The sequence below is a fragment of the Paenibacillus pasadenensis genome (assembly GCF_023715725.1).
Lineage (GTDB): Bacteria > Bacillota > Bacilli > Paenibacillales > Paenibacillaceae > Paenibacillus_O > Paenibacillus_O pasadenensis_A.
Genome location: NZ_JAMBOT010000014.1, coordinates 1 through 104,827, shown reverse-complemented (window position 1 = coordinate 104,827; position 104,827 = coordinate 1). Strand labels below are relative to the sequence as shown.

At 52.8% G+C, this 104,827-nt stretch carries 89 protein-coding genes and 3 pseudogenes; 28 read left to right on the top strand and 64 right to left on the bottom strand.

Going from position 1 to position 104,827, the window contains the following annotated elements; all coding sequences use genetic code 11:
• Window positions 1-468, bottom strand: a pseudogene (locus tag M3223_RS21375) (biotin-dependent carboxyltransferase family protein); the annotation flags it as partial.
• 105 nt (window positions 469-573) lie between these two features.
• Window positions 574-1,434, bottom strand: a complete 861-nt coding sequence (locus M3223_RS21370; RefSeq protein ID WP_251565400.1) for a helix-turn-helix transcriptional regulator — start codon at window positions 1,432-1,434, stop codon at window positions 574-576.
• Between the two features lie 115 nt (window positions 1,435-1,549).
• Here M3223_RS21370 and fabF point away from each other — a divergent pair, with 115 nt between their 5' ends.
• Window positions 1,550-2,857 carry a beta-ketoacyl-ACP synthase II gene (fabF, locus tag M3223_RS21365; protein ID WP_251565399.1) on the top strand — a complete coding sequence of 436 codons (1,308 nt, stop codon included), beginning with the start codon at window positions 1,550-1,552 and terminating at the stop codon, window positions 2,855-2,857.
• A 416-nt stretch (window positions 2,858-3,273) separates the two neighbouring features.
• Here the strand turns inward: fabF and pxpB are convergent, their stop codons facing one another.
• The gene (gene pxpB / locus M3223_RS21360) at window positions 3,274-4,065 is read right to left on the bottom strand and encodes a 5-oxoprolinase subunit PxpB (protein WP_251565398.1); all 792 of its coding nucleotides are present in this window, start codon (window positions 4,063-4,065) and stop codon (window positions 3,274-3,276) included.
• 403 nt (window positions 4,066-4,468) lie between these two features.
• Between pxpB and M3223_RS21355 the strand changes: the two genes are divergently transcribed.
• The 5 genes from M3223_RS21355 to M3223_RS21335 are packed head-to-tail and all read left to right on the top strand — an operon-like array spanning window position 4,469 to window position 9,897.
• Window positions 4,469-5,347: an ATP-binding cassette domain-containing protein gene (locus tag M3223_RS21355; protein WP_251565397.1), complete on the top strand. Its 879-nt coding sequence runs from the start codon at window positions 4,469-4,471 to the stop codon at window positions 5,345-5,347.
• Entirely contained in the window at window positions 5,347-7,596 is a 2,250-nt protein-coding gene (locus tag M3223_RS21350; RefSeq protein WP_251565396.1) for a hypothetical protein, read from the top strand. Before M3223_RS21355 ends, M3223_RS21350 begins: the two co-directional genes overlap by 1 nt.
• Before the next feature lie 5 nt (window positions 7,597-7,601).
• Window positions 7,602-8,192, top strand: coding sequence for an RNA polymerase sigma factor (locus tag M3223_RS21345; protein WP_251565395.1), 591 nt, complete (start codon window positions 7,602-7,604; stop codon window positions 8,190-8,192).
• Window positions 8,173-9,018 (top strand): hypothetical protein, encoded by an 846-nt coding sequence (locus tag M3223_RS21340; RefSeq protein ID WP_251565394.1) that lies wholly within the window; start codon window positions 8,173-8,175, stop codon window positions 9,016-9,018. Before M3223_RS21345 ends, M3223_RS21340 begins: the two co-directional genes overlap by 20 nt.
• Before the next feature lie 12 nt (window positions 9,019-9,030).
• Window positions 9,031-9,897 carry an ATP-binding cassette domain-containing protein gene (locus tag M3223_RS21335; RefSeq protein ID WP_251565393.1) on the top strand — a complete coding sequence of 289 codons (867 nt, stop codon included), beginning with the start codon at window positions 9,031-9,033 and terminating at the stop codon, window positions 9,895-9,897.
• Here the strand turns inward: M3223_RS21335 and M3223_RS21330 are convergent.
• Complete coding sequence (locus M3223_RS21330; RefSeq protein WP_251565392.1) at window positions 9,894-11,363, bottom strand: vWA domain-containing protein; 1,470 nt, start codon at window positions 11,361-11,363, stop codon at window positions 9,894-9,896. The genes M3223_RS21335 and M3223_RS21330 overlap by 4 nt on opposite strands.
• Window positions 11,364-11,542: 179 nt before the next feature.
• On the opposite strand from M3223_RS21330, the gene M3223_RS21325 reads away from it, so the two are divergent.
• Window positions 11,543-11,845: a hypothetical protein gene (locus M3223_RS21325; protein WP_251565391.1), complete on the top strand. Its 303-nt coding sequence runs from the start codon at window positions 11,543-11,545 to the stop codon at window positions 11,843-11,845.
• A gap of 56 nt (window positions 11,846-11,901) precedes the next feature.
• On the opposite strand, the gene M3223_RS21320 is transcribed toward M3223_RS21325, so the two are convergent.
• The 9 genes from M3223_RS21320 to M3223_RS21280 all read right to left on the bottom strand — a co-directional run bounded on the left by M3223_RS21320 (window position 11,902) and on the right by M3223_RS21280 (window position 24,661).
• A complete protein-coding gene (locus M3223_RS21320; RefSeq protein ID WP_251565390.1) occupies window positions 11,902-12,498 on the bottom strand; it encodes a hypothetical protein in 597 nt (198 codons plus the stop codon).
• A gap of 495 nt (window positions 12,499-12,993) precedes the next feature.
• The gene (locus M3223_RS21315; RefSeq protein ID WP_251565388.1) at window positions 12,994-13,890 is read right to left on the bottom strand and encodes an amidoligase family protein; all 897 of its coding nucleotides are present in this window, start codon (window positions 13,888-13,890) and stop codon (window positions 12,994-12,996) included.
• A 312-nt stretch (window positions 13,891-14,202) separates the two neighbouring features.
• Entirely contained in the window at window positions 14,203-15,951 is a 1,749-nt protein-coding gene (locus tag M3223_RS21310) for a right-handed parallel beta-helix repeat-containing protein (RefSeq protein ID WP_251565386.1), read from the bottom strand.
• A 357-nt stretch (window positions 15,952-16,308) separates the two neighbouring features.
• Window positions 16,309-17,304, bottom strand: coding sequence for a galactose/methyl galactoside ABC transporter permease MglC (gene mglC, locus M3223_RS21305; RefSeq protein ID WP_251565413.1), 996 nt, complete (start codon window positions 17,302-17,304; stop codon window positions 16,309-16,311).
• 63 nt (window positions 17,305-17,367) lie between these two features.
• Window positions 17,368-18,885 (bottom strand): sugar ABC transporter ATP-binding protein, encoded by a 1,518-nt coding sequence (locus tag M3223_RS21300; protein ID WP_251565384.1) that lies wholly within the window; start codon window positions 18,883-18,885, stop codon window positions 17,368-17,370.
• Between the two features lie 92 nt (window positions 18,886-18,977).
• Complete coding sequence (locus M3223_RS21295; protein WP_251565382.1) at window positions 18,978-20,039, bottom strand: galactose ABC transporter substrate-binding protein; 1,062 nt, start codon at window positions 20,037-20,039, stop codon at window positions 18,978-18,980.
• 193 nt (window positions 20,040-20,232) lie between these two features.
• Complete coding sequence (locus M3223_RS21290) at window positions 20,233-21,183, bottom strand: substrate-binding domain-containing protein (RefSeq protein WP_251565379.1); 951 nt, start codon at window positions 21,181-21,183, stop codon at window positions 20,233-20,235.
• Window positions 21,180-22,994 carry a sensor histidine kinase gene (locus M3223_RS21285; RefSeq protein WP_353057723.1) on the bottom strand — a complete coding sequence of 605 codons (1,815 nt, stop codon included), beginning with the start codon at window positions 22,992-22,994 and terminating at the stop codon, window positions 21,180-21,182. Before M3223_RS21285 ends, M3223_RS21290 begins: the two co-directional genes overlap by 4 nt.
• A complete protein-coding gene (locus M3223_RS21280; protein ID WP_251565377.1) occupies window positions 22,991-24,661 on the bottom strand; it encodes a response regulator in 1,671 nt (556 codons plus the stop codon). Before M3223_RS21280 ends, M3223_RS21285 begins: the two co-directional genes overlap by 4 nt.
• Before the next feature lie 263 nt (window positions 24,662-24,924).
• On the opposite strand from M3223_RS21280, the gene M3223_RS21275 reads away from it, so the two are divergent.
• The 9 genes from M3223_RS21275 (at window position 24,925) to M3223_RS21235 (ending at window position 40,248) form a co-directional block, all read left to right on the top strand.
• Window positions 24,925-26,517: a hypothetical protein gene (locus M3223_RS21275; protein WP_251565375.1), complete on the top strand. Its 1,593-nt coding sequence runs from the start codon at window positions 24,925-24,927 to the stop codon at window positions 26,515-26,517.
• A gap of 35 nt (window positions 26,518-26,552) precedes the next feature.
• Window positions 26,553-28,118, top strand: coding sequence for a hypothetical protein (locus tag M3223_RS21270; protein WP_251565373.1), 1,566 nt, complete (start codon window positions 26,553-26,555; stop codon window positions 28,116-28,118).
• Between the two features lie 53 nt (window positions 28,119-28,171).
• The gene (locus M3223_RS21265; RefSeq protein ID WP_251565371.1) at window positions 28,172-29,878 is read left to right on the top strand and encodes a hypothetical protein; all 1,707 of its coding nucleotides are present in this window, start codon (window positions 28,172-28,174) and stop codon (window positions 29,876-29,878) included.
• Window positions 29,879-29,891: 13 nt separating this feature from the next.
• Window positions 29,892-31,469 carry a hypothetical protein gene (locus M3223_RS21260; protein ID WP_251565369.1) on the top strand — a complete coding sequence of 526 codons (1,578 nt, stop codon included), beginning with the start codon at window positions 29,892-29,894 and terminating at the stop codon, window positions 31,467-31,469.
• A gap of 36 nt (window positions 31,470-31,505) precedes the next feature.
• On the top strand, window positions 31,506-32,024 hold the full coding sequence (locus tag M3223_RS21255; protein ID WP_251565367.1) for a hypothetical protein: 519 nt from the start codon (window positions 31,506-31,508) through the stop codon (window positions 32,022-32,024).
• Window positions 32,025-32,105: 81 nt separating this feature from the next.
• The gene (locus M3223_RS21250) at window positions 32,106-33,584 is read left to right on the top strand and encodes a hypothetical protein (protein WP_251565365.1); all 1,479 of its coding nucleotides are present in this window, start codon (window positions 32,106-32,108) and stop codon (window positions 33,582-33,584) included.
• 25 nt (window positions 33,585-33,609) lie between these two features.
• A complete protein-coding gene (locus M3223_RS21245) occupies window positions 33,610-35,178 on the top strand; it encodes a hypothetical protein (RefSeq protein WP_251565363.1) in 1,569 nt (522 codons plus the stop codon).
• 24 nt (window positions 35,179-35,202) lie between these two features.
• Entirely contained in the window at window positions 35,203-36,777 is a 1,575-nt protein-coding gene (locus M3223_RS21240) for a hypothetical protein (protein WP_251565361.1), read from the top strand.
• Window positions 36,778-37,218: 441 nt separating this feature from the next.
• Complete coding sequence (locus M3223_RS21235) at window positions 37,219-40,248, top strand: fibronectin type III domain-containing protein (protein WP_251565359.1); 3,030 nt, start codon at window positions 37,219-37,221, stop codon at window positions 40,246-40,248.
• Window positions 40,249-40,332: 84 nt separating this feature from the next.
• On the opposite strand, the gene M3223_RS21230 is transcribed toward M3223_RS21235, so the two are convergent.
• From M3223_RS21230 to ilvB, 14 genes are all read right to left on the bottom strand, one after another.
• Complete coding sequence (locus M3223_RS21230; protein WP_251565356.1) at window positions 40,333-41,295, bottom strand: aldolase catalytic domain-containing protein; 963 nt, start codon at window positions 41,293-41,295, stop codon at window positions 40,333-40,335.
• Window positions 41,296-41,385: 90 nt separating this feature from the next.
• Window positions 41,386-42,918: a leucyl aminopeptidase gene (locus M3223_RS21225; RefSeq protein ID WP_251565354.1), complete on the bottom strand. Its 1,533-nt coding sequence runs from the start codon at window positions 42,916-42,918 to the stop codon at window positions 41,386-41,388.
• Between the two features lie 59 nt (window positions 42,919-42,977).
• Window positions 42,978-44,360, bottom strand: a complete 1,383-nt coding sequence (locus M3223_RS21220) for an ATP-binding protein (protein ID WP_251565352.1) — start codon at window positions 44,358-44,360, stop codon at window positions 42,978-42,980.
• Window positions 44,361-44,780 carry a hypothetical protein gene (locus tag M3223_RS21215; RefSeq protein WP_251565350.1) on the bottom strand — a complete coding sequence of 140 codons (420 nt, stop codon included), beginning with the start codon at window positions 44,778-44,780 and terminating at the stop codon, window positions 44,361-44,363. It abuts the gene before it with no gap.
• Window positions 44,781-45,040: 260 nt separating this feature from the next.
• Window positions 45,041-46,528, bottom strand: a complete 1,488-nt coding sequence (locus M3223_RS21210) for an anti-sigma factor domain-containing protein (protein ID WP_251565348.1) — start codon at window positions 46,526-46,528, stop codon at window positions 45,041-45,043.
• Window positions 46,525-47,343 carry an RNA polymerase sigma factor SigI gene (sigI, locus tag M3223_RS21205; RefSeq protein WP_251565409.1) on the bottom strand — a complete coding sequence of 273 codons (819 nt, stop codon included), beginning with the start codon at window positions 47,341-47,343 and terminating at the stop codon, window positions 46,525-46,527. Before sigI ends, M3223_RS21210 begins: the two co-directional genes overlap by 4 nt.
• Window positions 47,344-47,450: 107 nt before the next feature.
• Complete coding sequence (locus M3223_RS21200) at window positions 47,451-47,876, bottom strand: hypothetical protein (RefSeq protein ID WP_251565346.1); 426 nt, start codon at window positions 47,874-47,876, stop codon at window positions 47,451-47,453.
• Between the two features lie 156 nt (window positions 47,877-48,032).
• Window positions 48,033-48,263 (bottom strand): hypothetical protein, encoded by a 231-nt coding sequence (locus M3223_RS21195; protein ID WP_251565344.1) that lies wholly within the window; start codon window positions 48,261-48,263, stop codon window positions 48,033-48,035.
• Between the two features lie 240 nt (window positions 48,264-48,503).
• Window positions 48,504-49,052, bottom strand: coding sequence for a peroxiredoxin (locus M3223_RS21190; RefSeq protein WP_251565341.1), 549 nt, complete (start codon window positions 49,050-49,052; stop codon window positions 48,504-48,506).
• Window positions 49,053-49,187: 135 nt separating this feature from the next.
• Window positions 49,188-50,270: a 3-isopropylmalate dehydrogenase gene (gene leuB / locus M3223_RS21185; protein WP_251565339.1), complete on the bottom strand. Its 1,083-nt coding sequence runs from the start codon at window positions 50,268-50,270 to the stop codon at window positions 49,188-49,190.
• Window positions 50,271-50,494: 224 nt separating this feature from the next.
• Window positions 50,495-52,039: a 2-isopropylmalate synthase gene (locus M3223_RS21180; RefSeq protein ID WP_251565337.1), complete on the bottom strand. Its 1,545-nt coding sequence runs from the start codon at window positions 52,037-52,039 to the stop codon at window positions 50,495-50,497.
• 86 nt (window positions 52,040-52,125) lie between these two features.
• On the bottom strand, window positions 52,126-53,118 hold the full coding sequence (gene ilvC / locus M3223_RS21175; RefSeq protein WP_251565335.1) for a ketol-acid reductoisomerase: 993 nt from the start codon (window positions 53,116-53,118) through the stop codon (window positions 52,126-52,128).
• 176 nt (window positions 53,119-53,294) lie between these two features.
• Window positions 53,295-53,786 (bottom strand): acetolactate synthase small subunit, encoded by a 492-nt coding sequence (gene ilvN, locus M3223_RS21170; protein ID WP_251565333.1) that lies wholly within the window; start codon window positions 53,784-53,786, stop codon window positions 53,295-53,297.
• The gene (ilvB, locus tag M3223_RS21165) at window positions 53,783-55,528 is read right to left on the bottom strand and encodes a biosynthetic-type acetolactate synthase large subunit (protein WP_251565407.1); all 1,746 of its coding nucleotides are present in this window, start codon (window positions 55,526-55,528) and stop codon (window positions 53,783-53,785) included. The genes ilvN and ilvB overlap by 4 nt, the downstream gene beginning before the upstream one ends.
• 577 nt (window positions 55,529-56,105) lie before the next feature.
• Between ilvB and M3223_RS21160 the strand changes: the two genes are divergently transcribed.
• Window positions 56,106-56,558, top strand: a complete 453-nt coding sequence (locus M3223_RS21160) for a GNAT family N-acetyltransferase (RefSeq protein WP_251565331.1) — start codon at window positions 56,106-56,108, stop codon at window positions 56,556-56,558.
• 29 nt (window positions 56,559-56,587) lie between these two features.
• On the opposite strand, the gene M3223_RS21155 is transcribed toward M3223_RS21160, so the two are convergent.
• The 5 genes from M3223_RS21155 to M3223_RS21135 form a co-directional block, all read right to left on the bottom strand.
• On the bottom strand, window positions 56,588-56,965 hold the full coding sequence (locus M3223_RS21155; RefSeq protein WP_251565329.1) for a hypothetical protein: 378 nt from the start codon (window positions 56,963-56,965) through the stop codon (window positions 56,588-56,590).
• Between the two features lie 190 nt (window positions 56,966-57,155).
• Window positions 57,156-57,515 carry a 50S ribosomal protein L20 gene (gene rplT, locus M3223_RS21150; RefSeq protein WP_251565327.1) on the bottom strand — a complete coding sequence of 120 codons (360 nt, stop codon included), beginning with the start codon at window positions 57,513-57,515 and terminating at the stop codon, window positions 57,156-57,158.
• A gap of 49 nt (window positions 57,516-57,564) precedes the next feature.
• Window positions 57,565-57,765 (bottom strand): 50S ribosomal protein L35, encoded by a 201-nt coding sequence (gene rpmI, locus M3223_RS21145; RefSeq protein WP_251565325.1) that lies wholly within the window; start codon window positions 57,763-57,765, stop codon window positions 57,565-57,567.
• Between the two features lie 28 nt (window positions 57,766-57,793).
• Window positions 57,794-58,309 carry a translation initiation factor IF-3 gene (gene infC, locus M3223_RS21140; RefSeq protein ID WP_251565404.1) on the bottom strand — a complete coding sequence of 172 codons (516 nt, stop codon included), beginning with the start codon at window positions 58,307-58,309 and terminating at the stop codon, window positions 57,794-57,796.
• A 269-nt stretch (window positions 58,310-58,578) separates the two neighbouring features.
• Window positions 58,579-59,805: a glycosyltransferase family 2 protein gene (locus M3223_RS21135; RefSeq protein ID WP_285891396.1), complete on the bottom strand. Its 1,227-nt coding sequence runs from the start codon at window positions 59,803-59,805 to the stop codon at window positions 58,579-58,581.
• Window positions 59,806-60,344: 539 nt separating this feature from the next.
• Here M3223_RS21135 and M3223_RS21130 point away from each other — a divergent pair.
• The gene (locus M3223_RS21130; RefSeq protein ID WP_251565323.1) at window positions 60,345-60,911 is read left to right on the top strand and encodes a phosphatase PAP2 family protein; all 567 of its coding nucleotides are present in this window, start codon (window positions 60,345-60,347) and stop codon (window positions 60,909-60,911) included.
• 64 nt (window positions 60,912-60,975) lie between these two features.
• On the opposite strand, the gene trmB is transcribed toward M3223_RS21130, so the two are convergent.
• Together trmB and M3223_RS21120 are read right to left on the bottom strand one after the other, a co-directional pair.
• Window positions 60,976-61,749, bottom strand: coding sequence for a tRNA (guanosine(46)-N7)-methyltransferase TrmB (trmB, locus tag M3223_RS21125; RefSeq protein ID WP_251565322.1), 774 nt, complete (start codon window positions 61,747-61,749; stop codon window positions 60,976-60,978).
• Between the two features lie 168 nt (window positions 61,750-61,917).
• Window positions 61,918-62,112 carry a hypothetical protein gene (locus M3223_RS21120; RefSeq protein WP_251565320.1) on the bottom strand — a complete coding sequence of 65 codons (195 nt, stop codon included), beginning with the start codon at window positions 62,110-62,112 and terminating at the stop codon, window positions 61,918-61,920.
• A 348-nt stretch (window positions 62,113-62,460) separates the two neighbouring features.
• Here M3223_RS21120 and M3223_RS21115 point away from each other — a divergent pair.
• The 4 genes and pseudogenes from M3223_RS21115 to M3223_RS21100 all read left to right on the top strand — a co-directional run.
• Window positions 62,461-63,414, top strand: a pseudogene (locus M3223_RS21115) (TIGR01212 family radical SAM protein); the annotation flags it as partial.
• Between the two features lie 146 nt (window positions 63,415-63,560).
• Entirely contained in the window at window positions 63,561-64,148 is a 588-nt protein-coding gene (locus M3223_RS21110; protein ID WP_251565316.1) for a class I SAM-dependent methyltransferase, read from the top strand.
• Between the two features lie 27 nt (window positions 64,149-64,175).
• Entirely contained in the window at window positions 64,176-64,577 is a 402-nt protein-coding gene (locus M3223_RS21105) for a VOC family protein (RefSeq protein WP_251565315.1), read from the top strand.
• Window positions 64,578-64,643: 66 nt separating this feature from the next.
• On the top strand, window positions 64,644-65,618 hold the full coding sequence (locus tag M3223_RS21100) for a type I phosphomannose isomerase catalytic subunit (RefSeq protein ID WP_251565313.1): 975 nt from the start codon (window positions 64,644-64,646) through the stop codon (window positions 65,616-65,618).
• Window positions 65,619-66,138: 520 nt separating this feature from the next.
• Here the strand turns inward: M3223_RS21100 and M3223_RS21095 are convergent.
• Window positions 66,139-67,929, bottom strand: a complete 1,791-nt coding sequence (locus M3223_RS21095; RefSeq protein WP_251565311.1) for a B12-binding domain-containing radical SAM protein — start codon at window positions 67,927-67,929, stop codon at window positions 66,139-66,141.
• Window positions 67,930-68,091: 162 nt separating this feature from the next.
• On the bottom strand, window positions 68,092-69,651 hold the full coding sequence (locus M3223_RS21090; protein ID WP_251565309.1) for a stalk domain-containing protein: 1,560 nt from the start codon (window positions 69,649-69,651) through the stop codon (window positions 68,092-68,094).
• A 161-nt stretch (window positions 69,652-69,812) separates the two neighbouring features.
• Here M3223_RS21090 and M3223_RS21085 point away from each other — a divergent pair, with 161 nt between their 5' ends.
• Complete coding sequence (locus tag M3223_RS21085) at window positions 69,813-70,283, top strand: cupin domain-containing protein (protein ID WP_251565307.1); 471 nt, start codon at window positions 69,813-69,815, stop codon at window positions 70,281-70,283.
• Between the two features lie 98 nt (window positions 70,284-70,381).
• Here the strand turns inward: M3223_RS21085 and M3223_RS21080 are convergent, their stop codons facing one another.
• Both M3223_RS21080 and M3223_RS21075 read right to left on the bottom strand, forming a co-directional pair.
• A complete protein-coding gene (locus tag M3223_RS21080; RefSeq protein WP_251565304.1) occupies window positions 70,382-71,491 on the bottom strand; it encodes a M24 family metallopeptidase in 1,110 nt (369 codons plus the stop codon).
• Window positions 71,492-71,659: 168 nt separating this feature from the next.
• Entirely contained in the window at window positions 71,660-71,950 is a 291-nt protein-coding gene (locus M3223_RS21075; RefSeq protein WP_251565302.1) for a hypothetical protein, read from the bottom strand.
• An 82-nt stretch (window positions 71,951-72,032) separates the two neighbouring features.
• Here M3223_RS21075 and map point away from each other — a divergent pair, with 82 nt between their 5' ends.
• Both map and M3223_RS21065 read left to right on the top strand, forming a co-directional pair.
• On the top strand, window positions 72,033-72,782 hold the full coding sequence (gene map / locus M3223_RS21070) for a type I methionyl aminopeptidase (RefSeq protein ID WP_251565300.1): 750 nt from the start codon (window positions 72,033-72,035) through the stop codon (window positions 72,780-72,782).
• Window positions 72,783-73,156: 374 nt separating this feature from the next.
• On the top strand, window positions 73,157-73,708 hold the full coding sequence (locus tag M3223_RS21065) for a DUF6143 family protein (protein ID WP_251565298.1): 552 nt from the start codon (window positions 73,157-73,159) through the stop codon (window positions 73,706-73,708).
• 518 nt (window positions 73,709-74,226) lie between these two features.
• Here M3223_RS21065 and M3223_RS21060 read toward each other — a convergent pair.
• Both M3223_RS21060 and M3223_RS21055 read right to left on the bottom strand, forming a co-directional pair.
• Complete coding sequence (locus M3223_RS21060; protein WP_251565296.1) at window positions 74,227-74,553, bottom strand: hypothetical protein; 327 nt, start codon at window positions 74,551-74,553, stop codon at window positions 74,227-74,229.
• Window positions 74,554-74,684: 131 nt separating this feature from the next.
• Entirely contained in the window at window positions 74,685-76,142 is a 1,458-nt protein-coding gene (locus M3223_RS21055) for a S41 family peptidase (protein WP_251565294.1), read from the bottom strand.
• A gap of 118 nt (window positions 76,143-76,260) precedes the next feature.
• Between M3223_RS21055 and M3223_RS21050 the strand changes: the two genes are divergently transcribed.
• A complete protein-coding gene (locus M3223_RS21050; RefSeq protein WP_251565292.1) occupies window positions 76,261-77,070 on the top strand; it encodes a Cof-type HAD-IIB family hydrolase in 810 nt (269 codons plus the stop codon).
• Window positions 77,071-77,170: 100 nt separating this feature from the next.
• Here the strand turns inward: M3223_RS21050 and M3223_RS21045 are convergent, their stop codons facing one another.
• From M3223_RS21045 to M3223_RS20995, 11 genes are all read right to left on the bottom strand, one after another.
• Complete coding sequence (locus tag M3223_RS21045) at window positions 77,171-78,022, bottom strand: metallophosphoesterase (RefSeq protein ID WP_251565290.1); 852 nt, start codon at window positions 78,020-78,022, stop codon at window positions 77,171-77,173.
• Window positions 78,022-79,173, bottom strand: coding sequence for a glycoside hydrolase family 5 protein (locus tag M3223_RS21040; protein ID WP_251565402.1), 1,152 nt, complete (start codon window positions 79,171-79,173; stop codon window positions 78,022-78,024). The genes M3223_RS21045 and M3223_RS21040 overlap by 1 nt, the downstream gene beginning before the upstream one ends.
• Window positions 79,174-79,503: 330 nt before the next feature.
• The gene (locus tag M3223_RS21035) at window positions 79,504-80,619 is read right to left on the bottom strand and encodes an undecaprenyldiphospho-muramoylpentapeptide beta-N-acetylglucosaminyltransferase (RefSeq protein ID WP_251565288.1); all 1,116 of its coding nucleotides are present in this window, start codon (window positions 80,617-80,619) and stop codon (window positions 79,504-79,506) included.
• On the bottom strand, window positions 80,616-81,602 hold the full coding sequence (locus M3223_RS21030) for a polysaccharide biosynthesis protein (RefSeq protein WP_251565286.1): 987 nt from the start codon (window positions 81,600-81,602) through the stop codon (window positions 80,616-80,618). Before M3223_RS21030 ends, M3223_RS21035 begins: the two co-directional genes overlap by 4 nt.
• Before the next feature lie 155 nt (window positions 81,603-81,757).
• Window positions 81,758-83,143, bottom strand: coding sequence for a sensor histidine kinase (locus M3223_RS21025; RefSeq protein ID WP_251565284.1), 1,386 nt, complete (start codon window positions 83,141-83,143; stop codon window positions 81,758-81,760).
• On the bottom strand, window positions 83,140-83,784 hold the full coding sequence (locus M3223_RS21020; protein WP_251565282.1) for a response regulator transcription factor: 645 nt from the start codon (window positions 83,782-83,784) through the stop codon (window positions 83,140-83,142). Before M3223_RS21020 ends, M3223_RS21025 begins: the two co-directional genes overlap by 4 nt.
• 817 nt (window positions 83,785-84,601) lie before the next feature.
• Window positions 84,602-85,369, bottom strand: a complete 768-nt coding sequence (locus tag M3223_RS21015) for an ABC transporter permease (protein WP_251565280.1) — start codon at window positions 85,367-85,369, stop codon at window positions 84,602-84,604.
• Window positions 85,370-86,131 (bottom strand): ABC transporter ATP-binding protein, encoded by a 762-nt coding sequence (locus M3223_RS21010; RefSeq protein ID WP_251565278.1) that lies wholly within the window; start codon window positions 86,129-86,131, stop codon window positions 85,370-85,372. It abuts the gene before it with no gap.
• A gap of 12 nt (window positions 86,132-86,143) precedes the next feature.
• The gene (locus tag M3223_RS21005) at window positions 86,144-87,007 is read right to left on the bottom strand and encodes a pentapeptide repeat-containing protein (RefSeq protein ID WP_251565276.1); all 864 of its coding nucleotides are present in this window, start codon (window positions 87,005-87,007) and stop codon (window positions 86,144-86,146) included.
• Between the two features lie 14 nt (window positions 87,008-87,021).
• On the bottom strand, window positions 87,022-87,351 hold the full coding sequence (locus M3223_RS21000; RefSeq protein ID WP_251565274.1) for a PadR family transcriptional regulator: 330 nt from the start codon (window positions 87,349-87,351) through the stop codon (window positions 87,022-87,024).
• 177 nt (window positions 87,352-87,528) lie between these two features.
• Window positions 87,529-90,015 carry a glycosyl hydrolase family 95 catalytic domain-containing protein gene (locus tag M3223_RS20995; RefSeq protein ID WP_251565272.1) on the bottom strand — a complete coding sequence of 829 codons (2,487 nt, stop codon included), beginning with the start codon at window positions 90,013-90,015 and terminating at the stop codon, window positions 87,529-87,531.
• 236 nt (window positions 90,016-90,251) lie between these two features.
• Here M3223_RS20995 and M3223_RS20990 point away from each other — a divergent pair, with 236 nt between their 5' ends.
• Window positions 90,252-90,683 (top strand): hypothetical protein, encoded by a 432-nt coding sequence (locus M3223_RS20990; protein ID WP_251565270.1) that lies wholly within the window; start codon window positions 90,252-90,254, stop codon window positions 90,681-90,683.
• Between the two features lie 36 nt (window positions 90,684-90,719).
• On the opposite strand, the gene M3223_RS20985 is transcribed toward M3223_RS20990, so the two are convergent.
• The 12 genes and pseudogenes from M3223_RS20985 to M3223_RS20930 all read right to left on the bottom strand — a co-directional run bounded on the left by M3223_RS20985 (window position 90,720) and on the right by M3223_RS20930 (window position 103,533).
• Window positions 90,720-92,660, bottom strand: coding sequence for an FtsX-like permease family protein (locus M3223_RS20985; protein WP_251565268.1), 1,941 nt, complete (start codon window positions 92,658-92,660; stop codon window positions 90,720-90,722).
• Window positions 92,657-93,412 carry an ABC transporter ATP-binding protein gene (locus M3223_RS20980; protein ID WP_251565266.1) on the bottom strand — a complete coding sequence of 252 codons (756 nt, stop codon included), beginning with the start codon at window positions 93,410-93,412 and terminating at the stop codon, window positions 92,657-92,659. Before M3223_RS20980 ends, M3223_RS20985 begins: the two co-directional genes overlap by 4 nt.
• A 104-nt stretch (window positions 93,413-93,516) precedes the next feature.
• Complete coding sequence (locus M3223_RS20975) at window positions 93,517-94,521, bottom strand: sensor histidine kinase (protein WP_251565264.1); 1,005 nt, start codon at window positions 94,519-94,521, stop codon at window positions 93,517-93,519.
• Window positions 94,518-95,207, bottom strand: a complete 690-nt coding sequence (locus tag M3223_RS20970; protein WP_251565262.1) for a response regulator transcription factor — start codon at window positions 95,205-95,207, stop codon at window positions 94,518-94,520. Before M3223_RS20970 ends, M3223_RS20975 begins: the two co-directional genes overlap by 4 nt.
• A gap of 428 nt (window positions 95,208-95,635) precedes the next feature.
• A pseudogene (gene pyrH / locus M3223_RS20965) lies at window positions 95,636-96,378 on the bottom strand (UMP kinase).
• Window positions 96,379-96,583: 205 nt separating this feature from the next.
• Complete coding sequence (locus tag M3223_RS20960; protein ID WP_251565260.1) at window positions 96,584-97,045, bottom strand: phage tail protein; 462 nt, start codon at window positions 97,043-97,045, stop codon at window positions 96,584-96,586.
• 428 nt (window positions 97,046-97,473) lie between these two features.
• Window positions 97,474-98,556, bottom strand: a complete 1,083-nt coding sequence (locus tag M3223_RS20955) for a sulfate ABC transporter substrate-binding protein (protein WP_251565258.1) — start codon at window positions 98,554-98,556, stop codon at window positions 97,474-97,476.
• 11 nt (window positions 98,557-98,567) lie between these two features.
• A complete protein-coding gene (locus M3223_RS20950; protein WP_251565256.1) occupies window positions 98,568-99,632 on the bottom strand; it encodes a sulfate/molybdate ABC transporter ATP-binding protein in 1,065 nt (354 codons plus the stop codon).
• Between the two features lies 1 nt (window position 99,633).
• On the bottom strand, window positions 99,634-100,431 hold the full coding sequence (locus M3223_RS20945) for a sulfate ABC transporter permease subunit (protein WP_251565255.1): 798 nt from the start codon (window positions 100,429-100,431) through the stop codon (window positions 99,634-99,636).
• A complete protein-coding gene (cysT, locus tag M3223_RS20940; RefSeq protein WP_251565251.1) occupies window positions 100,428-101,243 on the bottom strand; it encodes a sulfate ABC transporter permease subunit CysT in 816 nt (271 codons plus the stop codon). Before cysT ends, M3223_RS20945 begins: the two co-directional genes overlap by 4 nt.
• A 289-nt stretch (window positions 101,244-101,532) precedes the next feature.
• Entirely contained in the window at window positions 101,533-102,168 is a 636-nt protein-coding gene (locus tag M3223_RS20935) for a YigZ family protein (RefSeq protein WP_251565249.1), read from the bottom strand.
• 15 nt (window positions 102,169-102,183) lie between these two features.
• Window positions 102,184-103,533: a glucose-6-phosphate isomerase gene (locus tag M3223_RS20930; protein ID WP_251565247.1), complete on the bottom strand. Its 1,350-nt coding sequence runs from the start codon at window positions 103,531-103,533 to the stop codon at window positions 102,184-102,186.
• A gap of 243 nt (window positions 103,534-103,776) precedes the next feature.
• Between M3223_RS20930 and M3223_RS20925 the strand changes: the two genes are divergently transcribed.
• Window positions 103,777-104,688 (top strand): NAD(P)-dependent oxidoreductase, encoded by a 912-nt coding sequence (locus M3223_RS20925; protein WP_251565245.1) that lies wholly within the window; start codon window positions 103,777-103,779, stop codon window positions 104,686-104,688.
• A gap of 55 nt (window positions 104,689-104,743) precedes the next feature.
• On the opposite strand, the gene M3223_RS24595 is transcribed toward M3223_RS20925, so the two are convergent.
• Entirely contained in the window at window positions 104,744-104,827 is an 84-nt protein-coding gene (locus tag M3223_RS24595; RefSeq protein WP_353057724.1) for an IS3 family transposase, read from the bottom strand.

The window sequence follows — 104,827 nt, the reverse complement described above, 5'->3', positions numbered from 1 at the left end:
GCTCGGGCGCGGCGCGGCTGCGCGAGCGCCAGCGCCGCCGGGCGTGCCGTCCGCGCCGCGATGCGGCTGCGAAGCGCCGGCCACGCCGCAAAAGCCGCCGCCGACGGCCAGGTACGCCCGGCAGCCGCTGCGGGCCCGCCGGGCAGTGAGGGTGCTGCCCGGCGGCAGGTAAACCGTGCGCCAAGACTGCAGCGGCCAGCCGTCCACGTCCGCCGCCATGTCCGCGCCGCACATGGCGGCCAGTATCCCGCCTGGCGCGTCTACCCGCAGCTGAGCCCCGCCCAGCGTCAGCTCCAGCGCAGCGGCTCCTCTGCTGTTGCCGCATAACAGATTAGCCGTCTGAAAAGAAACGGCATCCATCGCTCCCCCGGCGGGAATTCCTTGCGCCCGCCAGCCGGGCCGCGGGAGCTGCTGAAGCTCCAAGCTCATGCCTGGATGCAATACAGTCAGCGCGTTCGAAGCGTTCATTGCCGTCCCTCCTTCAGTACCTTTTTTCTTTTATCGCCCGCAGAACCAGACAAAAGCGTCCTTGCACCGCTACCGCTACCGCTCCAACTCAGAAATTCCAAGCGCTCAGCGCACCGCTTTCTCTTCCATCAACCGCCTCATTTTGCGCGCAGTCGCCGTCTCCGGAGCCGGTGTATAAATGCTGCAGCGCAAATCCTGCTCCCCCTGCACCTGCAGGCTCGTCAGCTGAAACTGCATTTTGCCCGCCTTGGCATGGCGAAACTCCAAAATCACCTCAGGTGCCGTGCTGACGCGGCTCTCTTCCCACAGCTCGCGAAATCGGGGATACCGCTGCTCCATATCCTCTATATATGAAACATACCAATCGTCGTCGGCATACTGTCCGTAATAGGAGCGAAAAATGGCCAAATACCCCCGCACAAACTGCTCCCAATTGACAGCCAGCCGCTGCAGCTCCGGACGGGTAAACAGCAGCGTAATCATGTTCCGCTGCTCCGGCGGCAGCATTCCAAAATCGAGAAAAACCCGGGCAGCCGCTTCGTTCCAGCCTGCGATCCGGCAGCGGCGGTCGGAAATGATGGCCGGGCAGCTGTCCAGCCCGTCCACGATCAGCTGCAGCGCCAAGGATGGCTGAGCGGGCGCTTCTCCGTCCTCCCAGCCTATGCCGCTTGGAGGGGCGGCTCCGTCTCCTGCCAGCGCGGCTAAATATTTTCGCTCATCCGCATTCAGGCCAAGCGCTTTGGCAACCGCCTCCTGCACAGAGGCCGACACGCGGATATCTCTGCCTTGCTCCAGCCATGTGTACCAGGTCGGACTGACACCTGCCAGCTGCGCGACCTCTTCTCTTCGAAGCCCCGGCGTACGCCTCCGGCCGCCGGTTGGAAAGCCGTTTGCTCCAGGGTCCAGCGCCATGCGGCGAGAGCGGAGAAAATCCGATAGGGCTTGCAAGCGTGCTTGCCGGTTCATGGCGCTCCTCCTTATCCTGTTATCTTTTATACTAGTATAAACCACAACTTGTACCAGCATAAAGCCTGTGGCAAAATGCCCTCAAGCACCTCATTACAGCAAGGAGCTGATCGGAATGAACGTTTACCGCTCCATCCAAAATCCCGTCGTGCAAAGGCGGGTTGTTATTACCGGCATGGGAGCCGTCAGCCCTTTGGGTCATGACGCCGCCGCTCTTTGGGCCGGGTTATCCGCCGGACGCTCCGGCATCCGCCGAATCCATGACACGGATATGCCGGAAGAGCTGCTCGCAGATATAGATGAAAACGCCATTGCAGGCATTGTACCCGATTGGGACGGCGAAGCCCGGTTTGGCCGCAAGGAAGCAAGAAAAATGGACCGCTTCGTCCAGTTCGCCCTCACCGCAGCCGAAGAAGCGCTGGAGCAAGCGGGCTTGCGCAACGGGAACTTCGTCCCGGAGCGGACCGGCGTGTACGTCGGTTCCGGCATCGGCGGCATCGGCACATTAATGGAACAGGCGCGTGTGCTTCAGCAGCGCGGCCGGGGACGCGTCAGCCCGACGCTTGTGCCGATGATGATCGCCAACATGGCCGCTGCCATGATCAGCATCCGGTTTGGCATGACCGGCCCGGTGCTGGCGCCAGTCACAGCCTGCTCCATCGGCAATACCGCCATCGGCGAGGCAATGCGGCTCATTCGACATGGCGGGGCGGATGTTGTATTGGCTGGAGGAGCTGAGGCCGCTGTTTCTCCTATTGCGCTTGCCGGCTTTGGCAACGCCACCGCCCTAGCTTCGTTTAAGGGCGATCCGGCAGCCGCCAGCCGTCCGTTTGATGCCGAACGCAGCGGTTTTGTTATGGCGGAGGGCGCTGGCATATTAGTCCTTGAATCATTGGAGCATGCGCTGGCGCGCGGCGCGGAGCCGCTTGCGGAAGTGCTAGGTTACGGAGCTACCTCCGACGCGTGGCACATGGTCGCTACCGAGCCGAGCGGAAAAGGAGCCGCTTCCGCACTACGGCTGGCGATGGAGGATGCGGAGCTGCCGCAAGAGGCAATTGGGGTCATCAGCGCCCATGCTACCGGCACCCCTCTTGGTGACCTGTCGGAAACACGAGCCATCTCAACCGCATTTGGCGACAAAGCCGCTTCCATTCCGGTTACGGCAAACAAATCGATGACGGGCCACATGCTTGGCGCTGCCGGAGGCGTTGAAGCGATCGCTCTGATCGGCATGCTGCGCGAAGGACTGCTGCTGCCTACCTTAAATCTCACATCACCCGACCCTGAATGCGGGCTGGACTATGTGCCGCTGACTGCACGCCCCGCCGAGCTTCAAGCGGGCTTGTCCAACTCCTTCGGATTTGGCGGACATAACGCGGTCATTGCTCTCAGCCGTTTTACGGAAAATGGGCTGTTATCGTAGAACTAGCCTCTGCGCGTTTAATGGTGTATTTTTTCGCTAGTCCGCACCTGGGAGCCTTTGAGTAGTGTAGCTTCGTACGGTTAACATCAATGAACTGCACCTAGAAACGGATTTCCAATCAACTTTTTGCAACTAACATCGCCTTTACCCGGCTGCCCGCAGCCAAGTTGCCCGTTACACAGCGCAATAACAGCTAGTACGATCTCTAACGCAACTGAGCAGGCTTATTCGGCTCAAATTGGCTATTTTTTCAGCGTAACGCAACTGAGACGGCTTATTTGAGCCTCTGCAGGCGAATTAGCCCCTAAAATTGAACTATAACGCGTCTCAGTTGCGCTAGATTCAAATAATGGGACAAAACGCCCTTATAACGCTTCTCAGTTACGTTAACATTTAAAATCAGCTTAAAAATTCGATTAAACCGGAACAAACCGGATACGGTCGCCAGCCGTCAGTAAAGCAGGCCTGCTTTTTTCGTAATCGACTAGTTTAACGTCCGTACGGCCAATCAGCTGCCAGCCGCCAGGAGACTCCGCCGGATACACGCCTGTCTGCGCGCCTCCAATTCCGACAGATCCTGCTGGAACGCGAGTGCGCGGCGTGTCCCGCCTGGGCTGGGCCAGCTCCGGGGGCAAACCGTCCAGATAAGGGAAACCCGGCAAAAAGCCGATCATGACGACCCGGTAAATTGGCGCGCAATGCGCGAGCACAAAGGCTTCCGCCGACATGCCGCTTCGACATGCAGCCTCCTCCAAATCCGGCCCTTCCGCTCCCCCGTAACGGACTGGTATATCCACGATTGTCCTGCACTCCGCTGATTCGAGAGGCGGCATCTTCCGCAGCCGTTCCTTCAATAAAATGACGGCAAGCTCCCAAACCGCAGACGTTACGCCATAAGCTCCCGTCCGCCCGGACTCAATAGCCTTTAATCGCTCCTGCCAGTCCATACCCCGCATCAATGTAATTAGCTTAACCGGATCATAGATCACCAGCACCGAATCATATCCCGGCACGGCATCCTCCAGCCACGTCCAGCCGCCGCTTTCCAGCCATGCGGCGGTTTGCGCCATGAGCCGCTGCAGCGGCTCGCCCTGCAGCAAGGAATCGCTGCTGCGGATCATGATGGCTCGATCGCCCGCTGGCGCTAGCAATAACGGATGCTCAAACCTTTCTCGTTTTTCCCCGATGCCGCCAATATTGTGCATCATTGCTTCCGCCCCTTCCGGCTCCACGAACCTATCCCTTTATCCGCAGCTTTCCTTCTAATCCATTCATTTTAACATGACTACGGAAAACCAGCTGCCATAACAGACACACACCGCGTGCCCCAAAATGCTTCTAGGGCTGGCGAGTTAAGACATTCGGCAGCTGAGCTTGTAGAGCCCTGAAGATTCTGATGGAGGTGCCGCGAGGCTTTTCAGCTTATAACAATACGCAGCTGTTCCGGCAAGCCATATTCAGCCCCGGCAGCTTCTTCTGGACAGCTCTTTGTACAGCGTTAATACATGCAGCTAAAAAAGTTTTTAGCGGAATTTGATATAATAGATCCCGATGCCAAAACGCAGAAACTTTTTTCCCGCTGCGGTCGTTGATTGCACAGGAGGCCGACATATGATGCTTACCGCCCACTCGCTGGGAAAACAATACAAAACAGGCTGGGCGCTCCGCCCGCTTACGCTGGAGCTGGGCACCGGCCTGCACGGGCTGCTTGGCCCGAACGGCGCCGGCAAGTCAACGCTGCTCCGCCTGCTCGCCGGCATGCTGGCGCCAACTACCGGAGACGCGCTGCTGAGAGGCAGCTCGGTACGAGACTTCCGCCGCAACGGCAGCCGTATCGGCTATCTGCCGCAAAATATGCGCGTGCTGCCCCAGTTCACCGCCCGCCAGTGGCTGATGCATGCGGCGGCGCTGCAAGGCAAGTCAAGCCTCAAAGAAAGGACGCGGCTGACCGACGACGTGCTGGAGCAGGTCAATTTGCGGGATGAAGCCGACGTACCGGCCCGCTCTTACTCTTTTGGCATGATCAAACGCCTCGGTGTCGCACAGGCGCTGCTCTCGGCAAGCGACCTGCTCATCGTTGACGAGCCTACAGCAGGCCTGGATCCGGAAGAGCGCATCCGCCTGCGCCGGGTGCTTGCGGAAGCGGCGGCAACACGCGTCGTTCTGCTTTCCACCCATGTGCTTGGCGATATAGGAGCAAGCTGCCGCGAGGTAATCGTGCTGGGACGCGGCCGGCTGCTGTACCACGGGAGCACGCAAGGGCTGACCGGTTTCGCGGAGGATCGGACCTGGGCATGGGAAACATCGGAAAACGAATGGCGGCATATGCCGCTTGACGGACTGCTGTCCGCCCGCAAATCGGAAGAGGGAATATTGTGCCGCGCTCTGTCGGAGCGCTCCCCCTCGCCCTTTGCGCAGCTGGTGGAACCGACAATGGAGGAAGGTTATTTAGCGCTAATGAGCCGCCATGATTCGGAGGTGCTGCTCTGATGCGCGTCATGCTGCGGCAGGCGGGCATGGAGCTGAGATCCCTGATGCTGCTGCGCTGGACGCTCCTGCTTCCGGGTGCAGCAGCCGTATGGATGCTGCTGCATACATGGAGGCTGAGGCCGGAATCTTCGCAGGATGTGAATCTGTACGCGGCGGAAACGCATATCATGCTGCTTATGCTGACGACGGCTATTCCGCTGCTGCTCGGCGTTCTGCTCATGCGGCGCGATTTGCTCCATCCGTCCGCGGAGTGGCTGTTCCGCTTGCCGGTATCGGCGGGGGGCTGGATGGCCGCCAAATGGCTTGCCGGCTTTGCGTATATGACGCTTTATACAGCTGCTGTCAGCGCCGCTTACGCCGCCTCCGCCCTGCGCCATGGCCTGCCTTTATCATCTATCTGGAGTCAGATCGGCACGTACGCGCTGCTATACGAGCAGTCTTTTGCCCTATCTCTTGCGCTTGGGCTGTTTCTAGGCGTACTGCTACCGCTTCGCTTCTCGCTACCGGCCGCTTTTTGCGCCTGGGTGTTCGGCTCGCTGTTTTTGCAGGCGTACATTCGTCCGGCATATGAATGGAACTGGCTGAAAGCATTTTATTTGCAGCCGCTGTTCGACAACAGCCTGTTCGGCAACGAACTATGGTCGTTTGAGCTGGCAAAAGACGAGCTGTTCCGGGGGTTTGCGTTTGGACTTGTGTTCGCGCTGTTCCTGCTCATCGCTGGGTCGGCACTGCTTGGCCGAAGCAAACCTCCGCTCGTCCGCAGCCGTCCATGGCTGCTGGCGCTTGCCGCATTCGTTGCAGCTGCGGCGGCGTTCCTGCCCTTTGCAGCGCTCCAGATTCAGCGCAGCGAGCATCAGCAGCTGCTTGAAGCTTCCGCTGCTCCTTATAAACAGCTGCAGGATCCCGCTCTTTTCCGCTTCCGGTTGGAGCGGCTGGAGCTTGAGGCCCGGATGCTGCCGAAGAGCCGTTTGGAGGCTGAAGCCCGGCTGGACATCCCGACCGTTCAGGGCAAGCTGCTTTCCGCTCAGAACGATCAGCCGTTGAAGTACGCGAAGGAAGGCACCGTTTCGCTGCTGCTTTATCCATCCCTTGAAGTACAATCGGTGGAAATCAACGGTGTCCCGGTTCACTGGGAGCGGGAAGCGGACAGCATCCGTTTTGCGGAGCAGCTGTTTGACCCCAGGCTTCACTTGCAGCGTGTCACGATCAGCTACAGCGGCGTTCTGAACGAATGGCAAAGCGGTCCCGGAGGCAGCGAAAGCTACCTTGCCTTCATCCGAAACAGCGCCGTATATTTGCCCGCATCGCTAGGCTGGTATCCGCTGCCGGGAGGCGACACGCTGTTAGCCCTTGACGAAAAAGACCGTCTGCTCGACCGTCCGGCCGCCTCGCTCACTCCGGAAACGGATTATGAGGTTGTCCTGAGCGGCTTTGATACCAAGCTGTTCGGCACGCTTCCTGCTGGAGAGGCGCAGGCGGGCAGGTTGAAATTTCAAGGCGTTTCCGCCGATGGTTTGACCCTTATTGGAGGGCGGTTTGAACAAGTCCGGCTTGCCGGTGAACCTGTTGAAATTATTACGACGGCAGGCAACGTTGATGAAGCCTACAGCTTTCTGGAACGGTTCCACGAACGCAGGAAGGGGCTGGAGGCCGTTACCGGGACACCGCTCGATACGGTGAACCAAATCTTCTTTTTCCCTATGCATCTCATTGGTACGAACACGGATTCCGCCACCCGCTCCTGGCATGCCGAAAACAACACGCTGTTCATCCCTCAGACAGAGCGCCGGAATCTTGACGGGTATGCAGAAGACGCGCTTAGCACGCTGCTGTTGTTTGGAGACACGGGCCGAGGGGCCGGGAATGCCCGCAAGGGCGCGCTGGCAAACAATTCCGGCCAGGCATCGATTGCCGTAGAGATTCGCTCCGCTTATGCTTATCTATATAACAAAACAAGCGGCAAAGACACGCCGTTCCGGCTTGAAAGCAAAGAATCCGCAGCCTGGATTCAGATGCGCAGTCTGATAGATGCGGCTTATGAGAACGGTTATGCCGACAATCTTTATCGGCTGCTCGAGCAGTTTCGCCAGTCAGGGCTGACTCTGCCTGAGCCGCCGCGCAACGAGGCTGGAGAACGGCTTTCTGCAAGCTCCGTCCCAATCGTGACATTTGAGCAGTTCATGCTGCTATGGAGCAAATTTATGCCTGAAACTTCATTGATGCCTACGACACAACCAAAGGGAGGTTAACCGCTGTGACGGATGAAGAATTGGTCCAGGGAATGATGAATGGCGATCAAGCCTGCTTCGAAGCGCTGGTGCATCGTTACCATGCCCCGCTTTCGGGATTTTTGCAGCGCCAGCTCAAGGACCCCGGCCGTGCGGAGGACATCGTGCAGGAGACATTTCTCAAGCTGATCCGCCAGCTGAAGGACCGCCGCAATCCCGACAACGTCCAGGCCTGGCTGTACCGGGTTGCGATGAATCAATGCCGGGACTATTGGAAAAGCTCTGGCTATCAAACCGACCGCAACCGCTTTGGCGAACCACCGGAGCGCAAGGACGAGCGCCCGTCCGTCGTGGAGCTTGCCGAGAGGCAGGAGACGCGGCGGGAAATCAAATCGACGCTGGAAGAGCTGCCTAAAGTGCAGCGCGACGTCGTTTTGCTCCGTTTTTATCAGGATCTCAAGCTTCAGGATATCGCCGATGTGCTGCAGCTTCCGCTCGGCTCGGTGAAAACTCATTTATATAAAGCGCTGCGCCGGCTAAAATCCAAGCTTGGCAAGGAGCAGGAAGCTCCGCTGCGCATGAGAGGAGGGGAACAGGATGGAATTGCCGAACGATAAAGAACTGAAACAGCTGGAGGATGAGCTGCGCTCCCCCCTGGCGTCCCTTCAGGTTCATCCGGTAACCGCAGGGGATACGGCTCGCCTGCTGGCCGCTTTGCAGCCTTCATTTGAAGCGCTGAAGCCGGAGCTCGCCGCTGGCGGCGTACCGGAATGGCTGCGGAACAACCTGGCTGGCTCCAAACGTCCAACGCTGCTTAAGCTGCTGCGCACGCAGCTTGGCGCTTATTCGAGAGCTTATTGGCTGGCGAGTCTCGGCGTGTTTTTTATGCTGATGTATATTTTGCCGTACGGCTCCGGGGATGAAGGCTCTTCAATTACAACCGAGGTGAGCAGCAAGCTGTCGCTGTTTCTCCCGATGCTGTTTCTGTCCGGTCTGATGTACAGCTTCCGCAGCTGGAACCGGGAAATGCGCACGATTGAAAGTATAACCCCATACCCTCCGGCGCTGCTGTTAATGGCTCGCGTGATGATCGTCGGCGGCCTAAACATGCTGTTCGGCCTGGCGGCTTCGCTGTATTTAACTACGCGGCTGGAGCAGTTTCCGATTTTGCCGTTTATGCTGCAGTGGATGTCGCTGATCGTGCTGATCGCCGGCGGTGCGGCCTATGTGATGCTGCGTGCCGGGGTAAAAAGCTCCTTTGTGATCGGCTCTCTTTTCTGGATGGGCTGGAACGTGATGGAGTACGTGCTGAGAATGCCTGAAAGCGGCAGTTCTTCTCCGGAAGTGATCCGCACGGCTATTTACTGGCTTTGTCTGGCCGCCGGAATGTGCATGACTTGGATGGCCTACCGACGCAGTCTCGTGATCAAGCGGGTTGTATAGGAGGCTGCCATTATGATTGAGCTGAGCGGCGTACGCTGGGAACGGCGTGCCGGCGTGTTCACCTTGGACATCCCCCGGCTGCTGCTGCGCGAGGGCATAACGGTTATGGCTGGCGCAAACGGCTCCGGCAAGTCCTCTCTGCTGCAGCTGCTAGCCACGGCAGAATTCCCTGATCAGGGGGGAATTCGCTACGGGACGATGAGCGGCGACCGGGATTTGGCCGCGATTCGCGCCTCCATCGGCTATGTGCCGACGGGACTGGAGTTGTACGAGGATATGAAAACAGAACGGCTGCTGCGCTATTTGTCAGAGCTGAAAGGTGAGCCGGGACAGACTGAAACGGACCGAGTCATCGCGCAGTTTCAGCTGGAGCCGTATCGGCGCCGCGCCATCAAAACACTGCCGCAAGGCGTGCGCCAGCGCATTGCCCTCGCCCAATCGGTTATTGGCTCTCCCGACTATCTGTTTCTGGACGAGCCGCTGAATGCGCTGGACTCCATTGAACGGCTGCGGCTCATCCGTTTTCTCGCTGCCTATGCGCGCGGTCGTTATGTCGTCGTTTCGACCCATGAACTTAACGAATGGGAGGCATGGGCCTCCCGCATCGTGTGGCTTGCCGACGGCAAACCGCTGTTTCACGGCACTCCGAACGACTGGACGAGCGATCTGCCAGGATCGGTTTGGACCGGCTCCGTCAACCGGGCGCGCTACGAGCAGCTGCCTGCAGAGGCGATGATTCAGGTCCGGCCGGAGCATGAGCTGTGGAGCGTGAGAATTCTTTCAGCACATGATCCCGGCCCGGAATTTGTGCGCAAGGACGCAACGCTGGAGGATGCTTATTTCATCCGTTCGCGGGCGAAAAACGGCAAGCTGAATTAAACGGCTGCATAACGGCTGATCAGCTCGACGAGCAGATCGTTGAAAGGCATAATTTGCGGTTCAATTCCTTCCGGCTTTTTGTGGCTGCCGCCAATTCCGCTGTCATCCGTCAGGAACACATATGTGCCGCCGGTTGCGGCAGCCAGCGAGCGCATCAGCAGCTCCGTCTCCAAATCCGTGCCGCTGGCGGCGACTGGAACGATGCGGATTCCTTTTGCCGCCGCTGCCTCCGTCATCTGTTGAATTTCTCTCAGCTCGGATTGGCCGCGATGAGGAGGAGCGTCCAGCACAAGCAGCAGCAATCTCGCTTGAGCGCTCTCGCTCCAATCATGCTCCCCGATCGCGTTTTTAAGCGCTTCGTCAACTGCCTCCGGATAGTCCTGACCGCCGTCCGCTTCCTGCTCGGCAATCCGGTCCTGGGCTTGCTGCGAATCCTTCTGGAACGGAAACGGCCGGACGGTGTATTCATCACCATGGTCACGGTAAAAATTCGGGCTGATCCTGATGTTCAGGCTCTGCCCGTTTTTCTTTTGCACCCGGCTCACGACATCGACCAGCTCTTTGGAAAGGTAATTCAGCTCATCCGCCATGGAGCCGGTTGTATCCACCATCAGCATCAAGTCAAGCGTCCGGTCGGGTTGCTTCGGCTTGTTGGAAGTATTAATGGAAACGACGTTTTCGTTCTTCCAATCTTGTTGGGCAACTTGATGTGACGGCGCCGATTTGAGCTCTGGCACGCTTACGATGCAATCCTCGCCGACGGCTTCGCGGCGTTTATTGGATTCGGGGGCCTCGCTGCTGTTCAGGTTGGAATCCGCTGCGCCATTTTGTACGTCCGTCTCGCCGCTGCTCAGCAGCGAACCGAACAGGTACGCGACGCCCTTGTTGTCGGTCCGGGCCGACCATTCTGTACGGTCTGAGCATTGCAGCAGCACCTTTGTGTCTCTGGCAGGGACACCTTCCGCTGTTACTTTGACCGTCAGCCTTTGATCCGGAACAATGCCCCACGACTGTAAAATCCCGTCGCGCCCCTCGCTGCCAATCAGCTTAAGCCAGCGGCTCCAGGAGCCGTTGTCGTCCCACTCCCCGGCTGTCAGCATGCCCGCCTGCGGCTCAGGCTGCGGCTTCTTTTCAGGCGGAAAAGCTTCGGAGTACGCGCGGTCCTCTGTTGTTTTGGAAACTCCGGCTTTTTCTGTCACCGCTGTGTTTCCCGTGTCCGAGCTTGTCGCGCTCCCCTTGGCTCCCGGAGCGTCAGCCTCATGCGTGACAATGCTCCCTTCGCTTCCCGGAGCAGCTTTCTCATGCGAGATCGTGCTGGAGCCGGTAGTTGTGCTGCTCTTGCCAGCGCTATCCTGCGAATCTCCACAGCCCGAAACGGCGACGGTCAAGGCCAACAGCACGGCCTGCCAGACAAATCTGCTTTGCTTTTTTCCAGCCGTATAAGCGGAATCGGTCTGAAAATTCATTTTGTCCCCCCCCTTATCTCGAAGCCTTATAAAAAGTATCCGATGCGCCTAAGCGTTACCCATTTTTTGTATTTATTTCACTTTGACGGCGGCGGCTTAGCAAAGGTTGCAATGCAGCATATGCCCCAGTACAATCGGAACATATTATTGAAGGCATCGATGAAGGAGGAATGGCAGCAATGGAAATTTATCAGCTGGCTTCAATCGAGCTGACGCACGGGGATTGGACTCGTAAGCTGGACATGGAGTCGGCCGAGCTTGTGTTAGTCACCGAGGCAGGCTCGCGGCTGTGGTATGTAGATGTGACGGGGCTGCGGGATGAGGATCTTCTGGATTATTTTTATACGGCATCGGATATTCAGGTTGAATTAAAGGCTGTTGCCCAATCGGGCGCAACGCTGGAGGGCACGGCTTATTTCCACGCCAACAAAGCCCGCCATGCGGCCGCTTTGCGCGGTGACGGCGAGCTTGCTGGAGTATAGGATATAGTCAGTTCAATATTAAATGCGGCGTGTTTTCGGCATCATCTGGACATGGATTATCCGAGGTCCAAATGCTCCAATAACAGCTCAAGCTCAAACGATTGGAGCTTTTCCAAAAGCGGCGTGTCCTGACTGCGGTGTCCGGTTAGCGAGGAGGCCGCAGCAAGGTCGGTAAACAACGCCGCATTCCAGAACGGCTCCCGTTTCAGCTTGCGCAGCAGCGTGTTATCGGCGCCCGGCGTTCCTTCCGCCAGCTCCACCGCCAGGCGCTGGAGCTCTTTTGCCTGCGGATGAGGGCCGGCAAGCCGGAACCAATAGTTTGCGTTGGAAAAGTCGCCTTCCATCCGGTGCATCAAACCGTGCAAATAACTTCCTTCTTGAGTGTCCAAGTGCTGAGACAGCTCATGGGAGCGGTCCAGACTGCCGTTGCGCAAATGCAGGCCGGATGCCATCGCCTGTAAGCGCTGGCGCTGCTCCAGCTCCGGCTGAGTACGGGGACGAAGCTCCTGCAGAGCTGCGACGATCCGGTCAAGCCGGGTTTCCAGCTCGTTATCCTCCGCAGCGCCGTCCGGCGCCAGCGAGAGACGGCTTTGATTCGCCTTAAACTCCTCGCGGATGTGATTCAGCTCCTGCCTAATCTCTTTCGTCTCCATTTTAATCACTCCTTTTAGTTGATGAAAATTATCCGCTCGGCGAAAAGCTAGCATACGTTGAAATTCCCTCCGATAAAAGAGCGAACCGCTGAAAAATCCCCAGCTTACGCCAATTCAGGGAATCCCCCCGGCTGCCGGTTCGCTGCATTTCCGCTTCCGTAAGGGCGTTTGACGTCCTTACGGCTGCCGGTTCGCTGCGTTTCCGCTCCCGTAAGGGCGTTTGACGTCCTTACGACGGCCGATTCGCCTCGTTTCCGCTTCCGTAAGGGCGTTTGACGTCCTTACGACGGCCGATTCGCCTCGTTTCCGCTTCCGTAAGGGCGTTTGACGTCCTTACGGCTGCCGGTTCGCTGCATTTCCGCTTCCGTAAGGGCGTTTGACGTCCTTACGGCTGCTGGTTCGCTGCATTTCCGCTTCCGTAAGGGCGTTTGCGCCCTTACGACCACCTCATAGCCTCGTTTCCGCTTCCGAACGTGCACCGCACGGATTCTGCTGTTACCGGCAGAGCTCCCAGCCGCATGCCGCCGCCCGAAAAAAAAGCCGGCTAAGCGAACCGCTGCTATCCTCTACATAAACAGCCATCCCTCCGGGCTCAGGACGAAGATGATGAATCTCCCCGCCGGGGATGAGCGGTTCGACAAGTGGCGCAAACACCGGAATCAGCATTTCCTCCAGCCATATCTGTTCCTGCCGCCATCTTGGCGGCTCGCATCGCGGCGGGTATCCGCCAACAGCCGCGCCTAAAACCTCCGCCAGCTCCTGCGGATCGGCAGGCAAGCTGCTTCCCGCTCCTACAGCCTCCACAAACCGCAAACACAGCTCCGCCACACGGCAAATCTCCTCGGCTTCCAGCGAACCATTGGCATACCTCATTTCTACGGTTCCGATCTCAAACCAAGGATTGATGTTGATACCGAACCGATGGGACTGCGGCCGTCCGCTGTTATGAAGCGACTCCGGGTCGCCTGTCTCACGAAACTGGCATATCCGATCCGCTGTAAGGGGCGGGCAAAATATGATCCGGTGCGGACTTGTGTCCAGCAGCTCCTGCAAGACATGCTGAGTATGCAGCGCAGCGTCCAGCAGCGGAAGAAGAATTGCTTCTCCGTACCGCTCCAGCCCGACATGCACATGCAGCCCGCAGCTCCAGTTTACGGTCGCCCCCTGCCGCTGCAGTCGGTCCGCCATCTCGGCAATTTGCCCCCGCTGCTCCCAAAAAAGCGGCGGGGACTGCAGCTCGCTGCCGGACTCCTCTCCGCTTTCATCGGTTTGTTGTTCGTCGAGCGCCATATTCCATCCCGGCAGCAGCTCCAAGCGTTCCGGATCACCGCCGACAAATTCAATCTCCACGCCGAAGCGCAGCTTTTCCCAGTCTTTCGCAGCATGTTTCATTCAAGTTCTCCTCCCATTAGCTGAATTACGCTTCCGCTCTTCATCTAATAAGGGAGGCGGGGCTCGGGATTAACGGGGCACCTTATCACGGGTCATAGTCAGCTCTCCTCCTTTGAATGAAACCAGTCGTCTGTCAGCTACGTTTATCGTTATAGTAGCACATCGCCAGCTTGGGCTGACAGCAAAAACGGCAGTCCAAATGACTGCCGTTCTGTTCTGCCAATTCAAATGGGAATCACTAGCGATCGATTGCACTATATACATCTCTCAATGAGAGGCGGCGCATGTCAGTACGGACTGCTCCCTCCTCCATTAAGGATTAACGACAACAACCCCGCTGCTCGCTCCGGTAATTCCGCTAGCAGGCTGCTGAACGTTAACCGTCATGCTCGAAAAAGGCCCCATGCGGTCAATCGTATTGGACGTAAACGTAACGCCGCTCGCATTTTTCAGCCAGATGACGGATCTGGCGTCAATGCCTTTATCCGCGCCGTTGTTGTTCGGAGTGTCCAGATGCGTTCGCAGAAACTTGTTCCCCGTCACTACCGCGTTGCTGACGTTGGTCAGATTCAGGTTCAGCCCGTTGACCGAATCAAATGTATTGCCCTCTATACGGATGTTGTCAAACGCCTTGACGCTTGTTATGTTGCCGCTGGCAAACCCGACGGCGCCCGCCTGATCGGACCACGGCATATAATGATGATATCCCGTGCCAATGAATTGGTTGTTGCGGATCGTCAGATTGCTGCCCGCCCCGGCATGCGAATCGCTCATCCCTTCGGGCGACACCACAATTGCTTTGTCTCCGCCGCGGAATACGTTATTTTCAATTAAACCGCTGCCCGCTTTGAGCAGCATGCCTCTTCCTGGGCTGTACACCGTATTGTTGCGGAACGTGAAGCCGTTGCCCATCCGGTCCGGACTGAAAATAAAGCTTTCTACCGCAAACGGCGAGCTGCGGTTCAGCTTGATTTTGTAATAGTTGTCGCCAGGGAAACGCCAGAGCGTCCAGTCCGCTGCGGAATCGATTTTCTGCAAAATCGAAGCCGCGATTCCCGCCGAAGCTCTTGGCACCTTCTGAACGGTAACAACGGTTGCCTCCGTCGAATTGTTAAAGCGCTTCAACCGGTCGCCAACGCGCGGAGCCTGGCTTTCGTCGCGCAGCACGATGACGATGTCGCTGCCGGTAACCTTAACGACGCCATAATCGCCGGATTGAATGCTGAACGAATCGTCGCCGGCGTTTTGAATGACGGAGTTTTCTACGGTTGGGCCTTTTTTGGATGTTTTGAACTGAATGCCGTCCCAAACGGCCGTAAGCAAAGGTTGTTCTGTAGCGCCGGAAGGCGCCGGGCCAGGAATAAGCTTGAAACCGTTCAGTATCGTTCCGCCTTCGCTGCTCGCCTCAAGGAAGCCGAAGCCCGGCGCCGTATGAACGGTCACGTTGTTCATCACGATTCCTTTACTGTTCTCCACCACGATGCCGTGCGGGATGCCGCCGGATTCCGGTCCCCCCGCCAATGTTACGAGGTCGTTAACGGCGACGTTGTTCCCTACGCCGGAGAGCGAAATCCTAATTGAGCCGTCGGAATTCCACGAAGCTTGTGTTCCCCAGAGGTGGTTGATGCCCTTCTTCTGGAAACGGGTTGCCGGACTGTAAATCGACAGTCTGGTGTAGAGCTGGCTTGGATAACCCGCGTCGAGCTTAATGTCCACGTAGGATTTGTCTGCGGCGACAGCCTTGATTTTGCCTTGTGTAAACGGCAGCGGATCGTAGTTGAGCGTCAGACCCGTGAGCTTAATGTTGGAGCTGCCCCAGATCGAGACGCCTCTTGTCAGCTTGGTGCCGATAACCGTAACGCCAGTCGCGTCAATTTCCAGATTGTTGGCGTTTTCAATATTAAGAATGGAGGATGTGCCCGCTTTGGGCCCGATCCGATAAGTGCCAGCCGGAAGAACAAGCTTTGTTTTTTTCTCGGCAATAGCCGCAGCGATAAGCGCCTGAATATCGGCGGCTGCTTCTGCTTTCCCGGCGGACAGGATAGCGCTTTCAATATGCAACGAAGCTGGCCCCCGAAACGCCGCGATGCCGAATACAAGCAATGTTATTGCTAAAATTAATATCAAAAATTTTCCTATACTCCCCGTAATTATCACCTTGTACACCCTTCCTGAAATAATTTTAGTATAATTTACTATAAATATTTGGATGTAATAACTCCTTTCTCCAGTTGATAATTCGGATAATATGAGCTGTTTTTTCACTTTATTCCGCTAAACAAGCAACTTGCAATTCGCGAACCTTTTGGCAGCAAACGCCGCTCTAACCAAAACAGGCGGCGGTATTTTTTTCTCTCCTGAAACGCCAAACAGCCCCTCTCTCAGGAAGGGGCTGTCGGCTGACGATTATGCAATAAATTAGCTTTTGGCTACATATCTGCGAATGTCGAATGCAACGGCAGCAACGATAATAAGACCTTTAATAATTAACTGCCAGTAAGGGCTGATGCCGATAAATGTCAGGCCGTAGTTGATGACGCCGAATATAAGCACGCCCGCCATTATGCCGGGAACCGTCCCGATGCCGCCTGCCGTAGATACGCCGCCGACAACGCAGGCCGCGATGGCGTCCAGCTCGTACATGTTGCCGTAATTATTCGTTGCCCCGCCGGTGCGCGCCGCCTCCAAAATACCGCCAAGGCCGTACAGGCCGCCAGCGATGGCGTAAATCATGATCAGGTTGCGGGCTACGTTAATGCCGGATACATGCGCCGCCTGCACGTTGCCGCCAATGGCGTACATGTTTTTGCCAAGCCGGGTTTTGTTGAATACGATCCAGCAAATGGCGGCAACCGCGATCGCGATCAGCACGATATAAGGAATGGTGTACCCACCGCCCAGATTGATGGAGCCGGTACCCCATTTTGTGAAATCCTCCCGCAAGCCGGCAATCGGCTGCGACTGGTTTGGCTCCATATCGAAGTAGAGCGAGTTCATGCCGTATACCGCTACCATTGTGCCAAGCGTGGCGATAAACGGCGGCACTTTAAACTTGGCAATAATTACACCGTTCACCATACCGACAAGCACGCCGGCCAAAATACCGATTGCAACCGGGATGCCTACCCACAGCTCATCCAAATTGGGGAAAAACTTGGCCGCATATTTATCCGTCTGCAGCATGGAAGCCGAGATAACGGCTGTCAACCCGACAACGCGGCCTGCGGACAGGTCGGTTCCGCCTGCGATGAGGACAAATCCCGCGCCAAGCGCGATAATCGCGCGTGTAGAGTTCTGCTGCAAAATATCCCGTAACGTAGAATACGCCAAAAAGTTCGGATCCATAAAGGCAATAACGATAACGAGCAGGATCAGGACTAGGAAAATGGCCCGCCGCGACGCATAATCTCTCATCCAGGCCGCCCAATTGCGGCCCGGCTTTTGCAGTGTATCATTCATATGTCATTCCCCTTTCAGTTAAGCCATTCGCTGCTGGGCGGCCAGCCGCATAATTTCTTGCTCCGTTGCCCTGTTCCCGTCCACAATCCCGGTCAGCTTGCCCTCGCTCATGACCATGATGCGGTCGGACATGCCGAGCAGCTCCGGCATTTCAGAGCTGATCATAATGATGCTCCGCCCTTGCTTGGCAAGCTCAACGATAATGGAGTAAATTTCAAATTTGGCGCCAACATCAATTCCTCTTGTCGGCTCATCAAGCAGTAAAATGTCAGGATCGGTCAGCAGCCAGCGGGCGAGCAGCACTTTTTGCTGGTTGCCGCCGGACAGATTGCGGATTAACGTGTCCACGCCCGGCGTTTTGGTACGGAACTTCGTGACATTTTCCGCCGCCTCACGGCGTCCTTTCGCCTCGTCAATCAAGCCGATGGGATTGCGGTAGCGGCCCAGGTTAGCGATGATCGTATTTTCGTACACGGACAGCACGGGGAAAATGCCCGTTGTCCGCCGTTCCTCCGTCAGCAGCGCCATTCCGTGCTTTTTGGCGTCAGCCGGATTGCGGATGTTCACTTTGCGGCCGTCGATTTCAATGCTGCCCGCCGCCGTTTTGCGCAGTCCGAACAGCGTTTCAATCAGCTCCGTGCGCTGAGCTCCGACGAGGCCTCCAAGACCGAGAATTTCGCCGCGCCGTAGCTCAAAGCTGACGTTTTTGAACGACATCGGATTCACCGAAGTTAAGCCGTCCACCTTCATAATGACCGATGATGGCGTATTGGTGCGCTCCGGGAAACGCTCCGTCAAATCGCGTCCCACCATCCGGCTGATAATTAAATCCATCGTCAGCTCGGACGCTTCCCATGTTCCGACATAGCTGCCGTCGCGCATAATTGTCACATCGTCGGATATGCGCAATATTTCTTCCATTTTGTGCGAAATATAAATAATCGACACGCCGCGGCTGCGCAGCTCGTTGATGATCTCGAACAGCTTCTCCACCTCGTTGCCGGTAAGCGAGGAGGTCGGTTCGTCCATGACGATAATCCGGGAGTTGTAGGATACGGCCTTGGCAATTTCGATCGATTGAATTTTAGAGACAGACAGCGAGCCGGTTTCGGCATGGGGATTAATATCCAGCTTCAGATCTCGCATCAACGCCTCGGTTTCCCGCAGCATTTTACGGTGGTCGACAAGCCGCAGCGGGCCAAAACCAAAGGTCGGAAACCGTCCGAGCCATAGGTTTTCCATCACCGAACGAAACGGCACCGGGTGCAGCTCCTGGTGGATCATCGATACGCCGTTTGCCAGCGCGTCACGGGAATTGGTAATGCTTACTTTTTGGCCGTCCAAATAAATTTCGCCCTCGTCGGGCTTGTAAATGCCGAACAGGCATTTCATAAGCGTTGATTTGCCTGCGCCGTTTTCGCCCATTAGCGCATGCACCGTGCCGGGCCGGACCTTAAGCGTAACTTTGTTCAAAGCCTGAACGCCGGGAAAAGCTTTGGATACTTCGCGCATTTCAAGACGGTATGATGTGCTCATCGATGCGCCTCCTTCATCATTCCTTTCCTCGCCCTGCTGACGGCGGGAAGCAAAAAGGAGCCCGCCGCGTCCCGGGCTCCGTTTGTGATTGCTTATTGCTGTGCTTCGGCAACGTTTTCCTTTGTGATCTTTTTGTAGGCGATCCAAACGTATTTGCCGTCGGTAATGTCATACCCGGTATTTTCTTTTGTCGGCGTTTCGCCATTGGCAAGCGCAGCGGCGAGCGCAACGGTAGCGCCGCCTTGATTTTTGGCGTCGTTCAGCACGGTGCCAAGCAATGTTCCATCCTGCAGCGCCTGAATTGCAGGAGCTGTGGCATCTACGCCGACAACCGGCATAAATTTGTCGTCCTTGAAGTAACCGCCCGCTTTAAGCGCTTCGATTGCGCCGAGCGCCATGTCGTCGTTGTTCGCCAAAACGGCTTCAATCTTGTCGCCGCGAGCCGCCAGCCATGTTTGCATTTTGTCCTGGCCTTTGACGCGGTCCCACATTGCCGTATCCTGCTCCAGCTTCTCCACCTTGATGCCCGCGTCTTCAATCGCCTGAATGGAGTATTTCGTGCGCAGCTCGGCGTCCTGGTGGCCCGGCTCGCCCTGCAGCATGACGTATTGGAGCACCCCGTCGCCGTTTTTGTCGGCTTTTGGATTCGCCTTCCAATAGTCGGCGATGATTTGACCGGACAGAGTTCCGGACTCCTCCGCCTTCGCGCCGACGTAGTACACCTTATCCCATTTGTTCATATCCTCGGCAACTGGCTCGCGGTTCAGGAATACAACGGGGATGTTCGCGCCTTTTGCTTTGTCGATGATGACTCCGGCCGCGGTGCGGTCAACCGGGTTGACGGCAATGGCCTTATATTTTTTGGAGATAAACAGATCGATTTTTTCGTTTTGTGTCGGCTGGGCGTTCTGGCTGTCTACAATATCGAGGTCGGCTTTATCCTTCGCTGCAGCGGTCATTGCGTTGCGCACGCCAGTCATGAACGTATCGTCGAATTTGTAGATTGCAACGCCGACTTTCGGCTGTTTTCCGCCGCCGGAATCTCCGCCTGAGTTTCCTCCGGTATTGCCGCCGCCGTTGTTGCCCGAGCCGCAGCCTGCCGCCGTTACCATGACAGCCGCCAGCGCAGCCGCGAGAATCGCTTGTTTTTTCATCTAAAAGACCTCCCGAGAGATTAAGTGGTGAACTTGCCGCCTGAGCGGGTTGGCTTATGTCCTTATTATGAAAGGGCTTACGGCTTTTTCGAATGCAAAATCTTCACCCGTTCTATAAAAATCTTCATCACAATCATTTTTTCATATCGTTCCCTCAAACAGAGCTGCCATGAAAAAAAAGGCCCGTTCGGGCCTATTTCACAAATGGAAACAGCAGCTTCTGATTGTCCATCCAAAACATGCTGTCAGGCGTTACCGCCTTTGTCGCCAGCGTCAGCTTCGCTTCCGGCTCCTCGCCTCGCAGTACAGCTCCCGCCTGCTTCATGCCTAGATAACCGGCATTAAAACCGCTTTGCACAATGAGCTGGTCGATAATGCCGTCCTGCAGCATTTCCAGCTGAGGCGTCTCGCTGCCAAATCCGACAATGCGGATCCGCGAGCCTTTTCCCTGACGCACCGATTCGTTCGCCGCGCTCAGCACGCCTTGCTCCTGTACGGCGACGATGCCGTCCACCTCGCCCATGAGCTGGCGCGCAGCCTCCGCGCACCCGTCAGGGGAGCTTCCGCAGGAGTATCCGGCGTTAATCGTAATGCCGGGATGACGGGAAAGCTCTTCCAGCACCCCTTGAGCCCGTTCTACATAACCGGGAGCATGCAAATCCGAGCCCAGCAGGGCTACTCTTCCTTTGCCTTGCAGCAGCTCCGCCATCGCCCCGCCGGCAAGCCGGCCCGCGTCCAGGTTGTTAATCGTTACCGTGCTGGCAACTCCCTTTACAGGATAAGCATCATTTAAAGTAACAACGGAGCCGCCGCTGTTGTTCACCATTTGCACAATCGATTCCAGCTGCCCGAAACTGTCGGGATCAAGCATTAACACGGATGCTCCGTTGTTTAGCGCCTTTCGGGCGGCTTCATGCTGACCAGCTGTATCCTCAATATAAATGAGCTCGCAGCCAAACTCCTTGGCCGCCGCCTCCGCTCCAAGCCGGATGGAATCAGCCAGCGCTCCATCCATTTGCGGCGCGATAAGCGCCACTCGTCCAATGCTGCCGTCTTCGCCTGACGGCGGCTTCGCTTCAGAGCAGCCTTGCAGCAGCAGCGACGCCAACGCAAGGCAAAGCGACAATCGCTCTAAAACCTTCATAACTCGCTCCCCTCCGCCTGCTGCGCCGGAATTCGAACCCAAACCGTTGTTCCTTCCTCCAGCTCGCTTTTGAATTCCAGGCCGTATGCAGCACCGTAATAAAGCCGAATCCGGTCATGTATGTTTCGCAGTGCGACCCCGGAGCCTTTGCCCGTCCGCGACAGCTCCTGCCGGTCGTTCTCCTGCGATGGTCCGTGAAGCAGAGAGGCTGCCTTCTCCGGTGTCATGCCGGCGCCGTTATCCTCAACACGCAGCACCAGTACACCGTCCTCAACTATGGCGTCAACTGTGATTCGCCCCTCGTCGACGGAATATTCCAGACCGTGCTCAATCGAATTTTCCAGCAGAGGCTGCAGAACAAGCTTTAACGTCAGGCATTGCGCGGCGTCCTCGGAAGCCGTTATGCCAAACGTGAATTTACGTCCGAAGCGCATCTGCTGAATCGTCAAATAATGATGCGCATGCTCCAGCTCGTCGCGGACGGATATAAGCGTTCTCCCTTTACTGAGGCTGATGCGGAACAGCTTGGATAAGGAGGTAATCATCGTAACGACCTCTTCTCCCCGGCTCATGCCCGCCATGCGCACAACGGAATTAAGCGTGTTGTATAAAAAATGCGGGTTGATCTGGGCCTGCAGCGCCTCCAGCTCATGTTTGCGTTTGGATTCCTGCTCCAAAACGATTTGCTCCATAAGCTGGCGGATTTTGTGAATCATCAGATTGAAGCGGCGGGAAAGACGTTCGACCTCAAGCGGGCCGCCCACGGGCAGCTCGGCGTTGAACTGCCCATTTTCGACCGTCCGCATCATTTTTTCTACCCGTTTGAGAGGGCGGATAATGGAGCGGGCAAGCAGAACACTGACCAGCAGCACAACGATGAGCGCAACCGCAACAACGCGGATTAAATATTCGTTCACTTCCTCGCGGGTTGTGAGCAGCTCGTCCATGTAGCTGACGCCGACGATTTTCCAGCCGATATTGCCGACCGATTGAACCGATACCAGCCTTCGCTCGCCATCCAGCTCCTCGGTATAACTGCCGGTAGCAACGAGCGCCCGTTCAATGCTCTCCCGCTTAAGCCCCATATACATCAGCTGCTGCTGCGGATGGTAAACGATATTGCCCGCGCCTTCGTCGATGATATAAATATAGCCCCTCCGCCCAAGGCTGATCCGGCTGCTCAGCTCGTCAATCTGTTTAAAGTTAATGTCGACAAGCAGGATGACCTCCTGCGGTGCTCCGTCATTCACGACCGTCACCCGCTTGCTCATGCTGACGACCCATTTGTAGCTGCCTTTGTACAGGTTTTGAATATGCGGAAATGAAAATCCGAGATGATTCGGCACGCGGATTGCAGCCTGGAACCAGCCTTGGCCAATCGGATTTGCACTGGAGCGGAGCTCTGCGGCCGGCCTGTTTTTAAGAAGCTTGCCCTTCTCGTCGAACAAAGCGATCGATACGATATCGTCCCGGCTGCCCATCAGCGTGTCCAGCTGTTTGTCGACCTCGGCTCCGTTCCACTGTCCGTTTTGGAGCATATTTTTTTCAATGGCACGGTAGAAATTGGACAATCCCCGCACATAATCCTCCAGGTTATAACTTGCCTGCGCGACGATCTGCCCGGAGGAGGTGAACGCGCTCCGCTCTGCGGAGGCGGAAAACTTCTCATGCAGCAGCAGCGCGACAATGCCGATGGCCAAAACGATCATAATGGAAAACGACCAAGCGACGATGGACTGAATACTGCTAAAACGGGAATAACGAAGCCTCTGTCTCAAACGGTTCGCTGCCTTGGCAACCAAGCGCTTCACGGCTGAGCCCCTGCTTCCGCTTCCTTCCACCTGCTGCGGTACTCCTTAGGCGTAGCTCCGGTATGTTTCTTGAAGCAGAAGCTGAAATAGTTCGGCTCGGAAAAGCCGATCCGCTCCGCGATTTCAAACGCCTTTAGCTCGGTTGTGCGCAGAAGCTCCTGGGCCAGCTCCATACGCAGCTGCATCACATATTGCAGAAAGGTGAGCTTAACCTCGCGTTTGAACAAGCTGCAAAAATAACCTGTGCTTATATGCAAATGAGAACAAACAACCGGAATAGACAGATCGGGATCATGCAGCCGGGAGCGCGTAAACCGGATTGCTTCTTCTACGAGATCCTTGTATGCATGCTGCCGTGTTCCCGCGATGCGGGTCATGAGATCGCTGCACAGCTTTTCCAGCCATCGTCTAGCTTCAGCGAATCCGTTTTGTCTGGCAAGCTCCGCATAAGGACCCGCGCCGGTTCCCAGCAGTTCCTCCAGCTCAACTTCGGCGGACTGCGCCGTCCGGCAGACGGAGGTCAGCACCTCCATCAAATAAAGCTGGATCGCGCTGTAAGAATGTCCCTCGCCTATTTCTCCAAAAATTGTCCCCAGCAGTTCGGACAGCTCCTCCGCCGTTCCAACTTTAAGGCAGCGGGAAAGCGATTGTTCCTTGAGCTCGTCAAAACGCAGCGGCGCGGATTGGCGCCGTTCCAGATCCTGCAGGAAAATAAGCCGGTCCATTCCGGGCACGAGACGGTAATCTAACGCAAGCAATGCTTCTTCATAAGCTTCCTTGATGCCGGAAAGATTGGCCTTGGGCAGACCTGTCCCAATCGTAACGTCCATCCTCAGATAAAAACCGACGCTTCTTGCCAAATGCTCCAGCGTCGCCTGGCAGCGCTCGCGCCAGCCGTCCTCGCCAACGCCAAAGTCCATCAGCACAATGTTATCCTGATGCAGAAAAGCCAGCCGCTCCTTGCGGTTAGCCCAAATTTCTTCCGCAACATTAAACACGGCGAACAGCCTCAGCTCTACATCCGAGGAGCGCGACAGCGAGCCGCTGGAAGCGGCCTCATCCGTACGTTCCGCTCCCTGTGCAAGCTCCCCATCCGGCGAATCCAGCCGAACGACCGATACTGAGCAGCCTTCTCCGTCCAGACTCAATCCGTACTGGTCCGCTCTGCTGCGAATCTGATCCTTGTCGTACTGCCGGTAAAGCAGCGAGCTGAGAAATTGCGCTTGCAGCTGCGGCTGGCTGAGCCGGTAATGCTCCCTCAGCTTGTGGGCATCTTCCCGCTCCGCCCTCTCCCGGTCCATCTTCTCTTTCAAGCCGATGAGCAGCTCCGTTAAGCTTGCCGCCGTAAACGGCTTAAGCAAATATTCGTCAACATTTAGCGACACCGCTTGGCGCGCATAGTCGAATTCGTCATATCCGGTCAAAATAACGGTTCGGGCTAGAGGAAGTTCCGTCTGCAGCCGCTTTACCAGCTCCAGTCCGTCTATAAACGGCATACGGATATCGGTCAGCACAACATCAGGCAGCAGCCGTTCTGCCAGCTCCAGCGCTTCCAGTCCGTTTTCAGCCGTTCCGGCGACCGAGAACCCGCAAGCTTCCCAGTCGATTTCCGTTAACAGCCCCTCCCTTACATCGGCCTCGTCATCAGCCAGCAGCACGCGGTACATAGGATTCACTCCCCACACGATCTATAGAGAACTATTACACTATCAGGTTAGTCCTATAATGTAAACGCATACTTATTGGCACTAAAGCTAAAGCCCGTCCCGGGGCCAAACCCGACCATTCGATCTTTCCCGCTTCAAATCCCGGTTTTCAAACAAGCCGGGTCAGGCATAGAAATAAGACAGTTCTTCACGTTCTATAACTATGAACTCTGTTTGAGCAAATCCAAGCAGGATGAACTTTTGTCTGATAAGGAGGAGCCAAAGTGAACCCGAACCGTAACGACACAGCCGCGCTCCAGTCCAACAAACGGAATATAAACCGCGGCAAGCCTTGTTCCAAGCCGGAGCCGAAAAACTGCCTCATACTCTTTACACCGCTGCAGGCCGAAATTTTTGGCGGGCTGTTGGACGGTCTGATCGCATCCATTCAATCCGTGTATGTTCCACCGTCAGGCCCACTGCCAAATGTGTTTAAAGTGCTGCAAAATTTGTATAAAGACATGCGGCTGTCGCTTCGAGATCAAGCCGGGCTGTTTGCCGCCACTGAACTGCCCATTACCGCATACGAGCAATCGGACGGCTGGTCCCCGGCTCTAATCTCGGCGATTCATACGGCTTTAACGAAGCTGTATTCGTTCAGTCTGCTAGCTTGTGTAAGCAGTCCGGTCAAGGACAGCTGGACGAGCAAAATCAGGCTTGCTGAAACAAACCTAGCCGATATTTCCGGGTTTCCGCCTGTTACCTCCGGGATTGTTCTGAGTCTTGACGGCGGTGATGTCCAAACGAGCTTAAGCTTCAGTGACACAACCTCCCTTCCGACAGAAGGAGCGATCCCAATAACCGGCTTTACATCCGGGAGCATTCCCGTTATGACAGATGATATTGGACAGAACCCTTCTATCGTGCTGGCTGACAATTCCGGCGGAAACAATTTCGCTTTTTCGATGCCGGGCTCCGGCATTCTGACTGGAATAAGCGCTCGCTTTACACCTGACAGCTACACCATTACAGGCACGTATATCGTGGGTGTCGCGCAGCTGTGCCGGGCAGAGCCAGGTAATTCTCCCTACGCTCCGTTCACAGCTATTCCGGGAACTCTCGTCCAGTTGGTTCCTGGATTAACGGGCAATATATCCGGAAGACCGTTTGAAGGTAGCTTGAGCGGACTTAACATTCCGCTTAATGCGGAAGACCGGCTCGTTTTAGTATTTACGCTAGTGGCAACCATCGATTCCACTCCGAATGTAACCACGATACAGGGGACATTGAGCGGAAGTCTTACGATTGATCCTTCGGCCGTAAACAACGAGCCGCCCCTCTCGTCAAACGATCTTTTGCCGTTTGCCAGTAACAAGACCGTCGGCTTGACCATCAATACTTCCGGCATAGCATCAAGCGCCGGCATAATCGGCTACGGTTTTATGGACAACGAGGATATCACTCCTCCTCTGCCTCCAATAAGCGTAACTCCGGACTTGGTTGACTTTACATCGCCACTTGAGGAGGATGGGGTCATAACGGCCTTTTCCGCCTATTTTGGCGTTGACGCTCATCAAACCCCGACGCTTCCCGGGCCTGTATTAATTTTTGCCCAAATCTATCAATTTTCATCGACAACAAACCAGATCAATCCTCTAGAGCTGGAGACCCTTATTCCTTTGGGGAATATTACGGCAACGACGATCACGCAGAATACTCCCGGAGTACATGCATTAAAAACAGAGCTCCGCATACCGGTCTTTGCCGGGGACCGTTTTGTGCTTGTGTTTACGGCATTTACCGGGAATCCAGCTCCCGAAATTGTTATCCAAGGGTGGGCTAGCGGCGGAATTACCATTGGGCCGGCTGGAGACTGAACTCTTATGTCTAATCCATGAGGAGAAACAAGCCTATGAATGATGATCTCGATATTAAAGTTAAGCTGCATTCTTACAAACCCCACACCGATGAATGCTGCAAGCCATGTCCTAAACAACCGCCAAGAACCTGTCTGATCCGCTTTACGCCGCTTCAAGCCAACATTTTTGAACAGCTGCTGGACGATCTTACCGCTTCCATACAGCTGGACTTTTCACCGCCGGCAGGACCGCTGCCCAGCGTGTTCAAAGTACTGCAAAACCTGTTTAAAAGCATGCGTCTGTCGCTTCGCGATCAAGCCGCTCTATTTGCCGCTACCGAGCTTGCCATTACCGCTTACGAACAATCGGAAGGCTGGTCCGAAGCGCTTATTTCCGCTACACAGACCGTACTTACGGAGCTTTATAACATCAGTCTGCTTGCCTGCATTGTGAGCCCTGTCAAGGACGGATGGGTAACCCGGATCAGACAGGCCGAAACGAATCTGGCCGGAATTGAAGATGCCTTGCCGCCTATTATTTCAGGGACGATATTGAGATTTAATGGAGGCACGCACGTCGCCACCTTGAAGTATTTAAACGGGCGGCCTAACTTAGGCGTTATCGTGGGCTCGGACTTTATTTCTCCAAGCATCCCTGTAGCCACTCTCTCTAGCGTTGGGGTTTCAGTGGCTTTGTTGCCCAATACGAACTATGCTTTTTCCATGCCTCAAGCGGCAACAATTACGGCCTTTTCCGCCGGTTTTATCCCTGGCGATATCACGATTCAGGGAGGAAGCGTAACCGTTCAGGCCCAATTATGCCGGGCTCTTCCCAATGCAGCTCCAGATGATTACTTTGAGCCGATTCCCGGAGCAGTCATGCCTCTGAGCCCGGCCCTGACCGGCAATGTTTCCGGCTTTTCCTGCGCTGCCAGCATGACTGGACTTAATATTCCTCTGGATGCGGAGGATAGGTTCATCCTTTTATTTTCAGCTTCATCAACGGGCTCCAATGTATCGCCAACTACAATCTCCGGTACTCTAGGAGCAAACCTGACCTTAGACATAACTGATCCCGGAGGGTTTGAACCGATTATTTTGCCTTTTGCCAGCGGGTCCCTGCTTGAATTGGATTACGCGGCTAACGGAGACTCCAGCAGCTCGGGAGCAGTTGGATTTGTGTTCAGCGAATCTATCGCCTCTACCCTGGGCCAGCCGCTAACTTTAAATTCGGAATTCACGCAGTTTTCCGCTCCTGTGCCGGGAAGCGGCACGATTACAGCTGTTGCCGCTTATTTCGGAGTTCCCGCTGACACGACCATCACGGGGAGCGGTCTTGTCAATATTGAAGTCAGCTTATACCGATTTTCTCCCCCGAATTTAACGGCAACTCTCATTCCAGGCTTCACTCTACAGATGCCCGGCCTGCCTGCTCAGACTTATCCGGAATCTTCGCCCGGCATTCACGCCATCGCAACGGGACTCAGTATTAACGTTGAAGCGAATGACCGGATTTTGCTTGTATTTACAGCATCTTTCAACGGTTCACCGGGAAGCAACAGATCGTTTACCGGCTCGGCAAGCGGAGGTATTGCCGTCTCCGTCATTCCGGACAGCTAAAAGGATGAGGCTCAATCTCCTTCCCCCGCCATATCATTCGAGGAGGAATTGCCATGAACAATGAACCCTCAGCCAAATTTGAATCACATTCCTTTCGACCTCATAACACCGGCCATTGCAAGCCATGCCCCAAACCTCAGTCAAGAAATTGTTTAATTCGCTTCACGCCGCTGCAGGCTGATCTGTTTGAAGAGCTGCTCGACAATTTAATCGATTCGATTCAGCCCGCCTTTCTTCCGCCCACAGGGCCTCTGCCCGCTGTGTTCAAAGTGCTGCAAAATCTGTTCAAAAGCATGCGGCTTTCGCTCCGAGATCAAGCTGCCCTGTTTGCCGCCACCGAGCTGCCCATCACCGCTTATGAGCAATCGGACGAATGGACCCCGGCGTTGATTGCCGCAACCCAATCCGCTCTGAATGAGCTCTATGCGTTAAGCTTGCTGGCCTGCGTATCCAGCGCCGTTAAGGACGGCTGGGTGATCCGCATCAGGACGGCCGAGGCGAACTTGGCCGGCATAGAAAGTATTATTCCGCCGGTAATCGGCGGATCGACTATTGCTTTTAATGGCGAGTCCGAAACGATCAGCATGAGCTTCAGTGCAGCTACACAGCTCCCTACTACAGGGGTCGTAATTGGCTCAGGTTTTGTGTCCCAAAGCCTTCCCGTCGCTACAAACAGCGCAGCCAATAACGTGTCTATTACGTTGGTTTCCAGTGCAGGCGGGTCGAACGATGCTTTCTCCATGCCGGAATCCGGAACGTTAGTTTCTATGTCCGCCGGTTTTTATCCCAACGACCTAACGATAACCGGCGGAGCAATCTCGATTCAAGCCCAGCTATGCAGAGCTCTGCCCGGAGATTCTCCCTATACGCCCTTTGTCGCGATTCCCGGAGCCGTCTTTCAAATGCTCCCTTCCCTATCCGGTAACGTGTCGGGATTGGTCTGCGCAGGCAGCCTTACGGGACTTGATATTCCTATTCATGCGGAGGATCGGCTCGTCCTTGTCTATACCGCATCAGCGCTGGGCCATGCGGACACAACGCCTACCACCATTACCGGCACTGGCGGCGCAAGTATTACGTTGGGACTCGCCGAAGCTCCTGCCGCCGATGTTCCGATTTTGCTTTATGCCAGCAGCTCCACCATAGAAGTGGACTTCAATAGCTCCGGAGATCCTACCAGCGCTGGAGCGGTTGCATTCGGCTTCAGCCAAACCGTAAATGTTTTATTGGCTCAGCCTTTTTCTGTGAACCCCGAGTTTAATCAATTTACAACTACGATTCCGGGCGGGGGAACTATTACATCCGTAGCCGCTTATTTCGGCGTTGAAAGCAATCAAGTCATCATCGCCGGCGACACCATTAACATTCAGGTTCTTCTGTATCGATATACGGATGATAATCTAACGGCGAATTCATTTGGCAATATCATAATAAGGCTTACTCCATTAACGGAAGGGACTTATACGGAAACTTCGCCTGGCGCCCATGGCATTGTAAGCGGGCTTAACATCCCGATTGGGGAGGAAGACCGAATTCTGCTCGTCTTCTCCGGTTTTGCCGACAATGCCGGCGGCACAAATCGAATTACCGGTTGGGCGAGCGGGGGAATTTCAATAGTCCCAAATAGTTCAACCATGCTGAACGCCTCGCAATCAATAAATAATGAGATTAATTTGCTTGAGCCCGTGTCGGACGAAGAGATGGCGGAATTTCTATTGATCATTCCAAAACATGAGGCATTAGGCAATCATTATTCCTAAGGAGGTACAAACCATGAAAGATGCTCAGGACGAAAAAGTAAAGCTGCATTCCTACAAGCCACACACCGATGAGTGCTGCAAGCCTTGCCCAAAACCGCCGAAAAAAAATTGCATTTTCACCTTCACTCCCGATCAAGCCGACTTATTCGAGGATCTGCTTGACGATCTGATCGCTTCCATCCAAAGCTCCTATATTCCTCCTGCGGGACCGCTGCCCAATGTCCTTAAGGTTTTGCAAAATCTGTTCAAAACGATGCGCCTGTCGCTGCGGGACAAAGCCGCTCTGTTCGCCGCTACGGAGCTGAATATTACCGCTTATGAACAGTCCGACGAGTGGTCGGACGCCCTTATAGCCGCAACAGGACAAACGCTGACGGAGCTTTACGCCTTCAGCCTGCTCGCCTGCGTATCCAGCGACGTTAAGGACGGATGGGTAAGCCGCATTAGACTTGCCGAAACGAATCTGGCCGGAATATCCGGCTCCGTCCCCCCGGCGATATCAGGAACGGTTATTAATCTTGACGGCGGCAACGTGCCAACCTCACTCAGCCTGAATACTTCAACCGGATTTCCTGCTAATGGAGCGATTGCAGTGACCAATTTCACTTCCATCGGCATACCTGTTTCATCGAGCAATTCCGGACAATCCGTATCCATTGAACTTGCGAACAACTTCGGAGGAAACAACTTTGCCTTTTCCATGCCTCGACAGGGAACGCTGACGGCCATTACAGCAAGCTTTTTCCCAACGAACACTACCATCTCAGGCGGATCCATTCGGATTCAGGCTCAACTATGCCGTGCTCTTCCCAACTCTCCGCTCTATACCCCTCTAATCGCTATTCCGGAGACCGTCGCTGCTTTATCCCCAACCTTATCCGGCAGCACGTCGGGGATTACATGCGGGGTCAGCTTGCAAAATTTGAGCGTTGCCTTAAATCCCGAGGATCGACTTGTGCTCGTATTTACGATCTCTTCCTCCAATCCAAATGTCAGTCCTTCAACTCTGACCGGTACGATAGGCGGAACGTTAACCATTCTGCCGGTTAATGCGCCGCCAACTTCAGTGGGGCCAATTATTCCGCTCGCCTGCAAAAACTCGGTTAGCTTGGATTTCAGCCCTTCCGGTTTTGGCACAAGCGCAGGGATAGTGGGCTTTGGATTTAGCGAAAACCAGCAGTTTACTTCCTTCGGAGCTTCGATAGATGTAAGTCCGCAACTGGCCGCTTTTACATCGCCTCTGGCTGGAAGCGGAACTCTTACCGCTTTTGCCGCTTATTTCAGCATTGATATTAGCCAAACCTCGGCTCTGGAACAGCCTATTACGGTGTATGCCCAACCTTACAAGTATACCGCCGCGAATCAGATCAGCCCTATTCCCGATACCCTGCTCCATGTGGGAGATTTCCTGGAGACAAAAATAACGCAAACGACTCCTCCCGTGCATGCGATAAAAACCGGGTTAAACATAACCGTCAACCAAGGGGATCGGATCGTACTTGTGTTCACCGTTTTAAGCGCCGGAACGCCGGCCGGAGGCGTGGTGCGAGGCTGGGCAAGCGGAGGCGTTTCAATCGGGCCGGGTTCATAAGTAAACGCTAGGCTTGGAGGAAGAATGTAGGGAAACTTGTTGGACTGTCAAAAGAAAAAAAGCTGCGTCATCCCGTTTACGTCCCTGCAGGAGGAGATATTCAGCAGTTTATTGAATGACCTGGTCGTTTCTATTCAACCTTCCTTTATCCCTCCTAATGGGCCGCTGCCTAACGTATTTAAAGTGCTGCAAAATCTGTTCAAAAGCATGCGTCTCGGGCTCCGCGATCAAGCCGGTCTGTTTGCCGCCACCGAATTACTCATTACCGCCTATGAGCAATCGGATGGATGGTCCCCCGCATTAATCGCCGCCACCCAATCGGCATTGACTGAGCTCTATGCGTTCAGTCTGCTGGCATGCGTGTCCAGTTCGGTCAAGGACGGATGGGTGGAGAGCATTAGACTGGCTGAAACCAATCTGGCGGACATATCCGGTTTTGTGCCCCCTGTCATTTCCGAAATCGAGATAAGTTTTGATGGCGGAGGTATCGTTACGGCTTTAAGCTTCAGTCCGACAACCTCCCTTCCTACCGAGGGCGCAATTCCAATAACCTGATTAAGGCTGCCCCGTAGCCGAAACAGATGAACTCCAGATTTGCCGATAGACAATGTCATCTTCTGAGGAGTGGTAACGATCATGAGTTCTCGCTCTCCCTGCATCGTCCCTTTTACATCCACACAGGAAACCATTTTTGACGGGCTGTTAAACAATCTTGCCGTTTCCATTCAGTCTTCCTTTATTCCGCCTTCTGGTCCCCTTCCCTCCGTGCTTAAAGTGCTTCAAAATCTGATTAACAGCATGTCCCTTTCGCTACGCGGCAAAGCGGATTTGCTGGCGGTGACTGAGCTTAACATAACCGCTTACGAGCAATCCGAACGATGGTCCGCCGCCCTGATTGCAGCGACCCAGCAGCTGCTGACCGAGCTGTACGCCTTCAGCCTGCTGGCCTGCGTCCCCAGCGGCGTGAAAGACGACTGGGTGATCGCGATCAGGCTCGCTGAGGTTAATCTTGCCGGAATATCCGGCGCTGTGCCGCCCGCAATTACAGGTACGGTTCTCACCTTTACGAGCAGCAGTATCGGCCCGATGGATTTAAGCCTGAACGGAAGAAGCGGCCTGCCCACCGGCGGCGTCATTGTCGGGTACGGATTTGAATCCAGAAACATTTCCGTTACGACAGATGGCACCCCAGCGAACATTTCAATGGTGCTGGCCGACAATTTAGGCGGAAACAATTACGCGTTTTCCATGCCCCGTGTTGGGACGCTGGGCTCCATGACGGCCAGCTTCACCTTAACCAGCCCGGCCATCTTTATCAGCTCGCCGATAACAATTCAAGCTCAATTATGCCGATCCGGCCCGGACGCTTCTCCTTACTCGCCGTTCACGACCATTCCCGGAGCCGTAGTTCAGCTCATTCCAGCCATTTCCGGAAACTCTTCCGGGCTAACTTGCCAAGGCAGCTTAGACGGGCTTGATCTTCCGCTTAACCCCGGAGACCGGCTTGTCGTCGTATTTACCGCGTCTTCGCCTCCCAATTCGTTAAGCAATCCCCAGGATATCATGGGAACAGGGAGCGCAAGCATCACGATTGGCGGAATGAACGGAACCCCTCCCTCAAACGAAACAATTATACCGTTTGCCAGCTTCTCGCCTGTTAATCTTGTCTATAGCTCCGATGATATTTTCGGCAACGGTGCGGGAGTAGTCGGATACGGTTTCAGCGACTCCCAGCCTTATTTACCTGCCATCAGCCTATCTCTGAATTCCGTGTTTGACGAGTTTACGACCGTTTTGCCGTCAGGAGGCACTATTACGTCCGTATCGGCTTATTTCGGAGTGCAGAGCGGCCAAACTTTGACTTCGCCTGTTAGCATTCGCGTTGTGATGTACCGTTTTACCGCTGCTACCAACTCGGCGACCTCCATTTTGAGAACCTCCGTTCAACTGCCAGCACTGCAGCCGGGCACTTATACAAATCAATCAACCGGCGTTTACGGCGTTGTTGACGGCCTGAGTATAACGTTGTTTCCAGGGGAACGCTTGGTGCTGGTATTTATCGCAACTGGCGGTTCGGTTACAGGGTGGGCGAGCGGGGGAGTCTCAGTGATGTAAAAGCATTAGCGAAGGAGGATACAAAATGAATCATCATTCCGGCGAAAAAGCTGCTCTTCATTCCTACAGGCCGCATTCTCAAGAGCATTGCAAACCTTGTCCCAAACCGCCGGAGCGGAACTGCATTATTTCTTTTACGCCGCTGCAAGCCGATGTCTTTGAGGGGTTGCTGGACGATCTGATTTCATCTATTCAGCCCATTTACTTCCCGCCTGCCGGACCATTGCCCAACGTGCTCAAGGTGCTGCAAAATCTGTTCAAGGACATGCGGCTCACGCTGCGCGACAAAGCCGGCCTGTTCGCTGCCACCGAGCTGAATATTACCGCTTATGAACAATCCGAGGATTGGTCCGCCGCGCTGATTGCCGCTACTGGGCAGACGCTCACCGAGCTGTACGCCTTCAGTCTGTTAGCCTGCGTCTCCAGTCTGGTCAAAGACGGCTGGGTCAGCCGCATTCGATTAGCCGAAACAAACTTGACCGGCATAACCAATTTTGTTCCGCCTGCCATTCCGGCAACAATTCTGGCATTCGACGGCGGGAATACAACCACCTCTCTCAGTCTAAACAAGTTAACGGGCTTGCCGACGCAAGGCGCAATTCCGATCGTCAATTTTACATCGACAAACATTCCCGTCACGACAAACAGCTTAGGGCAAAACGTATCCATTGTGCTTGCCAATAATTTTGGAGGAAATAATTTTGCATTTTCCATGCCTCAGTCAAGTACCATTACCTCCATTACGGCAAGCTTTTCCCCGCTGCCCACCACGATTTCAGGCGGAACGATTACGGTCCAGGTCCAGCTTTGCCGGGCTTTGCCGGACCAATCTCTTTATCAGCCGCTTGTCGCCATTCCGGGATCGGTTTTTTCATTAAGCCCTAGCTTATTTGGAACCATACCAGGAAATTTCACATGCCAAATCAATCAGTCCGGACTTAGTGTCCCGGTAGACGCGGAAGATCGGCTCGCGCTCGTCTTTACGATCTCTTCATCCCAGCCAAATCCCGTTCCTGACACCCTTCTTGGAACGCTTGAGGGAGCAATATCCTTTGTGCCCGCAGACGGCACGGAAGTCCTTGAGCAACTTATTCCGTTTGCCAGTCGGCTTACAGTCGATTTGTCCGAAAATCAGATCGGCCTGCCAATAACACTCGGCGTCGTGGGTTTTGGGAACAGCAACACCCAAACTAATTCAAATCCGGGAACCATTGACCCGGTTGATGCAACCGGGTTCGCCTCTTTTACCGTCCCGATACAAGAAGACGGAACGCTTACCTCGGCAGCCTTCTATTTTAGCCTGACAAGCGGACAGACATTGATCCTTCCTCCTGCCACTCTAGCCGCAGTATACCGGTTCACAAGCACAAGCACTCAAGCCACTTTGTTGAGTCCGGATACCGTTTTGAACTTATCGATTCTGCAGCCTGGCACATACACGGAAACCTCCCCCGCCTCGCATGGAAACATCACCGGATTGAACATTCCCGTTAACGAAGGAGATCGTTTATTGCTCGTATTTTGGATGAATACTATTCTCATTAGCGATTCAATTACGGGCTGGGCAAGCGGAGGAGTGTCGATTGGGCCTTAACATTTCGTTCGAGGAGGAGTCGCATTGAACCATAATTCCGGCACAAAAACAAAACCTGATTCCTACAAGCCGCATTCTCCAGACCATTGCAAGCCTTGTCCCAAACCGCCCCAGCGGAACTGCATCATTCCCTTCACGCCGCTGCAAGCCGATATCTTTGAAACGCTGCTGGATAATTTGATTGCTTCCATTCAGTCCGTTTACATCCCGCCTGCTGGGCCCTTGCCCAACGTGCTCAAGGTGCTGCAAAATCTGTTCAAGGACATGCGGCTCACGCTGCGCGACAAAGCCGGCCTGTTCGCTGCCACCGAGCTGAATATAACCGCTTACGAACAATCCGAGGATTGGTCCGCCGCGCTGATTGCCGCTACGGGACAGACACTCACCGAGCTGTACGCCTTTAGTCTGTTGGCCTGCGTCTCCAGTCCTGTCAAAGACGGCTGGGTCAGCCGAATTCGATTAGCTGAAACGAACTTAGCCGGTATAACCAATCTTGTTCCGCCTGCCATTCCCGGAACACTCCTCGTATTGGACGGCGGGAAAACTACAACCTCACTCAGCGTGAACTCGTTAACGGGCCTGCCGTCACAAGGCGCGATTCCGATTACCAATTCCACATCAGAAAGCATACCCGTCACAACAAACAGTTTAGGACAAAACGTATCCATTGTGCTTGCCGATAATTTTGGAGGAAACAACCTGGCCTTTTCTATGCCTCAGTCAACTACCGTTACCAGCATTACAGCAAGCTTTTTCCCGCAGCCCACTACGATTTTGGCTGGAACGATTACCGTCCAAGTTCAGCTTTGCCGTGCTTTACCGGATTTCTCCCTCTACCAGCCTCTTGTTGCGATCCCAGGAACAGTTTTTTCGTTACTCCCGATCTTGACTGGAGTCGTACCGAGAGATTTTTCATGCCAAATCACTCAGAGCGGACTCAATATCCCTGTCAATGCTGAGGATCGTCTCGCGCTCGTCTTTACCATCACAGCTTCTCAAGCAAACCCCGATCTTGACACTCTTTTTGGCACGATTGAAGGAACGATAACCTTTGCGCCAGCCGAAGAAGAAGCGCCTGGACAAATTGTTCCGTTTGCCAGCCGGCAAACAGTCGATTTGACTGGGGATGCTGCTGCCGCGGCTTTAACGCTCGGAGTCGTAGGCTTCGGAAACAGCAACACCCAAATTAATTCTAACACGGGGACTCTCAGCCCTGTTGATGCGAGCGGCTTCATGGCGTTCACCGATCCGATTCAACAAAGCGGAACGCTTACCACATTGGCAGCATATTTTAGCCTGACAAGCGGTTCGACATTGCCCGAATCACCTTCCACCTTAGTCGCTGTATATCGTTTCACAGATACAAATAATGAAGCAGCTGTCCTGAGTTTTGATGCCATTACAAATCTATCTTTTTTGCCGCCTGGCACTTACACGGAAACATCTCCTGCCTCGCACGGAACCATTACCGGATTGAACATTCCTGTTAACGCCGGCGACCGGTTGCTTATCGTATTTTCGATGAATTTTGTTTTTGTTGGCGGAGCAGCAACAGGCTGGGGAAGCGGTGGCGCTTTTATCGAGCTTAATTCCGATTAAATGATAGGGGCTGGATAACGCCATCCAGCCCCTTGTTTGTTTATGCGAATGCGATGGTTATTAGCCCTTATGTTGTTCTTTGCTTCTTTTTTCGGACAAGCTTTTGTTTAATCAGTTTTTACAGATGGGTTATCCAAATATTTGGCGCAATTTTATTATTAATCAAAGGAAAATCAACAAAATAATCGTTTATTCAACAAAAAAAGACAAGAAATACTCCATTGATTGGCATAAACTTTTCGTTTATAATCAAAAAGCGCAAATCAAACTTTCGTTAATTCATCCAACTTTTGCGCCAAATTTTCTTTCAAAATAAAGGAGGTCTTTTATGTAAGCGTTCTATTTTAAAGCCTCTTCCAATCCTCCCTCCATCCTTCCATTGTGAAACTTCCGACCGGATTTGCTCGCTCTACTATCCCTTCACATAAGGAGAGTGTCCTTTTGCGATTAATCTTCGTTCGAAAGTCAACCTGGTTCTTGCTGAGCGTTATCCTCCTGATGCTTTTTTCCATGCTCTCATTGCGTCCCCCGCTTACTTACGCCGCAATCGGTAAAGACCCGCTCTACGGTAAAGTGCCTGGTCTCAACGAATATAGCAGAGTGATGATCTGGTACGGCACGAATACCGCTACCCAGACGCAGTTGAACACTCTCAAGACTTATGATCTGGTGATTTTGGAGCCAACCATCCGAATTATCAATGTCGCCAAAAACCAATTTTATTTCGAAACGTTCACCCCGAATCAAGTCAACGAAATCAAACGCGGAACAGACGGCATATTAGGGACGGCTGACGATGTCATCGTGCTGGCGTATATATCCGTGGGAGAACTGGCCACTTCAAGCGTATTCACCGGATTTACGGGCAATATGACGATCCAGAACGGGAAAGACGTCGGGCTTCTTCCTCCCAATTACAATGGCCCCAGCGGCCCGCTGCACGGACCGAACCCATGGAATTATAACGCTAGCGGAATTTATATTAACGTCGAAGGCGGCGTAATTCCGGACGGCACGTACAATTCCGGCTATAACGGATACGCTGGCATTTCGATTTCAGAGGATTATTCCCAGACGGGGAGCCTGCTGAGCTGGGGAAACAACGGCTTGATGCCCTGGTATTTGGACCAGCAAGGAACGTGGATGACGGATACCCGGTATATGTACGGCGGATACTGGAAATCCGGCGACGGAGTTGTGGATACGAACAAGACGTATGGCGGCGGTTATATAAACGGCGGGGATCCTGCCTGGAAAAAGTTGATTACTTTTATGACCGACAAGCTGGAGCATGACGCCGGGTATGACGGAGTGTTTCTAGATACGGTAGATACGCCCGACCCCATAGGAGGAGCTGGGCCTACGACCTCCTGGGGACCAAGAGGAAATTTCGGGTTTACGGCCAAAGGTATGGTGGAGCTGGTGGAAGCCGTCAAAGCGGTAGACCCTTCCAAAATCGTTGCGGCAAACCGCGCCTATTGGTATTTTAATCCCGACGAGGGAACATCGCAATTCGCTGCCCGATACCGGCATGCGATCAATATTTTCTTAACGGAATCATGGTATCACAATCCTTATATTACCTCGGGATCTAAGTTTTACGATGAGAATCCGGCGTTTGCAGGCAACTGGAACACCAATTCATCTTCCCCAACTTATCGAAGCCGTGACAACTTCGGAGGCTTTTGGAAGGATTATATGAATGCGCACGCGAATCAGTCGGACGGCTTTAATATCATCATTGCCGACTTTACCGTTCCAACTTCCGGTAAAGACAAATGGATGAATCAAGTGGTGCTTAACAGCGGATATATGGGCTACGACGTAAGCGGGGCGACTCACTTTGCGACGATGTACGGGGATGCAAAAAACTGGCTGGACAGCCGCGGATATCCGTCCGCATCGTTGGCCGGCATCCATCCGACCGATCTGTACGGAGGATTTAACATCGACGGCGATTTCGCCGATTGGGCAGGCGAAACGCCGATTTATACCAATCCGGCCGGCAGCAATGGCAAAGGCATTACCCAAGTGTATACCAAATTTGTCGGCGATAAGTTTTTCATGAAGATCGACGCTAACACAGCCTTAAACCTGCAAAGCGAAATGATTTATTTTGATTTTGATAAAAAAGGACCGACAGGCTGGCAGGGAGTCTCCTGGCCGATATCGCCGGATACCCGGATTTATTTCGAGAACGCGAATAAGGCCTATCTCGCTCCTCATGTCGCTGGGCAAGGAGATGTATTTAAATTCCCAAGCACGACGATCAGCAATAACGGCTGGCCGGTTGAGGTCAAACAATCCGGAAATTCGGCGGAGCTGGCCTTCGATGCGGATTATATTTTCCCCGCTTCTATGGCGGGACAGGACATTTGGACCTGGTTCCGGGTAGCGAATTTTGGAGGATCTTCAATTAAATTTACCGTTCCCGGCGCGCCTGCTATCCCGAGCGCTCCTGCCGGGCTAACCGCCGCTGCCGGCAACGGGCAGGTTACGCTGAACTGGACCCCCAATCCAGAATCCAACATTGCCGGATTTAACGTGTACCGCGACGGCGTGAAGCTCAACTCATCGTTAATTACGGCTGCTTCTTACACAAGCACAGGATTGTCAAACGGAACCTCGTACAGCTTTCAAGTGTCGGCCGTCAACACAGGCGGTGCAGAGTCGGCAAAGAGCAGTGCGGTTACGGCAGCCCCGCAAGTTCCCGTTCCGACCGCGCCTGCTGCTCCGGCCGGATTAACCGCTGCTGCCGGCAGCGGGCAAGTCACGCTGAATTGGACTCCGAATTCTGAATCCAATCTTGCCGGATACAATGTGTACCGCAACGGCGTGAAGCTCAACACCTCGTTGATTTCGGCTGCATCCTACACAAGCACAGGACTGACAAATGGAACCTCATACAGCTTCCAGGTGTCGGCCGTCAACGCAAGCAGTCTGGAATCGGCGAAAAGCAGCCCGGTAAACGCCATGCCGACAGCCGTTACGTCAATTACAATCGACGGATCCGCCAGCGATTGGGGCTCTATTCCCGTTTTAGCCTCAGGCTCCTCCAATGTTCAATCGTTGAAGGCCAGCAATAACGCAAACCAGTTGTTGTTATTGCTGCAGGGCACTGGCTTGAACGTAAAAGGCCAATTTTTCCTGGATACGGACAACAACCGCTTGACTGGCTATAACGCTGCAGGATGGACAACAAGCGGTGCCGAGAGCGGCGCCGAATACATGCTCGAGAATAACATCCTGTACTATAACTTCGCTCCCGGCTGGTCCTGGACGCGCGTCTACACGTTGTCCGCCTCGGAATTTCAGCGAAACAACAGCGTTGTTGAATTATCCGTTCCCTTATCCAGCATGAGCCTGACAACCGGAAGCACGATACGCATCGGCTATATCAGCAACGACTCGGCTACGAACCGGCTGCCGGCTGGGGCAGCCTCGCTGCCAAGCTATACGCTGGGCAGCTAATGTAAACTAAACGCACAAGGGGCCTGTTGGCGTCATTAAGATGACGCCAACAGGCCCCTTACGTTTAAACGGAATTGTATTGGTTTATTTGCCGTGCAGAACTTCCGGCGTCGTCAGGCGATCGTAGAAATCAACGATCTTGTCCTGATTGTCCGTGCCGCGAACCGCCATAGCGGAGCGAGGATGCTCGTCAAGCAGACCTGTCACCATGTACTCCATGATGTAGCCCCACTCTTCCTTCTCGCGCAGCGGAAGCATATGCTTCTCGACCATTTCCAGCACAGGGCGAACGTTATACTTTGTGCCCGGCAGGTGAGCGACCAGAAGCTCCGTGTTGCAGTTGCCCGCAGCGCGGCCCATGCCGTATACGCTCGCGTCAAGGAATTCAACGCCCTTGTCGACGGCCAGCAGCGTGTTGGCAAACGCCAGCTGCTGATTGTTGTGCGTATGCACGCCGAGCTTTTTGTTCGGCAGATGCTGCTTGAACTTGTCGATCAGGTAGCCGAAATCGCTCGGCTTAAGGCTGCCGTAGGAGTCAACGACGTACACGACGTCGACGACGCTCTCGCGAATCGCCTCAAACGCTTCAATCAGCTGGTTCTCCATTACGTTGGACAGCGCCATAATGTTCAGCGTCGTCTCGTAGCCGCGCTCGTGGAACAGCGAAACCAGCTCCAGAGCCTTGTCCACATCCTGGATGTAACAAGCGACACGAATCAGGTCCAGCATGCTTTCGGTACGCGGAAGCACGTCCGCTTCATCTACACGGCCGATGTCGACCAGTGCGGACAGCTTTGTTTTGCCTTTGTTCGGGATGACCTTGCGCAGGAAGTCATCATTCAGAAAGCGCCAAGGACCTGCAGATTCGGCACCCTTGAGCAGCTTCGGAGAGTTCTTGTAGCCAATCTCCATATACTCAACGCCTGCCTCATCGAGGCTGCGGTACAGATCCTGGACAAATTCAATGCTGAAGTCCCAATTGTTAACTAATCCACCGTCACGGACGGTGCAATCGACGATTTTGCTAATGCTTGTTTTAGCAGACATAGTCTCAGAACTCCTTACATGGGAAAGATTGCGTTCATCCTATAATACGGGAAATGGATGAAGAACGCAAAGAAATTCGTCGAATAACCGTTAACCTCTTCGTACCAGCTCAGCCAGCGTACGGGCCATTACTCCCGTCGCGCCTTTGCCTTCCCAGCCGCGCGCGCGGCTGATCCAGGACGTGCCGGCGATGTCGATATGGAGCCAAGGTTTTTCCCCGACAAACGCGCTGATGAACATGCCGGCAATGCTCGCCGCTCCTTCTCGTCCGGCTCCGTTTTTTAAATCCGCGGCATCGCTGTCGAGCTGGCGGCGATATTCCTTAAAAGCAGGCAGCGGCCATACCCGCTCACCGGTGCGAAGGGCGGCCTCTTCCAGCTGCTGACGAAAAGTTTCGTCGTTGCTCATAATGCCGGAGGCCACTTCTCCGAGCGCTCCGACCACTCCTCCGGTAAGTGTAGCCACATCGACAAGCTTCGTCGCTCCGCGCTTCAGCGCCGTTGTCATTCCGTCCGCCAGCACAAGCCGGCCCTCGGCGTCCGTATTGACGATTTCGACAGTTAACCCGTTCATCATCGTAATGACGTCTCCAGGTTTATACGCGCGCTCCGAAATCATATTTTCCGCGGATGGAATGACCGCCACGACATTGGCCTTCAGCTTCAAGCTGCCAATAATCCGCATTGCGGCCAGCACGGCGGCGGCGCCGCCCATATCGCCGATCATCTCCTCCATGCCTGGAGCGCGTTTTAGCGAATAACCGCCCGTATCAAACGTAATGCCTTTGCCGACGAGACCCCATTTTTCTTCGCTGTCCGGGTCGCCCTCATAATGCAGCACAATCATGCGCGGCGGGTGAACGCTTCCTTTGCCGACCGCCAGCAATCCTCCCATGCCTTGCTCCTGAGCTGTCCATTCATCGATAATCTCGCAGTCCAGATCGTAATCCGCCGCCAGCTGTTCCGCTTCCTCGGCCAGCGCCTCCGGCGTTAACACGCTGCCTGGCAAATGGACAAGGTCCCTCGCCCATACGACTGCTTCCCCAGCCGTAACGCCGCGCTTAAAGCCTTCGTTCCATATGGCTGTCTGCTCCTCCGTAGGCTCGCCGCACAACTGGCATTGCAGTTCCGCAGCATGTACTTTTTTAGACTCCTCCGAGATTGTCTTGCTCCGCTCGTAAGCTCCGAGCACCAGACCCTCCGCAAGCGCCGCAGCCGCATCGCCGGTCTCAATCCCGCCAATTCCGGCATAGAGTGCTGTCGGCAGCAATAAACAGGCGCTGGCTGCCTTTTGGCTGCGAACCTCGCGCGCGGCAGCTGCTCCGAGCCTCCGCAGATCGTCTGCCGATACAGCTCCGCCGCCAAGTCCGATAAATGCAGCCGTGCTGTTAGGAAGCAGGCCGAGCAAAGGAATGCTCAGCGTCTGCTCCGGCGACGCCTTAAAGCTGCCGCGGCGGTAACGCTCCTGCATCGCTTCCTTGACAGCGGGAAGCGCCAGCGGATCTGCCGCATCCAGCTTTTCCGAAGCGGATTCCTGCCCAAGCTCAGCTGCGGTTACGGGACGGACAAGCAGCTCCCAGGGTTGGCTCTGTTCCTGTATGGTATCGGTAAAGGTAATTTTCATTGTATTCATCTCCCTTTCTCATCAAAAGCGCAAAAAAACCGGGATGCGCAATCCCGATTTTAAACTTTTTGCTCAACGATTGGCAAATAGATCATAAATGAAGTCCCCTCCCGGGCCACGCTCGTTACGCGAATCGTTCCGCCGTGATTGCGGATGATGCGGTAGCTGACGGAAAGGCCAAGCCCGGTACCGGATTCTTTCGTCGTAAAAAAGGGGTCGAACAGCCGGTTCAGCGTCGCGCGGTCCATGCCTTTTCCGTTGTCCTTGATCGTAATTTCCGCAAAGTCGGTTTTGCGCTTCAAGATGACGTCAATTCGTCCCGGCCGTTCGCCATTCATCTCAGCGATGGCGTCCATGGCGTTTTTGAACAGATTGAGCACAACCTGCTTGATCTGCTTCACGTCGATTGACACTTGAAGATCCGCTTCATACGACTCCAGATAAATCTGGCAGTTATGCATGAGCGCCTCGCTTTCGCTGAGCAGGCTCACTTCCTTGAGCAGCGATGTGAGGCGAATCGTTTGCTTCATCGGAGCGGTCGGCTTGGACGAATTCAAAAATTCATAGATGATATCGTTCGCCCGGTCGATCTCGGCCACCATAATTTTGGCGTATTCCTCTTTGCCCAGATCAACTAACACCGGCCGCAGCAGCTGGATAAATCCTCGAATCGACGTCAACGGATTGCGAATCTCATGCGCAATGGCTGCCGCGATTTTGCCGAGCATCGCCAGCTTGTCGTTCTGATAGGCAGTCTGCTCAATCTGCTTATATTCGGAAACATCCTTCATGCTGATCAAATATTCGCCGTCCAGCTGATCTCCGTAGGTGGCGGTAATGAGCAAATGCCGTCCATTGCTGTCTTGAAACTCAAAATATTTGTTGCGGCGTACAATAATTTCGCGATAAAGGCGAATGAGCAGCCTGCGGGTCAGACGGGACAGCTGGGAATGGCGCATAATCTCCAGAATGCTGCATCCGATAAGCGTTTTGCGCGGAACGTCCAGAAATTTAGCCATCTGCAGATTCATGAACGTGACGATGCCATCCGTGTCAAAAAGCGCGATGCCGCTGTCCATATGCTGGAGAACATTTTCGTACTTGCTCTTAACCCTCTCGAAGGAACGGTAAGAACGGCTCAGCAGCTCGCGCATTTCAATGTAGCGGTCGTCTGCCGGCCGTTCGGGCTGGTATCGGAAACGGTAAGAAACCATCAGCTCGATGAGGAACAGAAAGGAGCGGCTGTATAGCTCCAGAGCTTCCTCCGAATCGACGTTCAGGACAATATTGCGCATGCATTCTTCATGGATTGCAATAATTTCCTCAGGTCCAATGCTTTGAAACATTTTCCCTAACTCCGTCGCCTGGTACAGGGACGCCTCGCTTCCGCTGCGTATATATTCGGCAAGCGCCGGGAAGTAGCGCTTTCGAATTGCCTGCATTTAACCTTGCTCCTCTCCGTTAGCAAACAGCTGGAGCTGTATCGGGTCCGAGTTCATGTAGTAGGAGGGAGGCAGCCACTTACGAAACGTGATGAATGTCCCAACGCGACGGGTAATTGCGATATCCCATTCCTCCGACCAAAGCGACTTCCATTCCTCCTCAAGCTCACGGGAGAAGCTGCAGCTGCCGATTAAAGACCACTCCAGCCCCTCTTCTCCCGTCTCGTTCCGCACTCTGCCGATAAGCATCTGGCTCTTCTGATGCATCTCCACAAAACAATTCGAGAGTTCTGAAATGGCATAGGCGACGCGCGTCTGATCAATAATTCCAAATCCAAGCTCTCTTGCAAGCTCCCTGCCTCTTTGGCGAGCTCTAATGGCATCCTTGACATTGCTGATGTTGAACAGTTCCATCTCCATGTACGAGCCCCGCCTCCCGTAATATCCTGTCAGGATCGCAGTCAAGCCGTCGTTTCGTAAACTAATCATAGGATTCGCTGTCAACTAGTGTCAATCGGAAATAATGTCGAATAATGCCATTATACGCATCGCTTTAATGATAGCTTGAAAAGCGTCCCTCAACGGCGTACTTCATGCAGCTCTTCCCAGGTCATCACATGCGCAAAATGCGTCATATCGCCGCAATTGATGCCGCAATTGCGTTGGCTTCACCGTTCGAATCAGTCGGTCTCGTCGTCTTCGTCATCATCATCGTCGTTGCGGTCATCTCGGTCACGATTGTGGTGATGATCGTCATCATCTTGATCACGGTCTTCGTCGTAGCGGTCATCATCGTCGCGGTTTTTGTTTTTATAAGCGTCGTGATCGTCGTCTTCCTTGCGGGAGTTATCGTTTTTCTCGTGCTTTTTTTGCTCGGTGTCGTTTTTCAGCTTCTGCTCCGCTTCCTTCAAACGTTCTTCCGCTTCCAGCTTTTTCCGCTCCAGTTCTTTACGGGCCTGCTCCGCTTCCTTGCGGAGCTTCTCAATCAGCTGTTCCTTCTCGCGGAGCCATTCTGATTTATCTCGATCCCAGTGATCGTCCCAGTCCTCATCATCGTCCCATTTGTCCTTCCAATCATCATCACGGTCCCGCCCGTTTGTATGACCGTTGTTATGCGGCTTGGCTGATGCAGACGGCGAAGGCTTACTTTTGACAATGCTTGCCTGAGGCACTGGCGGCCGGGTCGAAGACGGCGATTTAGTTGCAGTCCCCGAAGGTTTGTCAATCGAAGGCTTGACTGTGGGGCTGGCGCTTGGCCGGCCATCTTCTTGACCCGCAGCCTGCTGTTTATTCGCAGATGCACTCGGCTGCGGAGTCGGCTGATGTGCACCCGTCGCATTCGCAGCCCGATCCCGTTTCTCCTCCTCAGCCAGCTGGTTTAGCTTGTCGGGATCAAGACTCGTCCCATCATTCACCAGCAAATCGACGCCGCCTTGCCATTTAGAGGCCGCTTGCAAAGGCTGCATGCGGAATTGCTCCAGACTGACGGAGTATCCCTTGTCTTTGGCCAGCAAATAAACGGTCATTCCGCCGATTGAGAGTCCAAGCTCGGACGCTTCCTCCATGACGGCAGGAGTAGATTCCAGCTCCGTTATCTTGATTCCGGCATGGCCTTCAACGCTTGCAGCAGCGTCGAAAGCTTTTTTAGCCTCCGATTCCAGTCGGCTCAACACCTCCTGATCCGCCCCATCCAGCTTGACGCCTGCCAGCAGCACGTTCGCTGTGCCATCGTCCAAATAGGAACGTTCCGCCAGCTCTCCGGCCAGATAGTGCAACAGTCCGGATACCGGCTCTCCGTCATAATCCATGCCCTCGACAATAGGGATGGCATCGGCGTTAACCGCCCGCAGCGACCTTACGGCCAACTTATCGTCCACCCCAATTTCAAAGCTGGGGTTAATGTCCATGCTAATGACAGCAACGACAGGCCTGGCTTCCGCTCTCTCGGATAGGAAGATGGGAATGGCGATAATAAGCGCCATCGCCGCTGTTGCAGCCGGCAGCCACCAAATATGGCGCGAGACGCGCTGTCTCTCCGGCGCAGAGAGGCTGACCTCTTCGCCGGTTTGTTCCCCTCCGCGGCTTTTTACTTTACGGAACCGTCCGTCCGGGGTGAGCACGATCAATTTGCCCTTTTTAACTTCCAGCACGATTCCTTTTCCGCTCACAGCCCTTTCCCCCCTGCTGATAACTCCCGCTCCGGCTCCGGCTGTTCCGGACCCAGCTGCAAATAATCCGATAAATAAGGATAATGTCCCCGAAGTAAAACCGCGACCGCAATTAAATACTTCCGGTTGCGTTCAATTGTTTTGCGCGACACACCGGCCAGCTCCGTCAGCTCCTTGACGGGCAGCCGGCGCGACTGGACAAGCAGTCCCCACAATCCTTCCGTAAAAGCAAGTCTGCGCGCAATCCCTTGCACAAGAATTCGCGAATCTTCATGTTTAGGAGAGCTGTCCGCCAAATCCGTAAACCGGATTCCATACCCGGCAAGCTCGGCGGCATATTCCTCAATCTCCATGCGCCGGTTTTCCGAGTCTCGCTCCTGCTGGTAGCGGGATACGGCCTGTTTAGCCCATGTTGCCTGCACATTCTCTTCCAGCTGGCCGTCCTGCACAAGATTGCCTGCAGGAAGCGACTGCCAATGACGCTTCTCCCGCCGGAGATGGTCGATGAGCCGCCGCCGGATAACCGTTTCGGCAAAACTCGTAAAGGAGCGCCCGGACTTCGAGGAAAACTGGTGGATCGCCTCATTAAACGCAATAAGCGCAATGCTGAATTCGTCGTCTCGGGCCGGATCTATGTATCGCTTGCAAAAACGGCTCGTCGCCTTAAGAATAAACGGCCGGTAATCCTGAATGAGCTGCTCGCGCAAGCTCTCGTTGCCTTGCTGGATTTTATGAATCGTTTCGGCAAGCTGTTCCTTGCCTTCTTCCGACTTCTGCTTGAAGCTGAAGCGTCCCAGCCATCGTTTGAACAACATCAGCAGCAATACAGCACCTCGTTTCTATACGGTTCGCAATCGTTTGTCCAATTGCGGGAGTAGGTGAAAAATAAAAGATGCCTCCGTGGCAGGAGGCATCTCATTGGCTAACAGAGACCTTCGGAGGTTCGCTTGGCCTTCAGCTTGTTGCGGCGGGAGTTAAGTATTCCCAGCCTTTTTTTCAGCTCTGCTTCCCAGGTCGAGTCTCCTAGATGTTTGGCGAATCCCAGCAGATCCAGAGCCATATCAATCTGGCTCATCACGACGTCCATCGGGTCTTCGTTGTCGTGATTGACGCAATTTTCAAAAAGAGCCTTGCTGCGCTGATCGACGTAATCCTGAAAATCAACCTCGGACACACCGTCTCCATGCGCATATTCGGCGAGAATTTCATATTCGCTCTCTATCATATAATGAATATCTACGCGATGGCAAACCGGACAGAACAAAATGGGGACATTATGAATGTGCGTCCGGTAATGCCTAAGCGTGCCCTTTGTACCGATCATGCTTGCTCCGCAGCAAAAACTCATCCCTGGTTCCCTCCTTGTTAAACAGTTATTTGCCATCTGTCTTCTGATTTTTCTGTCATTATATTCGTCGCCAACGAGCGAAATTCCTGCTTCAATGGAACAAAGCCTGTCTCTAAAGGCCGTTAAAAAGTTTCCTTATTACTCAAAAATTGGACGTTAGGGAATTTCAGTCGGCGGTACCTGCCCCGGTTCTATCTCCGGCCCGCTAGGCAATTCAGGAAGCTCTGGAGCGCGTTCCGGCGCTATCTCGGGCTTGTCCGGCAGAGGCACGATCTCCGGCTTATCCGGCTGCTCGATTTCCGGGGAAGGCGGCGGGATTATTTCAGGTTTCGGCTCCTTTGGGTCATGGGCAGACTTCGGGTACGTATGATCCGGTTCAAGCATCATTTCGCAGCCTCCTCTTCCTTGAAGTGGATTCTGTTATTCTTAACCTTTGCTTGGAATTAAGACGCATCAAGCGGAAAAAAAGATGCTGGCACCTGATCTTCCTCAGCTCGTAACCGGGAATCCGACGGAATTTCATTGGGACCATTCCATTGAACGCGAAAAAGCCAGAGCATTCGCTCTGGCTTGTCCGTGTTTATGCAATTCTATCGGCTTATGCCGGAGCATCAGCCTGGGGGTGAATTAAACCGTAACCAGGTTTTTGTCGCCTGGCTTCCAGTTCATTGGGCACAGGCCGCCGGATTGCAGCGCCTGCAGCACGCGAAGCGTTTCTTCAACGCTGCGGCCTACGTCGTTATGGTTAACGACTTGGTATTTGAGTTCGCCTTCCGGATCGATGATGAACAGGCCGCGCAGTGCGATGCCTTCTTCTTCGATCAGGACGCCGTAGTCACGGGATACTTGCTTCGTGATATCGGCAGCAAGCGGGAAGTTCAACTGGCCAAGGCCGTTGTCGTTTTTGGACGTGTTGATCCAAGCTTTGTGGCTGTGGATGCTGTCGATGCTGACGCCGAGAATCTCGGTGTTCAGCTTTTTGAACTCTTCAGCTGCGTCGCTAAGAGCCGTAATCTCCGTTGGGCACACAAACGTGAAGTCCAGCGGGTAAAAGAAGAATACGAGCCATTTGCCGCGGTAGTCGGAAAGGGATACTTTACCGAACTCTTTGCCTTGACCGTCTACAGTCTCCATCGTAAAATCCGGGGCCAGACGGCCTACCAAACGTTCTGCCATTGTTCCGAATTACCTCCTTGACGCTTAGAGCGTGAGTATATGTTGTCACCTCTCGTGACGTTCTATGCGATCATATCATTAATTGCAGAACATAGTCAATATTAGATTGAAATAATTATTATCTGAAAATCAGAGTCAGACTTTACGGAGAGCATTCACGATCAGATCGCCCATTGCCGTCGTTCCGATTGCTTTTGATTTGTCGACAGCGATATCGCCCGTACGGTGGCCTGCATCCAAAACTTCCTTAACGGCGTCTTCAATCGCTTGCGCAGCGTCCGCATAACCAAATGTCAGGCGGAACATGAGCGCAACGGACAGGACGGTCGCGATCGGGTTGGAAATGCCTTGTCCGGCAATGTCAGGCGCGGAACCGTGCACCGGCTCGTACAGGCCGAAGCTGCCCTCTCCAAGCGATGCAGAGCTCAGCATGCCGATTGAACCGGTCAGCATAGCCGCTTCGTCGCTCAAAATGTCGCCAAACATGTTCTCCGTCACGATAACGTCGAAGCTCGATGGACGGCGAAGCAGCTGCATCGCGCAGTTGTCTACGAGCACATGCTCCAGCTCAACCTCAGGATACTCAGGAGCAATCCGGTTTACAACCTCGCGCCACAGGCGGGAAGTTTCCAATACGTTTGCTTTATCGACGGATGCAAGGCGTTTGCTGCGCGTCATTGCAATTTCGAACGCCTGACGGACGATACGCTCTACCTCTTGCACATTATAAACGCAAGTGTCGACCGCTTCTTGGCCGTTTTCACCCTCGCGGCGGAATTTCTCGCCGAAGTAGATTCCCCCGGTCAGCTCGCGCACAACGATCAGGTCTGTACCTTCAAGCACTTCCGGCTTCAGCGTGGAGGCGTCCTTCAGGCAGTCAAATACGTTTGCCGGGCGGATGTTGGAGAACAGGCCCAGCGCTTTGCGGATGCCGAGCAATCCCGTTTCCGGGCGCAGCTCCTTGGAGTTGTTATCCCATTTTGGACCGCCAACCGCTCCGAGCAGAACGGCGTCGGCATTTTTACAAATGTCCAGCGTTTCCTGCGGCAGCGGCGTACCCTTTTCGTCGATGGCGATGCCGCCGAACAGCCCGTGCTCAAATTCAAAACGGTACTCGTACAGCTCCTCGATTTTGCGGATCACTTTAATTGCTTCCCCGACTACCTCGGGTCCGATTCCGTCGCCTGCGATAACGGCGATTTTTTTGACTTCTGCCATATAAAAACACTCCCGTCTTCATTTCATAATCGATTGATAATAACTATCAATAGTTGTATCATACTTAAGCTTCCGTGCCCAAGATTGGAAAGCTATCGTCGTAATAGGCCATACCTATAGAGATATCAGACTTCCATACTTGCTTTTTGAATGCCGCTAATAAGTGCTAAAAAGACCTCAGCTCCACTATAAAAAGCGGCGCCGAGGTCTCTATAAAAACTGCTTTAGATCAAGCTCATTTTATCCCGGCGTCCCGGAGCTTTGCGTTTCTCGATCAGCCGGTTAAGCGCATCGACATAAGCGCGGGCGCTCGCCTCCAAAATATCGGTGCTGACGCCGCGACCTTGCGCGGTTGCCTCACCTTGGCGCAGCACGACATGAACCTCTCCGAGCGCGTCCTTGCCGTGAGTAACGGATTTGATGGAGTAGTCCTCCAGCTCAACCGCCTCCGCAGTCAGGCCGTCAATGGCGTTGAACAGCGCGTCGATGGAGCCGTTGCCCTCTGCAGTGCCCGTCTGTACGCCTTTGCCTTCAACATTGATCGTAACGGTCCCTTTTGGCGTGGAACGGTTGCCGTAGTGAACCTCGATCGTTTCCAGCGCGTAAACCTCCGTCGCAGCAGCGAGCTTCTCCTCCAGCATAGCAAGCAGATCCTCGTCGGTGACGTTTTTCTTGCGGTCGGCCAAATCCTTAAATTTGGCGAAGGCGGTGTTGAGCGCCTCCTCCTCAAGGGCATAACCAAGGTCGAGCAGCTTCTCGCGGAACGCGTGGCGGCCGGAGTGTTTGCCCATAACGAGCTTGGATTCCTTGATGCCGATCGTTTCGGGAGAAATAATCTCGTACGTCGTTTTTTCTTTCAGCATGCCGTCCTGATGAATGCCGGACTCATGCGCAAAAGCGTTGGCGCCGACGATAGCCTTGTTGCCCGGAACGACCATGCCGGTCAGCTTGCTGACCAGACGGCTCGTGCGCGCGATTTCCTGAAGCTTCAAGCCCGTTTTGGCTCCAAAAAGAGCCCCGCGAGTTTCCAGCGCCAGAGCGACCTCTTCAATCGCTGTATTGCCCGCACGTTCGCCGATGCCGTTGATTGTGCCCTCGATCTGGTCCGCGCCGTTCAGCACGGCTGCCAGCGCATTGGCTGTAGCCATCCCAAGATCATCATGGCAGTGGGCGCTCAGCTGGATCGTTTCGATGCCGGGAACGTTTTCCTTGAGCGTTTTGAAAATGTTGCCAAACTCGGCTGGAGTCATATAACCGACCGTATCGGGAATATTGACGACCGTTGCGCCAGCTTTGATGGCCATTTCCGTAACCTCGCAGAGGAAGTCCAGCTCAGTGCGTCCGGCATCCTCCGGCGAGAATTCGATTTTGTTGAAAAATTGCTTGGCGTAGCGGATCGCCTTGTCAGCGGTCGCAAGCACCTGCTCCTTTTCCATCTTCAGCTTATGCTTGCGGTGGATCGGCGAGGTCGCCAGAAAGATGTGAATGCACGGGTCGGCAGCATCCTTCAGCGCTTCCCAAGCCGCGTCAATATCCCGCTCTACGGCGCGGGCGAGACCGATGACCGTTGCGGATTTGACCGCTGCGGCTACTGCCTGCACGGCTGCAAGGTCGCCCGGCGAGGCCGCAGGAAATCCCGCTTCAATCCGATCGACGCCCAGCTTCTCCAGCTGGAGGGCGATCTCCACCTTTTCTTGGGTATTCAGGTTGACCCCTGGCGATTGCTCGCCGTCGCGGAGCGTTGTATCAAAAATATAGATTTTACGCATACCGGCACCTCCATTTCGAGTTATTAATCGTAAAAGCGGCAAACGCGCCTCATTCCTGGAGGAAGAAGCGCGCCGTCCACTGTTTCTTACTTCTTGATCCAGTGCATCAGCTCACGAAGCTGAGCGCCGGTTTTTTCGATTGCATGCTCCGACTCGTTGCGGCGGGTAGCCGTTAGCATAGCGCGGCCGGATTTGTTCTCGAGGATGAAGTCGCGGGCGAATTTGCCCTGTTGGATGTCGGAAAGAACTTCCTTCATCGCTTTTTTTGTTTCGTCCGTCACGATGCGAGGGCCAGTTACGTAGTCGCCGTATTCAGCCGTGTTGGAGATGGAATCGCGCATGGAAGCCAGTCCGCCTTCGTACATCAGGTCGACGATCAGCTTCAGCTCATGCAGACACTCGAAGTAAGCCATCTCTGGAGCGTAGCCTGCTTCAACAAGCGTTTCGAAGCCGGCTTTGACCAGCGCGGACGTGCCGCCGCAAAGTACTGCTTGCTCGCCGAACAGATCCGTTTCGGTCTCTTCGCGGAAGGAAGTTTCGAATACGCCTGCACGGGTGCAGCCGATGCCTTTAGCATAAGCAAGGCCGATTGCTTGAGCGTTGCCCGTAGCGTCCTGCTCGATTGCGATCAGTCCAGGAACGCCGAAGCCTTCTACATAAGTGCGGCGAACCATGTGGCCCGGGGATTTAGGAGCGACAAGCAGAACGTCCGTGTCTTTGCTTGGCACGATTTGGCCAAAGTGAACGTTGAAACCGTGGGAGAACATCAGCGCCGCGCCTTTTTTCAGGTTTGGTGCGATTTCGTCGTTGTATACTTGAGCTTGAGTTTCGTCCGGCATCAAGATTTGAACAACGTCAGCTTTACGGGTAGCGTCAGCAACGGACAGAACTTCGAAGCCGTCGTTGCGCGCTTTGTCGGCGGATTTGCCTTCGCGAAGACCGATAACAACTTTCACGCCGCTGTCACGCAGGTTTTGCGCTTGTGCGTGGCCTTGGCTTCCGTAGCCGATTACGGCAATCGTTTTTCCTTGGAAAATGCTGAGATCCGCGTCGTTTTCGTAGTACAATTTAACTGCCATGATATGATGATGCCTCCTTTAAATTTGAACCCCTTTGAGCGGGTGTTTAAAGAGATAACGCACTAAAGCTGAACTGCTGAAGCCGTCGCTCTCCTTAAACTCCCGCTCAAAGCGGGCTTTATAGGTAGAAATTATAGCGTTATAGGTGCGTTTTCGAACTTATCAAAAAATTCCGACTACGAGCGTACAGTTCCGCGGTTCATTGCGGTAATACCGGTGCGGGAAAGCTCCCGGATGCCGTATGGGCGGAGCAGTTCAATCATGGCGTCGATTTTTTCCGGTGATCCGACAACCTGCACGATCAGCGTCGTAGGAGCGATGTCTACTACAGCTGCACGGAACGTTTCGACTACGCCCAGAATTTCCGGACGGACCGCAGGATCGGCGCTGACCTTGATAAGTGCGAGCTCGCGCTCGACCATCGGGCTGGCGCTAACGTCGACAACCTTGATTACGTCGATAAGTTTGTATAGCTGTTTGGATACTTGCTCAAGCAGCTTGTCGTCGCCGGCGGTCACAATAACCATTCGGGAAAGACCCGGCTCTTCGCTGGCTCCCACCGTGATGCTCTCGATATTGAATCCGCGGCGGCCAAACAATCCGGCAACCCGCTGCAAAACGCCTGGCTGGTCGTTGACCAGAATCGCTATCGTATAGTTGCGCTTCATTCTTCATCCCCCATGAGCATAACGTCGATCGTGTTGCCCTGCGTGACCATGGGATACACGTTCTCGCCCTTGCGAACGACAAACTCCACAACAGCCGGACCCGGATGCGCGAGCGCTTCCTTCCATGCCGCCTCCGCCTCTTCCTTGTTCGTTGCCCGGAATCCTTTGACGCCGTAGGCTTCGGCAAGCTTGACGAAATCGGGGCTGCCAGCGAGATCGATATGGCTGTAACGGTTGTCGTAGATGATTTCCTGCCACTGACGAACCATGCCAAGCACCTGGTTGTTGATGATGGCTACTTTTACCGGAATGTTGTTAATGGCGCAAATTGCGAGCTCTTGTGCGCACATCTGCATGCCGCCGTCACCGTTAATGCTGACGACAAGCCGATCCGGGTTCGCCATTTGAGCGCCGATCGCAGACGGGAATCCGAAGCCCATCGTACCGAGACCACCGGAGGTGATCCAGGAGCGCGGCTGATTGAAACGATAATATTGAGCAGCCCACATCTGGTGCTGGCCAACGTCCGTCGTAACGATCGCGTCGCCGTTCGTCGTATCATGAATCATGCTGATAACCCATTGCGGCTTAAGCTCGGTGTCGGAATCCGTATAACGCAGCGGCTGCTCCTGCTTCCACTGGCTTACTTGAGCCCGCCATGCATCGGCTTTAGCGGCGTAACCAACCTCGGCATTGACGAGAGCAAGCGTTGTTTTGACGTCGCCGACAATCGGGATATCCGTTGGAACGTTTTTGCCGACTTCGGCCGGATCGATATCGATATGAACGATTTTGGCTTTCGGCGCGAAGCCGTCCAGCTTCATTGTCACCCGGTCGTCGAAGCGCGCTCCGATGTTGATCAGCAGATCGCATTCTTGAATCGCTTTGTTAGAGGTGTACGTTCCGTGCATGCCCGGCATGCCGAGCCACAGGTCGTTGCCGCTCGGGAAAGCTCCAAGGCCCAGCAGCGTTGTCGTTACCGGAATTCCGGTTTTGGTGATGAATTCCAGCAGCTCCTCGTGTCCGCCGGAGTACACAACCCCGCCGCCTGCCAGCACAACGGGGCGCTCTGCTTCGGAAACGGCTTTAATTAGCTTGTCGAGCTGCGGCTTGCGCGGCGTTACCGTCGGATTGTAACCGCGGATGCTTACTTCCGTTACCGGCTTGAACAGCGTTTTGGCGGCGGAAACATCCTTAGGAATATCGATCAGCACCGGACCTTTGCGGCCTGTATTCGCGATATGGAACGCCTCGTGAATTACGCGCGGCAGATCCTCAACGTCGCGGACCAGGTAGCTGTGCTTTGTGATCGGCATCGTAATGCCGGTAATGTCGGCTTCCTGGAAAGCGTCCGTGCCAATGAAGCTCGTGGCTACGTTGCCGGTAATAACGACCATCGGAACCGAATCCATGTAGGCCGTTGCAATTCCCGTTACAAGGTTTGTCGCTCCCGGACCGGAGGTTGCGATGCATACGCCTACTTTGCCCGACGCCCTCGCATAACCGTCAGCCGCATGGATAGCGCCTTGTTCATGACGGGTCAGAACGTGATTGAAGTCCTTGAAGCCGTGCATTGCATCATAGATGAAAAGCACCGCGCCGCCGGGATAGCCGAATACACATTCCACACCCTCGAGCACCAGGCTGCGGAGAAGAATTTCGGAGCCGCTGACCACTTCTGGGGTCCTCATTCTTTCCATGATTTCTTCTTTTGAACGTAATGCTTCGCCCTGCATAACCATCATGTGTTCCTCCCTTCGTGACGGCGGCGGTGTCGACTGACCGCCTTCGCCCTCTATTGTGAAACAAAAAAACCTTCCGCCCTCTATGCCGTAGCATAGGGACGAAAGGTTTATCTTCCGTGGTACCACCCAGGTTTGCGCCGCATCTCGCAATGCGAAGCCTCATGAAGTAAGACACAAATAAAGCGTCTTACATCGGCAGGTTAACGCATGCCATGCGATTCCCCCTAATAGGATGCAAAGGGCATCTTTTCAGGAAAACAGCTCCGAGGTGAGCTCGTTGGAAAGGGGTGCTGGCGGCGGTTGCAGCTAATCCGTCGCTCTCTGTACAGTAGAGCCCTTAACACTTCGTCCTCATCATAGCCGTTCGGGTATAAGCTTAGACCTTATTATATGTTTGAGCTTACCATCCGTCAATACTTAGATTGAGCCGGGAATGCAAAAGTTATGTATTCCCCTGAATTTTTATCCTTTCGCAACCGCAAATCCGCTGCATACACTATAGCGCAAGCACCCGGCAATCGGCGCGTAGCGAGGAGTTTGAGGCCTGCCGCCGCTGCCCTTAAGGCGGGATAAAATGAACTCAATCTATTATCGCTCGCTGGATAACAGCGATCTTCCGGAGCTGGTAAAACTCATTCAAAACGAGCTGATTCCGATGTCATATACGGTCAATCCAGATGACGCATCCGTCATTGCAGGCTTGCCTGACCGGCTTCGCAGCGGAGAAACGATCGTTGCAGCTCTCTCCAAACGCGGCAAAACATTAGGGTTTGTCCATTTTAGCCTCATGCAAGGAATTCTGCATATCGATATGCTTGTCATTCAGCCGCAGTCACGCAAACATGGCATCGGCAAAGAGTTAATGAAACTGGCTGAGCAGCGCGGCCGAATCGCAGGTTCCGTCATGTCTGTTCTTTATGTGGACGATGTCAACGAGAGAGCACGCCGATTCTATATCCGTGAAGGATATGAATCGGTGCGCCATTTTCCCGAATTAAAAGTTACGATGTGGACGAAGCCGCTCTGAAGAGCAGACAACAGCCCCGTCCGTCCGTATTAGTAGAAGCCCTTGCCTCCTCCGCCGTACGGAGAGCAGCATCCCGGACCAGGTCCATAAGGACCGTAGCCGCCGGGGCCGTAAGGACCCGGTCCATAAGGGCCCGGACCGTACGGGCCGTAGGGGCCAGGACCATAGGGGCCGCCGCATGGGCCGCATCCGGTTGCCGAAAGGCCGATTGCAAGAACTGAAAACAAAGCCAAAGGCAGAATAAATGCGCGAACCCGCGCTTTACCCGGTTCATCCTTTACCCTTACAAAAAGAGTATCCTTAGTGAATCTTTCCAGCTTGCCGCTGATCGTAGATCCATCCCTCAAATTGACCTGAACTTGCTGGCCGACAAACGACTGAACGTGCTGTCTGGTTATTGTAGACAACTTGTGTTCCTCCTTTCCCTTTCTTCTCAACATATTCAGTCTCTCATCGAGCGGCATGTACGGATGTCCTGCGTCGGACAAAACGGGCCCCGGACGGATTTAGGAAATCAGGTTCCGCCTTCATTTAGGACGACAGAATCCGGCTAAAAACAAAAAAAGGAAGCCTGCATATGCAGGCTTCCTCGTATAACTAAGCGTTCAGCTTTTGCTTGGCAACGTTAGCCAGGCTGTTGAACGAGCTGATGTCGTTCACGGCCAGGTCGGCAAGAACCTTACGGTTCACTTCGACGCCGGCTTGTTTCAGGCCGAACATGAATTTGCTGTAGGACAGGCCGTTTTGACGAGCTGCCGCGTTGATCCGAACGATCCACAGCTTGCGGAAATCACGCTTCCGTTGACGACGGTCACGGTAAGCGTAAAGCAGGGATTTGTTAACCTGCTCCTTTGCTGTTTTAAATAGGCGGTGTTTGGAACCGAAGTAACCTTTTGCGAGTTTAAGAATCCGTTTGCGGCGACGGGCGCGAACGAATCCGCCTTTTACTCTTGCCATGATAATACCCTCCTGTAGGTTCTATTAAAAATTCGATAGAAATAAAATGCTATTTCAATTGCGCAAGGCCTTGAGCCAAACGGCGAATGTCGCCTGCAGCCATGTTCGGCTGAGTAGCCAGAACACGCTTCGTGCGGCCGGATTTATGGGAAAGCAGGTGGTTGCGGTACGCTTTGTAACGCTTAACCTTGCCAGTTCCCGTAATTTTGAAGCGGTCTTTCAAACTGCTGTGCGTCTTCATCTTAGGCATGTCTTTATCCTCCTTGAATAATGAATGATCAGTTGTTGTTCTTCGGTGCCAAAATCATGATCATGCTGCGTCCTTCCAGTTTCGGCACACGCTCGACGTTACAAATATCGTTAACTTCCGTAAGCAGGCGCTCCAGAATGCGCTGGCCGACTGCAGCATGCGCGATTTCGCGGCCGCGGTAACGGACCGAGGCTTTCACCTTGTCGCCTTCGCCCAGGAACTTGATGACGTTGCGGAGCTTCGTCTGATAGTCATGCTCGTCGATGTTGGAGCGGAACCACACTTCCTTCAGATCAACCGTCTTCTGGTTTTTGCGGGCTTCCTTATCCTTCTTCTGCTGCTCATAGCGGAACTTGCCGTAGTCCATAATCCGGCAAACCGGCGGTTTCGCTTGAGGAGCAATGTTGACCAGATCCATATTGGCGTCAATGGCCATCTGCAGAGCTTCGCGAATCGGCTTGATTCCAAGCTGCTCGCTTTCGGGTCCGACCAGGCGTACTTCTCTCGCCCGGATGTCGTCGTTAATTTGATGATCTCGGCTAATAACCGTCCACCTCCGAATGGAATTGATTGCTTCATTTGCATTATAAACAAACAAAAGCGGGTCCTGCAGCAGGACCCGCGTGATACGCCGTATGTGCCGATGCTATTCCTCTTAGAAGGAAGACCGGTAAACGCGCGATCGCAGACCAGCCGACAAAATCGGGCAGGTGAGAAGCGGGTGCTTCTGCTTGTGCGAATAGCTATTCAAAGCCATTAGTTAAACAACCTAAAGCAATATACCATGATTAGGTTACTGATGTCAACCTGTCTTCAAGAAGCCTGTTTGCCTTGAACTTCTTCCAACCGAATGACGCGAGTATGCTGAGTATGGCTCCACTGCTTGTTGTTTTGCGTGAAAAAGGCGTAGAACGTAATCGGCAGCCAGCTCAGCTGGAACACGATCATAGAAAGCAGATGTGTGTACATTTTGCGCGACTTGACTCCCTCAAGCACCATGACAATCGGAAACATGATTGCCGCAGCGGCAAGAGCAACGGCCGGCAGCCAAATCGGCAAATACGTGTAGATCGACTTAAACAGATTATCAGCCGGCAAAATGGAATCCGCCCAGATAATAACGGTTCCTACAAATCCAAGGAATGTTGTATACACAGAGAACGAGTACAGCGCCGCATCAAACTTGACGAAGTTCCGCTCCTTGATACTTGCCCAAAGAAGAGGCAGGAAATAGTGTCTCGCTACGGTAAAGTGACCCTGCATCCAGCGAAGCCGTTGGCGTGCAGAAGCTTTAAACGTCACCGGCTTCTCATCGTATACCTTGGCTTCAAAATTGAGCACCGGGTGAATGCCCCGTTGAACGCAACGCATGGAAAACTCAAGATCCTCAACAAGACTGGTCGCTCCCCAGCCCATCTCCTTCATAAGCTTGCTTTCAAAGCACATGCCCGTGCCGCCAAGAAAGTTCGCCATGCCGAGATTTCTGCGGGACAGCTGCCACAGCCGGTTACAGTACCAGTAAGTGATGCCATAAGAAGCGGTAACCCAAGAATCATCCGGGTTCTTCGTATCCAGGTAGCCTTGTATGACCTGATGTCCGTTGCACAGGTCGTTGTTCATGTGAATCAGAAAATCCGTATTCACCAAATTGTCGGCGTCAAACATGACGATCGCATCGTATTGCTTCGGCATTGCCCACAATTCTTTGAGCATCCATTCAATCGCAAAACCTTTGCCCTTGAGCTGGTTGTTGAAACGTTCGCAGGCATGTACTCCCATACTGCGGGCGATATCGGCCGTATTGTCCGTACAGTTGTCGCAAATAACAAATACATCGTACAGCTCTTTGGGATAATCAAGATTTTTAAGATTTTCAATCAATGCACCCACGACTTTCTCCTCGTTGTGAGCAGCCACCAAAATGGCGAATGATTTTTGCGGCTGATGCTGAATGATCTTTTTCTTCCTGTAAATCCCAAACAGCGCCAAAACAAACTGATAAATCCCTATAAACGCCAGAAAAATCTGAAGTGCAACCATAATCGAATTAGCTATCACTTGTCTTGCCCCCTTGAGACCCCGATTTTAATATATTCTCTCTTTTAGTGAAGCGGGTTTGTTCTCTCTCTGTATTTTGCTGTGTGGGTCGTTGCCAAACAACCATTCTGATTTTCCACAGTTCCGTTGGCTTTGTCAAAATCAGAAAAGCGGTTCATTTGCCTAATAGCAACTGGAAAAACGCTTGCATCACCCATTAACGACTAGGATACCCTCATTTACTGCCGCTAACCGCATCTTCCATTCATTTGCTGGCATTTTGATGCTTTCGTCCTTATCAACGAGCAACGAACGCGAAAAGTTCCCCTAATCCGACACGCCGCTTGTGTCTATTCGGTGAACGAAAAGCTCATTCTCCCCCGCAACTACATCCTTCCTACCATCATTACCATCGTAAAGCACCGGTAAAACGCCCCTAAACATAATTCTCCGATAACAATTCCAACCTAAAATGGGTTATGATGTTCAGACTCCGCTCTCAAGGTTATGATAGGTGTACGAGCACGAGGGAGGAATTGCAGATGAGCGCATTAATCGGCTGGCTTCGAACGAAGGAGCGGAGGCTGTTATTGTGGCTGAACCGCGGGCCGGTCAACTTGCGGCTTCACGCGTTCATTCGCCGGTGGCTGGCGACGATCACGCATATGGGAGGGGCGACCTTCACGCTGAGCACCTCCATTTTGCTGGCCCTTTTTGCCGAAGGCGCATGGCAGACAGCAGGGTGGCAAAGCCTGGCTGCTGTAGTGATCAGCCACATCCCGGTTGCGATCGTCAAACGCACGCTGAAGCGCTTGCGGCCTTATCAGGCGCTGGAAGGAGTGCGGACAGGAAAAAGCCTGCTCAAGGACTCCTCATTTCCTTCCGGTCACACCACGGCGATTTTTGCCTGGATCGTGCCGCTTGTGCATGCAGCCTCAACCGAGCTGCCGGTTTTTTTTCCGCTATTTCTGGCGGCTGCTGTCATCATTGCCGGTTCGGTCGGATGGTCCCGGATGTTTCTGGGCCTTCATTACCCCTCCGATGTCGGCGCGGGAGCTCTGCTGGGGTCGCTGACCGCCGCAGCATCCATTTTTTTAATCGGAAATTAAAACGCGGACAGCCCGCCGGCCCAATACGGGTCTGCGGGCTGTCTGTCTATACAGGGCTTGAGCCTTATCCTTGCGAAGTATGCTGCTTGGCCTTCTCCATATCCTCGCGCTCTTTGGCGGCTTCGCGGGAGCGGCGGTCCGCTTTTTCCTTGCGGTAGGCCGCCAGAGCGGCTTCGCCCACGACTACCTCGCAGCGATGAATCGGAAGCCCCTGCTTGATGAACTTGCTCTCATATTCCGTCAGGACCAGATCGTCGCGCACTTCATCCCGGTGGAGATCCAGCGATATATTCTTCATCTGCAGCTCCACCTCGGCATAGCTGTTGAGCGAGAACTCAAACAGCGTCCGAGAGTCGGTTTTTTGATGAATTTCGCCGTTTTCGTTCAGAATAACCGCATACTGCTCCAAAAAACGGGGATGCGACAACCGGCGGCGCGCATGTTTCGACTTCGGCCACGGATCGCTGAAATTCAGGTAAATGCGCTCCAGCTCTCCGGGAGCGAACATGTCTGCGATTCCTTCAATATTAGCGCGCAGCAAGGCGAGATTGGGCGGATAACCTTCCAGCCCGAGCTCCTCGCGGGCGAGCAGAGCTTTCTCGCTGGCGCGGCGGATGAGCTCGTCGTACATATCAACGCCGATAAAATTAACATCAGGATTAAGTACGCTATGCTGGCTGATAAATCTGCCCTTGCCCATGCCCAGTTCTACGTGAATCGGCTTGTCGTTCCCAAAAAATTCCTTCCACTTGCCTTTATATTCCGCGGCGTCAAGTACAACTAGCTGCGGCAACGCCTCCAGCTCCTCGCGGATTCCTTTTCTACCTCGTAAACGCATCTTCGTGCTATCCTCCAGTTAATCGCATCCGTGCGAAACATAATCTTAATCTATCGTTCCGTCCTATTGTGCCCAAGTTAAGCGTGCTTGTAAAGAAAAAAGCGGCCCCTGCGGGCGCTCTGCCCATCGGATCCGCTTGCAACACCTTATATTCCAACCTGTTGGCTGCTAGTTAAGCATTTGATATGGAATTGGCTTCTCCAGATCGTACGTTTCGGAGAGCACGTGATTGAGCTTCTTGCGCGCTTCAATCTCAAGGCGGTGATTGCCGTGGAAGCGAATGCCTGCCAGAGCCATCAATTCCTTAACCGTAAGCTCAACCGTTACCTTATTATCGCCTTGTGGAATTTTCACCGTGTTCATATTCATCACCTCGTGGAATTTTTTACAGCTTTCCCGAAAATACAGGCGCTTATGAAAACCAGGGTTACGGCGGCATTGGAGTGATGAAAAACCCTTGATTTAACTGACTTTCTACACTTTTAATTTAACACATCATGTAAGGTATTGCAAGCCTAAATTAAACGCTTTCAAGCCCTATTTTAACCAGCTTGTCCTATTGTTAAACATTAGCCTTCCTGCTCTTTCCAGAACGGTTTGCGGCCTTGGAACGATGGCATTCCCGGGCAATTTCTTATAAGATGTAGAAAGACTGCGCCTGGGCGTTTGCCTAACTCCCGATTCCGGCGCTCTCGCAAGGAAGGAGCCTCAATGGAAACACCTCGAATCACCTCCGCAGACGCCCCTCTATTATGGGGAGACAAGCGGTTTCATACATGGAATTACGAGATGAGAGATCATTTCGGCGGCAAAGTATTCAAGGTCATGCTTGATGCGGGCTTCACCTGTCCCAACCGCGACGGCGCCGTCGCAACCGGCGGCTGCACGTTTTGCAGCGCGCGGGGCTCGGGCGATTTTGCAGGCAGCCGCCGGGAAGATTTGATCCAGCAGTTTAATACGATTCGCGACCGCCAGCATCAAAAATGGCCGGACGCCCGTTACATCGGTTATTTCCAGGCCTATACGAATACGTATGCCCCTGTCGAGGAGCTGCGCCTCTATTATGAAGCGATTCTTGCGCAGCCCGGCGTCGTGGGTCTGTCTATTGCGACCCGTCCCGATTGTCTCCCTGACGATGTCGTGGATTATTTGGCGGAGCTTAACGAACGCACGTATCTGTGGATTGAAATGGGTCTGCAGACCATCCATGAGTCAACCTCGGATCTGATCAACCGCGCGCATGATACCGCCTGTTATCTCGACGCCGTTAGCCGCCTGCGGGCGCGGGGCATCCGCGTCTGCGCGCATATCATTTACGGCCTCCCGCAGGAAACGCATGAGATGATGCTGGATACCGGCCGCGCTGTTGCTGCAATGGATGTTCAAGGCATCAAAATCCATCTGCTTCATTTAATGCGCAAAACGCCGATGGTCAAGCAGTATGAGGACGGCTTGCTGCGCTTCCTCGAAATGGACGAGTACGTTAATCTAGTCGTAGATACGCTGGAGTTTTTGCCTCCGGAGATGATTGTTCATCGCCTGACCGGCGACGCGCCGCGCGATCTGCTCATCGGGCCGACCTGGAGCCTTCGCAAATGGGAGGTTTTGAACGCTTTCGACGATGAGCTGAAACGGCGCGGCACCTGGCAGGGCCGGCTGTGGCAGCCCGCGGCGCCAGGACTTCTGCCGGAGCCCGTCTCGGCCCCGGCCCTTACCAAGCCTGGCAAAAAGCTGTCCGCTGCCAAATACGCGGCGCTTATGAAGGCTGCCGCCGCCGAAACGACGGGCTGCTCACCGGAGGCGACGAGCTGATGGGTCTGCTGTCGGTCATCGGCATGGCACACGGCTGGGTCCGCCAGCGCGTACAGCCCGGCGACGCCGTCGTGGACGCCACGCTTGGCACGGGCGTGGACGCCCGTTTTCTCGCTGAGCTTGTAGGCCCCCGCGGCTCGCTGATCGGCTTTGACATCCAGCAGGAAGCTATTCTGCGAACCCGCCAGCGGCTGGAGCCGCTAACGGCAGAGGGAAAGCTTCCGGAACGGACAAGCCTGCTGCTCCGCTCGCACAGCGAGCTGGCGGATGCGGTGCCTCAGGAGCTGCATGGCCGTTTGGCAGCGGTAATGTTCAATCTCGGTTACCTGCCGGGAGCCGATCCTTCGGTCATCACCCTTCCGGCTACAACGCTTCCCGCTATGCAGGCGGCGCTGCAGCTGCTGCGGCCTGGCGGCATTTTGGCCTGCGTCCTCTATCCGGGCCATATCGGCGGCGAAGAGGAAGCCGATGAGGTGCTTCGCTGGGCTTCCTCATTGCCACAGGAGCAGGCTCAGGCCGCCGTTTATCGGATGGCCCAGAAGCCCTCAGCTCCCTACGCGCTCGGCATAGAGGCTCGCAAAGGATAGCGCAATTAATTTAAGGAGGAATGAATGATGGCTATCCGCAAGTTTGAGCATGTTGGCGTTATGGTTGCTAGTTTGGAAGCTTCGATTGAATACTACAAACATGTGCTGGGCTTGGAGCATACGTACACTCTTCTCCACACAAACGGCGTAGTCCGTATGGCGTTTCTGCGGTTCCCCGGCTCACCAGAGACGGAGGTGGAGCTGATTGAAGGGTATAATTCCGAGCTTCCGGCCGAGGGCAAAACGCATCATATGGCTTTTACCGTCGACGATATTGAGGAAGAATTCGCGCGAATTAAACGTATGGGCGTACCGCTGCGCGATGCTGAGATTACGACGCTGCCAAACGGCGCCCGTTATTTCTACTTTTACGGCCCGGACGGCGAGCTGTTGGAGCTGTTCCAGCCGGGGCAAGCTCCGCAGCTGTAAGCTGTCCGAATCCGCACTGCACCGATTGCATCATTCTAATACTAGATAACAGGAGTGGAACAAACGATGACTGTCAAACCTTACCCGCTTAAGTTTAAACCTGAAATGAAAGAACGCGTCTGGGGCGGACGCGCGCTGGAGCAATTCGGCCTGGAGCTTCCGGAAGGCCATATCGGCGAAGGCTGGATGATTGGCGATCACCCTAACGGCACCACCAAGGTAACAGGCGGCGCGCTGGACGGCCTCGGCCTGGACGAAATCCGCGAGCAATTCGGCCGCGAATGGTTTGGCGGCAAAGGCTTCTCCGAGAAAAACGGGCGCTTCCCGCTGCTCATCAAGCTGCTCGACTGCAACGACGATCTTTCGGTTCAGGTTCATCCGACGGATGACTACGACCGTCTGCCTGCCGGTGAGCTTGGCAAAACGGAAATGTGGTACATTCTCGACGCCAAGCCAGGCGCCAAAATCATTTACGGCCTCAAGGACGGGATCGACCGCGCCGCATTGCAGCAAGCCATTGACGAGGACCGCGTCATGGAGGCGCTGCAGGAAGTGCCGGTTAAAGCCGGCGATGCGTTCTACATTCCAGCCGGAACGGTGCACGCGCTTTGCGCTGGCGTAGTCGTTGCCGAAATTCAGCAAAACTCTGATACGACGTACCGTCTGTACGACTACAAGCGCCCTGGCCTGGACGGCCAGCTGCGCGAGCTGCATGTAGAAGACTCCCTGAACGTCATTGCTTATGAAGGCGCAGGCGCAACACGCATGACAACGGAAGGCGTAGAGGCTGGCAGCTGGCTGACAATCGCGAGCTCCCCTTACTTCCTGGTCGACAAGGGCATCGTGCGCGGCGCGCTTGAGCTGAGCACTACGGCCGACAGCTTTGTTATCCTCGTTATTGCCGAGGGCAGCGGCTCGATTGCCTGGGGCGAGGGCGAAGCTCAGGATGTTAAAGCCGGTGAATGTTTCCTGCTTCCGGCAACGCTTGGCTCCTACACGCTCGACGGCGACATGACGGTTATCCGCAGCCTCGTGCCTTAAGGGGCAAGTAATTCCGGGCTGCGGCCCCGTAAGGACGTCAAACGACCTTACGGTGCATGATCTACCGGTAAACTGCTCCCGTAAGGTCGTCAAACGACCTTACGGCGCATGATCTACCGGTAAACTGCTCCCGTAAGGGCTTCAAACGACCTTACGAAGCATGATCTACCGGTAAACTGCTCCCGTAAGGTCGTCAAACGACCTTACGGTGCATGATCTACCGGTAAACTGCTCCCGTAAGGGCTTCAAACGACCTTACGAAGCATGATCTACCGGTAAACTGCACCAGTAAGGTCGTCAAACGACCTTACGGCGCATGATCTACCAGTAAAACTCACTCAATTGTGTATTCAAATTGAAAAGAGGCTGTCCCTAGTCACATGGCGTGACTCATGGGATAGCCTCTTTTTAATGGGAGGATTGTTTCAAGGAGTTCTCCACCTATGAACAAAATTAAGTCGAATCCTCCTCTACTCATCAAGAAATCCCCGGCGTCCGTTAGCCGGGGATTTCCACTTCGTCAGCCCTTAACCGCGGCCCCTTGAGCAAGGCGCAGACTGTACGCGGTTCCGCCGCGTTTGCCGTCAACGCCGTAAAGCACTACGAGCAGCGTTTCCGCTTCGCGGTTAACGTCGCCCTCCGTCAAGAACAGCTCCAAGTCAAACGGCAGCCGCTCCAGAACGGCATGTTTCTGCAGCTCCTTCTCGCCGAGTCCAAGCTCGGAGAAGCCTCCGCTCACAGCTTCCGGCTCCTCGGCAAGCCGTTTCATCCAGCCGGACAGCTCCTGTTTGTCCATGCCGAACTCCCACCATACTTTGCGCGGCTTGTGGTTATGGTTCAGGAAATAGTCCAGCTTCATCAGACCTTGAATCGTGTCGAGCTCTATGCCTTGCGGCGCTTCGTCGGAAGTAAGGAATGACCATAGCCGCGAGAACAGATCCTCCAGCTGATGGCCGATGCGTTCCCAGCCTTGGCGCTCCCAAAAATCGCCGAACCGCTGGAAGAAATCAAAGGCGGATCCAAATACACGGTCAATCAGGAACAGCAGCGTATGATCCATCCGATGCGCGTTCCAGTATTTTTCCAGAACATCCTCAACCCGTTTGATACGAATGAGGTCGGAAAACGGCATCAGATCGTTGCCAAGAATCTCATACGGCGCCTGATCGGCATACACATATCCGTATTTATCGGCATCCCGCCTGAGTCCGGTACCGCGCAGCATTTTCAGAAAACCGAGCTGCAGCTCCTCGGGACGCAGCGCAAAAACGTCATTAAACGTTTTGCGGAACGTATCGTAATCCTCATGCGGAAGCCCCGCAATCAAATCCAGATGCTGAGCGATTTTTCCGGAATCCTTCACGCTGGTAACCGTACGGACCAGCTTGTTCCAGTTCTGGCGGCGCTCCACCGCCTCGTTGGTCACATCGTTGGTGGATTGTACGCCGATCTCGAAGCGGAAAACATCCGGCGGAGCATGCTCCGCCAAGTAATCCAGCACCTCCGGCCGCATAATATCCGCCGTAATTTCGAACTGGAACACGCAGCCGCCGTGATTCTCAATGAGGAATTTGAACATCTCCAGCGCATAATCGCGCTTGATGTTAAACGTGCGGTCGACGAACTTAATCGTTTTGGCGCCGGCCTCGATCAAATAAAGCAAATCCGCCTTTGTGCGCTCGATATCGAAATAACGGACACCAACCTCGATGCTGGACAGACAGAAGGAGCAGCTGAACGGACAGCCCCGGCTCGTTTCAAAATACACCACACGTTTGCCCAGCGATTCCCGGTCCTCCGGAAAACGATGAGGGCTTGGCAGCTCGGCCAAATTCACCTTCGGGCGCGGCGGATTGACGATAACCTCGGACTGGCCGTCTTTCTCCTTCCGGTAGGCGGCTCCGAACACCCGATGAAACTTGCCCTCGCCCTGAATTTCGTGCAGCAGATGGTTGAAAGCTTCCTCGCCCTCGCCGTGGATTATAAAATCCACCTCCGGCAGCTTTTCCAGCCACTCGCCGGTATCGTAGCTGACTTCGGGGCCGCCCATGACGATGCGAACCTCCGGGGCGATTTTCCGCAAGATGCGGATCACTTTAACGGTCTCTTCAATATTCCAGATATACACGGAGAACCCGATTACCTTCGCTCCTCTGTCGTAAAGATCGGAGACGATATTCATGACGGGGTCCTTGATCGTATACTCGGCAATCTCAATTGGAAAATCCTTCTCGCTGAACGCCTTCAGGCATCTAAGGGCGAGAGAGGTGTGAATGTATTTGGCATTTAGCGTCGCTAATACGACTTTCATTGGCATTTCCCTCTTTGCTGAAATTCAAATTTACTTACAGGCCGCGCTACTCCGAGCAGGGCCAAGTCAGGTCAATAATACCCCAATCGGACGGGAAAAGAAATAGCCGCCAGGGGTTCGCCCCGGCGGCTAGAGATTTGAAACGTATAAGTGCAGGAATCGTTAAGATGGAATTTTAATCAATACTTCGTCTTTAAACTGGACATCCAAGATGGAATAACGAACCTGCCATTTGCCGTCCGGAAGAGCCGTGACCACACCGGGAGCATATCCGCGCGGTTCAAAGTCAACCTTTTTGTCATAATACAAATTCAGCTGGATTTTCTCCTTCGGAAGCAGCCTGTGCAGGTCATAGTACGTGTTGAACGCCCAGAGGCGCAGGTTCTTTTCCATTTTAGAGCCATACACATCGTAAAAACCGGTATGCACATTCGCCGTCAGCTGCAGCCAGCCCGCTTCATCGCGGCTAACCTTCCAGTCGCTCAGCTCCAGCATGCCGTCGCTTGCCGGGACGCCGTTGAACTCTTTTTTCAGCAGCTTTACGATCTCCTCGTTAGACGCGCCTTCCAGCGTATCCGGCAGAGAGGACTTCAGGAAGCTGATTTGCTCGGATTCCAGATCCGTTTCCCATAACAACGACATCGCATCCTCGGAAGAAACGGCAAAATTAATGTTGGCCGCCGTATCTTCGTAGCCCGAGGTTGTCAGGCCGATCAGCTCTCCGAACTGATTGAACAGACCGCCGCCGGAGCTGCCGTGGTCAATCGGGTTGCTAATTTGGTAGTAAAAGCTTCCGTTGTCGTAGCCAAAATTGCTTATTACGCCTTCGGTTACCGTATTCTGCACACCTAGCGGGCTGCCGATGGCAACTACGGAATCTCCTTTTTCCATATCGTCCAGCTTGCCGAAGTCGACTGCCGGAACATCAAGATCCTCTTCCGTTACAATGATAGCCAAATCGTTTTTTTCGTCGTATGAAGCGACTCCCCGGATGGTGAGCTCGCGGCCGTCATTCATGATGACCTTGCCGGATTTTGCTTCCTGCATGACATGGTGGTTCGTCAGCACGGCATGGCTGTCAACCACAACGCCGCTGCCTTGACCGAAGTCCGTCTGGATCAAAACGACGCTGTCATCGTTTTTTGCAACGATTTCAGCCGTTGTCAGGCGGTTCGCCTGGCGTTCCTTCTCGGCCCTGATCCTTGCTTCTTCCATCTGGGACTCGGCGGATTGGATGCGCACCGCTCGCGAAGCCCCATCCCATTTGACAATCGCACCGAACGATTCCGAAACGAAGCGGATCGGTACGTAGGTCACTCCGTTTTTCAGTGCTGCGGGCACGTCCAGCTTGACGTTTTTGCCGTTAACGACTGCATGCGAGGCTCCGACCTGAAGCGTCATCGTCAAATAGTTGTGGCTGGTTGCTATGATTGTTTTGGTGTTAGGTTCCCAGGTGACCGAGGCGCCTAACGAATTGAATATGTCTTTCATCGGAACAAGTATGTAGCCCTTGCTTTGAATCGGCTGCGACTTCAGCGGAAGCTTTTTGCCGTCCAGCGTTACAGAGATGGCTCCGGTTTTGACTTGGGCCGCGGCCGCCGTTTTCACCTGAGGCTTCGCCGGAGCTGCTGCAGCCGGTCCGGCTAAAATCGCTCCTGCAAGGAGCGGGACAGCCATAATCGCGCCAATCCGGCTCGTCAAACTTGCTTGAATCTTTTTCACTGGCATATTTCCCTCTTTTCGAATAACAACAAGATTCTAAACTTCCAGTATCTTACCATTTGCTATCCGCGGTTGTCCACGAAAAGCATTTACGGGGTTTGGAAACTCGAAAAGCTCATGCTATAGTTGTACCAGTCTATAAAAAAGAGGAGAATTGTTCCATGACTCAATCATCTGCTTCTCTCTCCCCATTCGTTGAGCTGCTCGGCATGGATCGGCATATCGAAGGCGGCTGGTTCAAGGAAATGTGGAAGGCATCCTATGAAATTCCGCATGAGGTGCTTGGAGCTCCTTATTCCGGAGCGCGGGCAGCCGCCAGCTCGGTCTATTTCCTGCTTCATCCCGGCGAAGAATCCGCCTGGCATAAGGTGCTGTCGGACGAGCTGTGGCTGTTCCATTCGGGCGGTCCGCTTGAGCTGACCATTGGCGGACTTGGCGACAAACCGGAAGCGGAGCAAAAACATGTGCTTGGGCTCGATATCGCCGCCGGCCAGTCTCCGCAGGTGCTAGTGCCTGCAGGCGCTTGGCAAACCGCGCGCCCTCTTGGCGATGAACCTGTATTTGTAACCTGCATCGTTGCTCCCGCTTTCCATTACGATGACTTTACACTTGTGGTGAAGGCGGACAGCTAGAGCAGCCCGTTTTTTTAAAGGCTGAAGCAAAAAAAGACGCCATGGCTGGCGTCTTTTTTCATAGATGCACAGGCTCGTTCATCGCGCACGCTTGCATCCTACAAACGCGTCAGCTCTCGAGAGTACGAAGTCAGCACCTGCGCCTCGCCGTCGCTTCCAATGTACACATCATCCTCAATCCGCACTCCGCCAAGGTCGGGAATGTACACTCCAGGCTCAACAGTAAACAGCAGCCCGTTCTGCATCAATGTTTCGTTCTCGCCGTGAACGGAAGGCTGCTCATGAACCTCCAATCCCATGCCGTGTCCGGTCCGATGGTTAAAATACAGTCCGAAGCCTAACTCCTCAATCGCCGAACGGGCGGCCAAATCCACTTCCTTGAGCGGGCGGCCCGCTTTAACAGCGGCAACTCCGGCGCGGTTCGCTTTTAGTACGGATTCATAAATGCGATGTTGAGATTCCGTTCCTTCGCCAATTAAAAACGTCCGCGTAATATCCGAGCAGTATCCGTCCTTGAACACACCCATGTCAATGAGCAAAAAATCGTTCTCTTGCAGCTTATAGCTGCTGGACCGTCCATGCGGAAGCGCGCTGCGAACGCCGCCGAGAACGATTGTCTCAAACGCCGGTTTATCGCCGCCGAGCACTCTCATCCGGTATTCAATTTCAGCGTTCAAATCCAGCTCGGTTACACCTGGTTTCACCTTTGCGATAGCCTCCGCAAGCACCTGCTCCGCCAGACTGACCGCAGCCTTTACGCGTAGAATTTCATCGGAGCTTTTCACCAGCCTCAAGCCCATAATGAGCGGTCCCGCGTCTGTGAACTGCGCCGCAGGATAAACACTTGCAAGCTGCACGTAATGTGCATGGCTGATATGGGAGCTCTCAATGCCGACGAGCTGACAAGCGGCGTCGCCGCAGGTCTGCTCCAATATGGCATACGGACGATCGGTGTCGCGAATCGGGAGAAGCTTCTCCACATATGCCGCACCGCGCGCGCTCTCCTCGTCCAATGCCGGAACAAACAGCACATAGCCGTCTCGCTGCGGCTCAACTACAAGCGCCATAAAACGCTCATGGGGTTCGCTGTAAAATCCGGTCAGGTAAAAGATCGTTGCCGGCGATGTCAAAATTACTTTGCCGTAACCCGCAGCTTTTACCGCTTCCTTCACTTTTAACCAGCGTTGCTTAAAGGGTAATTGTTCCATGCGTAGTACCTCCCCGCAGCTCTATAGCCGCGAATACTGTCCACTAATTGTAACAAGATCGCCCCTTATTTACGAGTAGAAGCATCCGGCACAGGGTAAGGTAGTCCAAGAGGTGAGCAAACGATGAATGAAGCTGTTAAAAATACCTTTCTGTTTCTGGGCGGTTTTCTAAATGTAGCCGTTATTGCAACCATCGTCATCGTTGTCCTCCTCGTCATATGGGGACGCCGCCGGGGAGACCGCAATCGTGAAAGCTTTCTGAGCGATGATGACAACCGCAAACAAAGCGCTCCGTCCTTGAAGGATGAAAGCCGGGACGGAAAAGCCCGATAGCTCCACTCGTGAAAGCCGGTCTATAGCCGGCTTTTTGTCTGCGCCGTTTTTCTCGCTGCGCTCCATTTCGAGCGAACCAGCGCTTGGCTTTGCAAAGACGATTACGCCTTGAGCTGCTTTAGCCATCTCCAGTTGACCTGACTGCTTGCCCAGGAGTAACGTAGAAGGCAGAGCTTTCGAAGCAAGGAACAGAAAGAGAGGAATCAATATGTCAATTAAACTGTATACGCCGGAGCAGATTGAACAAATGAAGCGGGCCGGGGGGATTGTTGCGGAATGCCATCGCCGGATAGCCGCCATGCTCCGCCCAGGCGTGACGACGATGGATATTGAGCGCATGGTCGAGGACTACATTCGCAGCCAGGACGCCATTCCCTATACGATCGGCTACAAAGGCTATAAATACGCCACCTGCGCCTCGGTCAACGATGTGATTGCGCACGGTTTCCCGAACGATACCCCGCTTGCGGACGGAGATCTGGCTACAATCGACATCGTCGTCAAAGCCGACGGCTGGGTCAGCGATTCGGCATGGACCTATGCAGTCGGGAACATTTCCGAAGAGTCGCGCAAGCTAATGCAAGTGACAAAGGAATGCCTGGATATCGCCATTGCCCTGGCCGTTCCCGGCAACCGCATCGGTGACGTCATGCATGCTCTGCAAAAACATGCCGAAAGCAACGGCTTTTCGGTCGTGCGGGATCTGCTTGGACACGGCGTAGGCTCCGAGGTGCATGAGGAACCAAACTACTCCCATGTCGGCAAACCCGGCAAAGGCTTCCGTCTCAAGGAAGGCATGGTGATGACGATCGAGCCGATGATTAACGAGGGTACGCTCGAAATGTTCATTGACAATGACGGCTGGACCTGCCGCACGCTGGACGGCAAACGCTCCGCTCAATATGAGCATACGCTGGTGATTCGCGAGGGCGGCGCACTCATTTTGACGCAGCAGTAACTAGGCTTGTAAACATTTGACAAAGAGCTAAGCAAGTGGATACTTGAAGGTAATTAAGGCTTTCCGTTGTAAAAGAAAAACACTAAGTGGATGCTTAGTGTTTTTTTATTTCCTCCAAAAACTATTCCAGTCACCAAAAGTTAAGTACAGAACCAATAAATCCGATTAGTAATATTGGATTAACAATCATGGAGCATGTTATTAACATATTAACTTGCTTGATCGCGCGGGAACTAGGCCGTCATCCTTCGACTATTGCGGGTAGCCCGCACGAAAATAGTCTGATAGGCGGTCTATTTTTCTATCATTCTTGCACCTTTAGAGATTCATTTTCATATCATTTAAGTAAAAAGTATGTACTGGAGTGATAAAGAATGAAACTTAAAAAGAGTAGTCTGAAAAATTCCGTTCGACTCCCTAAAGTCGTAAGCATTCCCAACGAGCTTTACCAATCTCTTCAAGGAAGATACTTTATAGGGCAAACGGAAACGCTGACAGCCGGCCAAGGCGCAAATGCGTGGGGTGGCCTAATTAATCCTGCTAACTCTGGGGTGAATTTATTCTTAGCCACATTTACGGTAAACAATTTGTCCAACAAAACCTTCCCTGCAAAATTTTATGTTAATACTACCCCCCCTGGAGTTGCGAGCACTTCAACACTCGTAAGCCCTGCCAATACGACTCGTCCCACTAAACCTAAAGTCAAGCTGAAATTTGTAAGATCAACGAGAGGGGTTCCGAGCGGAGGAACTAACATTTTTACTCGAGAAGTTCCGCCTTCCCCAATTCTCGTCGACGAGCAAGGAAAGATTATTATTCCGCCTGGCGGCAGTTTTGTTGTATTTTTACCTGCTTCCTCCAGCACAATCAAGGCTAGAATTGTTTTGGGCTGGTATGAACAACCGGTAAATAAAAATTTGAATTAATGTAGGACGTGTCTTAAAACTCATTATTGAGTCAATTTGAACATGGAAGAAATGTATACAAACGCCAGAAATGACTTGCCCAACTTGTCGTAACGAGTTGCGTGTCCTTCAGCGTTTTTTTAGCCCCAGCACTGTGTTGATGGGCTTGAACGGATGTAGAAACATCGTGTGATTAATTAATTTTGACAGACGTCCTGTTTGATAGGGCGAGAACATGTCCTTAAATTGTTCCCACTGTCCATTACTTATTTCGTACCGTCTTTGAATCATGCTCGCTTCTCCATTCGTATTTCTAAAATCATACCACTTTATTCTTTGCATGGTCCCCGTCTGCTGCTCGATTTATTAAGTAATCCAGCTATTATAAAACCATATCTACAAAGCTGTGATTACCATCAGTTTTTGACTAGATTAATTGAATCATATGCCAGATTATAGTTGCTTGATGAAGCATTTTTCCCAGTAGCCGTAGGGCTTCTACCTTGAGCTGTTCACTTAGGCTTGCGCTTCCACTGGTATTAATTTGAATCATCACATTTACTAAAAATAGATTCAAAATCGAATTGCTCTATTAAATGTTCAACCACTTCTTCAATGCGGTTACGACTGCATTCATCCACTAATACCATGTCACTGCTCCAAAAATACTTTCCTTGTAAACACTCTGCAGTTCCTTGATTCTTTTCTGCAAGAGTGAGAATGTTCTTGTATGTATAAAATGAAGCAATCCACCTAGAACCGTCTTCAAATGTAACGATTGCATCCGTGTTACCATCCTGTATGTTCCATTCTCCTTCAGCCCAATGTTCAGCTTCAATCCAAATGGAAAACGGCATGCTCGGCATAAAAATTCTCCTTTGCACCTCTGATAATCCGAATCCTTCACCTTTAACAAAAAACCGTAACAGCAGGTTTTCCCCGCTGTTACGGTTTCTCATTTCACAAAATAGATGGTCTGAACAAGCTTACGCTCAGCCTACTTCCCCGCCTCGCCCAGCTTCGCAATCGCAGCCTTCAGCTGCGGATCGTCCTTCTGCAGCAAATCCCGCAGCTGCTCCATCAGCGCATAGGAGGTGCGGTCGCCGACGACGCCGTTCTCCTCCAGACCGCTGCGCTTCTGGAATAAGCGCACCGCTTCCTCCGTCTGCTCGCCGAACACGCCCGGCACCGGGGCCGCCTCGTAGCCGAGCGCCGCCAGCATCGATTGAAGCGTTTTGACAAAGTCGCCGTAATCGCCCTGTTTGAGCTCTTCCCCGGAAGGCAGCATCGGCAGAGATGCGTATGCAGGAAGATCCACCTTCTGATCCGGCTCCACGCCTTTTTTGTGAATCGACTTGCCGGACGGCGTTTTCCACTCCGCTTCCGTCAGCTTGAGCACCGACTTGTCGTTAAACTGCCCAAAGCTCTGCACAATACCTTTGCCAAACGTGGTCGTTCCGAGAACGGTCGCCCCGCCAGACTCCTTGAGCGCAGCCGCAAGCACCTCTCCCGCGCTGGCCGTCTGCCCGTTGACAAGAACGGCAATCGGCAGCTCAAACTTTTCCTTCTGCTTGGAATAATACTTCTGGACCTTCTTCTCGTCCTTGTAATCAACCTCAAGAATAAGCTTGCCTTTAGGGATGAGGAAGCTGGCAATATCGATCGTCGGAATGAGCAGTCCGCCCGGATTGGAGCGCAGATCGATGACGAGCTTTTTCATGCCTTTGCCCTGCAGCTCCTTGAGCGATTTCTCGAATTCCTTCGCCGTTGATTCCGCAAACCGCGATATCGTAATTTGTCCAATTCCATCCTGAAGCATCTTATGCGAAACGGTTGTGACCGGAATCGGAGCTCTCGTCAGCTCCATCGTCATTTCGGGACCGCCGCCTCTGGCAAGCGTCACCTTCACCTTGGTGCCCTTTTCGCCGCGCAGCAGCGCAACGAGCTTGTCCATCGTGGTTCCTTGAACAGCCGTGCCATCCACCTTCACGATCTCATCCCCGGCGAGCACGCCGCCCTTCTCCGCCGGAGTGTCCTTAATGACGGTATCAATGAGGAAACGCCCTTCCTCCTGCCGTACCTGTACGCCGATGCCGACGAATTCCGGCTGATAGCTCTGAACAAAGTCCTGCCCCTCATCACCCGGCAAATAAACCGAATAAGGGTCGTCCAAGGACGCCAACATCCCTTTGGTTGCTCCATTCAGCAGCTTGTCCGGCTCGGTATCGTACAGATACTCCGCCCGGATTTCTTTATAAGCGGCATTAAAGTTGGCAAATACTTTTTCCTTCAATACCGGAAATTGAACCGTCATGGAAATTCTGCCCGCAGCAAACCCGATGATTAGCGCCGCTGCCACTCCAACTACAATCCAAGTTTTCATCCGCTGCCCTGCAGCCGTGCCGCGCTCCCACATGTTCGATCTCTCCACTCTGCCCGCAGGCCTTACTATCATACCTACTTTATCCTATTTGAAGTCCGCATTCAATTTTACGCCAGGCTTGTCCCGCCCGTGCGTGTCCGGTACAATGAACCTGGCTAACGACAAATAGAGAAAAGAGTGGAGAGTAATCATGTATAAGCTAATTGCCATCGACGTAGACGATACGCTGCTTAACGACGAGCTGGAAGTGACACCACATACACGCGCCGCGCTGAAAAGCGCTTTGGAGCATGGCGTGACGGTAACGCTGGCGACGGGCCGCATGTTCGCCTCCGCGCGGCAGGTTGCCGAAGGGCTGCAGCTCAACGTCCCGATCATTACGTATCAGGGCTCCCTGGTCAAAACGCTGCTGGACGGCAAGGTGCTGTACGAGCGCACCGTTCCCAGCGATGCTGCAGCCGAGCTTAATCAATACTGCCTGGACAACGGCCTGCATCTGCAGCTGTATGTCGACGACAAGCTGTACGTTCGTGAAGACAACGATAAAGTGCGCGACTATGCACGCAACTCCAAAATCCCGTTTATCGTTGCGCCGGACTTCGACTCGCTGCTGAGTCAGCCGCTGCTTAAAATGCTCATTATCGACGAACCTGAGCGTCTCGATGCATTGATTCCCGAGCTTCAGCCGCTAATCGGCGACCGGGTGCATATGACCAAGTCTAAAGCCCATTACCTTGAGTTCATGCACAAGGAAGGCACAAAAGGCCACGCCCTCCGTTTCATTGCGGAGCATATCGGCTGCACAATGGAAGAAACAATCGCCATGGGCGACGGCTGGAACGACCGCGAAATGCTGATGGCGGCAGGACTTGGCGTAGCGATGGGCAATGCCCAAGCCCCGCTCAAGGAAATTGCGGATTATATTACGCTCTCCAACAACGAAGACGGCGTAGCGCATGTTGTGGAAAAATTTATTTTAACGGAACAAACCGTCCAGTAAGTTTGCCTGCCTAATCAAGGAGACGGCATTCGCATGCACAATAAAACGCGAGCACAGGATTTTCTCCTGCGTCTCGCGCTTTTTTTGCCCAAATATCCTCCTACATACCCGCCAACCGAATCAGCGTCAGCTCCGGCCTGGAAAACAAGCGTAAGGGCATCCGTGTCGTTCCGATCCCCCGGTTGACATAAAGGGTCATAGGACGGTATTGTCCCGGAAGGCTGTACGGGCCTGCCACATAAGTTTCACCTAGCGATGTTGTCACCAGAGGCGCCATGAACGGGATGCGAATCTGACCCCCGTGGCTGTGTCCGGATAGCTGAAGATCGATCGGATATTCGCTGAAACGGTCTGCCGGATCAGGCTCGTGAAGCAGCAGGAGATTAAAATCGTCCGGCCGAAGCTGCATCAATGTCGACTCCGGTTTTGGTTCGCCAAGCAAATAATCATCCAATCCGGCCAAAACCAGCCTATCGCCGTCAGCGGTGACGATGGGATAAATCTCATTAACGAGTACTTTAAAACCCGCTGCCTCCAAGTAGCGCTCATATCTCCCGCTTCCGCCGCCGCCCCGGTCATGGTTTCCGTATACGGCAAACTTGCCGAGCGGTGCATTAATACCAGCCAGCGCCCGCTGGGCTTGCTTGCGATTATCCAAGCCGTACCGGGTATAATGATCGATCAAATCACCGGTAAATACGACTAGATCGGGCTGAAGGGAATTAATTCGTTTAGCCAGATTGCCAAGCTGTTGCGCCGTAAAGGATTCTCCTAGCTGCGTATCCGAAAATTGTACGATCCGAATTCCGTCCAGAGAATCGCTCACTTGTTTGCTGGTGATCTCGATGTTCGTCACGGACAACGACCTGGGCTCGATTCGGGCCGCATAAAACCAGGTTCCCATCAGGAGAAGCAAAAGCAGCGCAAGGACAGCAGCCATTTTCCGAACCATTATTTGGTTAAATCATCTGCGATGGCGTTCCAGATCGGGTTGTCCGCGTCCTTCGGATTGCGCTCCGGCAGCTCGCCCTTTTCAATCGCTTCCCAGTACTTCCAGTTCGGTTTTTTGGTTCCCATCTCATAATCCATGCCATCCCAAGTATCCTCGCGGAATGCATAAAATGACCAGTGCCAGCCCTTTTCGTTAAAAATAGAGATCAGATCGGCCATGTATTGATCCGCGCCTTTCACCATGCGGTTAATGCCAAATTCGGAAGCAATGATGCGGTTTGCCGGAATGCTGTTATCCTTGGCCCACTGCTCAACCGGCTCCAAAAACTTCTCCAGCGCCTCACGGTCAAAGTTCATTTCCTTCGCTTCGCCGCCAACCTTGACCTTACCAGGGTAAGAGTAGGTGAATCCTTTATTCTGGTTTTGGCTCGTCATTTCGTACGGCTCATACATGTGGAATGCATAAAGCACGTTAGGATCGTCGATCGGCTTTAAATATTTAAATGCCCATGGAGTGGCGTAAAGCCCGGAATCCAGCATGATCGGCGTGTCCTTGTCCACCGTGCGCACCGCTTTGACAATTTCGCTGTACAGCAAATTCAGATCCGATGCCGTATTTTTCTGCTTGGCGTACCAGGCCTCGTAATCCTCCACCCAAAAATCCTCGAAGCCGGTCGCCGTTTCCGGATGCGGCTCATTGATGAGATTGTAGCCGATGACCGCAGGGTGATCCTTTAAGCGCTCCGCAAGATCCTTCCAAAACTGCGCCGCCTGTTTGTGGTACTCAAGGCTTTGCCACATCCGGTCGTCGTTTTTGCGGCCGTTGAACTGCCTCCACTGGTTGCCGGGCAGACTAAGCACCGTTAGTACCACCTTTGTCCCGTTCGCTTCCGCAGCATCGAGATCCGCCTTCAGCCGCTGAAAATCCTCCTCTACCAGCCCTTCGTATTTATCCGAGCTGCCAATCAGAAAATCGACATCCGGCGTTTTGTCCGGTTTGTCCTCAAATAGAAACTCCCTGTCCTTGCTCCATTTGTCCGGAGCGAGCCGGATGAATTCGATTCCCTGCTTGCTGGCCTCAGCATAGTTGCCGGGCAGTGATGTAGAATTCATAAAGTTAGCGCCTTTGCGCTGCTCATTCCAAAACGCCATCTTTTCCGAAGCCGAATCAGCTGGCTCTTTATTGGCGACTTGCTCCGTTGGAGCCGTCGTTCCGGGCGGATTCGCTCCGCTGCCGGAATTGTTTGCAGTCCCTCCGTTATTAACGCCGCAGCCCGAAGCTGCAGCCAGAACGGACAGAGCCAGCAGACTCGTTTTGGCTAAGCTCCATCTGATTTTTTTGTGTTTTAAAATCATAGTAAAATCACCTCACGTACGAGCATACCGCTCTTTTGTTACGCCAATTTGACAAAAATGCACTACGAGGACCGAAAGGTAAGGTAAAGGGTGAGCACAATCAGAAAGAAAATAATAAACAATATTTTAGGGAATATTTGAATGATGACTCACCTCTTTTCTGGAAGCAGCTGACAACCGGAGTAGATCAATGACCTTAACGGCGGCATCCTCGATAAGAAAATGTTTCATTCGATTCTCTAGCTGTATACGTTTCTCGTAAACATGCTCGACCCCATTGATAAAACATTGGCTGGTCAGATCCTCTTGCAGCAGAAGCTCTGCGTAACCCGCATCCCGGAAGGACTGCGCATTGGCCAGCTGTCCTTTACGCGCTCCCCCGTCGGTGTGCGGAATGAGCAGCATCGGCTTTCGAAGCGTCAATAGCTCATGGATTGCCCCGGAACCCGCCCTTGAGACAACTACATCCGCCATAGCCAGCAAATCAGGCAGCTCGTCATGCGCGTATTCAAGCTGCACATATCCTTCCTTGGACGGTATGGATGAGTCCGTTTTTCCATGGCCGCAGATATGAACAACCTGAAAGCTGGAGAGCAGCTTAGGCAATGATTCTCTGACGATTGCATTAATACGGTCCGCGCCTTGGCTGCCGCCCATGACAAGCAGAATCGGCTTGTCGCTTACAAAGCCGCAAGCATAGATCCCTCTAGCACGGCTGCCGTGCTTCAGCTGCTCTTTTATGATTGGTCCAACATAAACCAGCTTCTTGTCGCCAAGACGATCGTTCCGTACAGTCTCCTTAAAGGTTGTGCACATGATCCGGGCAAATCGGCGGGAAATCCGGTTGGCTAGGCCGGGATGAAGATCAGGCTCCATAATGACAACGGGAACACCATTCCACCTTGCGCCGATAACGACTGGAACCGAAACAAACCCGCCGAGGGAAAAAACGACGCTCGGTTTGAGCCGGGAAATTCGGATCGTTGCCTGGACAATGCCGACCATCAGCTTGAACAAATCTGTAGCATTAGCCATGGCAAAATATCTTCTCAGCTTGCCTGTAGAAACCGCATGATAACGAGCCAGCTTGGAGCGGTTGATCAATTTGCGCTCAATGCCGTTTTTTGATCCGATATAGTGAATATCCCAGTTCTCTTCTTCTCGTAGACGTTCCATCAAGACCAAGTTAGCCGTTACATGACCGGCCGACCCGCCTCCGGTAAAAACGATTGTCCGTTTCAACCAAGGAACCCTCCTTTCAGGAGCAGCAGCGAAGTTTCCTCCTTGGATATCGTTGTGTTCTCTGAACAATAATTCTGGCTCCGCTTGCCGATTGCATCTACAGGCAACCGCTCTCCAGCCAAGCCGCCGCTTGATCCGGACGGCAGAATAACATAGTGATCCTCGCTGTAATCCAGCACGCAGCTGCTTTCCCATTCCGAAATCAACGTTTCATGAAGCCTCTCACCTGGCCGGATACCGATTACCTGCTGCTTCAAATGCGTATTGCCGGAATGCTCAATCATCACCTGTGCGATATCGGTGATTTTGCATGATGGCATTTTGGTCACGAAAATTTCTCCGCCGCGGCTTATCTCCATCGCAGACAGCAGCTTTTGAACGGCATCCTCCAAGGTGAGAAAATATCTTGTCATCCTTGGGTCCGTCACACTCAGATGCTGATTCATTTCAATCTGCCGCAAAAACAGAGGAACGACGCTGCCTGCTGAGCCCAGGACGTTCCCGCTTCTTAGACAGGCGAACCTGGTAGCTGATTTTGAGTCGGCGTGCAAAACAAGCCTTTCACCGAGCGCTTTGGTCATCCCGTAAATATTGGATGGGTTCGACGCCTTGTCTGTGGAGACGTAGATGACTTTTTTCACTCCGCATTCGATGGCGGCATCGATGACATTTTGCGTTCCAATGACATTCGTTTTTAAGGCGCTGTCAGGCTGCTCTTCACAGATCGGAACATGTTTGAGCGCTGCTAAATGGAATGCATAATCAACGCCGGCGAAGGCGCTGAGCAACTCCGATCTGTCGCGGATATCGCCGATAATGAACTGCAATCTGGCATCGCCGAGGGCTTGCCTCAGCTTGGCTTGAAGCGACTCGTTCCGCGAGAAGACGCGAATCTCCTTAGGTTCCATAAGCAGCAGCTGCCTGATCAGCTCTTCTCCCCAAGAACCCGTTCCACCCGTAATTAACATCGTTGAGTTGTTCATATCGTTCTCTCCTATTAGCGTAATGAGGTCAATGGCTTGCTGACTGACAACCTCATCATAAGAGAGCTGTGTTACGCGGGTATGGCATTCGGAGCCAAAAAAACCATAACGGTGCAGGATGAACATCCCGGCAGCGCTATGGCTTTTAGTTTCTATTATTGTTCTTCATAAGGCAGAGAAAAGAAAAACCGGATTTCGTCGTTTACGATCTGCACCTCGTGCGGAGCTCCGTGTTTTTCCAATATCGCTTTGACAATGGAAAGCCCTAGTCCCGTGCCGCTCTGCGGTTTGCTCCGTGAGCTGTCCAGCACGTAATAAGGCTGCCAAAGCAGGCTTGGATCTTGGCCCTCCCTGCTTTTAATGGCATTGCGGATCGTAAAGCCAAGCCGGCCGCCTTCATCGTTAAGCTGAATGCAAACGTCAGGCTCCGCCGAGTATTTAAGCGCGTTGCTAATAAAATTGTCGAGCACAACGGCGATTTTGTCCCGATCCCCCAGCACGGACCGTTGAAGCAATGGATCAGCTTCTACGCTGAACCGGATTCCCGCCTGCTCCGCAGCGGCCCGATACGGCTCCAGCGCCGCATCCAGCAGCTCCCGAAAGGAAAAATCCGCAACCCGGTAAGGCTCATGCTGCAGCTTCGCCAACAGAAGCAGCCGGTCGACTAGCCCAGACATCTCATCCGTTTTCCGGTCGATTACATCCAGGTAGGTGCCGTCGTCAAGCCCGTCCCGAATGCCGGAGGCATACGCTTTAATGAGTGAAATAGGCGTTTTGAACTCATGCGATATATCCGAAATAAAGCCCTGCAGCCGGATATTTTTTTCCTCAAGCGCGCCGTGAGCCTCTTTAAGCTTGTCGCTCATCCGGTTGATGCTGAGAGCCAGCAGCTCGATTTCATCTCCCGTACGAATGTCAGTTTTCTGAAAATCAAGCCTGGCGATGCTTTCCGCGCTGCCCGACAGCTTTTGCAACGGACGAACGATCCCCCTCGCAATAAGCCATGCCAAGCCAAGTGCACATAACATTCCTCCTGCAGCAATCCAGACGTTGAACGTATTGACGGCGTGCAGCGACTGGCTGGAATGCGCAACCGGAGAACCGATAACGATGATCCGGTTGTCCGCCCGCATAAAGGTAACGAGAAAACTTGTGCTAAGCTTCGACTGGCTGTACAGCTTGTACACCGGCCGGTTTTGCAGCAGCTCGTTCAATCCATCTTCCGACAGCCAAAACCTGGACAGAGATACTCCTTCCGCATCAAGCAGCCGCAGCAGCCGGTCGTTCAGCTCATCCAGATTCGTCTGGAGCTCCATACTGACGATGGTTGCGCCATAGTATCGTTCCAGCTCCGGCTCCCGGCGCTGCAGCTCAGCCGTTCCGGTATTGGCGACGATTTCCGCCAGCTCCGCTAAAGCAGTCTTTTTCTCATACAGCAAATATTTGGGCAAAAAGTACGTATTAATCAGGGATGACACGATAAAAACGCCAGCCAGCATGGCAGAAATTCTCCAGAACAGCTTGCGGCCCAGCCTGCTCATTGGGCAACTTCCAAGCTGTAGCCGCTGCCCCGGTGCGTCTTGATGAGGCTCTCTCCGACCTTTTCGCGGAGCCTGCGGATATGGGTGTCAACCGTCCTTTCCTCACCCAAATAATCGTATCCCCACACCTGGTCTAGCAGCGCTTTCCGGCTGAGAATTTGCCCCTTATGCTCAATCAGGCATTTCAGGATCTGGAATTCCTTCGTCGTTGCCTCTAAATCCACGCCGTCCTTATATACTTTTCCGCCTCTCATATCGACCCGCAAGCTGCCTAGCGTTACGGCATCCTCCAAATGAAGCAGCTTTTTGGCGCGCAGGATAAGAATCCGCGGTTCAAAAGGCTTGCGTACGTAGTCGTCCGCTCCGCTTTCGAGCGCTTTAAGCTCGTCCTCCTGGGTGCTTTTGGCGGTTAACAGAATGACCTTGGCATACTGCTGCCTTTTTAGCTCCCGGCATACCTCGATTCCGCTCCGCTGCGGCATCATCCAGTCGAGTATGGCTAGATCAATGTTATGTTCCTCGCTCAGATCCATCGCCTCTTGCCCGTTTCGCGCGGACAGAACACGAAAGCCTTCCTTGCGAAAATAAGCGGCAACGATGCCCAGCATGTCGGGATCATCGTCCGCAATAAGAATGTTCATAATTGCTTCCTCCACGATTTTCTTGCTTCCATCCGAGTTAGATTGTGTATTCTTTTAGGACGATAGTCGAGGGATTAGAGATTTATAAGCTTTATACATCTGGTGAAAAACTGGCCGCTGCGCCAAAGCTTTAGAAATTGACTCTTATAGCTGGCGCTTCTCTGGGCTCGACCTCTGGCATACCGATACTCTAAGAGTTTCTTTTGAGGATATTCTAATATGATATTATTATGGAATAGTCTTAGCCGTATTCGAACTTTAAGAATGGAGTGACGTTTCACATGATCATTAAATTCATTCGTTTGCGGTAATGAGAGGTACAGATTATTGAGCCCAGCCTTTTTTTGAGTTAACAGGCTAGGTTTATTTATCTGTGCCTTTTTCATTCTCCAATAACGAATGAATGAGGTGTTTTTGTGTTAATAAAGGTTGTTCCGGAGCATGGCTATTTAAAAGAATTACGCTCGCATTATTACAATCGAACAGAAGAACCAACTTTTTCGAGTCGTCATACCCAAGATCTTTTCGGAAAATATTTTAAAACGAATGAATCCCGACGATTACAATACACAGTGATTTTGGATCAAATTCTGATTCACCACTTGGTCAACATGACGCCACTTTCTTGGAGGGCAGAAAAAAATCAAATACAGAGAGTTCTCGCTATGACTGAAATGGAAATTACCGTCGACCTTACTATAATAATTGGTAAAATATATTAACTTCAGAGTATAAAATAAAGAGGCGGTCCCATAAGTCACACCGGTGACAAGGGACAGCCTCTTATTTTAATCAAGCATCTCCAGTATGAAGTAATTTAAAACCGCTTCTTATAAACCAGCATGGCTAAGAAGTAAGCGACAAACAAGATTCCGACGCACCACGCCAGAGCGGACCAAACATCATTGCCCACCGGCTGTCCGGCCAACAAGGCGCGAATCGCTTCAACGATCGAGGTCACCGGCTGATTTTCGGCAAAGGCTCGAACGACGGAAGGCATGGACTCGGTCGGAACAAAGGCGGAGCTTATAAACGGAAGGAAGATGATCGGGTAGGAAAAGGCGCTTGCGCCATCAACTGACTTGGCGGATAATCCGGCAATAACAGCGAGCCAGGTTAAGGCAAGAGTAAACAATACGAGGATACCGGCTACCGCAAGCCAGTCTAAGATGCTGGCCGAGGAGCGAAAGCCCATTAATAACGCAACGAGGATAATAACAACAACGGAGATGGCGTTGGATACGAGCGAGGTCAGCACATGGCCCCATAATAAGGTGGAGCGTGAAATCGGCATAGAATGGAACCGTTCAAAAATGCCCTTTTGGACATCGATAAATAGTCGGTAAGCGGTGTAAGAAATTCCGCTGGCGATCGCAATCAGCAGTATGCCAGGCAGCAGGTAATTCACATAGCTGTCCGTTCCGGTTTCAATGGCTCCGCCAAATACGTACACGAACAGCAGCAATAACGCGATTGGCATAATGGTAACCGTAATAATGGTATCCATACTGCGGGAAATATGGCGCATGGAGCGTCCGAGCATTACGCCTAGATCGTTGAAAAAATGTTTTTTTACCGTTTCCATTTAAGCGCCCTCCTTATTGCCGATAATGGACAGGAAGATCTCTTCCAGGCTCGGCTGCTTTTCTACATACTCTACCTTAGTCGTTGGAAACAGCTTTTTCAGCTCCAAAAGAGTGCCGTTGGCAATGATTTTGCCTTGGTGTAAAATGGCGATTCGGTCGGCGAGCTGCTCGGCCTCCTCTAAATACTGCGTGGTGAGAAATACTGTCGTTCCGCTGTCTGAAAGTTCCTTAACGATCTTCCAAACTTCGATGCGCGATTCGGGGTCAAGGCCAGTAGTGGGTTCATCGAGGAAGATGATTTGCGGTGTTCCTACAAGGCTTAAGGCGATATCGAGCCTCCTGCGCATGCCGCCTGAATAAGTGGACACTCTGCGGTCGGCTGCTTCCGTTAATCTGAACCGGTTTAGCAGATCTTCTGCAACCTGACGCGGCTGCTTGAGGTATCGGAGCTTTGCGATCATAATCAGGTTTTCCCGTCCTGTCATTAACTCATCTACTGCGGCGAATTGTCCGGTCAAACTAATGGCCTGCCGCACATGATCGGGTTTAGTTGCAACATCAAATCCGTTTATAACGGCGCTCCCGCTGTCATGTTTAAGCAGCGTAGTGAGGATTTTGACCACCGTTGTTTTGCCTGCCCCGTTTGAGCCGAGCAGGGCAAAAATGCTGCCCTTCTCTACTTCAAAATTGACGCCTTTTAACACTTGGAGCTCCTTATACGACTTTTGCAACTCCACGACTTTAATGGATTTAGTTTGCATACTTTCTCCTCCTTAACGAACGATAACGTTGGACAGATTGGCTTCCATTCCTTTGAGCCCTGCGTAAGTCAATTTATCCATTACTGCGCCGTCAAAGCAGATTGTCTTGATGGCCCGGAAATATTTTTTGGTTAATGTGAAGCCAGGATGGAAAGACACATTTTTGAGCGTCGCTCCCTTAAAGGAAACATCGGTAAGAGCTGATTTCTCAAACTTGACGCCGATGAAGGTCTGCTCGTCAAAGTTAAGACCTGTAAGATCGGTGTATTTAAACTCCACGCCGTCAAACGTGCATTTTTGAAAAACCGTTTTTCTAAGGTCCGTCTTATCCAGCCTGACGTCTGTCAACTTGGCGCCTACAAATTTTGCGCCTTCCAGACCCGATGAGCTGAAGTTTGTGCGCATGAGGATGGATTTTTTGAAGCTTGCATCCGAAAGGTCCAGCGAAGAAAAGTTGCAGTCCGTGAGGTTGGCTCCATTAAAAATGGTTTCGCGAACATCGCTGCCCGTAAACGCGCTGCCAGTCAGGTCAGCGTTCGAAAAGTCGGAGCCGCGCAGCGAGCTTCCGGAAAACTTCCCTTTTTGCGCGACACCGGCAAAGTCGCTTTTCGGCAAATTGCTTGAGCTAAAGTTGGTTACGACCTGCCGCTCCAGCGAACGGGATAGGTTAGCGACCTCCTGTACGGTCTGCTCAATGTCGCCAATGCTATCGATGGTCATTTCCAATGCTGTTTCGTCGTCCTTGCCCTCTTTTTTGAGTTCGCGGAACCGTTCCTGCAGATCGGAATGAAGATCGCTCTTCAATTCCTCGACGCTTTTCACTCCATCGTAAGGCGCAAACACACTGTTCAGATAGTTGGTTAATTTGTTATTCATAATCATTCACTCTCCTATAGTAAGTTTTCAAGCACGCGTTTTGCGTATCCCCAGTTGTTTTTATTGCGTCTGTAAGTTTCTCTTCCCGTCTCGGTTACTCTAAAATATTTGCGCCGGCCGCCTTGAGATTCGTCACCCCAATACCACTCAACATCCCCCTCCGCCTCCAGCCGCCGCAGACTTGAGTACATGGTTGCTTCCTTTAGCTCATACTCACCGTCCGAGCGCTCTGCGATTACCTTGACGATTTCGTAGCCATAACGGTCCGCTTCGGATAAAAGGCGCAAGATGATTGTATCGGTATGCCCTCGAAGCAGGTCGGATGTAATTTTGTTCTCACTCATTGAATCACCTCATGACTGTATAATACGGCAAACTACTGTGGCAGTCAAGGTACTTTTACGAAAATGGTACTATGCCTAGAATAAAGCAGCCATCCAAACGCAAAAAAACCGCGCAAGGCGCGGTTTTTTTGGAGATAGCTTTTTTTTGGGGGGGTAACTAGTTCTCAGCTCCAAGTCTTAACCATTCACTTGTAAAACAGGCCAAGAAATCAAAATGGATGTATCTTGATGTGCCTGCAAGGAGAGCAAACGAGTATTAGCTTTGTCAGCAACAACAGAAGCGGATGCACCGGAAACCTGAATCTCTCCAATCCCTAAAACGTTGGAAATTAGCAGCTGTTGATCCAGGTCTGAACGCAACACGGCATGAACAGTCCCTTTTGTTAAATCCCATTTCAACGAAGTGATCGCGGTTTGATTCCTAGCTCTGAGCCCTTTGACCTCTCCTCTGGAAAATTGTTCAGGCAGCGCCGGCAAAAAAGCAATCGAGTTCGCGTCTGAATAAGCCAACGCTTCCATCAGAACAGCAGGAATCGTAATCGGACCGTCCGTACAGTAAACAGACTTAAAATGATCATTATGCGACATCATTAAACTGCTGAAAATATAACTTTCTGTGAACAGCGGCAGCAGAGATTCATAAACGCCTTCTCCCCGCTGAATCCGCGCTTCTACAAGGCCCTTATGCACAAGACCATGTACGGCGCTTTCGGAGCCGTTTTGGATGCGGTTATCCAAGGCCTGAATAATACCTTGTTTAAGCTCCGCATTATCCGTGCTGTTCGATTCCAATGACGGCCAAGCAGGATACAAATGACTAATGTGACGGTGGAAGTTGTTGTCCTCAATTCCTTCCATCGCCCACTCCTGGATGGAGCTGTCCGAGTTATACCGATATTCAGGCAACCGGTCTAACAATCGCTGCCACTTTGACACATCGTTAGTCGGATCAACCGTTTTAGATACTTCCATCAACATCAGCAGCGCATCTTTTGCAGAGGCGATATCCATCGTTGAATTTGGCTGAAGCGTAGAGCTTCTGTTCGCAGGGCTATTTTCAGGCGAATAAGTCGGAACTAAAATGTATTTTCCCTCGCCGTCTACGTAATCTTCGCTCAAAAACCCTTCATAGAAGTTGCCAAGTTTAGTCAGCGAACGATAAAGGATATCCAAGACAGGTTCCTTCTCACCCTTGCCGTTTGGAACGGACTGATTGCCAAAGGTTAAGTAGTACTCATAAAACGGCAGCAGGAGCCAGCTCGCGCCAGCGATCCAATACTGACCCGGAAAACCATCCGTTATGGTAAAATGCGTTAAAGCATCACCGTCGCCATCCGTCCTTGGCGGCGCAAGAATCGCATTGGGAATGCCAAAAATACGCTCCGCATTTAATTCCCAGTCATCCATATGGCGCATGATCAAATTAATATAACTCTCCATTGCCTCCGGCGTATTCCCGATGTTTCCTCCAGCGATTTGAAGGTTCACGTTAGCGTCCGTCGTAAAGTCTCCGCTCCACTCCGGCATAAATTCTCCGGTCCATATCCCCATTAAACGAGGAGGATTGAAACCGCTCGACGAGATGTAGGCGTATCGGCCGGAATCGAACATTTTCTCAACCAAAGTCTGGTTCAGCTGTTTGTTGTTCGCATTTTGCAGAGCAATCAGCTGCTCGCTCGTTAAGCTGCGTTCATTCGGATCGCTATCCAATTGAAGAGATACTCGGTTCATCATCTCCCCATGTATGGCGGCGTGAGAGGAGAGCATTGCCGTATAGTCAAAATAACCGTTGGCTGTATATTTGCTTACGACGGCATTAAGTTGCTCCAGCAGTTGAGTTACGATTGCAGGGTCCGATAATTCAAAATTATCTTCTTGACGATCCAAAACAGTCAGCATGACAAGATAGGTTGCCTCTGATATGGTAACGTTTTCAGTTTTGACTAACCTACTTCCGTCCGTCACTATTTTAGTAACCCCTGCGTAACCGCCGTTTTGGAGCGGCGAATTTGGATAGGACGCGTATTTTCCTTTGAGCGCCAAATAATCTCCATCCGAATCAACTGCTTTCTGGACCGTTATTTTTGATTGTGCAAAATTAGGCATAGATTCCGCATCGATCCCGATGGAAGCATCAAAATGAGCGGCGCCGGCTGGCTTCTCCATAACCGTTACGATGACGTTATCTGTTCTGGAAACGAATGTTTTTCGAATCCAAACGCCTTGATCATCATGCCATTCCACGCCAATTTCGCCTGTCTCAAAATTTGTCCATCGGTCATAGTGCGTAATGGAGCCGTTTGAAGTCAGCTCTAAGCTTGCCTGGTAACCGGGGTGGAAGGAATAAGTCTGAACGATATCCCAATTCGCTTCATTGTCGCCCGTATGCTGGCGTAACCATGTTGTCGCTGCGGCGGAGGATTTCAATGCGGCTGACTTGCCGTCTCCGGATAAGGTTAAATCCCGGACCTCTTTAAGAGCGCCGCTAATATCAGGAGCCTGCCGCACGCCATCATTCGGCACGTTAAATTTCGTGTTCTGATAAACGAAGGTTTCCTTTAATGCGTCTCCATAAACAATAACCCCGAGTAAACCATTACCGCTTACCATGCCCTCTTTCCATTGAGTAGCAGGAGAAGATGAATGTATGCCACGTGTTTCCAATGAAACACCTCCAATTAATCATTATTTTATCTATACCTTAACAGCAACATTAGGATAGTTAAAAGCCTCATTCTTGCATGATTATACTTTATTTTGATGTGATTCCATTCGGGTTTCGGAAGCATTCCAACATATGTGCTGGCCCTAAAAAAAGGTGCTTTGCCCGTACCCTCTCCAAAAAATTTTCATATATTGATAGAGCCAATATAATCAAGCCATAGGTAAGGAGAGTTTCAATGAAGCTAGGAACAGTGCTCGTTCTATTTATATTACTTGCCGCAGTCACTCACGCATTCAAGATGAATGAACCAATCCGAAGTTTAGATTCGGTGGATTTGAATATAACAAATAATACGCGCGATATTACCTTTGGTCTTGCATCCTTAGAAGGTAATGCAGAATGGCCCCTCCCGGGCGGAATTCTCCCTCCCAACGGCGGATCAAACCTCTTACGGCTTGAAATAGATGCATTTCGCAACGATTTATTTGGACGATATTTAGCATTTAGAATGGATGCTTTTATTGGTGAATTTGAATTCAGATTTAGGTGCGACAACCTGGGGCTAAGATTTAACACCTTTAAAGTGCTTTTTAATTCAGCTCCAATCGTGATTGGCGGCAATTCACCTACGGATATAATTATTACCGACAAACCGGCTTTTAGGTAAAAAGCAAGGGACGCGGACAGCCGCATCCCTTGTTTTTTATAAGGATTCTTTAATTACGCGCTTATAATAAGCGATGGACAAAATACCAAATATCGAATACAGCACCGTGTACAACGCCATAACAATCAGCATAGGCCACAGCATCTCCGTGCCGAAGAAAAACCAGCCGGATTTGACGGCAAAATAACTGTGCGAAAGTCCGACTAAGAGCGGAATGCCAAAGTTAAACAGCTGCTTGTAGCGGATGCCGCGCAGCAGATTGCTCTGCGTAAAGCCAAGCTTGCGCAAAATCGTATAATTCGGCTTTTCCTCCTCGCTTTCATCCATCTGTTTAAAGTACAAAATGCAGCCGGATGTGATGAGGAACGTCAGACCAAGGAAAGCTACAATAAACATAATAATTCCCATATTCATGCGCTGGTTCATTTTATACTCATACTGCGAGAAGCTTGGAGCATCCAGCCCCTTTTCAACAAATAGCTGATGCGCTTCTTTTATTTTAGAGCCGTCCTTAAGATCCAGCCCATAATAATCGGAGAGCTTTGTGTCAGGATTCTGATCCGCAGACGCAGCTTCCACAAGCTGCTGATAAACGCTGTCGTCCACGATCGTTGAAGGAATGGTTCCGCCATAATTGTAGGATAATACGGCCTCTTCCTTGGCGCCGATCATCCTCTGCTTCAGCTTGCCGTCCGGAACGATAAACTCAAATTCGCCCTTGTCTTTCAGCGACAGGAAGTTTTGAACGGCATTCCCGTACCCCATAAAAACAGCCTCGCCCGGCTCCAGCCGGATGCCGTCCACCATCGTTTCGCTGAGCACTTGAGTCTCCAGTATATGACCTCTGTCTCCGATATTTAAGTCGCCCGACATAATGCGTGAAGCGTCCAGTTCGGCTCGAACCGGTTTGCGGTGAATAACCTTATAAGCGATATGACGGGAATCCAGCTCCGCTGCGAACTGATTTTTAACCTGTTCACTGACAAAGCCAAAATCATTCGGAACAGAAGATTTAGCCTGCGCATCGGTAGAATAATAAGAAATATAACTAAGCGACAGCAGTCCAATCGCCAGCGCGGATATCGTGGTTATAACGGTGAGCAGCAGAGCGTTTGATTTCATTCTGAACATGATCGAGGACAGCGACAGCACCTCGCCTACGGACAAATAACCGTTTCTGCTTTTGCGGATTGCGTTGAAAATAAAGCTGACGGAACCTTTGTAGAAAAAGTAAGTGCCCGCAATAACAAAAGCCAAAATCAAAATCATCATGATCATAAGCTCGTTTATGGCCGTATATTTGCCGCTAAACAGCTTGCTGGAAAGGTAATATCCGGCCACCGTAAACATAATCCCCAAAATGCCAAACAGCATTTCCGCTGACGACAGCTTTTTCACCCGTTCTTGAGCAACGGACACGGCACGGAACAAGGAAAGAATGCTCTGACGTTTAATGAACGCATAGTTCATGATCATGATAAGGACATAGATTCCGGCAAACACAATGACCGTCTGCAGCAGCGCTTCCGTAGAGAAACGCAGCTTGGCCAGCACGTCAATGCCAATAATTTTAAACAAAATCATTAAAATCAGCCTGGACACGGCAAATCCTGCGGCAATGCCTGCAAGCATCGAACCAAAATAAAGAATCAGATTTTCAGCCGTTAATTGACGGAAAATACGTCCTTTCGTCAGACCGACCAGCTGCAGCAGGCCGATTTCCTTGCTCCTGCGTTTAATGAAAATGGTATTGGCATACAGCAGAAACACAGCGACAATGGCAACAAGCAGCACAGAGGCAGCCCCGAGCGCCGCAGCTCCTTTGATTGATCCTTTCGCTTGCTCCATGGAAGGGTCGTATTGAAGCGTGACAAAAGAGAAATACAACGCCACGCTGAAAATAAGCGCAAATACGTAAAGATAATAGTGCCTGATGTTCTTTCGCAGGTTTCGAAAAATAATCGCAGTCAGGCTCACCCTTGAACACCGCCCAAAACGCCTTGAGTTTTCATAATGTCGCTCAAAAATGACTGTCTCGACTCTTCGCCTTTATGAAGCTGCGTATAAATTTGGCCGTCCCTTATGAATACGACACGGCTGCAGTAGCTGGCGGCGACAGGATCATGGGTCACCATAACGATCGTGGACGCATGTTTTTCGTTCATGCTGCTCAGCTTATGAAGCAGATCCGATGCCGACTTGGAATCAAGAGCTCCGGTAGGCTCATCCGCAAAGATGATGCTTGGCTCATGCACAAACGCGCGGGCCGCTGAGGTGCGCTGCTTTTGCCCGCCGGAAATCTCGCTTGGATACTTATCAGCCAGCTCGTATATGCCCAGCTCCCCGGCAACCTGCTTGAATTTCTCCAGCGCCGCTGTTTTTGAAATTTTTTTAATCGAAAGCGGCAGCAGCACATTTTCCTTCACTGTTAGCGTATCCAGCAGATTGTACTCCTGAAAAATAAATCCGAGATGGTTTTTGCGGAATTCAGCCAAATCCTTCTCCTTCATGCCCGTAAATTGTTTTCCCTCAATTTTGATGCTTCCCTCGCTCAGCGTATCAATGGAGGATAATACATTCAGCAAGGTTGTTTTACCGGAGCCGGACGGACCCATAATGCCTACAAATTCTCCCTTGCCCACTTGCAGGTCAATGCCCTTCAGCACCTCCTGCCGATTGAACTTGTTCCCGTATATTTTATGAATTTTATCAGCCTCTAAAATAACCACTCGGCTCGCTCCTTTGTCGTATCGTCATGAGATTATGTTACCTTCCCGGAACCATTTTTTCCTTCGATTGAGCGAACAAAACATAAAAGCATGTGACATTGTTGTCACATGCCTGTCATTCGCGAAAAATCGTTAGAGACGGGGAAGATGAGCCGGAACGTCGAGCCTTTGCCGGGTAAAGATTCCGCCTCGATTCGAATCAGAAGCGATTCCGCAGCCTTTTGCGCCAAATAAAGCCCCATACCGGTCGCCGCGCTCTCCCGGTGCGCCGTTGTCGAGGTGAACCCCCGGTCGAAAATCCTCGGCAAATCTTTCGGATCGATACCGCGGCCAAAGTCTTTGACGCTCAAAACGACATGCCCCTTTGCTTCATGGCTGTTTACCTCAATATCCGAGCCTTCGCTGTACTTAACCGCGTTGGTTAACAGCTGTCTCAAGATAAAACCAAGCCACTTGGCATCGGTCAACACTGGGCCTGCATCAAGCGATACGTCAAAACCGATTCCCTTTTGGATGCACCACGATCTCAGCTCTTTAATCTCTGTATTAACGACCGGCTCAAGCTCCGTTTCCTCCACGTACAGATCGTTTTTCATAAACGGAATCCGTCTCTGATGCAGCTGCTGGTCGAGCAGATGATGAATGCGGAGCCATTCATATTTTAGCTGCGCTTTAAGCCGTTCGTCCTGCATACGGTCAATCATAAGCTGCATCGCGGTAAGCGGTGTTTTCACTTCGTGAATCCAGGATAGCAGCTCGTCTTTTTCTTGTTCAAGCAGCAGAAGATGGCGGGAAGCCTCCCGTTTGTAACGTTCCGTTTGCTGATTCACCGCTTCCTCCACAATTTGCTCGAAAGGGCTGCTCGCATCCTTAAACGCCGTCAGACCGGATGCCGGATTCCACTCTGCGACCCCCTTGTAAAATCTCGTCTCCCTATAGTATCGAACGATCAAAAAGATCGCACAAATCATGAGAGACAACAGCGTAATGTACAGGATCGGCAAAAGCGGAATGGAGGAATCGACAAAAGCGACAAAAACGAGCAACAGCTGCAGAACAAGTAGAAGCAGCAGCCAGCTCCGCCTTTCAGACAGGAATTTGCGGATCATACCGAAGCCTCTTCGACAGCCATATAACCTTGGCCAACCTTTGTTTCGATGAACGAGCCAAGGCCGATCGAATCCAGCTTTTTGCGCAGGCGGTTTACGTTTACGGTCAACGTATTGTCGCTGACGAACTGCTCATTGTCCCAAAGGCTCGTAATCAGCTGTTCGCGGCTTACAATAGAGTTTTTGCGCTCAATGAGCAGTTTCAAAATAAATATTTCGTTTTTAGTCAGCTCAACTGTGCCTTGATTGTTCGAAATTGTATTTTTCACAAATTCAATCGCAGCTCCCCGCCACGTTTTCAGCTGAGTCGGCTCGTTACTGTAATTGTACACGCGGCGCAGGGTTGCCTGAATTTTAGCGATCAGCACGTCAAAATGAAACGGCTTTTGGACAAAGTCGTCCGCGCCCAGCTGCATGGACATGACCATATCCGCCGGATGATCCCGGGACGACAAAAAGACGATGGGTACATTTGAATGCGCCCGGATCATCCGGCACCAATGAAAGCCGTCAAATTTCGGAAGCTGGATATCGATGATAACAAGGTCGGGGTTCACCTCGGTAAATTCCTGGAGCACTTGATCAAATTGCCGAACTCCATATGTATCATAAGACCATTGGGATAAACGCTCTTCAATTTCTTTAAATAAAGTGAGGTCATCCTCAATGATCATAATTTTAAACATGACACTCGTCACCCGTTTCGCGGAAAGTTTTATGTATTGCATTACCGGAATAGTTTAATTATAGTCGCTGGGATAACAAATCGTTTTACGATTAGGTTGTCCTCGCTACGTCTAGGCATGGTTAACCATGGAACTCAGCTTATATAAGCCAAAGCAACTTTTTTGTACGATTCATCATACAAAAACTGATTAGAAACCGCCGCTTCTCAAAACTTTGTATGATAAAACATACAAATCTTCACTTTTTCCATCTATGCCAAGACAATTTGTATGATTTATCGTACAAGCTTCAATAAATCGACACGGTCCTGACAAAATTTATATGAAAAATCGTACAAATTTTTTTTATTATACAATCTGACATTTCGTGAAAAGAAAATTCCAAGGAGCAGCTTGTTTGAGCGGCAGCTGCACCCTGACGGTTATAGTTATGTTTCTTCCAGCTCCAGCACTGATATGCTGTTAATAATCGTACCATTATTTTTCCCTTCGCAAATTTCTTTCATTGCACCAGGTTTATCAAAGTTAAACACATGTATCGGCAAATTGTAGTCTCTGGCGAGAATGAAGGCCGACTGATCCATTACCTTTAAATTGTGTTTTATAACATCGTTATAGTGGAGCGATTTAAACATCCTTGCATCCTGTACAATTTTAGGATCTGCATTAAGAACACCGTCAACACCTTGTTTTGCAACGAGCAAAGCTTCACAATTAACTTCAATAGCCCTCTGGACAGATGGATAATCGGTTGTGACGAAAGGCTGTCCGTTTCCGCCTGTAAATATTACAATGTACCCATGCTCCAGATGGTGAATCGCCCTTAAGCGGATATACGGTTCTGCAACCGATGTAATCGGAATTGCGGTCATGACACGCACTTCTTTGTCTGTTTTGGCTTTGAAAACACCACGAAGCATTAAGCTGTTAATGACGGTTGCGAGCGTGCCAATGTTGTCTGCTTCTGCTCTTTCTATTCCCCAACTTTCCGCCAAATTACCGCGAAAAATATTCCCCCCGCTATGACCAAGGATACTTCAACGCCTAATTTCACGACAGACATAATTTCATCGGCAATATAGTTCAATCTTTCAGGCTCAAATCCAAATTCCGCATCCCCGGCAACCGCTCCACCGCTTAGTTTAATAAGGACTCTTGTGTACCTCGTCACCTACTTCACCTCCGGGGATAATAAAAAACACTAAAGCACGGAGGCTTCAGTGTTTTGATAAGCAAGAATATGAAAAGGCGACATCCGATGGATAACAAACGTCCGTTTCCACTTCATATTCCCACTCCTTCATAAAGTTCTTTCCGATATATCTTATATGGAGCGAAGGGTATTTGCAACTAATATGCTGACCAAAAAAGTTGCTTTAGTACTCTCCCTTAATTACAAAAAAAGAGCCGCGAATCGTACCTGCCAGCTTAGATTTTTGCCGCGCAAATTTAAACTTCCCTTCAAGCTCTGCCGGCACTTCCATCCCTTCGGAAAGCTTAAACCCAACGGCCCGCTTCTTGGGGTCATCCACCGTATACATGACATTAATTCCAAGACCGTCTTCATAAAAGACGTATGTAAATTTGATGTTCTCCACCTGAAACTGCGACGTTTCCAAAGGTTTGGCGGCAAAATTAATATCACGCTCTTGCAAAACCCGGTTCACATAATCGAGGTTTTCCTGGCTTTCGCTAGCCGGCACAACCGTAAATTCATGCTTGTACTTGTTCATAAAATAACGGGCTTCGTTCGCGCGCAGACCTGCAAGCGCTTCTGCTACAGGAGAAGACTCTAAACCAACCGTAGATACTTGTTTAAAATCAACGATATACGACATTTCATCCCTCTTTTTCGGTTATGTCTAAAGCTTTACTAGCAAATAGTATAACAAAAAATGATTATCCATTTCCCAGTTTATATTCCCGTCGTTTTTATAGAGACTTTTTCATCGGTAGCCGTTCCAGCAGCTCTGCTTCTTAAGGGCGTTTGACGCCCTTATCTACGGCCTTTTCAGCGTTTTGCCCCTTCTTAAGGGCGTTTGACGCCCTTATCTACGGCCTTTCCAGCGTTTTGCCCCTTCTTAAGGGCGTTTGACGCCCTTATCTACGGCCTTTCCAACAGTTTGCCGCTTCTTAAGGGCGTTTGACGCCTTATCCACTGTCGGCGACGCATGATCGTAATAAAAACACTAAAGCCAGGGGCTTTAGTGTTTTTATTAAAACAACAATATAAATCCCTGTTCAACGAAAAAAGCCGCCTCACCAACTACAATCCCGCCAGCACCTGATACCAGACACCACGCTTGGAATAGAGGTTTTTCTTGACCTCGTCCCAACCCCCGAGATAACCGATGTCGAACAATCCAGGCGGCGTGGTGTAATCGTTCTTCACCTTCTCAGCCGCGACTGGCTCGACGGGACGGAAGCCGTTTTCGGCCAAATAGAGCTGAGTTTCCTCGCTGCGCAGGAACTCCAGAAACGCCTCTGCTACCTCGCGGGTGCCATGTTTGTCCACGTTGCGGTCTACTACGGCGGCGGGATTTTCAATCAGAATCGTATCGTCGGGAATGACGATATCGTACGGAACTCCTTTATTGATACGGGCAATCAGCTCGTTCTCGTAGGTGACGATGGCATCGCCGACGCCGTATTCAAAAGCCGCCATAGAAGCGCGGCCGCTCTTGTCGAGCGACTCAATGTTGGCATGAACGCGCTCCAGATATCCTTTAGCGAATTCAGCATCTTTGCTGCCTGTCTGGCGCTCCGACTCCTTGAGTCCGGCTCCATAAATGGCGTTGATGTCCCACTGCGCGCCGCCGCTCGTCTGCGGATTCGGATAAAGCACCCTGACGCCGGGTTTCATCAGATCCTCCCAGCCTTTTATGCCACGCGGATTGCCCTCGCGGGTTCCGATGACTGCAATGGAGGTTGTAATATTGCCTTTATACGGTCCCGCTGTCCAGTCATGCGTAATCAAGCCCGCATCGCGAATGCGCCGCAGATCGCCGTCCATGGCAAGCACCGCGACATCAGCCTCGAAGCCCCCGATAATAGAACGCGCCTGCGTGCCGGAAGCCTCATAGGATTCCTGAAACACAACCGTTTGACCGGTCCGATCCTTCCATTCCTGTTGAAACTTCGGCAGCAGCTCCGCAAAAACATCCTTCACCACGGAATAGGCTCCGATAACGAGCGTTACATCGCCTTTAGCGGCCTCCGGCTTTTCCGGGTCGTTATCCGCCGTCTGGCCTCCGGCGCAGCCGCTCAGCAGTCCCATCGCCAGCAGCAGGCTCAAGCCATACCCGGCCATCCTTCGCAGGGCAGGCTTGCGGGCGTTGGTTCTTTTCATCGCATTCACCCTTAGATGATGACAGGCATTGGATCAACCTTAAGCTTGTTCTCCATGATCCAGCTGTCGGAGTCGTTAAACAAATAAGCCCGGTGGATGAGAATATCGACGGGATCGCCCGGCTTCAGCACTTCCTTTTCCAACGAGCGGTACGTAATCAGGCGGGTATCGCCAACCTCCAGCTCAATCATCCACTCGCTGCCGCGGAAATGAATATGGCGCACGGAGCCCCGCAACGCGGCAGAGGCGAGCGTAATTTCTCCCGGTTTGCCGATCTCGATATATTCCGGGCGAATCAAACCTTTTGTGCCGCTGTAAACCGCAGCCTCTTCAAAGCCCTTCAACGCAGCGATATTGTCCACTGTCGTCGACTCCCCGATGAACTCGGCCACAAACTGCGTTTGCGGGTTTTTGTAAATATCCCAAGGCGAGCCCTTCTGCTCCAGCCGCCCTTTGCTAATAATCATAATTTCATCGGCCACCTCAATCGCCTCATCCTGATCGTGAGTGACAAAGATGGACGTGATGCCGACGCGCTCGATCATTTCCTTCAGCCACGTGCGCAGCTCGGAGCGGATTTTGGCATCGATGGCCGCAAACGGCTCGTCGAGCAGCAGCAGCTGCGGCTCCGGAGCCAGAGCGCGGGCAAAAGCGACACGCTGGCGCTGGCCGCCAGACAGCTGGGCCGGATATCGATGCTCGAAGCCTTTTAATCCGGTAAGCTCGATCAGGCTTTGCACACGCTCCTTGATTTGATCCTTCGGCAGCTTTTTGACCTTGAGGCCAAACGCCACGTTGTCGAATACCGTCATATGTTTAAACAATGCATAGTTCTGAAACACAAACCCGATGCCGCGCTCCTGCGGAGGCAGATCGTTGACGCGCTGTCCGTGAAAAACAATATCGCCAGAGGTCGGCGTCTCCAAGCCCGCCAGCATGCGCAAAATGGACGTTTTTCCGCCGCCGCTCGGACCGAGCAAACCGATCAGATGCCCTTTTTGAATGGAAAAGCTAACATCCTGAACCGCCTTAAAATCGCCGAACGATTTGCTTAAGCCTGTGACCTCGATATGCATGTCAGTGCACTTCCCTTCGCTTTTTGGCCCATTCCATCAGCAGCAGCAGCCCTACCGAAAAAGCTGCCAGCACAAGCGCGACACCGCTTGCCGCCAATACGTTGAAATTCTCTACATCCTGATAAACCAGTGTTGTCGCCGTCTGGGTCAGGTTCATAATATTGCCGGAAACGACGAGTACCGCGCCGAATTCCCCGAGCGTCCGGGCTACCGTGAGGACAACCCCGTAAATGACGCCCCAGCGGATCGACGGCCATGTCACTTTCCAAAATGTATACCAAGGATACGCTCCCAACATCGAGGAAGCCTCCTCCTGCTGGCTGCCGATTTCCTGCAGCACCGGCATCACCTCGCGCACCATTAGCGGGAAGGTGACAAACAGCGTGGCGATGACCATGCCTGGCAGCGCGTAAACGATTTTGACGCCTGCGCCTTCAAGCATTGCGCCGAGCACCGTATCCGGGCCGAGCAGCAGGACGATCATCAAACCGCCGATAACCGGCGATACCGCATAGGGCAAATCGACGATGCTGTTGAGCAGCCCTTTGATCCGGGGATGCAGCCACGGAGCGCGAACGAGATAAATCGCCAGCATAACGCCGAATACTGTATTAATAATCGTGACAAGCACAACGATAATTCCGGTCATCATAAGCGCATGCAGCGCTTCAGGCCGTCCCAGCGCCTTGATTAAGCCGCCCACGCCTTCATCGAAGGCTCCAGTAGTAATTTTGACAAGCGGAATGATGATGAGAACGATGAATACCGCGTACGTAAAACCAATCCACAGCTTTCTCATGCTCTCTTCCTCCTCCCTTGGACGATGTTGATAGCCCACAGGATAAGGAAGCTCAGCGTCAGCAGCAGCACGGATACGGCCGCGGCTCCTTGAGTGTTGTCACTTTCAATCTGTCCGAAAATGTACACCGACGCAACGAGCGTCCGGCCCGGAATATTGCCCGCTACGAGCACTACGGCGCCGAATTCGGCGAGCGCCCGGGAAAAAGCCAGCATGCCGCCGCTTATAATGCCGGGCAGCATCGTCGGCAAAATAACGCTGAAAAACGTTCTGGAACGGGAAGCGCCCATCGTGTAGGCCGCTTCCTCCTCCGACGCCTCCATCTCTTCCAGCAGCGGCTGTACGCCACGGATGACAAACGGGAAGGTAACAAACACCATCGCGATGACGATTGCCGGCTCGTGGTAAACGATATCAAAGCCAAGCTTGCCAAGCGGGCTGTTCGGCCCGAGCAGCAGCAAAATCATCAAGCCGCCGACCGCTGTCGGCAAAGCGAACGGCAGATCGACCAAGCTGTTGAGCAGCCTCCGCCCCGGAAAGCGGTAGCGGATCAGCACCCAGCCGATGATCGTTCCCACGACCAGGTTAATCAGAGCGGCGAGCACCGCCAGACGGACCGTCAGCAGCACCGCTTTCCAGGCCAGCGGATCGATAACGCTTTCCGCAAACGCGCTCCAGCCTTGCGAGAACGACTGCACGTAAATGCCGAAGATCGGAAGAATAACAAGCAGAAAAAAGTAAAGTAGTATGGCTGTCCGGAAGCCGAAGCTCCACCAGCTGCTGCGAAGCCTGATGTTCACGTCCCTATTCATCCTCCTACCCGCGAAGGTACGTTCATTGCCGTTCGGTTTGATCGCAATTGCATGTTTTAATTCCATCAATTCCGGGTGTTTTCAATAATCCTATTAAGTTACTTGGTTTTACATAAATGTAGCAGACCGCAGCTCGTCTAGTCAATGAAAAAGATCGCTATCCGACCCGAATTGTTGGAATTGCAACGACAATGGGATGAAAATTATGGAACCGTCTTCAGGGCAAAGCAAAAAAGCTGCCCCAAGGTCACTTTCATGACAATGGAGCAGCTCCTGAGCCGCAAATTCATTATGTTACCAGTGAAGTAACGTACCGGGTATCCCCTGCCGCTATCTTCGCCTGGCCTTGCGTTACGTCCGTCATCCATGCGATAAAACGGTCCGAGTCGGCCGCCAGCGGCAGGCAGCTTACCGTAACGCGGTCGGTAAAATCAACTCCGCCGACGAGCACTCCACGGCCATGCAGCTCGTTCTCCAGCTTGCCGTACCAAGTATAATCCACCTCTACGGCGATTTCCCGGTGCAGCACATTGGTGATCGGACCCGCCGCTTCAATCGCCGCAACCGCTCCGTCCGTATACGCACGGATGAGGCCGCCAGCGCCGAGCATAATTCCGCCGAAATAACGGGTAACGACAATGGCAACGTTTTTGAGGCCCTTATGCTTGATGACCTCCAAAATCGGCTTGCCCGCCGTGCCGCTCGGTTCGCCGTCGTCGGACTGCTTTTGGAACTCGTCCCGTTCGCCGACCACATACGCCGAGCAGTTATGGGTGGCGTTCCAGTGCTGCTTTTTGATCTCTTCAATGAAGGCGACCGCTTCTTCCTCGCTGCTGACGGGACGTCCGTAGCCGATGAAGCGGGACTTTTTGATGATGATCTCCTTGGAGCCGGGTCCGCCTAACGTTCGATAGCTGTCAAGCATTGGCCGCGTCACGCCTTACAGACGCGCTTCCAGCTCCGCTTTTTCCTTCTCGTAGCCAGGTTTGCCGAGCAGAGCGAACATGTTCTTTTTGTAAGCTTCAACACCAGGCTGGTCGAATGGATTCACGCCGAGCAGGTACCCGCTGATGCCGCAAGCTTTCTCGAAGAAGTACACGAGGTAGCCGAACGTATATGGAGTAAGATCGGCAATGTTCACGACAAGGTTCGGAACTTGGCCGTCCGTATGCGCCAGCAGCGTGCCCTCAAACGCTTTTTTGTTTACGAAGTCCATTGTTTTGCCAGCCAGGAAGTTCAGGCCGTCCAGATCGTCCGCATCGCTGCCGATCGTAATCTGCTCCGTTGGCTCGCCAACCTGAATGACGGTCTCGAACAGGTTGCGGTTGCCCTCTTGAATGAATTGTCCCATGGAGTGCAAATCCGTGGAGAAGTCGACCGCAGCCGGGAAAATGCCCTTGTGGTCTTTGCCTTCGCTTTCGCCGTACAGCTGTTTCCACCATTCCGATACGAAGTGCAGCGAAGGCTCGTAGTTAACGAGAATTTCCGTTGCTTTACCTTTGCGGTACAGCGCGTTGCGCGCAGCAGCGTATTGGTAGGCTTCGTTCTCGGCAACGTTCGGGTTGCCGTATTCCTTGGAAGCGTCAGCAGCGCCCTGCATCATGGCGTCGATGTCGATTCCGGCAGCGGCGATTGGCAGCAGGCCTACAGCCGTCAGCACGGAGTAACGTCCGCCAACGTCATCCGGAATAACAAAGGACTCGTAGCCTTCTTCCGTCGCAAGCTTTTTGAGGGCTCCGCGGGCTTTGTCCGTCGTAGCGTAAATGCGGCGGCGAGCTTCTTCCTTGCCGTATTTTTGCTCCAGCTTCTCGCGGAATACGCGGAACGCCAGCGCAGGCTCAGTCGTTGTGCCGGATTTGGAGATAACGTTGATCGACCAGTTTTTGCCCTCAAGCGCCTGAAGCAGATGGGTGACATAGGTCGAGCTGATGTTGTTGCCAGCAAAGAAAATTTGCGGCCCTTTGCGCTCGCCGTTTGGCAGCACGTTGTAGAACGAGTGCGACAGCATCTCGATTGCCGCGCGCGCTCCCAGGTAGGAGCCGCCGATGCCGATCACGATGAGAGCGTCGGAATCGGAGCGGATTTTGTCCGCGGAGGATTTGATGCGCGCAAATTCTTCTTTGTCATATGCGGTCGGAAGATCGATCCAGCCCAGATAGTCGGAGCCGGCTCCCGTTCCATTATGCAGCTGATCGTGGGCGAGGCGGATTGGCCCCTCCAGGTTGTCGATCTCATTTTGTCCCAGAAATCCAAGTGCCTTGCTGTAGTCGAAACGAATCGTTTTGCTCATTCCAAAATGCCTCCTTCAAGATCGGGCCAAGCAGCCCGTATAAGCTCGCGTCCGGCCTTTAAGTCTGGTCCCAGCGCCTTGCAACATGTCCTAAGAATAATGGATTGAACTAGGGAAAACAAGCAAACGTGGCGCGTTTCATGGAAGCTTCACGAATGGACAAGCCGGAGTCAGGTTCGATGGCTGAGCGGCGAATATGCTACACTAGGAGAGACTAAACCACATGAAGGACGGTGTTTCTCTATGACTTTAGCGATTGGATTTATCGGGCTCGGCGCAATGGGCGAACCGATGGCCGCCAATCTGGCGCGCAAAGGCTTCTCCGTCACTGTGTGGAATCGCACGCCGGGCAAAGCGGAGGAGCTTAAAAAGCTCGGAGCGAAAGAAGCCTCCTCGCCTGCGGAAGCGGTGCGGGAAGCCGATGTTGTCATTACGATGCTCAGCAACGACGACGTCGTGCGCGGCCTGTACCTTGGCGAAGAGGGCATTTTATCGGCCGTCCGCTCTGGCGCCGCACTTATCGACAACAGCACGATTTCCCCTGTGCTGGCGAAGGAGCTGGCCAAGGCTGCCTCGGGCGTTGGCTGCGGTTTCCTCGATTGCCCTGTGACGGGCAGCACGCCGGCGGCAATTGGAGGCACGCTTGTGTTCATGGTTGGCGGCGAGGCTTCGCTGCTGGAGCGCGTCCGCCCCGTTCTTGACGCCATGGGCTCAAAAATTGTGCATGTCGGACCATCCGGCAGCGGCTCCGTCGCCAAGCTGGGCCATAACAGCATCGTCGCCATCAACAATTTGGCGCTGGCCGAAGGCTTATCGATTGCGGTTAGCGGCGGCCTTGATCCCGCCAAGTTTCTGGACATCGTACGGGCCGGCAGCGCAGGCAGCAAAGCGGCCGAGCTCAAATCGTCCAAGCTGCTGGAAGGCGACTACAGCGTGCAGTTTTCGCTGGAGCTCATGCTTAAAGATCTGCGTCTCGCCTCCGTGTATTCGGACAGCCTGAATACGCCGACTCCGATGCTGGAAGCAGCCAAAAGCCTGTTCCAGGCCGGCAGCTCCGCTGGTTACGACAAAGAGGATCTGATCGCCGTGTCCAAGCTTTACGAGCAGTGGATCGGGCGCAGACTCGGCGGCGAAGCCCAGACATCAGCTAAATAACAGCTGTATCTCTGGTCTTACCCCCGTCAAGTAGACAGCTAAAAAAGAGTGCAAATTAAGCGGCGACTGCAATTCGGTACTCTACCGGAGAGCGGTCGCCGAGTTTTTTCTGGAAACGCTCCTGGTTGTAGAACTCGAT

Excerpts from the sequence above, each read along its gene's own strand:
- M3223_RS21370 (WP_251565400.1), bottom strand. The coding sequence starts at position 1,434 with ATGAACCGGCAAGCACGCTTGCAAGCCCTATCGGATTTTCTCCGCTCT.
- fabF (WP_251565399.1), top strand. The coding sequence starts at position 1,550 with ATGAACGTTTACCGCTCCATCCAAAATCCCGTCGTGCAAAGGCGGGTT.
- pxpB (WP_251565398.1), bottom strand. The coding sequence starts at position 4,065 with ATGATGCACAATATTGGCGGCATCGGGGAAAAACGAGAAAGGTTTGAG.
- M3223_RS21355 (WP_251565397.1), top strand. The coding sequence starts at position 4,469 with ATGATGCTTACCGCCCACTCGCTGGGAAAACAATACAAAACAGGCTGG.
- M3223_RS21350 (WP_251565396.1), top strand. The coding sequence starts at position 5,347 with ATGCGCGTCATGCTGCGGCAGGCGGGCATGGAGCTGAGATCCCTGATG.
- M3223_RS21340 (WP_251565394.1), top strand. The coding sequence starts at position 8,173 with ATGGAATTGCCGAACGATAAAGAACTGAAACAGCTGGAGGATGAGCTG.
- M3223_RS21335 (WP_251565393.1), top strand. The coding sequence starts at position 9,031 with ATGATTGAGCTGAGCGGCGTACGCTGGGAACGGCGTGCCGGCGTGTTC.
- M3223_RS21330 (WP_251565392.1), bottom strand. The coding sequence starts at position 11,363 with ATGAATTTTCAGACCGATTCCGCTTATACGGCTGGAAAAAAGCAAAGC.
- M3223_RS21325 (WP_251565391.1), top strand. The coding sequence starts at position 11,543 with ATGGAAATTTATCAGCTGGCTTCAATCGAGCTGACGCACGGGGATTGG.
- M3223_RS21320 (WP_251565390.1), bottom strand. The coding sequence starts at position 12,498 with ATGGAGACGAAAGAGATTAGGCAGGAGCTGAATCACATCCGCGAGGAG.
- M3223_RS21315 (WP_251565388.1), bottom strand. The coding sequence starts at position 13,890 with ATGAAACATGCTGCGAAAGACTGGGAAAAGCTGCGCTTCGGCGTGGAG.
- mglC (WP_251565413.1), bottom strand. The coding sequence starts at position 17,304 with ATGAGAGATTATGCGTCGCGGCGGGCCATTTTCCTAGTCCTGATCCTG.
- M3223_RS21300 (WP_251565384.1), bottom strand. The coding sequence starts at position 18,885 with ATGAGCACATCATACCGTCTTGAAATGCGCGAAGTATCCAAAGCTTTT.
- M3223_RS21295 (WP_251565382.1), bottom strand. The coding sequence starts at position 20,039 with ATGAAAAAACAAGCGATTCTCGCGGCTGCGCTGGCGGCTGTCATGGTA.
- M3223_RS21290 (WP_251565379.1), bottom strand. The coding sequence starts at position 21,183 with ATGAAGGTTTTAGAGCGATTGTCGCTTTGCCTTGCGTTGGCGTCGCTG.
- M3223_RS21280 (WP_251565377.1), bottom strand. The coding sequence starts at position 24,661 with ATGTACCGCGTGCTGCTGGCTGATGACGAGGCCGATGTAAGGGAGGGG.
- M3223_RS21270 (WP_251565373.1), top strand. The coding sequence starts at position 26,553 with ATGAATGATGATCTCGATATTAAAGTTAAGCTGCATTCTTACAAACCC.
- M3223_RS21265 (WP_251565371.1), top strand. The coding sequence starts at position 28,172 with ATGAACAATGAACCCTCAGCCAAATTTGAATCACATTCCTTTCGACCT.
- M3223_RS21260 (WP_251565369.1), top strand. The coding sequence starts at position 29,892 with ATGAAAGATGCTCAGGACGAAAAAGTAAAGCTGCATTCCTACAAGCCA.
- M3223_RS21250 (WP_251565365.1), top strand. The coding sequence starts at position 32,106 with ATGAGTTCTCGCTCTCCCTGCATCGTCCCTTTTACATCCACACAGGAA.
- M3223_RS21245 (WP_251565363.1), top strand. The coding sequence starts at position 33,610 with ATGAATCATCATTCCGGCGAAAAAGCTGCTCTTCATTCCTACAGGCCG.
- M3223_RS21230 (WP_251565356.1), bottom strand. The coding sequence starts at position 41,295 with ATGTCTGCTAAAACAAGCATTAGCAAAATCGTCGATTGCACCGTCCGT.
- M3223_RS21225 (WP_251565354.1), bottom strand. The coding sequence starts at position 42,918 with ATGAAAATTACCTTTACCGATACCATACAGGAACAGAGCCAACCCTGG.
- M3223_RS21220 (WP_251565352.1), bottom strand. The coding sequence starts at position 44,360 with ATGCAGGCAATTCGAAAGCGCTACTTCCCGGCGCTTGCCGAATATATA.
- M3223_RS21215 (WP_251565350.1), bottom strand. The coding sequence starts at position 44,780 with ATGGAGATGGAACTGTTCAACATCAGCAATGTCAAGGATGCCATTAGA.
- sigI (WP_251565409.1), bottom strand. The coding sequence starts at position 47,343 with ATGTTGTTCAAACGATGGCTGGGACGCTTCAGCTTCAAGCAGAAGTCG.
- M3223_RS21200 (WP_251565346.1), bottom strand. The coding sequence starts at position 47,876 with ATGAGTTTTTGCTGCGGAGCAAGCATGATCGGTACAAAGGGCACGCTT.
- M3223_RS21195 (WP_251565344.1), bottom strand. The coding sequence starts at position 48,263 with ATGATGCTTGAACCGGATCATACGTACCCGAAGTCTGCCCATGACCCA.
- M3223_RS21190 (WP_251565341.1), bottom strand. The coding sequence starts at position 49,052 with ATGGCAGAACGTTTGGTAGGCCGTCTGGCCCCGGATTTTACGATGGAG.
- leuB (WP_251565339.1), bottom strand. The coding sequence starts at position 50,270 with ATGGCAGAAGTCAAAAAAATCGCCGTTATCGCAGGCGACGGAATCGGA.
- M3223_RS21180 (WP_251565337.1), bottom strand. The coding sequence starts at position 52,039 with ATGCGTAAAATCTATATTTTTGATACAACGCTCCGCGACGGCGAGCAA.
- ilvC (WP_251565335.1), bottom strand. The coding sequence starts at position 53,118 with ATGGCAGTTAAATTGTACTACGAAAACGACGCGGATCTCAGCATTTTC.
- ilvN (WP_251565333.1), bottom strand. The coding sequence starts at position 53,786 with ATGAAGCGCAACTATACGATAGCGATTCTGGTCAACGACCAGCCAGGC.
- ilvB (WP_251565407.1), bottom strand. The coding sequence starts at position 55,528 with ATGGTTATGCAGGGCGAAGCATTACGTTCAAAAGAAGAAATCATGGAA.
- M3223_RS21160 (WP_251565331.1), top strand. The coding sequence starts at position 56,106 with ATGAACTCAATCTATTATCGCTCGCTGGATAACAGCGATCTTCCGGAG.
- rplT (WP_251565327.1), bottom strand. The coding sequence starts at position 57,515 with ATGGCAAGAGTAAAAGGCGGATTCGTTCGCGCCCGTCGCCGCAAACGG.
- rpmI (WP_251565325.1), bottom strand. The coding sequence starts at position 57,765 with ATGCCTAAGATGAAGACGCACAGCAGTTTGAAAGACCGCTTCAAAATT.
- M3223_RS21135 (WP_285891396.1), bottom strand. The coding sequence starts at position 59,805 with ATGGTTGCACTTCAGATTTTTCTGGCGTTTATAGGGATTTATCAGTTT.
- M3223_RS21130 (WP_251565323.1), top strand. The coding sequence starts at position 60,345 with ATGAGCGCATTAATCGGCTGGCTTCGAACGAAGGAGCGGAGGCTGTTA.
- trmB (WP_251565322.1), bottom strand. The coding sequence starts at position 61,749 with ATGCGTTTACGAGGTAGAAAAGGAATCCGCGAGGAGCTGGAGGCGTTG.
- M3223_RS21120 (WP_251565320.1), bottom strand. The coding sequence starts at position 62,112 with ATGAACACGGTGAAAATTCCACAAGGCGATAATAAGGTAACGGTTGAG.
- M3223_RS21110 (WP_251565316.1), top strand. The coding sequence starts at position 63,561 with ATGGGTCTGCTGTCGGTCATCGGCATGGCACACGGCTGGGTCCGCCAG.
- M3223_RS21105 (WP_251565315.1), top strand. The coding sequence starts at position 64,176 with ATGGCTATCCGCAAGTTTGAGCATGTTGGCGTTATGGTTGCTAGTTTG.
- M3223_RS21100 (WP_251565313.1), top strand. The coding sequence starts at position 64,644 with ATGACTGTCAAACCTTACCCGCTTAAGTTTAAACCTGAAATGAAAGAA.
- M3223_RS21095 (WP_251565311.1), bottom strand. The coding sequence starts at position 67,929 with ATGAAAGTCGTATTAGCGACGCTAAATGCCAAATACATTCACACCTCT.
- M3223_RS21085 (WP_251565307.1), top strand. The coding sequence starts at position 69,813 with ATGACTCAATCATCTGCTTCTCTCTCCCCATTCGTTGAGCTGCTCGGC.
- M3223_RS21080 (WP_251565304.1), bottom strand. The coding sequence starts at position 71,491 with ATGGAACAATTACCCTTTAAGCAACGCTGGTTAAAAGTGAAGGAAGCG.
- M3223_RS21075 (WP_251565302.1), bottom strand. The coding sequence starts at position 71,950 with ATGGCTAAAGCAGCTCAAGGCGTAATCGTCTTTGCAAAGCCAAGCGCT.
- map (WP_251565300.1), top strand. The coding sequence starts at position 72,033 with ATGTCAATTAAACTGTATACGCCGGAGCAGATTGAACAAATGAAGCGG.
- M3223_RS21065 (WP_251565298.1), top strand. The coding sequence starts at position 73,157 with ATGAAACTTAAAAAGAGTAGTCTGAAAAATTCCGTTCGACTCCCTAAA.
- M3223_RS21060 (WP_251565296.1), bottom strand. The coding sequence starts at position 74,553 with ATGCCGAGCATGCCGTTTTCCATTTGGATTGAAGCTGAACATTGGGCT.
- M3223_RS21055 (WP_251565294.1), bottom strand. The coding sequence starts at position 76,142 with ATGATAGTAAGGCCTGCGGGCAGAGTGGAGAGATCGAACATGTGGGAG.
- M3223_RS21050 (WP_251565292.1), top strand. The coding sequence starts at position 76,261 with ATGTATAAGCTAATTGCCATCGACGTAGACGATACGCTGCTTAACGAC.
- M3223_RS21045 (WP_251565290.1), bottom strand. The coding sequence starts at position 78,022 with ATGGTTCGGAAAATGGCTGCTGTCCTTGCGCTGCTTTTGCTTCTCCTG.
- M3223_RS21040 (WP_251565402.1), bottom strand. The coding sequence starts at position 79,173 with ATGGCGTTTTGGAATGAGCAGCGCAAAGGCGCTAACTTTATGAATTCT.
- M3223_RS21030 (WP_251565286.1), bottom strand. The coding sequence starts at position 81,602 with ATGAACAACTCAACGATGTTAATTACGGGTGGAACGGGTTCTTGGGGA.
- M3223_RS21025 (WP_251565284.1), bottom strand. The coding sequence starts at position 83,143 with ATGAGCAGGCTGGGCCGCAAGCTGTTCTGGAGAATTTCTGCCATGCTG.
- M3223_RS21020 (WP_251565282.1), bottom strand. The coding sequence starts at position 83,784 with ATGAACATTCTTATTGCGGACGATGATCCCGACATGCTGGGCATCGTT.
- M3223_RS21015 (WP_251565280.1), bottom strand. The coding sequence starts at position 85,369 with ATGGAAACGGTAAAAAAACATTTTTTCAACGATCTAGGCGTAATGCTC.
- M3223_RS21010 (WP_251565278.1), bottom strand. The coding sequence starts at position 86,131 with ATGCAAACTAAATCCATTAAAGTCGTGGAGTTGCAAAAGTCGTATAAG.
- M3223_RS21005 (WP_251565276.1), bottom strand. The coding sequence starts at position 87,007 with ATGAATAACAAATTAACCAACTATCTGAACAGTGTGTTTGCGCCTTAC.
- M3223_RS21000 (WP_251565274.1), bottom strand. The coding sequence starts at position 87,351 with ATGAGTGAGAACAAAATTACATCCGACCTGCTTCGAGGGCATACCGAT.
- M3223_RS20990 (WP_251565270.1), top strand. The coding sequence starts at position 90,252 with ATGAAGCTAGGAACAGTGCTCGTTCTATTTATATTACTTGCCGCAGTC.
- M3223_RS20975 (WP_251565264.1), bottom strand. The coding sequence starts at position 94,521 with ATGATCCGCAAATTCCTGTCTGAAAGGCGGAGCTGGCTGCTGCTTCTA.
- M3223_RS20970 (WP_251565262.1), bottom strand. The coding sequence starts at position 95,207 with ATGTTTAAAATTATGATCATTGAGGATGACCTCACTTTATTTAAAGAA.
- M3223_RS20960 (WP_251565260.1), bottom strand. The coding sequence starts at position 97,045 with ATGTCGTATATCGTTGATTTTAAACAAGTATCTACGGTTGGTTTAGAG.
- M3223_RS20955 (WP_251565258.1), bottom strand. The coding sequence starts at position 98,556 with ATGAAAAGAACCAACGCCCGCAAGCCTGCCCTGCGAAGGATGGCCGGG.
- M3223_RS20950 (WP_251565256.1), bottom strand. The coding sequence starts at position 99,632 with ATGCATATCGAGGTCACAGGCTTAAGCAAATCGTTCGGCGATTTTAAG.
- M3223_RS20945 (WP_251565255.1), bottom strand. The coding sequence starts at position 100,431 with ATGAGAAAGCTGTGGATTGGTTTTACGTACGCGGTATTCATCGTTCTC.
- cysT (WP_251565251.1), bottom strand. The coding sequence starts at position 101,243 with ATGAATAGGGACGTGAACATCAGGCTTCGCAGCAGCTGGTGGAGCTTC.
- M3223_RS20935 (WP_251565249.1), bottom strand. The coding sequence starts at position 102,168 with ATGCTTGACAGCTATCGAACGTTAGGCGGACCCGGCTCCAAGGAGATC.
- M3223_RS20930 (WP_251565247.1), bottom strand. The coding sequence starts at position 103,533 with ATGAGCAAAACGATTCGTTTCGACTACAGCAAGGCACTTGGATTTCTG.
- M3223_RS20925 (WP_251565245.1), top strand. The coding sequence starts at position 103,777 with ATGACTTTAGCGATTGGATTTATCGGGCTCGGCGCAATGGGCGAACCG.